Below are 110,509 nucleotides of genomic sequence, written 5' to 3'. Positions count from 1 at the left end.
GCCGTTGCTCAGCTCGCCCTCGTCGCCGACCTCGCGCTCGTAGGAGAACAGGTCGTTGCGCAGGTGCACCGCGTCGGAGAACGTGTCGCGCAGCACGCGCATCGGCCGGCTCGCGGCCACGGCGTCCGGGACCTCGGCGCCGGCGGCGTGCTCGACCAGGTTGGCCGACCAGGGGGCGCCGCCGACCTTGCGCCGCATCTCGACGTACTCGATCGGGTTGGCGACCCGGCCCTCGTTGATGTTGGCCAGCTCCCACAGCGACTCGTCGAGCAGGTTCCTCGTGCTCTCGGCGAACCGGGCGCGCCAGCCGTCGGACCTCGCCGGGACGGTACGCGCCCACAGGTCGGCCAGGCCGCGCTCCACCGGGTTGCGCGGCTCGCCGGGCGTGCCGGTGGGGTGCACCGGCATGAAGGCGGCCAGCCGGTCGAGGTACTCCCTGGCCCCGGCCAGGTCGCCGCTGCGCTTGAAGGTCTCCAGGAAGTGGTCGTCGAAGAAGAACACCCAGACGTACCAGTCGGTGATGAGGTCGAGGTCGGCGGCGGTGGCATCGGGGTGGGTGTAGGCGCACAGCAGGCCGTAGTCCATGGCCTCCAGCCTGGCCTCGTCCCAGATCCCGAGGTCGTCGTCGAGGATGCCCATGTCGTGGGCCCAGGCGCGGGTGTGGTCGCGCGCGGTCTGCACGTGGGGGTTGAGCCTGGCCGGATACGGCAGGTAGAAGTCGGGGAGCTCGAAGGGGGGCATGCGCTGTCCTTCCCGTTCTGCCCCGGCCCGCTCGCGGACGCCCCGGCGCGGGCACCGGGACGCGCGGCGGAGCGGGAGGTGGTCACGCTCGGCGGATCGACGAGTCGGCCGCCCTCGGGGGCCCTCGACACGCAGAACGTTACGCAATGACCACGTACAGTGAAAGCGTTCTTCACGAATACCCCGCGTCACTCTCGGGCGCGCTCACCCCTATTCCCCCCGCCCCCCGGCCGGGGCGGCGGGCCCGGCGAGACCGTGGAGCAGCAGGGAGGTCAGGGTCTCGACGATCTCGTCGTCGGTGAGGTCCGGGCCGTGCTCGCCGGAGGTGAGCATCGCGTACCCGAACATGGAGATCATCGCGCCCATGGCCGCGGCGACGACCGCGGGGTCGCCGGGCAGGTCGCGGCCCTGCTCCCTGGCGTACTCCAGGTGGTCGCGCAGGACGGCGGTCTCGGTCGTCAGGTTCCGCCAGGCGCGGCCGCCCCCGGGCGGCTCGGCCATCGCCGACTGCATGAGCGCGAGCACGACCGGCAGGTGGTCGCGCATCACCGTCCAGGCGACGCCGAGGTGGGCGCGGAGCTGGTCGCGGTCGGTCAGGTCGTGGTCGCGCGGGTGGGCGCGCGCCTCGATCTCGGTGTCGGCCTGGTCGTCCATGTCCCGTACCAGCGCCTGGAGCAGGTCCTCCTTGCCGGAGAAGTGGTCGTAGAAGGAGCCGGTGGCGCGTCCCGCCTCCCGGGTGATGTCAGTGATCTTGGTGTTCAGGTAGCCGTCGGCGGCGAACAGGCGACGGGCGGCCTGTTTGAGCGCCTGCTCGGTCTCGGCCGCCTTGATCTTCCGAACGCCCGCCTTCTGGGTGACCACGACCGGTTCGCTCCTCACTCGCCTGTTCGCCGTTCTTCCTTGACGCCTCGCTGGACGGCCAGCATACTGAACCTCAGTTCGCCGAATATAGATTCGGTGAATTAGGATTCACTAAGGAGGGTTCATGCGTGTCATCGTGGTGGGCGGCGGGGTGGCCGGGGCCGTGAGCGCGATCGCGCTCCGGCGGATCGGCGCCGAGGTCACCGTGTACGAGGCCCACGCCGACCCCGGCGGGCAGGTCGGCTCGTTCGTGAGCCTGGCGGTCAACGGCCTGCGCGCGCTGGAGTCGCTCGGCTGCCTGGAGCCGGTGCGGCGGGCCGGGTTCGACGTCGCGCGGCAGCGCCTGTGGTCCGCCTCCGGCAGGCTCCTCGGCGACGTGCCCCGGGGCCGCCTGTCCGGCGACCCGATGCGGTCGGTCACGCTGATGCGCGCCGACCTGGTCGCGACGCTGCGCGAGCACGCGCTGCGGGCGGGCGCGACCGTCGTCACCGGCGAGCGGCTCGTCGACGCCGCGCGCACCGGGGACGGGGTGCGCGCCGTGTTCGGCACCGGCCGTACGGACACCGCCGACCTGCTCGTGGGCGCCGACGGCCTGTGGTCGGCGACCAGGACCGTGCTGGACGCCGGAGCCCCCTCCCCCGTCTACGCCGGGCTCTACGGCGTCTCGGGGATCGCCGACGACGTCCCCGCGGACGCCCGCGTGGCGGAGGGCACGTTCAACATGGTCTTCGCCCGCAACGGGGCGTTCGTCTACCTACCGGCCCCCGGCGGCTCGGTGTGGTGGTCGGCGCAGGTCGCCCGCCCCGGCGAGCCCGACCTCTCCGGCGTGGACGAGGAACGGTGGCTCCGGCGCCTGGGAGGGCTCTACCGCTCCGAGGAGGTGCCCTCGGCGATCCTGCGGGCCACGACCCGGCTGCACCGCCCGACCCTGACGCACACGCTGGCCGAGGTGCCGGTCAGACACGGCGAGCGCGTCGTGCTCCTCGGGGACGCGGCGCATCCGGTCGGCGCGGGCCAGGGCGCGTCCATGGCGATCGAGGACGCCGTGGTGCTCGCCCGGCACCTGGCCGCCGCCCCCGGCGTCCCCGGCATCCCGGACGCGCTGGCCGGCTACGACCGCGACCGCCGCGACCGCGTGGGGAAGATGGTCAGGGCCGCGAGCGCCAACCGCGACGCCAAGACGGCGGGACCGATCGGCCGCCGCGTCAACGACCTGATCATGCCGATCTTCTTCCGCCACTTCTACGAGAGGTCCACCGCCTGGCTCTACGCCTACGAGCCGGGATCGCCGCCCGTTCACGCGAGGACGGGGGTGTGACGACCGGCCCGGGTCGCGTCAGGAGGCGCCGGACACGTCCGGGTTCGCGAACGGCGACAGCTCGTCGACCTCCCACTCGAGCTTGCCGCCGACCACCACGGGCCTCATGTAACCGACGGAGCCGCCCGTCTCCAGGGCGTCCGCGGTGGCCTTCAGCAGGGCGTGGTACGAGCGGATCCGCGTGCCCCCGACGGTGAAGTCCATGATTCCCTCGTGGTCGGTCTGCCCGACGTCGCGTTCCACCGAGTCGATCACGAGATGGTTGCCCAGCCCGTCGGCGCTGATGGGGATCATCCGCCCGTCCCACCACTCCGACCGTGGACCGGGCGAGTCCGTCTCGCTCTCGTCCCGCGCGTCGATCCCGCACAGCATCCGCCACGTGTCCCGGATCCCCCGGACGCTCAGGTTCGCGTCCCCCTGGAAGCCGAACGCCCAGGTGTCCCCCGAGGAGAAGGACCCGTCGTGTCTCAGCAGCGAGGCGCGCAGGGAGTCGGGGAACCGCAGGCCCGTCTGCGCCTCCGCCACCGCGATCGTCCCGGCCCTTCCGGGCTCGCCGAGCGTGCGACGGCTCTCGGGGGCGTTGGCCGCCAGCCACCTCTCGATCCGCCGCCACTGCCGGTTCACCGCCCGCGTCACCCTCGGATCGACCGGCCGTACGCGGGGGGCGGCGGTGACGGGACGGCAGTCCGCGTCGGCGGACGGCCCGGGGGCCGGCTCCGGCGGGGCCGGCTCGGACATCTCCGGGAACACCTCCGGCGTCACCGGATCCGGGACCGGAAGGGGGTCCGTGAAGGCGCCGGCCTCCGACTCGTCCATACAGACGGTGAAGGCGGGAGGGTCCACCCGCACGCCCGCGGAGCACGACCCGTCCTCGTACAGCTGAGAGCTCTCGATCGAGGCCCCCGGGGAGAAGACCGCGGCCTCAAGGGCCTGCACGCCGCCCAGCAGGAGGAGGAACGCGAGCCCGGCGGCGCCCCAGCGGCGCAGCCGCCGCAGGGTGGCCTCGTCCAGCGGCTCTCGCGGGGGTCGGGTTCGGGTGAAGAAGCCCTCGACGGCGGAGCGGAAGGCGGAGGGGCCGGCGTCGTAGCGCCTGAGCTCCTCGGCGGTGGGAACGCCGAGGACCGGGACCGGGGGCCACGGCGGGACGGGCCCGCTCCCGGCCTCCGCCGGGGTCTGGGCGCGGGCCGGGGACGGCGACCCGGCACGGGCGGGAGACGGCGAGCCGGTACTGACCGGGGAGGACGGCTCGGCGGCCGGGTCGTGGTGACGGAGGGGGACCCGGCGTGCCGGGCTCCGGCGGAGACGCGTGACGACCGCGACAACCGCGACGACCACCGTCGCCGCCGCGCCGAACGCGAACGCGAGCCGTACCCCTCGGGAAGTGATCAATCGCCGCACGTCCGGCAGGGTATCTCTAATCGGTCATGCGGGATCGGCGTTCCGCGCTCTCACCCCGTGCGGCGGACGTCGGGCCGGCGCCCTTCCTCCGTCCGGACCGGCGCCCTTCCTCCGTCCGGACCCAGGCCCTTCCTCGCGTCACACGCCCCCGGTCCTCCGGGGCGGGCCGGTGTCCGCCTCACTCGTCCTCGACGCGCTCCCGGATCCATTCCAGGCCGTCCTCCCACGAGGCGAAGGCCTGCAGGTAGCGGCCGTCGCGGGCGTGGAAGGCGTGGTAGCGGAAGTCCCCGTCGCTGCCCGTGCGGATCAGGTCGTAGAGGTCGCCTTTGGATCGGTACCACACGCACTCGGCGTCGGTGGGACGCGAGGGTGTGGCGTAGGCGAACTCACGTGTGATGGACATGGGACGGATGCTACGGATCGCCGAATCACCAGGCAATGCCGTATCCATTTCATTAAGGGATATTCCGCCCTCCCAGGGAGCCCGGGAGGGCGAGAAGCCCTGGCGACAGGTCCCGGCGAGGGTTCTGCGGGGCCCTGACGAGGCCGGGGCCACCGTTCCCCCGCGGGTCACACCGGAACGGGGTTCACCCGGCGGGCGGCGCCGGGGTGGAGCTCACCCGATGGTCGGTCAGGTGCAGGTCGCCCCCGAGTTCCACCCGCAGCTCGTCCAGGACCTTCCGCGCGCCGAGCACGGTCCACAGGTCCCCGACCAGGTGGGGGTTGTACTCCGGCGCCTGGTCCATCCACTGGTCCTTGCCCGACTGGGTGACGAAGGTGCTGATGAAGAACCTGCCCGCGGCGGTCTTGCAGGCCCCCGTCCGGATGTCGACCGCGTCGACCTGGATCGTGGGCTTGCAGCCGACCTTGCCGGCGAGCTGCTCCACGGTGAGCGACGGCCCCGCAGGGGCGGCGTTGCCGGCCGCGACGGGCGCGGGAGCGGCGGCGGGCCGCTCGGCGCTGCAGGCGAGGGAGAAGGAGAGGGCGAGGACCACGGTGGCGACCACGCGCATGTTCCCGGCGACACCGGTCCGGCACGAATGTGTCAACATCCTTCAGATACGCCCACCGGCCCCGCCGGGTTCACCGCCCCGCCCGATCGTTCCCGCGGGCGTCGCGGACCGCCTCAGCCCGCGAGCTCGTCGCGGAGCGCGCGCAGGAAACGCTTGCTGTCGGAGAGGGAGTACGCCTGGACGCACAACCGGTCCATGACCCGCATGTAGTGGTCGGTCTCGTCGCGCTTGTCCAGGTAGAGGGCGCTGGTGAGCTGCTCCATGTAGACCACGTCGGGCAGGTCCCGCTCGGGGAAGCGCAGGATGGAGAAGGGGCCGCCGGCCGCGGCGTGACCGCCGTGCTCGAACGGCATGATCTGCAGTTTGACGTTGGGCAGCTCGACGACCTCGAGCAGGTGGTCGATCTGCGCGCGCAGCACCTCGGGCCCGCCGATGGGCCGCCGCAGCACGGCCTCGTCCATCACGGCCCACAGTGTCGGCGCGTCCGGCCTGGTCAGGCGCTCCTGGCGGGCGAGCCGGAGCGAGACGCGACGGTCGACCTCCTCCGTGGAGGCGCCGCCGTGCACGAGCATGATGACGGCCCGCGCGTACTGCGGGCTCTGCAGCAGGCCGGGGATGAACTGCACCTCGTAGGTGCGCACGATCGAGGCGGCCTCCTCGAGACCCACGTAGACCTCGAACCAGTTCGGGAGCAGGTCGCCGTACTGGTGCCACCAGCCGGGGGCGTTGGCCTGGCGGGCCAGGGCGAGCAGCGGGTCCCTCTCCGCGGGGTCGGTCACCCCGTACATCGTCAGCAGGTCGGCGACGTCGCGCTCCTTGAAGCCGACCCGCCCGAGCTCCAGGCGGCTGATCTTGGCGTGGGAGGCGCGGATGGCGTAACCGGCCTGCTCGCGGGTGATGTCCTTGGCGAGGCGCAGCCTGCGCAACTGGGAACCGAGTAGGATGCGCAGGATGGTGGGACCACCACCGCCAGAGGTGGTGAGGATCCCGCTCCGCGTGCCACTGTCCTCGGCGGTACGCCCGGCCTTCTCGGCTCCCTGCTTCACCGTTCTACAATGCCATACCTTTCCACGTTAATAGTGGAATTGTCCTGCTATATGTACCCGAATATGCCTCTGCACTTGCGGACAGGCGCGTATGTCCCGTCGAATTATCGTTCCAGGACACATTCCCCTTCGGTAGAGCCGCCGCCGGCAAGTCCCTCGGGTCACTGGCCCGACGCGAGGTCGTACGCGTCCCACGCGTCGCACGCGTCGCCGACCTTCCCGGCCCTCCCACGCTCCCCCGCCCTCCCACGCTCACCGGTCTCGTGGACGGGAACGCCCCGGCCCGCGGCGGTGCGCCGGGAGAGCATGCCCCGCACGATGTCGCAGAGTTCGCTCGTCTCCCGCGGCGAGAGCACCTGGCTGAGACGGCGCTCGACCACTCCCCCGTTCAGCGGTTCCGGGGTCCTCGCCATGTTGAGATAGCCGGACAGGAACGCGATCCGGAAGAGCTTCTCCTGCGAGGGTGACGCGGTCCTGTCGCGGCCGGCCCTCCTCGGCGCCGTCCCCTCGTCCCGCCGGGACACCTTCAGGCCGGGGACCAGCAGGTGCGCCGCGGCCCGCTGGAGGGCCCGCCCGTAGGCGCGCACGGGCCCCTCGGGGGAGAAGGCCACGATCGACCTGCCGACGGATTCGGCCGAGTCCGCCGACAGGTCGGCGATGCAGGTCTCCTCCCCGAGGCAGGTGTAGACCCGCACCACCCGTTCTCCCACGTACCCCGGCTGGACATGCTGGGAGAGCGTGACCGTGACCGTCGATCCGTCCGGGTTGCGCACCTCCGCGATGTCGGCCGCGTGGGTGATGTAGGTGGTGCGGTGCTCGCGCTCGCACCACGACGGGCACGAGTCCTCGCCTCGGAGCCGAAGGGTGCCGGCGGAGGCCGTGATGTCGTCCATCCCAATCCTTCCAGCGCGCGGGTCCGGTCGCCGGCGGCGTGAGGGCACGACGACGGCTCGCGCCCTGCCCGGGCCCGGGAGCGCCGCCCCGCCCGGCTCGCGCCGCCGGTTCCAGGGTCGCTTTCACCGGCAGGTACGCAGCGGCGGCGTCCCGGGTTCACCCCGCGCCCGCATTGCCCCGACCCGGCCCGCACACGCGCCGGGACCGTCTTAACCTGCCTTTAGGGTTGCCGCAGCGTGGCGCTAACGGGAACACCGGCACAGTGATGGACATGCGAAACACGACGAAAATCACCATTGCCAGCGCCGGACTTCTCGCCGTCGTCGCCGGAGGCGGCGCGGTGGCCTTCGCCGGAACCGCGACGCCCACCCCGGCTCCGAGCGGTACGGCGACCTCCCCCGCCCCGGTGAACACGACCCCCGGCACCGAGACCGCCCCCACCACTCCGCAGCCCGGCGAGGCCGAGGCCAAGATCAAGCGGGACGCGGCCGTCAAGATCGCCCAGGACAAGGTGCCCGGCGCCAAGCTCGTCAAGGCCCAGTTCGACGGCGGGGAGACCCCGACCACCTGGGAGGTCGAGCTTCTCCAGGGGGACGTCGAGCACGAGTTCGACATCGACGCCACCAGCGGCGCGATCCTGGAGCAGGACCAGGAGACCAGCACCGCCGCCGAGCGGGCCGCCGACGAGGCCGAGGACAAGGCCGAGCAGGCGAGCGGCCAGGACGACGACGTGAACGAGCAGGACGACCAGGACGACCTCAACGACCAGGACGACGACTGACGTCGCGGCGGCGCCCCGCACGACGGGGGCGCGGGCGGGCCGGAGGCACGATGACCGGCCACGCCCTCTCCCCCGCGTGAACGGCCCCGGGGTCACGTGACCCCGGGGCCGTTCCGCGTTCCCGGGTTCCCGCGTTCCCGCGTTCATAGGTTCCCGGGTTCCCGGCGATGTCGGACCCCGGAGGCGCCGGCGTGGAGTCGAGGCCGGAAGCAGGGGTATGGGGAGCGGATGAGCCTTCAGGAAGAGTTGCGACAGGTCGAGGCGGATCTGGAGAGAATGCGTACCGAGGTCGCCGACATGCGCCGCCAGGTCGGGGACGTCGGCCCCACCGACCCCACCGAGCGATCCATGATGATCAACCAGGCGGACGAGCAGGAGAATCTCATCGCCTCCCTCGACGCCAGGCGTGAGGACCTGCTCAAACGCCTGAACGAGGAGTGATCCGGGCCGCGGCGCCCTTCTTCCGTGAAGCGCCCACCTGCGGTTCGTGACATTCGGTTATCCATCACTTCAGGGGGTAACCATAAGAACGAACCATCATCGGGGGGACAAAATGATCAAAATGCTTCACAAGATGGGCGTGAAGTCCGGCGCGATGTACATCGCCGGTATCGCCTCGGTCGGCGTGTCGATCGCGATCTGGGCGACGTCGCATGCGTCGGAGAAGGCGGGTGTCGACCGCGCGGACCGATGGGGGATCTTCATCGGCGAGTGGGCGCCCACCTTCTTCGCGATGGGCGTCGCACTGCGCATGGAGGAGGTCCGCGACGAGGCGCACCCGTCCGAGCAGGAGCCGCTCCGCAGTTCCTACTCGGAGGGCAGGATGCCCTCGCGGGCAGGTGTCTAGCGGCACCACCGGATGATCGGGCGGCGGGGCGCGTCGAAGGACGCGCCCCGTCCTCATGTCCGTGCCGCCGCGGTGTCCGCCCCGCCCTCACGTTCCGCCCCGCCCTCACGTTCGCACCGCCGTCGTGTCCCTGCGGCCGTCGCGCTCCCTGCCGGTCGGGAGCGGGTCAGGCCGGAGTGACCAGGGCGGGATGACGCGGATCGTCGACCCGGACGACCACGTCTGCCACCTCCGCCGGCAGGGCCTCCTCCTCGTAGCGGGCGTAGGCGGGCAGCGTCCAGCGCTGGTCGTCGGGGGTCCGCCGGGCGAGCGCGGCCGGTGAGAGCCGCAGGTGCACGGTCAGCTCGAACGGCAGCCCCCGGCCCAGCAGCAGGGGGCCGTCCAGCAGCAGCACCCCTCCCCTCGGCAGCGTGACGTAGGGCGCGCGGGTGGCGCGGTCGGTGACACGGTCCCAGAGCGTGGGCAGCACCTTCCCCGACCGGCCGGGCTCCAGCGGACCCAGGACCTCGCGGACCAGCCCTCCGTGGTCGAACCAGTCGGTGTAGAAGGAGTCGGGGTCGGTGCGGCCGTACTCGAAACGGAGCGAGGCCGGGCGCAGGAAGTCGGAGACGGAGACGCGGAGCACCTCCCGCCCGCGCGTCCTGAGCGGGCCGGTGAGCGCGTCGGCGAGGTCCTCCGGCCGCGCCGCCGGGGCGCCGTCGAGCGCGACGCGCACCCAGGAGTCGCGGGGTTCCGCGGCCACCCGGTCGGCGAGTTCCTCCACCAGCGAGGACGGGGAGATCGGCCGTATCTGCTGCACCCTGCAATCCTGGCCGACGCGCGGCCGTCACGGACCCCCGGGTGCGGGCCCGGCCCGCGGGTACGGCCCCGGCGGGCGACCGTGGACCGGCCGGCCGTCATGGCCCGGTCAAGGTCGGACGTGATGCCGCTCAAAAATCGGTGTGCCCGGGTTGTCCGGCCGCTATGGGCGGTAACGAACCATATGGATCGACGGCTCGGCCGTGACCGGGCGTCGGCCTCCTGATCGCGTCACGTCTCTGTCGACGCGATCCGGTAGTTGGCGTGATCTTCACGCTTTCCGCAACCGAGATCACGGCGCATGACGTACAGAGACAGTGATGTCAGGAGGATTTCAGTGATCAAGCGCGGTAAGCCGACCAAGAACGGCCAGGTCAAGCTGACTTTCACGATAACGGAGAATCCGGGCCATGGCGGTGTCTCGCTGGTCGGCGACTTCAACGACTGGGACCCCTACGCCCACCCCATGGAGCGCAGGGAGAACGGTGCCTACCAGGTGAGCGTCGTCGTTCCCGCCCGGAAGCCCATCCGCTTCCGCTACCTCGCCGACGGCGGCGTGTGGTTCGACGACGCCGACGCCGACCACCACGACGAGCACGGTGGCCGGATCAACCCGGTGGACGTACCGGAGATGCCTGACATGACCACGGCGCGCACCGTCGGCAGGCCGATGCGGCAGACACTCTCGGCCGGGCAGTCCGCTCCGGCCCAGGCCTCCGCCTCCTAGACGCCTCCTGGGACGGGACCTCGTTCGCGGGGGCGGCCGGATCAGCGGTCCCCGCGAATCCCGCGCTCATCCGCGGGGATCGCCGCTCCCCGGTCCGGCAGGGCCGGTGGAGCGGCCGATGCCGTTCACGGCCAGGGCGAGCGCCGCGCCGTACACGACGTGGGCGGCGGCCATCACCGCCGGGCGTCCCGGCCGGTCGTCGGAGATGGGCGGCAGGATCCCCGTCATCGGCACCCAGCCCTGGTAGCTGACCACCCAGATCGCCAGCCCGTACCCCACCCCGAGCGTCACCGAGGCGCGGCGTCTCCCGCACAGCGCCCCGAACGCGGCCCCGCACGCGGTCCCGAACGCGACGTGGGTGAGCGCGCCCAGCGCCTTCTCCCCCGGCTTGGGCCGGTGCCGGTGTCCGGGCAGGACGGCGCGGACGATCCGCTTGGGCGGCTGGTCGGGCATCAGGCCCGCGCGATCCCCGGCGAGCATCACCGCGCTCATCGCCGTGGTGGCGAGAACACCGCTCACGGCTCCCCTGACGAGATCACGAAACATGGTCGCTCCTTCCGACGTGTCCGGTCCGCGGGTTCCCGGCCCGCCGGATCGGTGGGTGGCCCGCCCCCACGCCGTGCCCGTGGCCAGGCCGGGCAAACGACCGCTTCGGGGCAGGCCGGCCGGTCCCATCGGCGGCACGGCGGCGAGAGCGGCACGCGCATCGGCGCATGACCGACATGCCCGCCATGAACGCACGGGTGAGGACACCGGCCGCGAGGGTCGCGGGCTGTTCGATCACCGGTGGTATGACGTCACCCGTTGAACTGTCACGAGCGACGGGCGTACGGTGGTGTCAACGGCATCCGTCCTGGTACGGCTCCCGGCCGGGCGCCGTCCCCAACCTGCCGCAGACAGCGGGGCGATATGACTCGACTTTCCATCACCGTGGACACCTGCCCGCGCTTCTCCGTGGTGACCCTGACCGGAGACCTGGACAAGTCCTCGGCACCGCGGCTGGAGGAACGGCTCGCGGAGTTCATCAGACGTGGTCACGTCTATCTGATCATCGACACCACGAACCTGGAGTTCTGCGACTCCACGGGCATCTGGGTGCTGCTGACGACCCTGCGGCGAGCCTACGAGCGGAAGGGATGGCTCCGCCTGGCCGGCGTGCACGGTTTCCTCGGCCGCCTGCTCGAACTGACCCGCCTGCGCGACGCGTTCCCGATCGACTCCACCGTCGAGGAGTCCCGGCGCAGGGTGTCCGGCGGAGGCGTCCCGGTCGGGCGCTGACCCCGGCCCGCGAGGAGCGCGCCCCGGCTCCCTCTCGAAAAGCGCGCTCCGGCCCCCCGGAGAACCGGCCCGCGACGGGCTCACGCCCCGGTCACGGCCTCGCGGTCCTCAGGGAAGCAGCATCGTGAGGGGCACGGCCTCGCGGTCCTCAGGGAAGCAGCATCGTGAGCCGTACGGTCGAGCCGCCGGGACCGTGCAGGATCTCCACCGAGTCGCACAACCGGCGCATCAGCCAGAGCCCGTACCCCCGGCGGGAACCCACCGGGGGCCGCTTCGTGCCCGCCTCGGGATCGACCAGCAGACCGGCCCCGTCGTGGATCTCCGCGACGACCCGTCCCTCCAGGTAGCGCATCGTCAGGGTGCCGGTGACGCCGGAGTGGTCGAGCACGTTGTTGGCCGCCTCGCTCAGGGCGAGGATGAAGTTCTTCTCGGTGATGTCGTCGAACCGCGCCCAGGTCAGGAAGGCGCGGGCCTTCCTCCTGAGGGAGGCCAGATCCCCGGCGATCGGGAAGGACACGTCGGCGATCTCGTTCTCCCTCCCGTCATCCATGGGACTCCTCGACGACCCGGATCACCTGGTCGAGGGCGGAGATCCGGAACAGGTCCCGCAGATGCCCGCTCACCCCGGTGAGGACGAACGTCACCCCTTCGCGCTCGGCCTCGTCGTGGGCGTCGAACAGGGCGACGATCCCCGAGGAGTCGCAGAACGGCACCTGCGTCAGCTCGACGACCAGCCGGGCCGGAGACCTCCCCAGATCCGCCTGCACCGCGGCGGCCAGCGGTTCGACACAGTCCCGATCGAGGTCACCGATCGGGACGATCACGAGTGAACCGTCGGGGTCGGTCCTTCGCTCCAGACGAATGCCCATGTCCTCACCGCGAAAGCCGTTGATCCAACAGGTATGGTCACATTACCTGATGGGCAGGGAGTGACATGCGGCAGGCGAATCCCCGCGGCGGGGAGATGGGGCGGCGGATCCACGGCCACGACTGGGCCGCCACACCGCTGGGCCCGATGGAGGACTGGCCCGCGGCGCTGAGGGCCGCCGTGGACATCGCGCTCTCCTCCCGCATGCAGATCGTCATCTTCTGGGGGCCGGAGCACCTCGCGCTCTACAACGATCCGTACATCCCCACCATCGGCGCGAAGCATCCGGCCGCGCTCGGCCGGCCCGCCGGGGAGAACTGGTCCGAGACCTGGGACGTCCTGGAGCCCCTGCTCGACGAGGTACGCAGGACCGGCGAGCCCTTCTGGGCCCAGGACCACCTGTTCCTGCTGGAACGTCACGGCTTCCTGGAGCAGACCTACTTCGACGTCTCCTACGGCCCGATCCGGCGTGACGACCAGACGGTCGGCGGGGTGATGTGCCTGGTCAGCGAGACGACCGGGCGGGTGCTCGGCGAGCGCAGGATGCGCACGCTGAGCCGGGTCGGGGAGGCGACCAGCGGCAGGACCACCCGGGAGGAGGTGGCGCGGGCGGCGCTGTCGGCCCTCGCCGAGGCGCGCGACGACGTGCCGTTCGCCCTCGCCTATCTCGCCGCGGGCACCGACGAACCCACCGGGAGCACCGACGAGCTGCGGATCGTCGCGCCCGGCGGGACGGCTCCCGAGCGGATCCGCGCCGGTGAGGAACCGGCGTGGTTCGCGCGGGACGTCACGGCCGTGCCCGGCGAGCGGTTCGGCGCCCGGGGACCCGCCGTCGCCCTGCCGCTCACCTCGGGCACCGAGGTCCGGGGACTGCTGGTGTGCGGGGTGAACCCCCGGCTGCAGCCCTACGACGAGTTCTTCGGGATGCTCGCGACGAGCGTGTCGCGCGCGTTGTCGGGGGCCGAGGCGCACGAGCGGGAGCGCGGGCACGCGCGCAGGCTCGCCAGGCTGGACGCCGACAAGACCGCGTTCTTCGCCAACGTCAGCCACGAGCTGCGCACCCCGCTGACGTTGATCCTCGGCCCGCTGGAGGAGCTGCTCGAAGACCCCTCGATCGGCCCGGAGCAGGACGCGGTGCTGCGGACCGCGCGCCGCAACGCGGTACGGCTGCTCACGCTCCTGGACGACGTGCTCGACGTGACCAGCTTCGACGCGGGCCGCACCCGCGCCTACCACCGGCCGACCGACCTGGTGGCGCAGACCGCCGAGCTGGTGAGCGTGTTCCGCTCCGCGGCCGAGGGCGTCGGGCTCACCCTCGGCGTCGAGTCCGAGCCGCTGCCCGAGCCGGTCTTCCTCGACCGGCGGATGTGGGAGCGGATCGTCTTCAACCTGCTCTCCAACGCGGTGAAGCACACCTTCGCCGGGGGCGTCACCGTCGGGGTCCGCTCCGGCGGCGACCACGCGGTGGTCACGGTCTCCGACACCGGTATCGGTATCCCCGGCGGCGAGCTCCCGCACCTGTTCGAACGCTTCCACCGGGTGCCCGGCTCCCGCGCGCGCAGTCACGAGGGGGCCGGCATCGGGCTGGCGCTCGTCCACGAGCTGGTCGCCCAGCACGGCGGGCACATCGAGGCCGACAGCGCCGTCGGCGAGGGGACGACCTTCACGATCAGGCTTCCGTACGGCTCCGCGCACCTGCCCCCAGCGCAGGTCGGCGAGGCGACGCGGTCGTACGAGCCGGGGACCGACCACCTGTCGCACTGGCTGCCGCTTCCCGGCGAGTCCTCGGGAAGGCTTCCCGTGGACGGGATCGCGTCCTCGGCGGGTCCGCGCGGGCCCGAGCGCATCCTGGTCGCCGACGACAACGAGGACCTGCGCCACTACCTGGTCCGGCTGCTCAGCCCGTACTGGACGGTGACGGCCGTCGCCGACGGGGCCGCCGCGCTGCGGGCCGCCCGGGAGGAGGCGCCGGACATGATCGTCGCGGATGTGATGATGCCCGGCATGGACGGTCTCGACCTGGTCCGCCGGCTCCGCGCCGACGAGGCCACCCGGAGCGTTCCCATCATGATCCTGTCGGCCAGGGCCGGTCAGGAGGAGTCGCTGAGCGGGCTGATCGCGGGCGCCGACGAGTACCTGACGAAACCCTTCTCCGCGCGCGAGCTGCTCACCCGCGTACGGGGCGTGCTGAGCCTCTCGGCCGTCCGGTCCCGGCACAACCGCCAGCTACGGGAGCTGACCGAGGCGGCCCTCGCGCTCAACAGGGCGTCCGGCGCGGCGGAGGTGCTGGCGCTGGCCCAGAGGTACGGCGAGAAGCTGTCCGGCACCTCCGGGGCGAGGGCGGCGTCCACCGGCGACGCGATCGGCGACGCCACCGGCGACACGATCGGCGCGACCGGCGCGACCGGCGACAACGACGACGACAGCGTGCTGCGGCGGCTCGCCCAGCTCACCTCGGCCCGGCTGCGGAACCTGGAACGGTTCGAGCAGGAGCACCGGATCGCGACCACGCTGCAACTGGCCCTGCTGCCGGAGGTCCCCGAGATCGGCGGCACCGCGATCGTCGGCCGCTACGTGCCCGGCAGCGACGAGGCCGGGGTCGGCGGCGACTGGTACGACGTCATCCGGATCTCCGACGCGGAGGTGGTGCTGGTCATCGGCGACATCGTCGGCAAGGGCCTGCGGGCCGCCGCCTCGATGGGCCGGATGCGCAACGCGCTCAGGGCGTACGCGCTGGAGGACCCCGACCCCGGGCGCACCCTCGGCCGTCTCAACCGGATGACCGCCGGGCGGCACGACCGCATGCACGCCACCGTCCTGTGCGTGCGGCTCTCCCTCACCGACGGGCGGCTGCGGTACGCCAGCGCGGGCCACCCGCCCGCGCTGGTCTGCACCGCGGACGGGCGGGCGGAGTTCCTCGGCGGAGCGCTCTCCCCGCTGATCGGCGCCATGCCCTTCACCGACTTCCCGACCGGTACGAGCCGGCTGGGACGCGGCGACCGGCTGCTCCTCTACACCGACGGCATCGTGGAGAACCGATCGCGGAACATCCTGGACGGCATGAACAGGTTGCGCGAGGAGATGGCGAGGGCCTCGCGGCTCGATCTCGGCGCCATGCTGGAGTCGCTGCTCACCCTGGTCGAGGACGGGGAGAACCGCGACGACGTGGCCCTCCTGGGCTTCGCCCGCGCCTGAGACCACCTCCCGCGCCCCGGGGTCCCCGGGGTCCCCGGGGGCCGTGGGGGCCGTGGGGGCCGTGGGGGCCGCAGATCAGTCGCGGCCGACCAGGCGGACGAACTCCTCGAACGAGAAGCGGCCGTCGCCGTCGGAGTCGCCGTCCCGGTTCAGCGAGCCCAGGGCCTCGGCGGGCAGGGCCGGGAAGTGCTCACCGAACTCCCGTTCGGTGATGAAGCCGTCACCGTCGGTGTCGATGGCGGCGAACGCCTGCCTCAGCTCCGCCAGCCGCTCCCCGTTGGGCTCTGTCGACATGGTGACCCGCCTTTCTCAACGACCCGTGCTTCGATCAGCAGACAACTTACGGGAGGAGCCATCACCACGACCACACGACCCTATTTATACCGAAAAATCCCTTTCTGAGGCGGCGGATGGTCCCCGCCTAGACTTCGGACATGATTCGCCCCGCAACGCCGGACGACGTACCGGCGATCATCGACATGATCCGCGGACTCGCGGAGTACGAGAAGGCGCTGGACAAGGTCGAGACCACCGCCGACCGGCTCGGGGAGGCGCTCTTCGGCCCCTCCCCCAGCGTGTTCTGTCACATCGCCGCCGACGGCGAGCACGTCGCGGGGTTCGCGCTCTGGTTCGTGTCCTACTCGACCTGGCTCGGCAGGCACGGGATCCACCTGGAGGACCTCTACGTCCACCCGGACCGGCGCGGGGGCGGGCACGGGAAGCGACTGCTGGCGGAGCTGGCGCGCATCTGCGTGGAACGCGGTTACGGCCGCTTCGAGTGGTCGGTGCTGGACTGGAACACCCCCACGATCGACTTCTACCGGTCGATCGGCGCGGAACCGCTGGACGAGTGGATCGGATACCGCCTCACCGGCCCCCCGCTCCGGCGGCTCGCCGCGACCGCGGAGGAGCGGCGGGCGTAGGAGAGCCGCGTACGCGGAAAAAAGTGTTCGCGGCCTTCCCGTGATCACGCGAGAGCCGTGATCACGGGAAGGCCGCGAACATCGTCGGGACCCGCCCGCGCGGACGGGCGGACGAACACGCCCCCGGAAGCGGGGCGGCGAACCCGCGGGACGCGGAAAACCGGAGGAAAGCGCGTTCCATACGTGAACGTTTCATCCCGCCACGACCCCCCGCGCCCCCTCTGATCTCGTACGACGACCCGCCGCCGGGGGGAGGGGGACGTGCCTCGTTTACACCCGCGAAACAGGGACCTAGAGTCCGTCTCGCGTGAGCGCTCACCGCCATTGATCAGCGACCCCTTCATCCCCCGAAAGGGAGGGTAAATCCTGTGAGTAAATGGCGAAGCATGGCTGTCGCCGGTGTGGTCACATTGATGACCGCGCTTCTTGCCGTCGTTCTCGTCCCCCAGTCGGCATCGGCGCACGGCGCCATGATGGTGCCGGGCAGCCGGACCTTCTTCTGCTGGCAGGACGGCCTCTCCTCGACGGGCGCCATCGTGCCCATCAACCCGGCGTGCTCGGCCGCCGTGGCCCAGAGCGGGCCCAACTCGCTCTACAACTGGTTCAGCCTGCTGCGCTCGGACGGCGCCGGGCGGACCCGGGGCTTCATCCCCGACGGCAAGGTGTGCAGCGGCGGTAACCCCGGCTACACCGGATACGACCTTCCCAGCGCCGACTGGCCGGTCACGCACCTGACCGCGGGCTCGAACCTGCAGTTCAAGTACAACAAGTGGGCCGCCCACCCCGGCTGGTTCTACCTCTACATCACCAAGGACGGCTGGAACCCCAACCGGGCCCTCACCTGGGACGACCTGGAGAGCGAGCCCTTCCACACGGCCGACCACCCCCAGAGCGTCGGCTCGCCGGGCACCAACGACGCCAACTACTACTGGAACGCCACGCTCCCCTCGGGCAAGTCGGGACGCCACATCATCTACTCGGTGTGGAAGCGCTCCGACAGTGCGGAGACGTTCTACAACTGCTCCGACGTGGTCTTCGACGGCGGCAACGGCGAGGTGACCGGAGTCGGCAGGCCCGGCCCCACGCCCACCCCGACCCCGACCGTCACGCCGACCCCCGGCCCGACCCCGACCCCGACCCCCACGCCGACCGTCACCCCGACGCCCGGCCCCGGTGGACCCTGCACCGCCACCTACAAGACCATCAGCTCCTGGTCGGGCGGTTTCCAGGGTGAGGTGACCGTCAAGAACCCCGGTTCGGCGGCCCTCAACGGCTGGACGGCCAACTGGACGCTCAACAGCGGCAGCACGGTCAACAGCGTGTGGAACGGCACGCACACGGTATCGGGATCGTCCGTCACGGTGAGGAACGCCGACTGGAACCGATCACTGGCCGGAGGTGCCTCGACGACCTTCGGATTCACCGCCTCGGGTACCAGCGGTACACCGACGGTGACCTGCGCCAGTCCGTAGCGGAGAGAGGTCCCGGCCGGTGCCCGACGGCACCGGCCGGGACCTCTTCCGTCCCGCTCCGCCTCGCTCGTATCGCCTCGCTCCGTCCTGCCATCGTGCCCTCCCCAAGGGAGTTCCGTGCCGCCCACCATGAAGATGACCTCGCTGCTGGGCCTCGTGTCGCTCACGGCGGCGGCGGCCCTGCTCGGAGCGGCGTGCGCCGGTCGTACGGCGGAGAGCGGTCACGCCGGTGCGCACGCGCCCTCCCCCTTCGCGCAGAGCACCGCCACACCGGACGCGGCGCCGCCGAGCGGCACCGCGCGGAACGCGGCCCAGGCGACCACGTCCGACGCCGCCCCGTCCGACGCCGCCCCGTCGTCCTCGGCGGCCGGCGACCCGACGCACACGATCAACCCGGTGGCGGCGAAGTGCCGGGCGACGGTCACCCTGGTCGAGACGTGGCCGGGCGGCTACCGGGGCACGGCGACGATCAGCAACAAGGGCGACCGGCCACTGGGAGGCTGGTACATCCAGTGGATGATGCCCCTGGAGGCGACGATCACCCAGGCCTGGCAGGGCACCCACATGAAGAGCGGGCCGGTCGCGATGATCCACGCCCTGCCCGAGGCGGCGCCCCTGGCGCCGGGGAAGACGCTCTCGGAGATCGGCTTCATCGGGGTCGCGTCCACTCCCCCGGCCTTCACCGAGATCACCTGCGGCTAGGACCGCCGCGCGGTCCCTCCCGCCCCGTGCGGTCCGGTCTCAGCGCCTGCCGTAGCGCTGGTTGAAGCGCTCGACGCGACCGGCCGTGTCGAGGACCCGGCCGCGGCCGGTGTAGAAGGGGTGGCTCGCCGAGGAGACGTCGACGTCGACCAGCGGGTAGACGTTCCCGTCCTCCCACTCGACGGTCCTGCCGGTCCGGGCGGTGGAACGGGTCAGGAAGGCGTAACCGGCGCTCGGGTCGCGGAAGACGACCTGGCGGTACTCGGGGTGGATGCCCTTCTTCATGATCTATCGGTCCTCTCGGAACGGGACGTGCTGGCGGACGATGGGGTCGTACTTGACGAGGGTGAGCCGGTCGGGGTCGTTACGCCGGTTCTTGCGGGTCACGTAGGTGTATCCCGTGCCCGCGGTGGACCTCAGCCTGATCACTGAGCGCACCTCGTTCCTGGCCACTGCCTGCTCCTCCCGGGATGCTTCACCTGATACTCGGATCTCTCGCGCGACACGTGGACCGGTCTCGCGATGCCGGTGATAACGGTTTTCATTAGTGGAACATTCCCGCCGACGCCCGGCGTCCGCCGTGACGCCCGGAAAGGGGACGTCGCGCCGAGCCCCCCGGCCGTGCCGTACGCCCGGTTCCTCTGCGGTCCCCTGGATTCGCTCCCTCGGCCCTCCGGTCCGGCCGCGGATGAGGCGGTAGCTTGGTCACTGCCACCACGGAGGAAGAGAGATCGTGACCACGTCTATTCATCAGCGGATCGCCGAAGAGCTGGGTGTGCGTGAGCGACAGGTGCGGGCGGCGGTGGACCTGCTCGACGGCGGCGCCACCGTGCCGTTCATCGCCCGTTACCGCAAGGAGGCCACCGAGACGCTCGACGACACGCAGCTGCGCACGCTGGAGGAGCGGCTGCGTTACCTGCGGGAGCTGGAGGAGCGGCGCACCGCGATCCTGGAGTCCATCGACGGCCAGGGGAAGCTCGACGACACCCTGCGGGCGCAGATCATGGCGGCCGACTCCAAGGCGCGCCTGGAGGACATCTACCTCCCGTACAAGCCCAAGCGGCGCACCAAGGCGCAGGCCGCCAGGGAGGCGGGGCTCGAACCGCTCGCCGACGGCCTGCTGGTGGACCCGTCCGTCGACCCGAGGGCGGCGGCGGAGGCGTTCGTCGGCGAGGGCGTGGCCGACACCGCGGCCGCGCTGGACGGCGCCCGCGCGATCCTGGTCGAGCGGTTCGGCGAGGACGCCGACCTGGTCGGGGAGCTGCGCGAGCGGATGTGGACGAAGGGGCGCCTGGTCGCGGCGGTCCGCGAGGGCAAGGAGGAGGAGGGCGCCAAGTTCTCCGACTACTTCGACTTCGCCGAGCCGTTCACCAGGCTGCCCTCGCACCGGATCCTGGCGATGTTCCGGGGGGAGAAGGAGGAGGTCCTCACCCTCACCCTGGAGCCCGAGCCGGAGCCCACCGGCACCTACGAGGGCCGCATCGCGCACCGCTTCGGCATCGCCGACCGGGGACGGCCCGCCGACGCGTGGCTGGCCGACACGGTCCGCTGGGCCTGGCGCACCCGCGTCCTGGTCCACCTCGGCATCGACCTGCGGATGCGCATGTGGCAGGCCGCCGAGGAGGAGGCGGTGCGGGTGTTCGCGGCGAACCTGCGCGACCTGCTGCTCGCCGCGCCCGCCGGGAGCCGCGCCACCATGGGGCTGGACCCCGGGCTGCGCACCGGCGTGAAGGTGGCGGTGGTCGACGCGACCGGCAAGGTGCTGGAGACCGCCACGATCTACCCCCACGAGCCGCGCCGCCAGTGGGACCAGTCGCTGGCGACCCTGGCCGCGCTGGCGAGGAAGCACGACGTGGAGCTCGTCTCGATCGGCAACGGCACCGCCTCGCGCGAGACCGACAAGCTCGCCGCCGACCTGGTGAAACTGGTTCCCGGCCTGACCAAGGTGATGGTGTCGGAGGCGGGCGCGTCGGTCTACTCCGCCTCGGCGTTCGCCTCGCAGGAGCTGCCCGGCATGGACGTGTCGCTGCGCGGCGCCGTGTCGATCGCCCGGCGCCTGCAGGACCCGCTGGCCGAGCTGGTCAAGATCGACCCCAAGTCGATCGGCGTGGGGCAGTACCAGCACGACCTGGCCGAGACCAAGCTCTCCCGCTCGCTCGACGCGGTGGTGGAGGACTGCGTGAACGCCGTCGGCGTCGACGTCAACACCGCCTCCGCGCCGCTGCTGACCCGGGTGTCGGGCATCGGCTCGGGCCTGGCGGAGAACATCGTCGCCCACCGCGACGCCAACGGCCCGTTCCGCTCCCGCAGGGCGCTGAAGGACGTGGCCAGGCTCGGCCCGAAGGCCTTCGAGCAGTGCGCGGGCTTCCTGCGCATCCGGGAGGGCGACGATCCGCTCGACTCCTCCAGCGTGCACCCGGAGGCGTACCCGGTGGTCCGGCGCATCCTGAAGCGGACCGGCGGCGACGTCTCGACGCTGATCGGCAACGGCACGGTGCTGCGGACGCTGAGCCCGCAGGAGTTCGTGGACGACACCTTCGGCCTTCCGACCGTCACCGACATCCTCTCCGAGCTGGAGAAGCCGGGCCGCGACCCCCGGCCGGCCTTCAAGACCGCGACGTTCAAGGAGGGCGTGGAGAAGCTCTCCGACCTGACGCCCGGCATGCTGCTGGAGGGCGTGGTCACCAACGTGGCCGCCTTCGGCGCGTTCGTCGACGTCGGCGTGCACCAGGACGGCCTGGTCCACGTGTCGGCGCTCTCGTACGAGTTCGTCAAGGACCCGCGCGAGGTGGTCAAGCCCGGTGACATCGTCCGGGTGAAGGTGCTGGACGTCGACATCCCGCGCAAGCGCATCTCGCTCACCCTCCGGCTGGAGGACGAGGTCAAGCCCGCGGGCCCGCGCGGGCAGCGCGACCGGCAGGGCGGCGCGGGACGCGGCGACGGTCGCGGTGACGGTCGCGACGGCGGGCAGCGCCAGGGCGCCGGGCAGGGGCGCGGCCAGGGTGGTGGACAGGCCGGCGGGCAGGCCGGTGGACAGGGACGCGGGCAGGGGCAGGGACGCGGGCAGGGCGGTGACCGGCAGCGGCAGGACCGCGGAGGGCAGTCGCGCAACGCGCCGGGCGGCGCCATGGCCGACGCCCTGCGCCGGGCCGGGCTCGACGGCACGGGCAAGCGCCCCTGATCCGCACGGGGCGCCCCGGAACCCGCGCCGGGCGCTCCCGGACGCGTGGCGGCGTGCTCGAAGATGCGCACGGGGTGCCCTGCACGCGCAGGGGTCCCCGCACGTGCACGGGGCGCCCCGGAATCCGGACGCCGCCGCCCGGGGCCCGCGGGAGCGGGCTCAGCGGCGGCGCCGGAGGAGGGCCGAGACGGTGAGAACGACACCGGCGGCGAAGACCGCCAGGCCGATCCACGTCCATTCGCGGGCCCCGCTCATGAAACTCCCGCCGACATGGCCGAGCCCCTGGAGCGCCCAGAGGCCGCCCACCAGGATGAGCAGGACACCGAGACCGGCAGGGAGCCAGGTCTTCATCGATTACCTCCGGTAGGAAAGGCCCGGGACCTCCGGCCCCGGGCGGGACGACGGCGCTTTCACCGATCCCTGCCCGCACACCGGCCGGGGAAAGGTCCCGGCCCTGGAGCGGACGCCGGCGCCCTCACCGGCCCCCTCCGGCGTTCGGGCCGGTGAACTCGTCGGCGAGGAGGCCGAACACCGCCTCGTCGACGAAGGAGCCCGCCACCCAGGCGTGGTCGCGGAGCGTGCCCTCGCGCCGGAAGCCGGTCCTCTCGGCGGCGGCGATCATCGCGGCGTTGGTGACGAGTGTCTCCAGGCCGAGCCGGTGCAGGCCGCGGATGCGGAAGGCGTAGTCGCACAGCAGCCTCAGCGCGGCGGGGGCGTAGCCCTGGCCGCGCGCCTCGGTGAGCAGCGAGAGGCCCAGGTGCCCGTTGCGGTTGAGGGTGTCGACGCCCCAGACGATGCCGAAGCCGAGCAGCTCCCCGGAGAGGGACTGGACGGCGAACTCGACGTTGGCGGGGTCGGGTTCGCGCCGTTCGTACCGGGCGATCGCCTGCTCGGCCGTCTCGGGGACCCAGGGCACCACGGTGGCGCCGACCGCCGTCTCCACCTCGTCGTGCAGCCGCTGGAGGGGGACCAGGTCCTCCTTGGTGATGGCCCTGAGCAGGACCGTGTCTCCACGAAGCATGAGCGTGACCTCGATGTCGGATGTCGTGCGACCCTGTCGCCGGGTGACGCGCGGGAACGATCACCTGACGGACATCACACCACACGGCACGCCGGGAACGCAGGGAATAACGCCGTGGCACGAGGGGCCGGCGGCCCCCCTGACAGTCCCCCCTGACACCCGGGCCCCCCGAACGACCCCGGCGCCGCCCTCCACCAGGCCGGCCCCTGCCGCCACCCTCCAGGTCAGGGGATTTCCCCGTCCGCGACCCGCCACGGGCGGGCGGCTTTTTTTACTGCTTGTATTGACCCGAGAACGAAGGCTGACCTATGGTTCCGGGCAAGCGAGACCTTGCCTCTCGATGCCTCCCGACCCGCCTTCCAGACCCGCCTCCCGAGCCGTTCTCCCCGCCGTATCCGTCGCGGCGGGGCCCAGGACGCGCCGCGCGCCGCCCCGCGACAGGCCCACCCGGCCGCCCGCGGTACGCGACACGCCCACCGCGTCCGGCGGCATCCGCACGTCACCCCCCACCCGGGTCGTGGTGCCGGTCACGCGTTCCCGTCCGACGGGCCGCGTCGTCACCGGAGACCACCTCCCTTGACGGAAGGAGTCCGCGCATGGACGCCACACGACCCTCTCCCCGGCCGCCCCGGCGCCGTCGCGTCTCGCTGCCGGCCGCTCTCGGCGGTGCGTTCACCGCCCTCCTGCTCGCCGTCGCCGGCATGGCGGCCGTGCCGGCCGCCACCGCCGACACACAGGCGGGCGCGCAGACAGGTGCGCGGGCGGGCACGGCCCACGCCACGGCACTGACGTCGGCCGCGGCCCCCGGCCCCCTCGTCTGGTCGGACGAGTTCAACGCCGCCGCAGGCACCGGCGCGGACGCCTCGAAGTGGCGCCACGACGTGGGCGGCGGCGGCTGGGGCAACAACGAGCGGCAGTACTACACCACGGGCACCCAGAACACCGCCCACGACGGCGCCGGCAACCTGGTCATCACCGCGCGCAAGGGCAACCCGTCCGGTCACGGCTGCTGGTACGGCTCCTGCGAGTACACCTCCGGCAAGCTGACCACGGCCGCCACCTTCACCCGCGCCTACGGCCGCTTCGAGGCGCGGATGAAGCTCCCGCGCGGCAGGGGCATGTGGCCGGCGTTCTGGATGCTGGGCACCGGCGGGGCTCCCTGGCCGTCCAACGGCGAGATCGACATCATGGAGAACGTCGGTACCGTCCCCGGGCAGGTGCTCGGCAGCCTGCACGGCCCCGGCTACTCGGGCGGCAGCCCGCTGAGCGGCAGCTACGACCTGCCCGCCGGGCAGGCGTTCGCCGACGCCTTCCACACCTTCACCGTCGACTGGGAGCCCGGCTCGGTGACCTGGTACGTCGACGGCGTGCAGTACTCCAGGAAGACCCCCGCCGACACCCGGGGCAACCCCTGGGTCTACGACCACCCGTTCTTCATGATCCTCAACCTGGCCGTGGGCGGGAACTGGCCCGGTTCCCCGGACGCCTCCACGACCTTCCCGCAGCAGCTCACCGTCGACTACGTCCGCGTCTACGCCCAGGGCGGCGGCACCGGCGGCCGTACCGGGCAGATCACCGGCATCGCCGGCAAGTGCGTGGACGTCGCCGCCGCGAGCAGCGCCAACGGCACCCCCGTCCAGCTCTACGACTGCAACGGCACCGGCGCCCAGCAGTGGACGATCGGCACCGACGGCACGATCCGCGCGCTCGGCAAGTGCCTGGACGTCACCGCCGCCTCCACCGCCGACGGGGCGCAGATCCAGCTCTACGACTGCAACGGCACCGCGGCCCAGCGGTGGGTGTACAGCGGCGCGCGCGACCTGGTGAACCCCGCGGCGAACAAGTGCCTGGACGCCACCGGGCAGTCCAGCGCCAACGGCACCCGCCTGCAGATCTGGACCTGTGGCGGCACCGCCAACCAGAAGTGGAACATCCCGGCCTGACCCCGCCCGCGGGCCGGGACACCTCCGTCCCCGCCCGCGACGGGCCACTCCCGCTCCCGCTCTCGACGGGCTGCTTCCTGCTCCGGCCCTTGGCGGGCCGGTCCTCGCTCCCGTGCGCGGCCGCCCCGCCCTCGGCTCTCGTCCGCGACGGCTCCGCCATCGCTCAGAGCAGGCGCCTGATGTCGCCGTACGCGCGGTAGAAGCCGCCCCGCTCGGAGAAGCGGACGCCCTCGACGAGGTAGCGGGCCCCGGCCTCGCGCACGTCCTTGGGGAACTGCACGTTGCGCCGCACGTCGTAGCCCTCGCTGACCACCCGCACCCGCAGCCGGTCGCCCTCGCGGAAGCACTCGACCACCACGCCGTCGCCGCCGGGGACGGCGTCGAAGGTCACGGTCTCCAGCGTCGTGGCGGGTTCCACCACGGCCAGTCCCGCGGCGGCCTTGACGTCGACCGGCGTGGGGACGGTGCCGGCCTGGGCCGCCCTGATCGCCTCCTCGGTCGCGTCGATGCAGGCCAGGGTGCCGTCGGTGGTCACGATGTAGAGGCGCTCGTCGAGGTACTGCATGGAGAAGGCCGACCCGCAGCCGGTGGCCAGCTTCCACAGCCGCTCGCCGCCCTCGTCGAAGCAGTACACCGAGGAGTGGCTGTCGCCGGCGAAGACGTACCGGCCGCCGGGGGCGGTGGCGCAGGAGAAGACGGTGGCGTCGCAGCGGTAGACGGCCTGGGGGACGCCGTCGGACTTGCGCAGGCGGTGCACGGCACCGCGCGCGGTGCCCGCGTACACCGCGTCGGCCTCCTGCCAGCCGAAGAGCACCGCGCCGTCGACGGGCGTCTCCCAGACGGGCACGCCGTCGGCGGCGTCGTAGCGGGCCACCCCGGTGGAGTGGCCGTGGTAGACGGCCTCGTCGTCGCAGCGCACCATCCAGGCCGAGTCGCCCCTGCCCTTGCGGGCCCACTGGAACTCGTCCTCGTGGTCGATGGTGGTGATCCGGCCCGCGCGGTCGGAGACACCCAGCACGCCCTCGTGGATGTCGAGCCAGTAGATGTCGACGTCCTCGGCGATCTCGTACGCGACCCTGGGGACCTTGCCGCTGAGGTCGTAGACCTTGCCGTCGTCGGCGCCCGCGTAGATCCAGAAGTCGTCGGCGACGATGCACTTGACCCCGTCGGGGAGGCGGAAGCGGCCGGTGACGGTGCCGTCGTGGGTGACGGTGTAGACGTCGCCGCGCTGGTTGCCGACCCAGCAGCGCCCGGCGTCGACGAAGATGCCGAACGCCGCCGCGCCGCTGGCGAAGCGCCACAGCACCGGCGCCTGGGTGGCGGTGGAGCGGCTGCTCTGCACGCTGCGCCGGGTGACGTTGCGGCGCTGGCGCACCCCCCGCACGGCCGGGGCGTACCCGCGGCGGACCTTCTCGCCGATCTTCTTCGCGGCGGCCGCGGCGGCCTTCTCCGCGCTGGCGAAGGCCGACGCCTTGGACTGGCCGGGCTCGCCGATGCGGCCGTACCTGATCGTCACCTCGGTCCCGTCGAGCACCACCTCGTAGAACTTGTGCGAGCTCCCGTCCTCCTCCGAAAGCTCCAGGTACGTGCTGCGTGCGGTCATGCTCCACCCCTCCGTCGTTCGGTTGCACGGAGCGTACGGGAGACATATGACAAACGACGAAATGTCAGGAAAAGTACCTTCGTGGGTTGTCGACCAGCATCCGGTCGATCTGCCCGTCGGTCACCCCTGCCTCGCGCAGGGCCGGGAGCACGTCGTCGTGGATGTGGTCGAACCGCCAGTTGGGCGCGGCCAGCGGGATGCCCTCGTCCCAGGCCGCGCCGAAGTAGTCCATGAAGCACGCGGTGTCGTGGCTGAGCACCATCCGGTCGGCGTACCCCCGCTCGCACAGCGCGGCGATCGTGGCGACCCGGGACGAGGTGGGGTTGTAGGCGTCCAGCCCGAAGCGGTCCATGCCGAGCGTCGCGCCGGTGTCGGCCAGCCGCATCAGGTGGTCCAGGTCGTTGGTGTCGCCCGAGTGCCCGAGCACGACCTTCGCCGGGTCGACCCCCTCCTCGCCGAACACCTCCAGGGCGAGCAGCCCGGTCCCGGCCGAGGGGTTGGTGTGCACGGTGATCGGCACGCCGGTCTCCACGTGGGTCCTGGCCACCGCCCGGCAGATCCGCTCCACACCGGGGGTGAGGCCCTTGCCCTCCACCACGCACTTGAGGAACGCGGCCCGCACACCGGTGCCGGCGATGCCCTCGACGATGTCGCGGGTGAAGTCCTCGACCATCGGCTCGGGCACGTCCATCATCAGGCCAGGCCCGCGGTGCGCGTAGTGGAAGGGGATCTCGTCGTAGGAGTAGACGCCGGTGGCGACGACGACGTTCAGCTCCGGGACCTGCTCGGCCACCCGCAGGACGCGCGGGACGTAGCGGCCCAGCCCCCACACGGTCGGGTCCACGATGGTCCGCACGCCCTTGGCCGCCACCGCCCTGAGCTTGGCGACCGCGTCGGCCACCCGGAACTCCTCGTCCCACCAGGCGCCCCTGCCGTGGTTGTCGACGTGCTCGGGGGAGATCACGAAGACGTGCTCGTGCATGAGGGTCTGCCCCAGGCCGGCGACGTCGACGGGACCCAGAACGGTGTTCACGACCGGCATGCGCGTCCTTTCGGGGTGGCCCGACCGGACGGCGCTGACCTACCGAGCGGTCGCTTCCTGCGAAGGTAGGCCCGGCGGCCGGAGCCGTCAACCGGACGCGCGACACCAGGACCGGCCGGGATTCGGGATGCCACGGGGATCAACGCCCAAAGCCCCGATCCGCCGCCGGGCCCCCTTCCTCTGGCACGGCCCGCACGGCGTGGCCGATCACCGTCGTGGCGGCCTCGAACCCGGCCCGCCGATTCCCAGGACGGCCCTCCCCGGGACGACCCCGACACTTAGCCCTTGCGCTAAGTGTTTCGATCCACAACACTTAGCCGCATGGCACAGTATTCGGCGGAGGTCGACGGCGTGTTCGTCGCCCTCGCCGACCCGACGCGACGCGACGTCATCCGGCGCCTCGGCCGCGGCCCGGCGAGCGTGGGCGATCTCGCCCGCGGGTTCCCGATGACCCTTCCCTCCTTCATGAAGCACGTGCGGACGCTCGAGGCGACCGGCCTCATCCACACGGTCAAGTCAGGCCGGGTACGCACCTGCGTGCTCAACCGCGACCGTCTCGCCCTCGTCGACGGCTGGCTCGACGAGCAGCGCCGGATCTGGGAGGAGCGCACCGACCGCCTGGAACGCCTCGTCACCGACCCGAAGGAGAGACACCCTTGAACCCCGACCTCGACCTGACCCTGCGGCGCGTCATCCGCGCCCCCCGCGCCGCCGTGTGGAGCGCGTGGACCGATCCCTCCCGCTTCGAGAGGTGGTGGGTCCCGGCGCCGGCCGTGTGCCGCGTCGACCGCCTCGACGTCCGGCCCGGCGGCGCGTTCGTGACGCGACTGAGCGACGACGGGGTGGACTTCGTCCCGCACATCGACGCGAGCTTCCTCGTCGTCGACGAGCTCGAACGGATCGTCTTCACGAACGCGATCGACAGCGCCTGGCGCCCCGCGCGACCCGCGCCGGTGCCCATGACGGCCGAGATCACGCTGAGCGACCATCCGGACGGCACGGACTACCGGACCGTCGTCCGCCACGGTGACCCGGCCGCCCGCGCACGCCACGAGGAACTCGGCTTCCTCGAGGGCTGGGGCTCGGTCGTCGAGCAACTCGCCGTGGTCACGGAGAGCAGGGTCACGGAGAGCAGGGTCACGGAGAGCAGGGTCACGCGATGAGGATCGCTCTCATGCAGTTCGTAACCCTCGACGGGGTCAGCCAGGGGCCCGGCTCGCCGGCCGAGGACACCGGCGACGGCTTCACCCGGGGCGGCTGGCTCGTTCCGCACCTGGACGAGCTCTTCGTCCGGCGTACCTCCGAGTGGCTGGACCTCGCCGACGGCCTGCTGCTCGGGCGGCGGACCTACGAGGCGTTCGCCCGGGACTGGCCGAGGATCACCGACCCTGACGACCCGTTCGCCGAACGGATGAACTCGCTGCCGAAGTACGTGGTGACCGGCACCCTCACCGAGGGGAGCTGGCATCCGACGACCGTGCTCCGCGGCGACCCGCTCAGGGCCGTCGGGGAACTCAAGACGCGACCGGGACGGGAGCTCCAGATCCACGGAAGCGCGCGGCTCGGCAACGCCCTGCTGGCGGCGGGTCTCGTCGACACGCTCCGGCTCGTCGTCGCCCCGGTCGTGGCCGGTTCCGGGCGACGGCTGTTCGAGCATCCGAGCCGGCCCGCCGGCCTCCGGCTCGACCACCACGAGGTGACGGCGAACGGTCTGCTGCTGCTCCGGTACGAGACCACCGGCGCCGCCCCGGTGGCGGAGTACGAGGGGGTCACGGCCTTCGCGCCAGCGCGATGACCGGGCCGGGGTCACCGCGTCCGCGCCGGGGGGCCCCGCCCACCCGGCGAGAGGTCGCGCCGACCCTCTAGGAGACCCCGGCCACCCGGCGGGAGGTCGCGCCGCCCCTCCGGGAGACCCCGGCCACCCGCCGGGAGGTTCCGGCGGCCAGGCCCAGCAGGGTCAGCACGGCCACCTCGAAACCCACCACCAGCCGCTGGGTCACCCCCGCCGGGATGTCGTCGTTGGTGACCTCCATGCCGAACGTCCGCAGCACGTACGGGAGGATCACCAGGACCAGCACCCCCAGCGAGGCCAGGCTGAGCAGGCGGACCACGCGGGCGTACCGGCCGGACGCGCGCCGCCGCGCCAGGATCAGCCCGGCGACCGGCATCGCGAGGAAGGCCACGAACGCGGCGTAGCGGTGGATGCCCCCGGACATCGAGAGCGGCAGGCCGGGCTCGTCGGTGGGGAAGGCGCCGATCAGCAGCATGCACAGGCCCCAGGTGCCGATCAGCAGGGCGGCCCCGCGGTTCTCGGCGTGCCTGGCCAGCATGGCCGCGATGATCGTCGCGGCGGCGGCGAAGAGCGTGAGGGAGAGCGGCAGCAACCAGCCGTCCGCCTCGAACGCGTACTCGCTGATCACGGTGTGCACCGGGTCCAGGCCCGTGACCACGTGCAGCCCGAGCATCGTGGTGGCTCCCGCGCCGATCGCCGTGTGGCCGCCGAGGATGACCATGGATCCCGTGAACGCCTGACTTCCCATGGCCTCAACGATGGCGACGGCCGGGTCCGCCGAACATCGGAGACAGCCCCCGGCCGTCCCTGAGCGATCCCGGAGGCGCCCCGGGAGCCCAGGGCTCCCACTCCCCCGGGACGTCCGCCTCGCCACCCCCCTGAACTGCGCGAAGTCCGGCCGGGGTAGTGCCCTCCCCCTCAGGGTCGCCCTCGGGCCGGGCCCCCGGCCCCCGGTGCCCGATCTCCGGGGTCCACGGCCCACGAGGTTCCCGCCCGCCGGGGGACCCCGGTTGACTTCGAGCGCGCTCGAAGGAGCAAGGTGGTCCCATGGGGATCACCATCCAGGAGGCCTCGCGCAACTCGGGGCTGAGCGCGCACACGCTGCGTTACTACGAGCGCATCGGGCTCATCCACCCGGTGGAGCGGAGCGTCAGCGGGCACCGGGTCTACACCGAACCCGATCTCGACTGGCTCGTCTTCCTCACCAGACTGCGCTCGACCGGCATGCCGATCGCCGACATGTGCCACTACGCCGAGCTCCGCAGGCGCGGACCGGAGACCTTCGCCGAGCGGCGGAGGATCCTGGCGGACCACCGCGAGCGGGTGAGGGGACGGATCACGCGCCTCACCGAGGATCTGGGGGTCCTCGACACGAAGATCGAGATGTACGACACCAGCGAGACGCACGACACCAGGGAGCAGTCATGAACAAGCGTCATATCGGCCGGGGCGGCCCGGAGGTCTCGGCCGTCGGGCTCGGCTGCATGGGCATGTCCGAGTTCTACGGCACCGCCGACGAGGGCGAGTCGGTCGCGGTCGTGCACCGCGCCCTCGACCTGGGGGTGAACTTCCTCGACACCGCCGACATGTACGGCAACGGCCACAACGAGGAGCTGGTGGGACGGGCGATCTCCGGCCGCAGGGACGAGGTCTTCCTGGCCACCAAGTTCGGCATCGTCCGGAGCGAGACCCCGCCCGGCAGGCGCATCGACGGCAGTCCCGAGTACGTGCGCAGGGCCGCCGACGCCTCGCTCAGGCGGCTGGGCACCGACCACATCGACCTGTACTACCTGCACCGCCGCGACACCCGGGTGCCCATCGAGGAGACCGTCGGCGCGATGGCCGAGCTCGTCGCGGCGGGCAAGGTCGGCCGTCTCGGATTGTCGGAGGTCAACGCCGAGACGCTGCGCAAGGCGCACGCCACCCACCCGATCGCCGCCCTGCAGAACGAGTACTCGCTGTTCACCCGCGACCCGGAGGAGATCCTGCCGGTCACCCGGGAGCTGGGCGTCACGCTGGTGGCCTACTCACCGATCAGCCGGGGACTGCTCGGCGGCACGCTGGAGCCGGCCGAGAAGCTGTCGGACGACGACTTCCGCAAGAACCACCCCCGCTTCACCGGGGAGGCCGGGGCGGCCAACGAGGCACTCGTCGCGAGGATCAGCGACGTCGCCGCCGAGGTGGGCTGCACCCCGGCCCAGCTCTCCCTGGCCTGGCTGCTGTCCCGGGGCGAGGACGTCGTCCCGATCCCCGGCACCAAGCGGATGCGCTACCTGGAGGAGAACACCGCCGCGGCCGGCATCACACTGACCCCGGCCCAGCTCGACGCGCTGGAGGCGGCCGTACCGGCCGGCGCGGTCAGGGGCGAGCGGTACGCGGACATGTCGTCGATCGGGAAGTGATCGGGAGGTGATCGGCCGGTGCCGCGCCGGCCCGGGGACCCGGGCCGGCGCGTCCCGGACCACCTCCGGACGGTTCGGCGAGGGGCCGCGGCCTCGTCCTCGCCGGACCGTCCGCGGCCCCCTCGCCGGACCGTTCGGAGGACCCCCCGCGCGGGAGCGTTCAGAAGGCGAAGAACACGGTCTCGTCCTCGCCCTGGAGGCGCACGTCGAACCGGTAGGACCGCTCCCCCTCGCCGCGGGCGACGAGCGTGCCGCGGCGGGCCGGGTCCACCTCGGCGAGGAACGGCGCGTCCTCCGCGAGGTAGACGCGGGTCCAGACCGGCTTGAGCAGGCCCCGGCCGAAGACCAGCAGGGGGATGTAGTCGTCCGGCCTGGCCGTGCGGAAGCGGTAGGTGCCGTCGGGCCCGGTCTCGCACCGGCCGAACAGCCCCGGCTGGCAGATCTCCAGCAGCGCGTCGGGCACCGGCTCCCCCGCGCCGTCGGTGACCCGGCCGTACACCTCGATCGCGTCCGGATGGTCCTCGGGCACCGTGAACGGGCCCTCGGCGTAGGGCAGGGCGTGCGCGAAGAACGGGCCCACGGTCTGCGACGGGGTCGGCACCATCACTCCTCCTCGAAGGGGGTCGCGCCCAGCACGACGTCCCAGCGGTAGCCGAGCGCCCACTCCGGCTCGGTGACGTCCAGGTCGAAGGCGCTGACCAGCCGCTCGCGGTCCCTGGCCTCGGGGACGGACCCCAGGATCGGGTCGTGGGCGAACAGGGGGTCGCCGGGGAAGTACATCTGGGTGATCAGCCGCTGGGTGAAGGCCGTGCCGAACACCGAGAAGTGGATGTGCGCCGGTCTCCAGGCGTTGGGGTGGTTGCGCCAGGGATAGGCGCCCGGCTTGATCGTGACGAACCGGTAGCGGCCCTCGGCGTCGGTCAGGCAGCGGCCGAACCCGGTGAAGTTGGGGTCGAGCGGGGCCGGGTGCCGGTCGAGCGGGTGGGCGTACCTGCCGGTGGCGGCCGCCTGCCACACCTCCACCAGCGTGTTCGGTACGGGCCGGCCCCCGCTGTCGAGGATCCGGCCGGTGACGACGATGCGCTCGCCGATCGGCTCGCCCGCGTGCTGCCGGGTCAGGTCGTGGTCGAGCTCCCCGACCGGCCGGTGGCCGTAGACCGGGTCGAGCAGCTCGGCGGCCTCGGGGTCGAGGGCGGGCCGCAGCGGCGGGTGCGAGGGGGCCCGCAGCACGGTGCTGCCGTACCCGGGGCTGAGGTGGGGCGGGTGCGGGTCGGCCGGGACCCGGGATGACGAGGGCGAGACGGTGGAGGACGGCGAGGGCGGGGCCGGGTCGGCGGGGGGCGGCGGGGACGGACTGTCGGCGGTGGTCACGGGCGGGCTCCGAAGTCGAAGGGCAGGCCGACGTAGTTCTCCGCGAGCGTGGTCGCGGCGGCCTCGGACGAGGTGACGTAGTCGAGGTGGGAGAGCTGCAGGCGCCGCTCGTAGGGGTCGTCGGCGCCGAAGGTGTGCAGCAGCGTGGTCATCCACCACGAGAAGTGCTGCGCCCGCCAGACCCGCTTCAGGCAGTCGCCGGAGTAGGCGTCCAGCAGGGCGGTCGAGCCGGTCGCGTAGAGACCGGCCAGCGCCGCGGTCAGCAGCCGGACGTCGGCGACGGCCAGGTTGAGGCCCTTGGCCCCGGTGGGCGGCACGATGTGGGCGGCGTCCCCGGCCAGGTAGAGGGCGCCGTACCGCATGGGCTCGGCGACGAAGGAGCGCATCGCCGACACGTCCCTGGAGATGATCGGCCCCTCGGTCAGCGTGAATCCCGGGACCGTCTCCAGGCGGGCCCGCAGCTCGGCCCAGATCCGCTCGTCCGGCCAGTCGTCGATCGAGGTCTCCGGGGGGACCTGGAGGTAGAAGCGGCTGATCGCCGGCGAGCGCATGCTGTGCAGCGCGAATCCCCGGTCGCTGTGGGCGTAGATCAGCTCGTCGGCCGAGGGCGCGACCTCGGCGAGGATGCCGAGCCAGGCGAACGGGTACTCCCGCTGGAAGACCGTCAGGACCCCCTCGGGGATCGACGGCCGCGAGACCCCGTGGAAGCCGTCGCATCCGGCGATGACGTCGCAGTCCAGGCGCTCGCCGCCGAAGGTGATGAAGGGGTCCTTCTCCAGCGAGTGCAGGGCGACGTCCGGCACGTCGAAGAGGATCTTCCCGCCGTCGGCCAGCCGCCGGGCGATGAGGTCCTTGACGACCTCCTGCTGGCCGTAGACGGTGATGGCCCGCCCGGGGACGAGCCGTTCGAACGGGATGCGGTGGCCGCCGCCGCCGTAGCGCAGCTCGATGCCGTGGTGCGGCAGCCCCTCGGCGCGCAGCCGATCCCCGACGCCCGCCTCGTGGAGCAGGTCCACCGTGCCCTGCTCCAGCACCCCGGCCCGTACCCGCTGCTCGACGTACCGCCTGCTCCGCGCCTCCAGGACCACCGAGTCGATGCCCCGCAGATGGAGCAGGTGGGACAGCAGCAGCCCGGCCGGTCCGGCGCCGACGATCCCCACCTGAGTTCGCATCCCCCGAGCATTACGCACCTCCCCCGCGCGCACGCCGGGTGCTTCCGCTCAGCGGAAGCGTCAGGGGGCGCCCCGTCGTTCCACGGCGGCGAGGTCGCGCGACAGGGCGCGGGCCGCGGACAGCACCGCCGGCACCAGCCTGCGCAGGTCGGCGTTGTGCCGCCAGGCCACCAGCGACAGCGCCGCCACGACCCGGTCGCCCGCCCCCCGCACCGGCACCGCGACCGAGCAGGTGCCCAGCGACATCTCCTCCTGCGTGCAGGCGACCCCGGTGCGGCGGACCTCCTCCAGCTCGGCCCGGAGCCGCACCGGGTCGACCACCGTGTTCGGCGCGTGCGCGGTGAGCTCCCCGGCCAGCACCCGCTCCACGGTCTCGGGACCGGCGAAGGCCAGCAGGACCTTGCCGACGCCGGTCGCGTGCAGCGGCAGCTCCCCGGCCACCCGCGACACGATCGGCACCGAGGTGGGCCCCCGCAGCCGTTCCAGGTACAGCGCCCGGTCGTCGTGGAGCACCGCGAGCTGCACGTTCTCGCGGGTGGTGGCGTAGAGGTCCTCCATGTACGGCAGGGCGAGCTCGCGCAGCTCCCTCGGCTCGGCGGCCTGGGCGCCGAGCCTCCACAGCAGCATCCCGACCCGGTAGGAGCCGTCCGGGAGCCGCTCCAGGAACCCGCCCTCCACCAGCTCCCCGATCAGCCGGTGCCCGGTGGCGAGGGGAAGCTCGGCCCGGCGGCAGATCTCGGTGAGCGTCAGCCGCACGTCCCCCGGCAGGAACGCGCCGAGGATCGCCATGACCTTCCCGGTGACCGTCGGAGCCCTCACACGTTCACCCTAGGCGCCGTGTCCCGGGGGCCCGCCGGCCGCCCGTCCGCCCGGCCCTCACACGGCGGAGTCCAGCCGGGAGGCCAGCAGGCCGGCGCGGGCGAGCTGCACCTCGCGGGCCTTCCTCGCGGCGAAGTTCAGCAGCGGCCTGGTCCAGGCGTGCACCACCAGGACGTCCTCGACCTCGGTGCCCCGGCCGTCCCCGGTGAGGGTGAACCGGTAGTCCATGCGCACCCCTCCGGGGCTGACGACCTCGCCCTCGACCGTGCGCGGCGTGCTCCGCAGCGTCACCTTGATCATGTTGTCGTACCGGAGCCCGAGGAACCTGAACCGCTCCACCGAGGTGTAGCAGGTCTCGTCCGGCGACGGCCGGACGTCCTTGACCGCGACGATCAGCGGCGAGAGCCCCACGTAGCTCTGCGGCTGGCTCAGGTGCGCCCGTAGCGCCTCGGGCGAGTTGCGGATGTGGAAGGTGTTGCGCAGCGTGACCTCTGGCATGTTCTGCCCCCGTTTGAAGATTTTTACTGGGAGACAGTAACGGGTTCGGCCATGTACCAGCGGGCGTTGTCCTCGCCCCGGGTGAGGGAGTCGAGCCGGCGGGGCAGCTCGCGCCGGGAGAAGGGGTCGGCGGCGGCGTTGCGGATGTGGATGCCCACCGCGTAGACGTCCCGGACCTCCATCAGGGTGGAGTACCCCGGCCAGGACCGCAGGTCGCTGCCGTAGGCGTCGGCGAAGGCGTCCACGTCGGCGGCGGTCAGGCCGAAGCGGCGCTGGCCGTGGTAGGTGTGCACGAGGTCCCACTCGCGGGGGCCGACCGCGACGCCGTCCCAGTCGCAGAGCACCACGTGACCGTCCGCGCAGCGCAGCAGGTTGTCGATCCAGGCGTCGCCGTGCAGCAGCACCGGCGCGTCGTCGATGTCCAGCTCCGACCAGCGCTCGGTCAGCTCGGCGATGCGGTGGCTCAGCCAGGCGCGCTGGCCGCCGGTGAGCTCCCGGGAGCGGTCCACGGCGCGGCGTACCTCGCAGAGCGGGTCGGCGAGGCGCCGCAGCGCCACCGGCGGCATCGGCAGCAGGTGCAGGCTGCGCAGGATCCCGCCCAGCTCGGTGGTGGTGGGGCGCCCGCTGGCCGGCACGTAGTGCCAGAACGTGACGACCCTGCCGTCGTGCACCATGGGCTGTTCGGAGATCTCGTCGGCCGGCCGTACCGCGGGAAAGCCCTGTTCGGCGAGCCAGCGGGCCACCGCGAGCACCAGCGGCAGCCGGGTCAGCGCGTTGGGCGCGGTGGCGATCCTGACCACGATCTCGCCGCGCAGCTTGAAGACGGCGTTGCTGCGCACCCGCAGCAGCTCCGCGTCCCGGTGGTCGATGCCGAGCTCCTCGCACACCTCGCGCAGGACGGTGAACGCCTCCTCGGCGAGCGTCGCCATCAGCCGGCCGGCGCCGGGGCGGAGACACCGGGACCACCGGAGACGCCGGAACCGGACCCGGCGGACACACCGGCGCCGGTAGCACCGGCGGCGACACCGGAGACGCCGGAGACGCCGGAGACGCCGGAGACGCCGGAGACGAGGTCGGCCAGGCGGCGTACCGCCGCCGCCCTGTGCCGCGTGGGCGGCACCTCCGACAGCAGCGCCCGCGCGCGGTCGACCACGATCGAGGTGCGGTGCTCGGGCGGGACCTGGAGCAGGGCCCTCTCGGCCAGCTCGCAGGCGTCCTCGACCTTGCCGTGGCGCAGGGTGTGCGCGGCCTGGTCGAGCAGGATGAGCACCGGGTCGATGGCGTAGGGCACGGAGGACCCCGAGGGCCCGGCGGGTCCCGGCTTCCACTCCACGGCCTCGCCCAGCTCGATCAGGGTGCCGATCCGGTAGAACTGCAGCCGCCGTTCCGAGAAGCGGAAGGCCAGGTGGTCGTGCCCCTCGGGGGGCATCCTGGCGAAGATCCGCTCGGCCTCGGCGAGGGCGACCCTCGCGGCCTTGTGCTCGCCCATCCTGGCCAGCGCCCGCGCCTCGGCCGCCGCGCCGAGCGCCGCCGGGGAGCTGGGCGCGCTGCCCGCGAGCCTGCGGGCCTCGCGCGCCAGCCGCACGGTCTCGGCCAGGTCGCCGTAGTAGTACGGGAGCATCGCCTGCTGCGCCCTGACCAGGGCGCGCAGCCGCACGTCCCCCATGTCGTCGGCGGCGCTGCGCGCGGTGCCGTACCAGGCGTGGGCCTGGCGGGTGTCACCGAGTTTCATCAGCGCGTCGGCCGCGAGCAGCGCCAGCATGACGGTCGCGTTGAGCAGGCGGCGCTGGGCCATCGCGGGCTGGCGTGCCAGCGAGAGCGTCCGCACGTCCGACAGCTCCAGCATCAGCCGGTAGAGCATCGGCACCGGGGCGCTGCTGATGTACTCGCGGCGGTAGCTCAGCACCTGCTCGTCCAGCCGGTCGAGCTGATCCTCGGAGACCGTGGCGAGTGCGAGCGTGCGGTCCAGGTCCTGGCGGGTGCGCTCGACCTCGGCCAGCAGGCGGCCGGTCATCACCGTCCCCGTCGTTCCCGCCGTCCCCGCCGTCCCCGAGCCGAGCAGCGCGTGGTGGAAGAGCGCGCGCCGCTCCATGTCGTCCCCGGACCGTTCCCGTTCCTCGGTCCGGTACGGCGAGCGGGCCTCGCCGGCCGAGACGACCACCACCTTGGCGCCGCCCTCGTCGCCGTCGTCGCAGTAGTCACCTGCCAGGCCGAGCCTGACGGTGTTGGCGCGGTACAGCCGCGCCAGCAGGTCGATCGTCTGCGGGCGCGGCCTGGCGCGGTTGTTCTCCCAGGCGTTGAGCAGGTCGATGCTGGCCCGCGCCTCGCCCAGGTCCTGGAGCCGGCAGAGCTCCTCCAGCTCCTGGACGGCCTGCCTGGCCGACCATCCCCTGGCCAGGCGGTGGGCCTTCAGAAGGCTGACCCCGCAGCAGCCGTGGACGGCCTGGGCGGTCTGCCAGGGGGTCCACTGCCGTGACGTGGCCGTCTCCCGCCAGCGGCGCGCGCACGCGGGCGAATGCTCTCCTCGTGCCACGGCGTTCCTCCCGGGACTGTTCACGCGACATTAACAAGAACGCACCATGCTCTCGGCGTGCCTGTGCATTGCATTCCCTTTATTCGCGGTTTCCCCACGGAACGGCGGCGGGTTCCTGCCCTATTCCACTGATCCGGAGGGATGCCGCGGAAGGAGTGATTGCCTCAGATGCCGCGAAACCGCACTCTGCAGGGAAGCGACCATCGGTATCCGCCAGGAGTGATCCGGATGAGGGCAGAGCGCGGCGAGGCCGTCGACCACCTGCGGCGGCTGGCCGCACAACTCGAGGCGCACGCCTTCCAGGTACGCCTGAGGTCGCCCGCGGGCCCCTGCCCCAGGCTGCACGTGATCAACCCGATGGTCCCGGCCATGACCGAGGACGTGCTCGCCGCCCACGAGGAGGACGGGGAGTGGTGGTTCTGGCTGTCCTGGGCGGGGCGCATCGGGCAGGTCGAGGACGTGGCCACGGCAGCGGAACGTGTGGCCAGTGTTCTTCATGTGATACGGCGATAGGTGATTCTTTGCCTTCGCATGGGTACCACTTGGTGATCAACACCGGCACGAAGGAGAAGACGTGAAAAAGATCCAGGTCGTCCAACGTCCGCGCCCTCCTCGTGAGGCCACCCCCCTTGACCTGCGGACTCCTTCGGGACGTACACTCCCTTTCTGACGGTCCGCAAAGTGGCCTTCCCAATGTCCCAAAGGAGAGGCCATGCTTCAGGACCGTTCGTCCGCGCGAGGTTTGCAAGAGGTTGGCAAGTGGCCTGCAGGTGCCCCGGTGCATCGTTCGGCCATGAACAGCGCGCCTTTCGCCTTCAGTGTCAGTGTGGTCGTCCCCGCCATGAACGAGGCGGAGAACCTGCCTCACGTCTTCGCGACCCTGCCGTCCTGGATCGATGAGGTGATCCTCGTCGACGGGAACTCCGCCGACGACACGGTGGCCGTCGCCAGGTCCCTCCGTCCCGGCCTTCGCGTCGTCCGGCAGACCCGCAAGGGCAAGGGCAACGCCCTCACCGAGGGGTTCGCCGCCGCGACCGGCGACATCATCGTCATGATCGACGCCGACGGGTCCACCGACGGCCGCGAGATCCACTCCTTCGTGACCGCGCTGGTCGAGGGAGCCGACTTCGCCAAGGGGTCGCGCTGCGCCCCCGGCGGCGGGTCCGACGACATCAGCCCGATCCGCTCGCTGGGCAACACGGCCCTCACCAAGATCACAAACTGGCTGTACGGCACCTCGTACACCGACCTGTGCTACGGCTACAACGCCTTCTGGGCCCGCCACCTCGACGCGCTCGACCTCGACTGCGACGGCTTCGAGATCGAGACGCTGATGAACATCCGCGCCGCCCAGGCCGGGCTCGTCATCCACGAGGTGCCCAGCCACGAGCGCAGCCGCATCCACGGCGCCAGCAACCTGCACGCCGTCCGCGACGGCCTCCGGGTCCTGCGCACCATCCTGCGCGAGCGTGACGGGCACGTCGCCGCCCCGGTCCGCCTCCACACCGAGCACGCCACCGCCGCCTGACCCTCACCCGCGCGTGTCGTGAGACCTGTCCCGTACGGGCGGTCCCGGCGCTCCCTCGTCGTCTCCGGCCGTCCCGAGCGCGGACGGCCTCGCCGCCGGACGTCCCCGAGCCCGAGCGGCCTCGTCTCAGGCGTCCGAACGGCTTCGTGTCGGGCGGCCGAGCGACCTCGTCTCAGGCGACCTCGAGCGCGTCCGCCACCGAGGGGAAGATCTCGAACACCGGGAGCAGGCCGGCCAGCGTGAGCCGCCGGGCCAGATTGCCCTGGACACCGGTGAGGATGACCCGGACGCCCTCGGTCAGGCCGTGGTGGCGCACCTGGAGAAGCTCACCGATCCCGGAGGAGTCGCAGAAGGTCAGCGCGGAGAGGTCGAGGATGAGGATCGGCGCGCGCAGCGTCTCCCAGGCCCTGGCCATCTCCTCCCGCAGCACGGGCGTCCGGTAGTGGTCGAGCTCCCCGCTCGCACGGATCACCAGCGTCGTGCCGTGCAACCCGGAGGTGGCGGTGAAGACCGGCTCCGGCTGATTTCCCGCGAACATGACCAATCCTCTGAACGATCCTGCGCAAGCACCCAACTGTCTCATACGGCGCGGATCAGACCGATACGACGGAGCGTCGGCTCCCGCCGCCGGTGCGGGATCACGTCGTCTCCGGGAACGTCTCCATGGCCTCCTCGACGGTGCGGCGCGTCTCGAACAGTTCGGCCACCCCGAGCCGGATCAGCCGGTTCCGCATCACGGCGGAGGTGCCGACCAGGACGAGCGAGCCGGCCAGCCGCCGGACCCGGGTGAGGGCGTACATCAGCACGCCGTAACCGGTGGAGTCGCAGAAGGTGACCTCGCTGAGGTCGATCACCAGCCGGGGGTGGTCCATCGCGCCCAGCGCGGCGTCGGCCTCCCTCTTGAGCATCGGCGAGGAGGCGTAGTCCAGCGGCCCCACCGCGTGCAGGGCGGTGACACGGCCGCGCCTGTCGGCCCGGACGCGGAACCCCACAGCCTCTTCTTCGGCCCTTGACATCGGTATCCTCTCCGCCTATGTCCCAGGTGCCCCTGCCAGCGGGTTCTAATCCTGACGGGCACGGCCCGGGGTGGATGTGTGAGCGACAATGAGGGCATGCCGAATCCGCGCCCGGTGGCGGCCCTGGTCGCCGGAACGCTCCTCCTCGCCGCCTGCGGCGCGGGCCGCACGACGCCCGCTCCCGGCGCCACCCCGGCACCGGCCACCGCCACGGCGAACGGCTCCCCGGGGCGGGCGACCCCGGCCGCTCCCGCGCCGGACGGGACCGGGGCCTCCACGTCCGCGGAGCACCCCTCCGCGAGCGCCGCGACCGGGGCGGCCACCGCCTCCGCCGCGTGGAGGCCCGTCGGGGGCGCGCCCCTCGGCGGGAGCACCGCACTGCTCGACGTGGCCGCGACCGGCCCCCGCGACGCCTGGGCCGTCGGTTTCCAGGACGGCGCCGAGGACAGGGAGGGCGTGCCCGCCGTGCTGCGCTGGAACGGCAGCCGCTGGCGGGAGGTGACCGTCGCCGACGGGGCCGGAGCCCATCACCTGGTGGGGGTCAGCGCGGGCGGGCCGCGTGACGTGTGGGTGGTGGGCAACGGCCCGAGCGCGTTCGCCGCGCACTGGGACGGGCGGGCCTGGACGCCGTACCGGCCGTTCGGGGTGGCCGAGGACTACCGGCTGGCCGACGTCGCCGCGAGCGACGGCGGCGCCTGGTTCGCCGCGAACGGCCCCTCGGGCGCGGTCGTGCTGGAGGCGGAGGACGGCGGGTTCCGCAACGCGCTGAGCACCGAGGGCACCTTCGAGGCGATCACCTCCCGGCAGGGCGACGTCTGGGCGGTGGGGACCAGCGCGACCCGTACGCCCATGGTCTGGCACGGCAGGGACGGGTCCTGGGAGAACCTCGCGGTGCCCCCGATCCCCGGCGGCGTCCTCACCCGGGTCTGGCAGGTCTCACCGTCGGAGGTCTGGGCGGTCGGGCGGATCTCCACCTCTCCCGACGCCGGCCGGGCGCGGGACCTCTCCCCGGCCGGGGACGCGCGCCCCCTGGTCGTGCGCTGGGACGGGAGCCGCTGGTCCCAGGTCGAGGTGCCGGTCTCCCGGGGGGTGCTGCACGGTGTCACCGCCACCGGCCCCGGCGACCTGTGGATCAGCGGCGTCGACGCCGACCACGCCGGGCAGGTGCTCGTCCTGCGCCACGACGGGACCACCTGGTCACGCGAGTACGGCCCGCTGCTGCGCGCCCACTCCTCCGACCAGCAGTACGAGGCGACCGACGACGTCACCTCCACCGGCCTCGCCCGGGTGCCGGGCACCGGCACGCTGTGGGCGGTGGGCTCGGTCGGGGTGGGCGACGACGAGAAGGCGTTCGTGCTCCGGCGCTGACACCGCCCCGCACCCCCCTCCGGCCGGATCACCGTGCGGGCCGGACCCGTCACGTACCCGGTAGGACGGCGGATCGCCGCGCGCAGGGCCTGGCGCGTACCCCGCGGGACGGCGGATCCCCGTGTGGACCGGGCTTGGCGCGTACCCGGTAAAAAATCACAGAAAAAGTCGGTCAGTTGACGTATTCTCTCTCAAACTCCAACAAAGAGGGAGTCCACATGAAAAAGGTCGTGATTCTCCAGAAGCCCCGCCCGCCCCGGACGCCCGCGCCCCTCGATCTGCGCACCCCCTCAGGACGCGCCCTTCCGTTCTGACACGAACAGCCGGTTGACGAACCACAGCAGCGCCCCGACGGCCAGCAGGACCCCCGCGCGGACGTAGACGTCCGCCTCCCTGCCGGTGACGGGCAGGACCAGCACGAGACAGACCACCGCCCCCAGGACGGGCATCCAGCTCGGCGCCCGGAAGTGATCGTGATCCACCCGGTCCTTGCGGAGGACCAGCACGGCCACGTTGACCATCGCGAAGACGCAGAGCAGCAGGAGCACGGTGGTGTCCGCCAGGTTGCCCACGTCCCCGGTGGCGACCAGCACCGCCGCGACGCCCACCGTGAAGAGGATGGAGACCCACGGGGTCGACCTCGACGCGTGGACCGTCGCGAAGACCCGCGGCACGATCCCCTCGCGCGCCATGCCGTAGACCAGGCGCGAGGCCATCAGCATGTTGATCAGCGCGGTGTTCCCCACCGCGAGCAGCGCGATGAGGGCGAACAGCTTGGGCGGGAACGCCAGCCCCGCCACCTTGACGACCTCCAGCAGCGGGCCGGAGGAGTCCACCAGCGTCTTGGTGTCGACCAGCATGGTGGCGGTGAACGCGACCGCCAGGTAGATGACGCCCGCGACGGCCAGGCCGCCGAAGAGCGCGCGCGGGAAGTCGCGCGACGGCTCCTTGGCCTCCTCCGCGAGGTTGACCGAGTCCTCGAAGCCGAGCAGCGCGTAGAAGGCGAGGGCGGTGCCGCCCAGGACGCCGAGGAAGGCGCCGTTGGCCGGGTGGAACTCCAGGGCCCGGGACGGCTCGCCGTCACCGGCGAACAGGGCGTAGATCCCGATCGCGACGATCACCAGCAGCCCGAAGACCTCGATGATCGTCAGCACCACGTTGACCTTGACGGACTCGGAGATGCCCGCGAGGTTCACCAGCGTGATCAGGCCGAGGAAGAGGAACGCGCCCACGATCACCGGGATCGAGACGAACTCCGCGAGGTAGTCCCCGCCGAACGCCCTGGCGGCTGCGCTCGCCGAGGTGATCCCGCTCATCATCACCGCGAACGCCACGATGAAGGTGACGAACGGGATGTTGAACGCCTTGTTGGCGTAGAGCGCCGCACCGGCGGCCTGGGGGTACTTCCCGACGAGCTCGGCGTAGGCGGTCGCCGTCAGCGCCGCCAGCACGAAGGCCACCAGGAACGGCACCCAGAGCGCCCCGCCGACATGGCCGGCGACCTTGCCGACCAGGGCGTAGATGCCCGCGCCGAGAATGTCCCCCACCACGAAGAGCAGCAACACCCTGCGGCCGATGACCCGCTTGAGCGAGTGCTGACCGGAGCCCGGATCCACGATCGACTCAGCCATGGGCGTCTCTTACCCAGCGACCGGCCGGAATCACGTCACGTCACGGGAGTCACTTCTGTAAGCAAGGTGAAAGTCTCGCGCAAGGACGCCACCATAGGGTTCCTATCATCACGAACTGCAATGAAGGGTACAAATTGTTCCGCGCACTTTCCTCCCGCCGTATCGCCGTCGCCGCCGCGGGAGTCGCCCTCGTCTCGATGACCGCCGCCTGTGGCGGTAGCGCCAACGACGAGGTCTGCACCGGCGCCGCCTGGACGCAGTCCTTCACCGACTTCACCACCGCGATGACCGGTGCCGCCGGCGACGCGGGGAAGATCAACGCCGCGGCCGCCAAGCTCGGCGCCGACCTCAAGGCAGTGGGGGCCAAGGCCGACGGCGACGTGGCCGCCGCCCTGAACGACCTGGGGGCCTCGTTCGAGGCGGTCAAGATCGACGCCAACGACCCGGCCGCCGCGGCCGCCGCCATGGGGCCGGTGACGGCGAAGATCCAGGAGGCCGGCACCAAGCTCAGCGCCGCCTGCTCCTGACGGCCCTCCCGCCCGCGCCCGCGCCTCTCGCGAGAGAGGCCCCGGCCCCGGCGGGACGGCAGGGTACGGCCGCCGCTCCGCCTGCGGGGGGCAGTGCGGGGCGGCGGCCGTACCGAACACCCGAAGGACCCCCGCCACCGCACGGCGGGGGTCCTTCGCGTCTCCCGCCCCGCGCCTCCCCGCCTCGCGTGGATCCCCCGTCCCGGGGCGCCCCTCTCGCGGTCTTCCCGCCCGCGCCTCTCGCCCTCCCCGCCCGCGCGGAAGGGGACCCCGGCCCGCGCGGGAGCGGGCCTCCGCCCGCGCGGAAGGGGACCCCGGCCCGCGCGGAGGCGGATCTCGGCCCGGTCAGTCCCGCCTGGAGCGGGCCTGGTCGTAACAGCGCTCGAAGCCCTCCAGCACGGCCGGCCACGAGCTGCGGACCGGCTCGGTCTCCCGGTTGTGCGCCGCGATCGACTCGCGCAGCTCCCGATCCCTGACCAGTCTGGCCACCGACGTGACCAGCTCGTCGAAACTCCGCCCGAGCAGCCCCTCCTTGCCGGGCCGGACGAAGTCGGCCACCCCGCTCTGCGCGCGGGCCACCACCGGCACCCCCGCGGCCCTGGCCTCCAGCGCGGCCAGCCCGAAGGACTCGCGCGGCGCGGGCGCGACGAACACGTCCGCCGAGACGAGCAGCTCGCGGATCCGCTCCCTGCTGTAGCGGCCCGGGAGCGAGACCCAGCCGGTCATCCCGTTGGCGTTCAGGTAGCGTTCCATCCGCGACCTGGCCGGGCCGTCGCCGACGACGGTGGCGCGCATCGGCGTCTCCGCAGGAACCCGCGCGCGGGCCTCCTTCAGCAGCCGCAGCAACCGGAGCGGCTGCTTGCGGGGCGCCAGCCGCCCCACCGCCACCACGTGCACCGGCCCGGACGCCTCTCCCCCGGACACCCCCGGCCCGGACGGCTCCCGCCCGGGAACGCCCCCAGACCCGGGTCCGGCGGAGCGCCAGCCCGAGACGTCCAAACCGTTGGAGACCACGTGCACCGGCACGCCGGGACCGGCCACCGCGCGGATCGGCAGGGCCGCCGCCTCGCTCACCGCGGTGCCCACCAGCCCCCACCGGTGCCAGCCCGACAGCAGCCGCAGCCCCCGGTACATCGCCCGGGTCACCGGGTCCCACATGCTGTGCACGGTCACGACCACGGGCAGCCCGGCCCGCGTCGCCGCCCGTACCCCCATCCAGGCGAACGGCGAGACCGCGCCGGCGTGCACGTGGACCACGTCGGGGCGGCGCACCCTCATCAGGCGCAGCAGGTACCCCGTCCCCAAGGGGTGGACCGGCAGGTCGAAGGGGAGGCGCGCGACGATCCTGTGCACTCCGGCCAGGGGTTCACCCGGGGTGGCCGTGGCCACCTCGACCTGGTGACCCGCCTGCCGCTGCATCCGGATCAGATCGGCGACCTGCACCTCGATCCCGCCCAGGCGCGGCAGGTAACAGTCACTGACATGGAGGATCCTCACCGTGCCAGCGTAGACCCGCGTGAGATCATGCCTGCGTGCCCGCCGGGCACCTGTGAGCCGTGAACGGAGTGGACCCGATCAGCGAAGCCAGGACAGCGGTGTTCTTCCACGCCCACCCCGACGACGAGGCCCTGCTGACCGCGGGCACCATGGCGATGCTCGCCGCCGAGGGGCACCGGGTGGTGCTCGTCGTGGCGACCTCGGGAGAGCGGGGCCAGGCCGACGTCGAACCCGGCGAGGCGCTCGGCGCCACCCGGATGTCCGAGCTGTACGCCTCGGCGGCGGCCCTCGGCTGCGCCCGGGTGGTGAACCTGGGCTACGCCGACTCCGGGCTGGCCCCCGGCGGCGGGGTCGCCGACGACCGCCCGGAGGGGGCCTTCATCGACGCCGACGTCGAGGAGGCCGCCGGGCGGCTGGCCGCCGTCCTCACCGAGGAGGAGGCCGGCCTGCTCACCACCTACGACCCGGCCGGAGGCTACGGCCACCCCGACCACGTCCAGGTGCACCGGGTCGGCGGCCGGGCGGCCGAGATCGCCGCCACCCCGATCGTGCTGGAGGCCACGGTCAACCGCGACCCCCTGCTGCGGGGGCTGAGGCTGGTCCGCAGGTTCTACCCCCAGCTCGACATCCGCGCCTTCGAGCGGGCCTACTCCCCCGCCGAGGTGATCACCCACCGGGTGGGCGTGCGGCGCTTCGCCCGCCAGAAGCGGGCGAGCATGGCCGCCCACGCCTCCCAGGCCACCGGGGCCGACACCCGCACGCTCGGGGTCATGCTCAAGATCCCGCAGCCCCTGTACCGCCTGATCTTCGGCACCGAGTGGTACGTCCGCCGCGACGCCCCCCTGGGCTCCCGGCTGAGACACCCCTTCGAACCTCCTCCCAAAGCATGAGGACGGCACCGGCAGACTTGGCCAGGGTTGTCCCATGACGAGTGGATGTGTCACATGAGGAACAGGTGGGTGCAGGTCGGGCTGTCGGTCGCGTCGCTGGCGCTGGCCGTCACGCTCGTGGTCTTCATGCCCCAGGTGGTGGGCGCCCTGACCGGCAAGCAGGTGTCCTGGACGCAGATCGGCGCCCAGTTCGCCGCGCTGGGTCCCGGGGAGGTCGCGCTGATGGCGGCCGTCTGGCTGCTCAGCCTGCTGTCGTACACGTTCGTGCTGACCGCCTCCCTGCCCGGCCTGAACCACCTGCAGGCCCTGACGCTGAACGCCGGCGGCAGCGCGGTGAGCAACCTGCTGCCCTTCGGCGGCGCGGCCGGGGTCGCGGTGACGTTCGCGATGACCAAGGGGTGGGGCTTCCCCTCCAGGGCGGTGGTGGTCTCCACCCTGACCACCGGCATCTGGAACACCCTGTTCCGCTTCCTGCTGCCCGCGGCGGGCATCGTGGCCCTGCTCCTCAGCGGGCAGGCGCTCAGCCCCGCGGTGACCCGTGCGGGCTGGGCGGGCGCGCTCTCCATCCTCGTCCTGGTCGCGGTGGTGGCCGCCGCGCTCTACTGGGACCGCGCCGCGGCCCTGCTCGGCCGCGGCCTGGACGCCGGGGCCCGGCTGCTCCCGCGCCGGATCCGGCCCGGCGGGCACGCCGCCTCCGAGGCGCTGGTCAAGCTGCGGGCCGACACCTCCGAGGTCGTACGGCGCCGCTGGGCAGGGCTGACCCTGGGCATGGTGTTCTTCCTGGGGTTCCAGTGGCTGATCCTGGTCGTCTGCCTGCACGCCACCGGCGCCTACCCGGGACTGGCCCAGTCCATCGCCGCGTTCGCCCTCTCCCGGGTCCTCACCACGGCCTTGGTGACCCCGAGCGGTACGGGGATAATGGAGGCCGGAACCATCGGCGCCCTGGTCTTCTTCGGTGCTCCACTGGACTCGGCCACCGCCGCAGCACTGCTCTTCGGCTTCTGGACCTACACTGTCGAAATCCCCTTCGGCGGGCTGGCGCTCGGCGCGTGGACGTTCCTGCGCCGGCGTGAGAACGCCGCACCGGCCCCTGAAAAGGAGTCGATCAGCCGCTAGATTGGGAAATACCTTGTGCGCGATTCGAAGGCCCGCATAGCGTGGCGGCTGACATGGTGGCGTTCCGAGTTCTCGGCCCGGTCGAGGCGCATTCCGGCGACGACGAGCTCGACCTGGGCGGGCTGCGTCAGCGTGCGGTCCTGGCCCGCCTGCTCGTGGCACGCGGGCAGGTCGTGCCCGTCGACTCCCTGCTGTACGACCTCTGGGACGACGACGCGGCCAAGGGCGCGCAGTCGGGCCTGCAGGTGTACATCTCCCGGTTGCGGCGGGTGCTGGAGCCCGGCCGGCCGCGCGGGGGCCCCAACCGGCTGCTGGTGACGGTCGCCTCGGGGTACGCGCTGCGCGCCGCCGCCGACCAGGTCGACGCGCTGCGCTTCGAGACGCTGGTCCGCGGCGCCGGTGAGCAGCTGGACGCCGACGAGCCCGCCGTGGCGCGGGCCCGCCTGGAGAAGGCCCTCGGCCTGTGGCGCGGCACCCCCTACTCCGACTTCGCCGACCAGCCGTGGGCCGAGGCCGAGGTCAACCGGCTCACCGAGCTGCGCCTGGTGGCGCGCGAGCGGCACGCCGACAGCGGCCTGCGGATGGGCATGCCCGCCGAGTCGGTGCCCGACGTGGAGGCGCTGACCACCGAGCACCCGCTCCGCGAGGAGGGCTGGCGGCTGCTCGCCCTCGGCCTGTACCGGTGCGGGCGCCAGGGCGACGCGCTGGCCGCGCTGCGCAGGGCGCGCACGATCCTCTCCGACGAGCTGGGCATCGACCCCGGCCCGGCGCTGCGCAAGCTGGAGTCCGACATCCTGTCCCAGGACCCGGGACTGCAGCTCGCCGTGTCGCCGCAGGCCAGGCAGCGCCCGCAGGCGGTGTCCGCCGACACCTGGCCGCCCAGGCCCACGGTCGCCCCGGTGGAGCTCCCGCCGCTGGAGCCCGAGCCGTTCGTCGGCCGCGACGCCGAGCTGAACAGGCTCACCACGGCCGCGGCCAGGACCGGGCGCTTCACCGTCGCCGTCATCAGCGGCGACGCCGGGGCGGGCAAGACCACCCTGGTACGCCAGCTCATCAGGCTGCTGTCGCAGGACGGCTGGGGCATCTCCTCGGGCGCCTGCCCCGACAGCAGCGCCACACCTCCCGGCTGGGCCTGGGTGGAGATCCTGCGCACGCTGGTGAACGCGGCCGGTCCCGGCGAGTACGCCTCGCTGCTGGCCCCGCTCCTGGACGACGCGGCCCCCGAGCCCGACGACGACCAGGCCTCCGGCGGTTTCCGGCTGCACCGGGCGGTGGGCGGCTACCTGGCCGCGGTCGCCAAGGAGACGCCGATCCTGCTGACCCTGGAGGACCTGCACTGGGCCGACGACCAGACGCTGGCGCTGCTGCGCGCGCTGCCCAGCCTGCTGGCGACCAGCCGGGTGCTGCTGGTGGTGACCTGCCGCGACAGCGAGCTGAGCGACCAGCAGGCCGACGTACTGGCCGCGCTGGCCAGGCTCGGCCCGGTCCGGGTCGGCCTCACCGGCCTGGACACCAAGGCGGTGGCCGAGCTGGTGCGCGCCACCTGCGTGCGCGAGGTCGACGAGGACGCGGTCAACAGCATCGTCGAGCGCACCGGCGGCAACCCGTTCTTCGTCCGCGAGACGGTCCGGCTGCTCGACGCCGAGGCGGTCAGCGACCGCGCCACGGCCGCCGAGGTGATCTCCGGGGTGCCCTCGGGCGTCCGCGACGTGCTGCGCAGGCGGATCTCCCGCCTGCCGCAGGCCGCCCAGCAGATCCTGCTGCAGGCCGCGGTGATCGGCCGCGACGTGGACGTGGACGTGCTGGTGGACGTGGCCGGCGACGAGGAGGCCGTGGTCGACGCGGTGGAGGCGGCGCTCCTGGCCGGCCTGGTCACCGAGCCGGGCCCGGGCAGGCTCCGCTTCGACCACGACCTGGTCCGCGACACCCTGTACTCCGACGCCTCCCGGCTGCGCCGCTCCCGGCTGCACGCGGCGGTGGCCGGGGTGGTCGAGCGCAGGAACCCCGGCGACGTGGCCGCGCTGGCCCACCACTACGCCTCGGCCGGCACCAGCGAGACCGCCATCAAGACCGTGCACTACGCCGGACTGGCCGCCGAACAGGCCGAGCGCCGTTTCGCCCACCGCGAGGCCGCCACCCTGTGGGAGCAGGCCATCGCCGCCTTCGACCGCTCGGGCATCGCCCAGACGCCCGACAGCACCCGGGACCGTCTGCTGCTGACCCTGCGGCTGATCAAGGCACTGGCCCTCTGCGGCGACATGGCCGCGGCCCGCAGGCGGCGGCGTGAGGCGATGGACGCGGCGCTGCCGCTGGGCAACCTCGAACTCACCGCCCGGGTGGCCGCCTCGCTGGCCGTGCCGCACAAGGGCATGGCCCGCGACTTCACCCGTACGGCCTGGGAGATCGTCGACGTCGCCGAGCAGGCGCTGGTCGAGCTGCCCGCGGGCGAGCAGTCGCTGCGGGCGAGCCTGCTGGCCACGCTCGCCCTGGAGCTGGAGGGCTCGGCCACCCCGCGGGGCGAGCAGGCCTCGCTGGAGGCCGAGGAGCTGGCCCGCCGCTCGGGTGACCCCGCGCTGCTGGCGACCGCGCTGAGCGGGCGGCTGCGCCAGTCGTACGCGATCACGCCGGTGGGCGAGCGTGAGGTCATCGGCAGAGAGCTGCTGGAGGTCGGCAGGGCCAGCGGGCAGGTCTCGGTGCAGGCCCTGGCGCACCTGGTGCTGATGGAGTGCGCCGCCGCCTCTGGCGCGTTCGCCGAGGCCGACGCGCACGTCGCCACCGCCGAGCAGCTCGCCAGGCAGTACGGCCTGTCCGCGCCCGCCGCCGTGGTCGCCTGGTACGCCGGGCAGCGGCTGATGATCGCCGGCGACTTCGCCGGGGCGACGCGCGCCTACCGCGACGCCGCCCGGCTGACCGCCAAGGCCGGGATGCTGGAGGGCCGCCAGGACCTTCCGCTGATCACCACGTTCTGCCTGCACCTGGTCAACGGGCGGGCCGCCGAGATGGTCGAGCCGCTGGCCGAGGCGCACCAGCGCGGCGCCAAGTGGACGCTCGACGCCTACGCGGTGGCGCTCGCCTCGGCGGGACACCACCGTGACGCCAGGGCCGTCATCGCGGTGAAGACGCCCGTCCGGCCGGACTTCCTCTACGAGCTGGCGATGGTCTGGCGGGCCCTGGCCGGGATGCTGCTGGACGACCGGGAGCGGATGGTCGAGGCGTACGACACGCTGAAGCCGTTCGCCGACCGGATCGCGGGAGCGGGCACCGGCGTGGTGGCGCTCTGGCCGGTGGCGCTGACGCTGGGCGACCTGGCGCTGCGGCTGGGCTTCACCGACGCGGTGCGGCCGCACTACGAGAACGCGCTGGCGGTGGCGCAGCGGGTCGGCGTGAGCCGCTGGGTGGAGGCGGCGCAGCGCTCCCTGGGCGTCTGAGCCTCCCGGCGCGTTCCGGACGGCCGAGCCTCTCGGCGCGTCCTGGGCGGCCGAGCCTCCTGACGCGTTCGCGGCGGCCGAGCCTTCCGGCGCGTTCGCGGACGGTCAGCAGCGGACGAGGAACCTCTCGCTGCGCAGCGGGGACTCGCCCTGGACCGAGAGCACCACGCGGTACCAGCCGGGGTTGCCGACGATCCGGGGCCGCCACTCGACGACCTGCCCCTCGCCGGTGAAGCCGGCCCCGGCGTTCAGGTAGGTGCGCCAGCGGTGGGCGGCCGAACTCCACCGCTCCAGGCGCCAGGCGTAGGAGACGGTGGCCCGCGGGTCGTCGTTGGCGACGACCGTACGGGCCAGGTGGGGGCTGTCGCAGGGGCCGAGCGCGCCGCCCTCGCCGACGGCGATCCTGCCCGCCGCCGGCGCCTGCCCCGTGGCGACCGGGTCGGTGGCCGTCCGGCCTTCGGCGACCCGGGTCCTCGTTGCCGAGGTCTTCCTCGCCGGGGTCTTCGTCGTGTCGCCCGCGTTCACCCCGGTTGTCGCGGTTGTCGCGGTTGTCGCGGTCGCGGCCAGGTCGGCCGGTGCCGATCGCGAGGAGAGCACCACCAGGCGTACCGGCCCGCGGACCGTCTCCCCGGCCGAGGTCCGCACCGGGTCCTGGGCGCCGGGCGTACCCCACACGCCCAGGTAGACCCCGGCGAAGGCGAGGGTGGCGACGAGCAGCTTGGCGACGCCCCCGACCCCACCGGCCAGTACCGGAACCACTCTGCCGCGCCGAACCATGACGAACACCTTTCCTCGTTACCACCAGGTGTACGCCCCGGCTCTTGCCCGGGAGTTGACGTCCGCTTGCAGCGGGTTGATGCCCGGAGCTCCCTTCAGCGGGAGGCGCGCTGGTCCATCACCTCCCGGTCCGTCACTCCTGCCCCCGAGGTGGCGCCGGCCCGTCGGCCCGCCGGTGGATCCCGGGGTCGCCGGGCCCGCGACCGGCGTGCCGCGAATGTGACTTTCCAAATGCGCAAGTCATGCATAGACTTGCCAACATGGAAAACGACTTCCGCTCCGACGACCGCGAGGGACCGCTCACCTCGTCCCAGGCGCGCGACACCCTGGACCGTCTCGGCCTCGACGGCGTCAGACTCGCCGAGCGAGTGGTCACGCCGTGGTGGTACCACCTCACCCTCGGCCTGATCGTGGGGGTGCTCACCGCCGCCCAGGTACTGCCGGGGGCGGCGTCCTTCGTCGTCGTGGCCCTCGGCATCGTCGCGATCCTCCTGCTCACCACCACCTACAGCCGGCGCTACGGGATCTTCATCACCCAGCCGGCGGGTTCCCGCGGCAAGCGGCTTTTGAGGGTGATATCCGGGGTGCTCGCCCTCGCCATGCTCGCCGCCCTGGTCGTCAAGTTCACCGGTACCGACCCCCGATGGGGGCTGCTGCCGGCCGCCCTCGCCTTCGGCGCGACCCTCGTGCTCGGCCGCCGCTACGACGACGTCCTGCGCGACGAGCTCGCCCACGACGCCGGTGGGCGCGCGTGAGCGCCCCACCCACCCCCGCGTTCAACGAGGTCATCCACTCACCGGTGCGCCTGCGCGTCTGCGGGCTGCTGCGGCGCGTGTCGGAACTCGAGTTCGCGGTCGTCAGGGACACCCTCGGACTGAACGACGCGAACCTGTCCAAGAACCTCAGGGTGCTCGCCGAGGCCGGCTTCGTCACGGTGCGCAAGGAGAGCTCGCCCGTACGTGCGGATTCCCGCAGGCTCACCTGGGTGGCGCTCACCGCCGAGGGAAGAGGCGCCCTGGAGGACCATCTGGCCGCACTCGCCCGGATCGCCGAAGGCAGCCCCGGCGTCGCGGACTGAACCGCTACCGCGGGCCGAACCGCGTCATGGACCGAACCGGCGTCGTTGACCGAACCGGCGTCATGGACCGAACCGGCGCAGGCCCTCTTCGCGGGACCCTTGCCCGCACCGGCGAGGCGCCGAGGACGACGCGGCGCGGGGGAATGCGCGTCCGGGGGCTCCGCCCGGCCGTTCCAGGTAAGCCTGGCCTAATATCGGTACAGGCAGGTGGAACGACCATGGTGGTGATGTTCGGAGTGCGACCCGTGGCGGCGCTCATCCCCGACCCGACGTCCGCGTCGTTCCTGGGCATGCCCCTGTGGCTCTGGGTGATCGTCGGCGGCGTGGCGCTGTTCGGCGCGTTCCAGGCCTACTACTGGATCGGCCACGTCCTGGGCTCGCGGCTCTACACCTCGCGGCTGGGCCTCAAGATCGGCCAGGAGAACATCACCCGAGTCGAGAACGTGGTCAGGAAGTGGGGCGCGCTCGCCGTCTACGCCTGCTTCTGGGTCCCCGGCCTGCGCCACACCCTGCCCTGGGTCGCCGGGGTGCTGCGGATCTCCTATCCCTGGTACGTCGTGGCCAGCGCGCTCGGCTGCCTGACCTGGGTGCCGGTGACGTCCTTCGGCCTGTACTCGGTGATCTGGGGCTGGCTGGGACTGGCCGCGCGCTCGCCGCTGCTGGCCGCCCTGGCGGCCCTCGCCGTGATCGCGGTGATCGTCGTTCTCGTGATGCGGCGCCGACGCCGACGCGCCGCCCGCCGCGAGGCCGAGGCGGAGCAGGTCCCCGTCCCCTGACCCGGCGGTACTCCCGGAGCGAACCCGGTTCCGGCGAGCCCGCACGGCCGATCGGCCCGTCCACGACCCTGATCCGGCGGTACGCCCCGCAGCGAGCCCGGTTCCCCTTTTCCCCGGTTCGTCTTCCGTGGCGCCGATGTCAACTTTTAAGCCGAACCGATTGACCTTCCGCCCATGACGGGTCGCCTCTGCCACCATGTCCTCATGCATTACGGGGGAATTCGGTTCATCATCCGCGCCGCGCTGGTCACCACGGTCACCCTGGCCACGGCCTCTCCGGCCGTCGCCCTGACCTCGGCGTCCTCACCGGCCTCGGCGACCGGGGCGCCCGCCACGGCCCGCGTCGCCCCGTCGCTCGTCCCGCTCACGGGGGAGCGGCGCACCGACGCGCCGGTCGTGCCGGGACGGGCCGCGTACCTGTACGACCCGGTCACGGGAACGATCCACCTGAGCAAGGGGGCCGCCAGGCGGATGCCGGTGGCCAGCCTGACGAAGATCATGACGACGTACGTCGTGCTGAGGACGGCGAGGCTGGACGACGTCGTCACGATCCAGGCGGCCGACGTGCGGTACGCGAAGACGAACGGCGCGACGCACGCCTCCCTGCGCGCCGGGGAGCGCCTGACCGTCAGGGACCTGCTGTACGCGGTGATGCTGCCCTCCGGGGCGGACGCCTCCCACGCCCTGGCCCGCGTCTACGGTCCGGGCGACGCGAGGTTCGTCGCGAGGATGAACGTCACGGCCCGTTCCATGGGCCTGGCCGACACCCTCTACACCAATCCCGACGGCCTGCCGAAGCCCGCTCCGGGCCACTCCACCGCGCTGGACCAGGCCAAGCTGGCCGACATCGCGCTGCGCGACCCGGTGCTGCGGACGATCGCCTCCACCGGGCGGCACGTCGTGACCAAGTCCAGGCTCCACCGGGCGCACACCTGGACCAACTCCAACAAGCTGCTCGGCAAGGTGCCCGGGACCATCGGTCTCAAGACCGGCTACACCCGGGCCGCCGGGTACTGCCTGTCGTTCGCCGCAGACACCGGCGGCCGGCGGCTCGTGGGCGTGATCCTCGGCGAGACCAACGCCGACCGGCGCTTCTCGAGCGCGAAGCGGCTGCTGGAGTGGGCGGGCGAGCCGGCCCCGCCGGAGCCGTGGGAGCCCGCCGCGAGGTGACCGGGGGCCCGGCGGGTCAGCCCGGCTCTCCCGAGGGGTCCGCCGCCCCGGCCCGCATCAGGCCGTGGCAGGCGATGGCGGCGGCGGCCACCACGTTGAGGGAGTCGACACCGAGTCCCATCGCGGCCGGGCTCATCGGGATGCAGACGGCCTCGTCGGCCTCGCGCAGCCAGCGTGAGGACAGCCCGTCCCCCTCGGAGCCGAGCAGCAGCGCCACCCGGTCGGCCATGACGGCCCGGTCCAGGGGCGTGGCGGCCTGGTCGGGGGTGAGCGCCAGCGTCCGGAAACCCGCCCCGCGCAATTCGGCCAGGCCCGCGTGCCAGTCGGTCATCCGGGCGTACGGGATCGCGAAGACCGCGCCCATGGAGACCTTCACCGAGCGCCGGTAGAGAGGGTCGGCGCAGCGCGGCGAGAGGACGACGGCCTGGACGCCCAGCGCGGCGGCGCACCGGAAGATGGCGCCGACGTTGCCGTGGTCGACGAGGTCCTCCAGGACCAGGATGCGGCCGGGCGGCGCCGGGACGTCCCCCGCTCCTCTCTGACGGAACGAGCCGGACAGGCCGGATGAGCCGGGCAGGCCAGATGAGCCGGGCAGGCCAGATGAGCCGGGCAGGCCAGATGAGCCGGGCAAGCTGGAGGAGCCGGGCAAGCTGGAGGAGCCGGGCAGGCCAGGTGAGCCGGACAGGCCGGAGAGCACGTCGCGCACCTCCGGCAGCGGGAGGCGTTCCATCGCGGCCAGTGCCCCCCGATGGACCTGGAAGCCGGCGACGCCCTCCATCGTGGTGTCGTCGACGACGTGCACCCGGTCGCCGAGGAGGGCCAGCAGGTCGGCGAGGGGCTCGGCCCAGCGCGGGGTCAGCAGCACCGACCGGACGGGGTAGCCCGCCGCGACCGCGCGGCGGATGACCTTCTCCCCCTCGGCGACGAAGAGGCCGTGCTCGGCCTCCAGGCTCTTGCGCAGCTCGACGTCGCGCAGACCGGCGTAGTCGGCCAGGGGGTCGGCCGGACGGCCGGCCAGGTGGGGGCGGGTGGTGGGCTCAGGCACCCTCGAATACTGCCATGACGCGCCTGAGCTGCCATATCAACGCGTACACGAGCAGCATGGCCGAGCAGCCGACGACCACTCCCGCGCCGATCCGTGTCACGAGCTCGGCCCTGGTCCCCGAGGGGAAGGCGATCGTCCAGGCGAGCGCGCCCAGCAGGATCGACGCGGCGGTGGCCACCAGGACGGCCGCCCTCTCGCCCGCGGGCAGGATGAGCCGTTCGGGCACCGGCCGGGGCTCCATCGCGGCCAGCCCGCGCCAGGCCCACCAGACGACCAGCGCCAGGCCGACCACCGTGGAGGTGTACTGCAGCAGGCGGAAGACGGAGATCACGTCCCCCACCCGGCCGTCCAGCCAGGTCCAGCCCCACAGCGCCGCGCTGTAGGAGTGGGTGAAGGAGTCCCAGACCTTGTGGCTGAGCGCGCCCACGATGCCACCGGCGACCACGGCGGGCAGCCGGCGGATCCCGTACATGCCGGGGGTCAGCGCGGCGGCGCGCCCGGCGAGGCCCGGGGGCAGGAGCGCGGTCAGCGGGTCGCGGAGCAGCAGGTGGAAGACGGCGAGCAGCACGACCACGGCGAACGGGTCGATGGTGAGGACGCCCCTGATGGAGTGCCAGATCATGTAGTCGGGCAGGAACGGGAAGAAGATCGGCAGATCGGGCACCATGGCGCCCAGCGCGAGCGCCCAGGGGTCGAGCAGGCGGCGGACCCGTTCCGAGGAGATGAGCGGCAGCACCGCGGCGACGTGGCTGGGCGTGAACGGCACGGTTTCCCTCCGACGAGCTGCTGGCGGCCTCCGATCCCGTGACGCGGCGGCCCGACGAGGATATGACGCCGTCGCGACGAGGTCCGCGCTTCCCGGCGTCACGGCACCGCGCGACGTATACATTACCCACCGTAATCGTTCGTCACCCGCCGTCATCCGGTGCCGCCCCGCCGGCCGGCACCACCCGGCGCCCCCACCGTCGCCCGCGACAAGAACCGGGAAACCACCATGCCCGACCGCTCCACGTCTTCCGTCCGTCCCGAGGGACGGGCCCTTCACCCCGTGGGTGCCCGGTGACCGGGCGGACCCTGCCGGCGCCGCACGACGCCGGGTGGCTGCGCGATGCCCGCAGGGCACGCACCCTGTCCCTGGCCACCCTGGTCTGGCTCGGTGCCGAGAGCGTGCTCGGCATCGCCGCCGGGCTGGGCGCGCACTCGGTCGCCCTGATCGGCTGGGGTGTCACGGCCCTGGTCGAGGCGGCGGCCAGCCTGATCGTCGTCTGGCGCTTCACCGGGGCGAGGACCGCCTCGGCGCACGCCGAGGAGCGGGCCCGCAGGGCCGTGGCGATCAGCTTCTGGCTCCTGGCGCCGTACCTGGTGCTGCACGTGGCGCACGACCTGGACGCGGGCCACCGCGCCGTGCCGAGCACGCTGGGGATCGTGGTGACGGCGGCCAGCGTGGTCGGCATGCCGTTGCTGGGAACGGCCAAGCGGCGGCTGGGCGCCCGGCTGGGGTCGGCGGCGACCGTCGGCGAGGGCACCCAGAACCTGCTCTGCGCCGCGCTCGCGGCGGGGGTGCTCGCCGGGCTCGCGCTCAACCGCGCCGGATGGTGGTGGATCGATCCCGCCATGGCGGTCCTGCTCGCGGCGGTGGCGGCCCGGGAGGGACGGCGGGCGTGGCGCGGGGGCCATTGTTGCCACTGAGCTGGGGCGGCACGGACGGGACGTACGGTGCCGGAATCGGCACGTGAGGTGATCACAGCAGCAAAATGCGTGTTTTGCCACACTAACCGTTCCAAGTACAGTTCCGTGAATATTGCGGAGAACATCCCAGTAGGGTGGCCCCGCTCTGGCTCCATGACATCGACAGCTAAGAGGGCATCGTGGGCGGACGTCACCGGACGGATGAACTCGAGGACGGCTACACCCCCTACAAGGAGCCCGTGCCACGGCGCCGCCGCGGAGGGCGGGGCGCGGTCCTGGTCCCGCTGGCCGGCTCCGTCGCCCTGGCGGTGCTGCTCGGTGTGGCCGCGTTCGTGGTGATCAATCGTGACCGGGGGTGCTCGGACGACGCCCTGCCGCTGCGGGTGACCGCCGCCCCCGACATCCAGCCCGCCGTCTCCAGGATCGCCGAGCGGTTCACCAAGGCGGCCCACGAGATCGAGGGCCGGTGCGTCACGGTCGCGGTGACCAAGGGGCTCCCTTCCACGGTGGCCTCGGCGCTGGGCGGGGCGGGCGGCAAGGCCACCGCGATGGACCTGTGGATCCCCGACTCGGGACTGTGGGTGACGAACCTGCGCGCGAGGACCCCCGAGGTGCCCGAGGCGGGCCCGTCCGTCGCCCGCTCCCCCATCGTCATGGTGGCCTCCGGCTCGGTGGTGCCCGCCCTGCGCAAGAGTTTCGGCGAGGCGAGCTGGGGCGGCATGATCGCCGCCGCCAACGTGGCCAACGTGGACGGCCCCGGCCGCAAGGTCCGGGTGCTCGTGCCCGACCCCGCGCTCAACGCGTCCGGGCTCGGCGCGCTCCTGGCCGCCGCCGGCGTCGCCACGGCCTCGGGGGTGGGCGAGGAGCAGCTCGTCGGCGCGCTCAAGACCCTGTCGGGGTCCTCGACGGTCCGCGACCAGGGCGCGCTGCTGTCCAGCCTGGGCGTCAAGGGCAGCAAGGCCCCGCTGGGCATCGCCTCGGAACAGGGGGTCTGGGCGTTCAACAGGAACAGGAAGCCCGAGGTCCCGGCGGTGCCGCTCTACCCGTCGGAGGGGACCGTCGACCTCGACTACCCGGTGGTGATCACGACCGGGGACGCCGAGGTCCGCAAGGCGGCCGAGGCGTTCCAGAAGGAGCTGGCCGGCGAGCAGGCCCGCAGGACGTTCCAGGAGCTGGGCTTCCGCACCCCCGACGGCAAGGGGGCCAAGGCCGTCACCGGCTCCGGGGGCTTCCAGGCCGAGGCCCCGAAGGCGATCGAGGTGCCCGACGCCAAGACCGTCGCGAGGATGTCCCAGACCTGGTCCCGGATCAAGCTCGGCACCAGGCTCCTGACCCTGGTGGACGTCTCGGGGACCATGGCCCTGCCGGTGCCGGGCACCGGCCTCACCCGGATGCAGGCGATCACCAGGATCGCCGTCGAGGGCATGAGGCTCTTCCCGGTCAAGAGCGAGCTGGGCATGTGGGAGTTCTCCACCCATCTCAACGGCAGGGGCGTCGACTACGTCAAGACGGTCCCGGTCGGCCCGCTCACCGAGGAGCTGGACGGGGGCCTGCGCAGGGACGTGATCAACCAGAGGCTGGCGTCCACCCGGGCCAGGGCGACCGGCGACACCGGGCTCAACGACACCCTGGCCGCCGCCTACACGCAGATGACCAAGGAGTACCAGAGCGACAAGATCAACACTGTGGTGATCCTCACCGACGGCGCCGGCAACGACGACCCCGACGGCGGGATCGGCAACCAGCAGATCCTGAAGCGGCTGAAGGAGCAGTACGACCCCGAGAAGCCGGTCAGCGTGCTGATCATCGCCTTCGGCCCGGACGCCCCCAAGGGCAAGCGCCAGATGGACGCCCTCGCCAAGGCGACGGCGGGTGACGCGTACATCGCCAAGGACATCCTGGAGATCCGGAAGTTCTTCCTGGAGGGCATGAAGCGCCGGCTCTGCTCGCCCAACTGCTGACCCCCGCGCCTCACGGCCACCCGGTACGACAACTGTCACATCTGACCCAGTTGTTAGCAGTTTTCCCAGGTCATACCAGGTGGGCATGATATTGACGCATCCGGTCAACCGGTCGCGGGGAGGTCGCGTCCTACGCGTGTGGGGCCTGAACCGGGCAGGGGTGCCGCCCGGGAACGAGCCCGTCCCGCGGGGAGGAATATCCGTGCCCGGATGGCCGACCGTCGGCCGAACCGACGATCAACATCTCGTTGAGGCGCTGCGGCGTGCCGACACAACGGCGCCCGCGAGCCTCTACGACTCCTATGCCGAACGTCTCGCCGACTACGCCTTCTCACTGCTGGGTGACCGCGAGGCCGCCGCCGAGGCCGTGCACGACGCGCTGGTGGCCGCCCAGGGCAGGGTGGAGCGCCTGCGCGAGCCCGGCCGCCTGCGCGCCTGGCTGTACGCGCTCCTGAGGGTCCGCTGCGCGCCCGGCGCGCGGGCCCGCGGCGGACGGCAGGCGACGGCGGGCCCGCCCCCCGACGCGCACGACGACCCGGGCGAGCGGGAACTGGCCGCGCTGGTGCACGAGGCCATGGCCGAGCTGAGCCTGCAGGAGCGCGAGGTGCTGGAGCTCTCCCTGCGCCACGACCTCGGCACCGGCGAGGCCGGCGCGGTGCTCGGGCTGAGCTCGCGGCAGGTCGCGGCGCGGCTCGGCCGGGCCAGGGACCACCTGGAGAACGCCGCGGCCGCCGTGGTGCTCGCCAAGGTCGGCCGGGCGCACTGCCCCGACCTGTCGGCGATGGTGGACTGCTGGGAGGGGCCGCTCACCACCGTGCTGCGGCGGCGCCTCTCGGCCCACATCGGCCGCTGCGAGGTCTGCGTCGAGCGCAGGGACCGGCACGTCTCGGCGGGGCGGCTGCTGGACCTGGTACCGCTCGCCTACCCACCGCTCTCGCTGCGCCGCAGGGTGATCGAGACGTGTGTGAACCCGGAGCTGCGCGAGGCGCGCGCCGCCGTCCTCGCCGGGAGCGAGCACTTCGACCGGGCCGGCTTCCCGGTGGCGACCCCGCGGCGGGCCGGGGGCCGTCTCTGGGGCGGGCGCGGGGAATCGGGGACCTCCCGGGACCCCGCGGGTTCCGGGGACACCGCCAGGCCCGGGTCCCCCGGGGTCTCGGGCACCCGGCGGGGCCGCGAGGAGGGGCGCGGGGGTCACCGGCTCGGCGCGGGCACCCCGGCGACGGGCGTCCCGGCGACGGCCACCCCGGCCTCGGGCGTCCCCGCCTCGGGCGTCCCGGTCACTCAAGCGCGACGGCAAGGTCGCGCAGACCATGATCATCCGGCCTCGGGCGTCTCCGCCTCGGGCATCCCGGTCACGGGCGACCTCTTCGCGGGCACCCCCGTCGCCCCCGCCGCGCGGCCGTGGCCCGTCCCCCCGGACACGGAGATCTGGCACGCCGCTCCCGCCACGGAGACCTGGCACGCCGGGAACGATTCCGGGACCGACACCGGGACCGACGCCGACCTCGACGACCGGGCCGGCGCCTGGGCCGCCGGCGCCTGGCCCGACACCACCGCCGGGAGCGGCACCGCCCGCCGTTCGACGGGGTCCCCTCAGGCCGGAGGCAGGCGCGCGGCGCCTGCGCCGGTCCAGCGGCGCAGGCGCGGGCCGCGCAGGGGTCCGCTGCTGCTCGCCGCGGCCTGCGTGCTGGCGGCGGCCGGGGCGGTGGTCGTCCTGGGCGGGCAGAACCTGACCGGCGGACCGCCGCGGGACGTCCAGGCCGCGCCGGGGACGGCCGGGGCGCCGGGGTCGCGGCCCGCCCCGGTCGTGACGGGGCCCACCCCTGAGCCGGGGCCCGATCCGTCGGAGGCCGGGCGCCAGGACCCCGAGGAGCACGCAGACGACCGGGACGACCGGGAGCAGGACGACGCGCCGCTCCCCACCACGGGCCCGGGCACCCCGACCGCGGCCCCCCGTCCCTCGCGGGCGGCACCGGTCCGCAGGAGCACGGCGGCGCGGCCCCGTCCCAGCCGCACCGCCACCCGCCGCCCCGCGACCGGACGGCTGGCCGTCTCGTGCCCGGCCGACATCGGCCAGGGCGCCGGGCGGATCCGTCTGGCGGCGAGCGGCGCCACGGTCTCCTGGTCGGCGACCACCTCCGGCGGCCTGAACGCGCAGCCGTCCCGGGGGCGGCTTTCCGCCGGTACCGCTACAGTGATTTGGGTCACTGCCCGTGACCCCTCGCAGAGCGGTGCCGGACGGGTGGCGTTCAGGTCGGCCGGAGGCAACGCGGCCTGTGCCGTCACGTGGGAAAGCCCTGACCCCGAGGCCTCGGACCCTCCCGAGGACCCCGAGCCCGAGCCGATGCCGACCCCTTCGGCGGAGGCGGAGTCCGAGGTGGGCACGGACTGATTCCCGCACCTTCTTTTACCCAACGTCGAGACTTCTTCCAGGGATCCGGTAAACCATGGGCGGGTGCCGAGCGTCGGCATTGACGTCCATGCTGAGTGATTGGTCACATGAAGACGCGATCAGTCACGTCATCACCAACCTGGAGTCCGGAAGATGTCGATCAACCGCAGGGTGCTCACATGGGCGCTCACCTTGGCGTGCGTCACGGGAGCCGTGATCGCCTTAGCGGGCATCGACACCCCTTTACGTCTGGTTCTCACCCCTCTGTTCCTGTTGGTGGTTCCAGGCGCCGCGGTGGTAGGACTGTTGCGTGATCGTGACCCTCTTGAGGCACTATCAGTGGGAGCAGCCGCCAGCCTGGTGGTCAACGTTCTCCTGGCCGCTGCCATGCTTACCTTTGACGCATGGTCGCCCCGCGCCGGAGTTGCGACGATCGCGGTGCTCGGTGGCTTCATCTACGTACTACGCGTGTTGTATCGGGGGAGCGGGAGCTTGCAGACCGAACAGGGGGTCAGGTCACGGTGAACATCGTCGTCGTTCGCCCGGGGGACCTCGGAACGTCAGAGATCTCCCGCTGGCGGGAGTTGCAGGTGGCGGACCCCTCACTGGACAACCCCTTCCTCTCGGTGGAGTTCGCCCTGGCCATGGGGCGTCTGCGCGACTACGTCCGCGTCGCGGTCGTCCAGGACGGCGGCAAGATCGTGGGGTTCTTTCCCTATGAGCGCCACAACTTCGGGATCGGCAAGCCGCTCGGCGGTTTCCTGACCACCTGCCACGGCCTGATCTCCGTGCCGGGCCTCCAGCTCGACGTACGGGACCTGCTGCGCGCCTGCAAGCTCTCCGTCTTCGACTTCGACCACCTGGTCCCCGGCCAGCCGACGTTCGCCCCGTACGAGTCCGACGTGCGCCCCGCGCCCGTGATGGACCTCAGCGTGGGGTTCGAGACCTACATCGCCCAGGTCAAGGCCAACTCGCCGAAGAACCTCAAGACCGTCCGCTACAAGGAGCGCAAGCTCGGCCGCGAGCAGGGCGAGATCCGCTTCGAGTGGTACTCGGCCGACCCGGGCACGCTCCGCACGCTCACCAACTGGAAGTCCGACCAGTACCGGCGGACCGGACGGGTCGACCGCTTCGCCCAGCCGTGGATCGTCCAGCTTCTCGACGAGATGCACGCCGAGAGGTCGGAGAGCTTCGCGGGCGTCCTGACCATGGTCTACTCCGGCGACAGGCCCGTCGCCGGGCACTTCGGGCTGCGGACGGCCACCACCCTGGTGGGCTGGTTCCCGGCCTACGACACCGAGTTCGCCAGGTACTCGCCCGGTATCGTCCACCACCTGCACATGGCCGAGCACGCCGCCGCCTCGGGGCTGCGGCAGGTCGACATGGGCAAGGGCGGGCGGGAGTACAAGAGCTGGCTGAAGAGCGGCGACCTGTTCGTCGCCGAGGGCCGTGTCTCGCGTCCCTCCCCCGCCGCCGCGGTCCACTGGCTCGGCCGCGTCCCGGTCAACAAGGCTCGAACGATCGTCACCGATCGCCCGCAGTTGTACAGGATCGCCGACCGTGTGCTGAAGGGTTTCGGCCGAATGCGCTCCCCCGCGCAGAACCAATCCGGTACGCCGGTCGTCAAGGAACCATGGGGAGTGGGTTAGGCCGCTCCCGTCACCGCCTCACACCCGCCAGGACCCTCGCATGCATCCCTCATCGCATTCGCCGTTCCCGCCGATCGTCCCGATCGGCCGTGGCCACGGGTCCGTCCGCCAGTCATCTCTGACGACCGACCGCGAAGGACACTCGTCATCATGAGTCCCGAGATCACCAAGCACTACAACGGCAAGCCACCGCTCAGGGCCGTGCCTCCCATCGAACGCTTCACGCCCATCACCCCGCACATGGCGATCTCCCCGACCGTCAGCGTCGTCGTTCCGGCCATGAACGAGGCGGAGAACCTTCCGCACGTCTTCGCGACGCTGCCGCAGTGGATCGACGAGATCGTCCTGGTGGACGGCAACTCCAAGGACGACACCGTCGCGGTGGCCAGGAAGCTGCGTCCCAACGTCCGCGTGGTCCACCAGACCGGCAAGGGCAAGGGGGACGCGCTCTCGGCAGGTTTCGCCGCCTGCACCGGCGACATCATCGTGATGATCGACGCCGACGGCTCCACCGACGGCCGCGAGATCATCCAGTTCGTGGGCGCGCTGGTCACCGGCGCCGACTTCGTCAAGGGCTCGCGGTACGCGGCCGGAGGCGGCAGCGACGACCTGACCTTCACCCGCACGTTCGGCAACAAGGCGCTGACCACGCTGGTCAACAAGATGTACGGCACCAGCTACAGCGACCTGTGCTACGGCTACAACGCGTTCTGGGCCCGCCACCTGGACGTCCTCAACCTCGACTGCGACGGCTTCGAGATCGAGACCCTCATGAACATCCGGGCCTTCAAGGCCGGGCTCAAGGTGCACGAGGTCCCCAGCCACGAGCGCTGCCGCATCCACGGTGAGAGCAACCTGCACGCGGTGCGTGACGGCATCCGGGTGCTCAAGACCATCATCCGGGAGTGGCGCAGCAGCCCCGCCCCCGTCGTGCACGAACCGGCCGCCGCCACCAGGGCCGCCGACCAGGGTGCCGCGTAATCATGAGAACCAGTGTCGTCATCTGCGTCTACACCGAGGATCGCTGGGAGGACATCCGCCAGGCCGTCGAGTCCGTCGAGAACCAGACCCGAAGGCCGCACGAGATCATCCTCGTTGTCGACTACAACCCGGAGCTCCACCTTCGGCTGAAGAAGGAGTACCCCGGCGCGATCGTGGTGGTGAACGCTCAGGAGAAGGGTCTGTCCGGTGGCAAGAACACCGGTGCGCAGATCGCCTCCGGCGACATCGTGGCGTACCTGGACGACGACGCCATAGCGGAACCCGGCTGGCTGGAAGCGCTGGAGGAGGGCTTCCAGGACCCGACCATCGTGGGGGTGGGCGGGCTGACCAGGCCGCTGTGGGGCACCGGGCACCGGCCCGGCTGGTACCCGCACGAGTTCGACTGGACCGTGGGCTGCAGCTATCGCGGCATGCCCACGGAGCGGGCGCGGATCCGCAACGTGATGGGCGGGAACGCGGCCTTCCGCAGGGAGCCGATCGGCGCGGTCGGCGGGTTCCACACCGGTATCGGGCGCAGCGTGCAGGGGCGCAAGCCTCGCCCGCTGGGTTGTGAGGAGACCGAGTTCTGCATCCGGCTCTCGCAGCGGATGCCGGGCTCGGGGATGCTGTTCGAGCCCGCCGCGGTGATCGGCCACAAGGTGCCCGCCGCGCGGGCCACGTTCGGCTACTTCCGCTCGCGCTGCTACGCCGAGGGCCTGTCCAAGGCGCTGGTCACGCAGAGCGTGGGGGCCGGGGACGGGCTGGCGAGCGAGCGGGCGCACGCGCTGAAGGCGCTGCCGCTGGGCGCGCTGCGCGGCGTCGGCGAGGCCCTGCGGGGAGACGTGTCCGGCCTGGGCAGGGCCGGCGCGATCGTCGTCGGTCTCACCTGGACCACCTGGGGTTACGTTGTCGGTTCCCTTCGGCTGAAGAAGAAACGGGTACGTGCATGATCCGTGTACCGATCCTGATGTACCACTCGATCTCGGACCGGCCCAACGCCGAGACGAAGCCGCTGTCGGTACGGCCCTCGGTCTTCGCCGACCAGCTGGCCTACCTCAAGGAGAAGCGCTTCACGCCGCTGACCGTGGCCGACCTGGTCGCCTCGCTGCACAAGAACAACGGCCGCGCCCTGCCGGAGCGGCCGGTCGTCGTGACCTTCGACGACGGGTACGCCGACTTCCACAGCGAGGCGCTGCCCCTGCTCGAACGGTACGACTTCCCCGCCACGGTCTTCCTGACCAGCGGATGGGTCCGCGACGCGGGCAAGGAGGCGGCGGGCAGGCCCCTGGACACCATGCTGTCGTGGAGCCAGGCCCGTGAGGCCGCCTCCTGCGGGGTGGAGATCGGCGGCCACAGCCACAGCCACCCCCAGCTCGACCAGCTGCCCGAGGACGAGCTCCGCCAGGAGCTGCGCCGCAACAAGGCGCTGCTGGAGGACAAGATCGGTTCCCTGGTCTCGACGATGGCCTACCCGTACGGCTACTCCAGCGTGCGCGTGCGGCGCGAGGTCAGGCGCGCCGGGTACTGGGCCGCCTGCGCGGTGAGCAACGCCATCGCCGCCGACCGGCACGACGTGCTCGCGCTGCCGCGCCTGACGGTGGCCGAGGGCACGACGATGGGGATGTTCAGCCGCGCGGTCGAGGGCAACCAGGTTCCCCTGATCTACATGCGCGAGCGGATCCTGACGAAGGGGTACGCCGTCGTCAGGCGTACCCGGTACGGCCTGCGCCGGGTACGCGGCCAGGTGTGAGACCGGACGTCCCGGGAGCGCGTGATCTCCGGGACGGCCGGTGGAACCGGTGTCCGCCCGGGGTACGCCGGGGCGGTCCTCTCCGGCGGCCGTGCCCTTTCCACGGGGTGTGAACGGTGGGACGGGTGCCGTCGGGTGGGAATCCTGGTCGTGGTTTTGCCGTTCAAGGATCTACGCAAAACACCCAAACATGACGAAACTTCTCTCTCGTTCGTCGCACCACGGTCCGCGTAGCCGCCATGATGTTAGACGTGAGGCAACGGGCAGGTAATGACGTGACGACGCCGAAGGCGGCGGAAGCCGCCGAGATCGGGAAGACCGGTCCCACCCCTCCCGTGCCTTCGGACGGAGCGCGCGCCGTGGCCGGCGACGAGCCCGGCGCGGCGTCCCCCGACACGCCCGAGGGCGCCCCCGGGCCCGGGGATCCCGACGAGCGGGGGTCCGGCGAGCGGGGGTCCAGCGAGTCCGACGAGCGGGGGTCCGGCGAGCAGGAGCCCGGCGAGCCGGGATCCGCCGATCGGGAGCCCGAGGAGCGGGAACCCGATGCCCGGGGGGCCGATGAACGTCGCCCCGGCGATCGGGAGCCTGGCGAGCCGGAATCCGATGATCCCGGAACCGGCGGTGACACCTCCGGCGACCGGGATGGCCTGGAGGACCGGGACGACGACACGCGGGACGACCAGGACAACCGGGACGACCAGAACGAGGACGCGCGGGACGACCAGGACGACGGCGCGCGGGACGACCCCGAGTACGACCCCGACGTCACCGCCGTCATCCGCCTCCCCCTGCGTCCGCTCCCCCCGCCCGGGACCACCGACGACGAGGACGCGCCCGGAGACGAGGACCTCCCCGACGGCGAGAACGTGCCTGACGACGAGGAAACGCCCGAAGACGAGGGCGTCCCCGAGGATGACGACGCGGAGGCCGAGGACAGGAGCGACATCACCGCGGAGTTCCGCCTCCCCGTCGCCCCGCTGCGTCCCGGCCGGGCTCCCGCCGGACGTCCCACGCCCGGAGCCCAGGAGGAACACTCCCCGGCATCCCTCGACCCCGACGACCTCGGCGACCCCCGCGAGTCCCTCGACTCCGATTCCAGCGAATCCCCCGACTCCGACTCCCACGAGTCCCCCGACTCCGACTCCGACTCCCGCGAGTCTCCTGACGTCGATTTCCACGAGTCCCTGGACTTCGACGAGCCCTCCGGCTCCGACGAGCGCTCCGACGACCGCTCCGGCTCCCGTGAGTTCCCCGGCTCCGACGAGTCCTCCGGATCCCACGAGTCCTCCGGACTTCACGGGTCCCCGGCGTTCCCGGTCTCCCCCGAGCACCCCGAGCACCCCGAGCACCCCGGCCCGGAGACGGTCCCGGCCGTCGTACGCGCCCCGGTGGCCGAGCACGCGGTCACACCTCACGCCCCCTACCCGGGCCCGGCGGCGCCTCCCGGAGGCGGGAGCCGGGACGCCACGCCCGCGGCCGAGCCGTCCCGCGCGGCGAACCTGGTGCGGACGGCCATGGTGTGGCTGCCGCCCCTGCTCACCGTCGAGGGCCTCGTCATGTACGTGCTGGCCCTGCGCGTGGCGCCGGGTCCGCTCTGGGGCGTCGACCTGAACAAGATCGACGGTGTGGGCCTGATCTCGGCCATGCCGCCGACCGCGTTCGCGGCGATCCTGCTGATGGTCGTGGCGTTCTTCGTCACGATCGGGCAGAACACCGACCGGAAGTTCCTGCTGCTCTTCCAGATCGCGGCGATCACCTTCGCCCTGCACGGGGGCGCGGCCCTCATCGAGGACGAGGCCAGGTTCCACACGGCCTACGTGCACGCCGGTTTCGTGGAGTACATCAACCGCACCGGCGAGTCCTCGGCGATCCTCGACGCCCGCCTGGCGTGGCCGGGGTTCTTCGCGCTGGTGGCGTTCGTCACCAAGGCCGCGGGGGTCACTGACCTGACGACGATCATGCGATGGACACCGCTGCTGTCGAACCTGCTCTACCTGCTGCCGTTCGTGCTGATCCTGCGCCAGGTGGTCGCCACCACCAGGGCCCGCTGGTTCGCCGCCCTGCTGTTCGTCATCGTCCAGTGGATCGGCCAGGACTACTTCTCCTCGCAGGGCTTCACGTACGCGATCTACCTGGCCTTCGTGGCGATCGTGCTGCGCTGGTTCGGCAAGGTCGAGCCGCGTACCAAGCCGATGCCCGTCAAGGGGCCCGTCCGGCGGTTGCTGGCCCGGCTGGACGGACTGACACCCGGGGAACTGCCCCACTCGACCGGCGTCTACGACCGGACCATCATGCTGATCGTGCTGATCGGCCTGTTCGCGACGGCCACCGCCTCGCACCAGATCACGCCGTTCATGATGCTCGGCGCGCTGACCGGCCTGATCCTGCTCCGGCGCTCCTCGCTGAGCTGGGGGCTGCCGTTCTTCCTGGGCCTGATGGTCCTGGCCTGGATCAGCTACCAGACGGTCACCTTCTGGAGCGGTCACATCGACCAGCTCTTCGGCGGTCTGGGCAGGATCCTGGAGAACCTGCAGAGCAACACCGGTGACCGGATCGACGGCAGCGACCCCAAGCACGCCATCGTCCTGATGGCCCGTCTCGGCATCTGCGGCGTGATCCTGACCCTGGCCGCCGCCGGGCTGTTCCGGCGGCTGCGGCGCGGTGTCGGCGACCGCGCGGCCCTGCTCCTGCTGTGCGTCCCGGTGCTGGCGCTCGGCCTGCAGAACTACGGCGGCGAGATCGGCCTGCGGATCTACCTGTTCGCGCTCCCCGGCGCCTGCATCCTGGCCGCGTACGCGTTCTTCCCGAACCTTCCCGCGGGCACCGAGGACGCGCCCGAGGAGACGGTGCCGATCCGCAGGCGCAACATCCGGTTCAACCCGGAGCTGACGCGCCGGATCTCGCTGCTGCTGGCCGCCGGGTGCGCGATGGCGCTGGCCATGGTCTTCCTGGTCGCGCGCTACGGCAACGAGCAGTTCGAGAGGGTCTCGGCCAGCGAGGTCGCGGCGATGCACTACGTCTACGACCACGACGAGCCCAGTGCCCGCGTCCTCTACCTGGTCCCGGTGGTCGGCCAGGAGATCACTCCGAGCATCCCGTGGGGCGAGCGCGACTTCGACAAGATCGCCTACCGGGAGGTGCTGGTGGACAAGAACCCCGCCCAGCTCACCTCGGTGATCAACGAACTTCGCACCTCACCGCCGAACACCTACCTGGTGGCCACCCGCGGCCAGGCCGGTTACCTCCAGCTCAACCACGGGTTCCCGACGGACTGGGCCCCGCGCTTCCGTGCCGCGCTGGACGCCGACAAGAACCTCAAACGGGTCTTCAACGGCGAGGACGCGGCCGTCTACACGCTGCGGTCCTTCCCCGAGGGCACCGAGATCCCCGACCGCGCGGTACCGCCCGGCGGCAACGACCCGACCTCTCCGTGGACGCCGGTCGGCCTGGCGGCGCTGGGGGTGACGTGGATCGCGCTCTTCGCCTACGAGGTGTTCCTGCTGCGCGGCCGTGGCCGGACGAGCAGGACCAGGAGGCGCATCCTGTTCGTCGCGATACCCGCCTTCGTGCTGGCGGTGGCCGTGATCGCCGAACGCTTCGTGGTCATCGGCTACCACCTCCAATAAAGAACAAAGTCCTCCGGCGCCCGGCCGCACCGGGCCATACTTGGCACCGTTTCACAGGGGGACTCGCGTCCCGGAACCGCTCGAAGGACGAACCAGATGCTCGCAGGGGAACCCCGTGGCGGCGGGGCGGGGGCCACGGCGCGGGTCTCGGGACGGCGGATCGACGCGGTCGACGCGCTCCGCGGCTTCGCGTTGTTCGGCATCGTGGTGGTCAACATCACCTACCTGGCCTCGGGGTACCGGATGGCGGGGCTGGCCGCGCCGACGTTCTCCGCGCCGCTGGACTGGGGGACGCGCTGGGTCGTCTCGGTGTTCTTCGAGAACAAGTTCTATCTGCTGTTCGCGTTCCTGTTCGGCTACAGCTTCACCCTCCAGATCGACTCGGCCCACCGGGCGGCGACGGCGTTCGTCCCCCGGTTCCTGCGCCGCCTGGGAGGGCTTCTCCTGCTCGGCGTCGTCCACGGCGTCCTGCTGTTCCCCGGTGACATCCTGGCCACGTACGCGGTGATGGGGCTGGTCCTGCTGGTGGTGCGGCGGATCACCCCGCGCGCCGCGATGATCGCCGCGGTGGCGCTGACGGTCGCGCTCGCCGCGGGCGTGCTGCTGCTGGCCGGGCTGGCGGTGCTGGGCGCGGACGCCTCGAAGGCGGTCACGGAGAACGCCGCCGAGGCGGCCCTGTCCGACCGGGCCCTGCACGGCTCCGCATCCATGATCATCGGTGAGCACGTGCACCGGCTCGCCAAGATCCTGCTGCTGCGGGTCTTCTTCCAGGGGCCCACGGTGCTCGCCGCCTGCCTGGTCGGGATGGCCCTGGGCAAGCTGAGGCTGCTCTCCGACCTGTCCGGGTACACGGCCACGCTGCGGCGGCTGCAGTGGGTGGGCTTCACCGCCGGGTTCGCCGGGGCGCTGGTCTACGCGCACTCCACCTGGTCGGGGGGTGGGCACGCGTACCACCTGCTGGGGCAGTCGGTGAACCTGGTCACCGCGCCGCTGCTGGCCGCGGCCTACGCCGCCACCCTCCTGCGGCTGCTCCCGGCGAGGCCGGGACTGACCGGTCTGCTCGCGCCTCCCGGCAGGCTCGCGCTGACCAACTACCTGGGGCAGTCGCTGATCGGTTCACTGATCTTCACCGGTTACGGGCTGAGCCTGGTGGACATGCTCGGCCCGTTCCCGGCGGTGTCGATCGGCGTCGGCGTCTTCGTCGTCCAGGCGGCCTGGAGCCGGCGGTGGTCGCGGCGGCACCGGTACGGGCCGGTGGAGTGGCTGCTGCGCTGGTTCACCAACTGGCAGCGGCCCTCCCGCTCCCCGGCCGCCACGGCCGCCACGGTCGCCCCCGGGCCGCCCCGCGCCCCGGACGACGGCCGGGAGAGCGGATGAGGCTCAGGCGGGACCCAGCAGGTCCCAGCGGTTGCCGGCGATGTCCGTGAAGACCGCGATCCGCCCGTAGGGCTCGGTACGCGGCACGGTCACGAACGCGACCCCGGCCGCCGTCATCCGCGCGTGGGCCGCGTCGAAGTCGTCCACCCGCAGGAAGAAGCCCACCCGGCCGGCGATCTGGTTCCCGACCACGGCTGCCTGGTGGGCGCCGTCCGCGCGGGCGAGCAGGATTCCGGTCTCCCCGCCGGGCGGGCGGACGACGACCCAGCGCTTCGGGCGGCCGTCGTTCGTCAGCGAGGGTGAGTCCTCGTCGAGATCGAATCCCAGGGCGTCGACGAAGAACGCGATGGCCGGGTCGTAGTCCTCCACGACGATCGTGACCAGGTCGATTCTCATCTTCATGATCGTAGTATCCGGCGGACGCCGACACCCGGCCCCGGCCAAGCCGCCGTCAGGCCGTCCCCGACCCCTGCCACGCCGTCGCCGGGCCCTCCTCGGGCCGCGCCCGGCCACCGCCGGGCCGTCGCCGGGCCACCGTCAAGCCACGGCGCGCTCGCTCCACCTGACCTCGTACGGCTTGAGCTGGAACTGCTTGCCGTCCACGACGGTGGTCACGGCCGCGTCGGTGGTGTTGACCATCAGGAGCTGGCGTTCCTGGGCCAGGACGCGCACCTTCGGGTCGGAGGAGACGACCGTCTCCAGCGCGACCCCGAGCGGGAACCACTTGACGAAGCCGCTCATGACGCCCGCCATGGGCAGTTCGGCACCGGTGTCGGGATGCCAGAGGCAGCCCTCGCAGGGCCGGTTCCCGCCGGTGGCCTTGCGCTGGGGGTTCCAGTAGAGGGAGGTGGTGACGCCGCTGGTGGCGAACTCCATCATCGCGGCCGTCTGGACGGCGATCCGCCGCTCCTCGGTCCAGTCCCTGCTGTTGGGCTCGACGTACCACTCGGCCCACCAGACCGGCAGGTCGCCGCTTCTCTGCCGCAGCCAGGTGGTGAGGGCGCCGAACTTGCCGAGGGCGGTGAACTCGTCGGGGTAGGCCCCGGCGTCCTTGGTGACCGAGGCACCGTCCACCACGATGAAGTCGGCGCCCTTCTTGTTCTTGATCCAGTAGTCGACCGCTTCCAGGTCCCGCTGGTCGATGCTGCCCCAGGGCCCCTGGAGCTCGGCTCCGTCGACGGCGGCGCTGCTGCTGCCGACCGACACGTACGGCCCGCCGACCTTGATGTTCTCGTCGACGCCCTTCAGCGCGGTGTAGACCTTGTTGTAGAAGTCGGTGTAGCCCTCGATGTCCCACCGGTTCTGGGTCACGTTCCAGAAGCCCTTGAGCTCGTTCCACACCATGAAGTGCTTGACCGTGGGGTATCGCCTGGCCACGGTCGCGGCCAGCTCGGCGTAGTCGTCGAAGTGCTCGCGCCGGGGCGCGGTCTCCAGCTGCGACCAGTCGGTCCGGCCCTCGGTGCCGCCCTTCATCCAGTCGGGCGAGCAGCAGAGCGTGATGATCGGGAGAGCCTGGGACCCGGCCATGAACGTGATGCGGCGGTCGAGGTCGCGGAAGTCGTTCCTGCCCGGCGCGGGCTCGGGGTTTCCGGCGCCCCAGCCCATGATGTGCTGGTTCTGCAGCATCGGGACCCGGCTGAGGATGTGCGAGGCCGTCTCGGCGACCTGGCCGTCCTCGTTGTCGGCGCTGAACTCCGTGTGGGTGATCCCCCAGCGCGGCCACTGCTCGACGGAGGGGGGCTGCTCCAGCGTGGGGGCCGCCTGCGGCGGAGGGATGGTCATCCTCTGGCCCCGGGGGACGTCCGGCCTGACGGCCAGGGTGATGATGGTCACCACGAGCGCCACCGTCACGACCAACGCTCCCAGCGCGACCGGCCACGCCGGGCGCCGTCGCTGGTGCCGTCCGTTAGTCGGTATCACCGGTTCCTCGATCCTCGCAGCTCAACGAATGTAGCGTTCCACGACGGCGGCGGGCGCGGCGGCGCCCCGGAACGGTTCACAGGTAAGCGTTACCGGCCGCCTGGCCAGCGTATCCGGACTGCTTGCACGACACTTGAAACTTCTACGGTAGGTGCTCGCGCGTCGTGGAACGGCCGGTCAGCCCTCCAGGACCCGGAGCGCCCGGTCGAGAAGGGTCGGGACGGCGGCGCCGATGTTCTCGAACCCCTCCCCCACGGTCTTGCCCTGCCTGAACCTGGCGTGAATGCCCTCCACGATGACCGCGAGCTTGTAGTTGCCGAAGGCGACGTAGAAGTCCAGGTCGGTCAGGTCGGCCCCGGAGACCCGGGCGTAGTGCTCGGCGAACTCGCGGGCGGTGAGGAACCCGGGCGCCACGGTCACGTCCCCCGCGACCGGGATCGAGCCCCGCTCCTCGTCCCCGGCGTCGTGCCAGTAGGTGAGGGTGAGGCCGAGGTCGGCCAGGGGGTCGCCGAGCGTGGACATCTCCCAGTCCACGACGGCGAGGATCTCCGGTTCCGGGGAGAGCCGCACGAGCGTGTTGTCGAGCCGGTAGTCACCGTGGACCAGCGTGGAGGCGGAGTGCGCGGGCAGCCGCTCGCGCAGGCGGGCCACCAGGCGGTCGTACGCGGGTGACTCGGCGGTCCTCGACCGTTCCCACTGCTGCCCCCAGCGCTCCAGCTGGCGGGCCATGTACCCCTCGGGCCGGCCGAACCCGGCCAGGCCGGCCCGCTCGTAGTCGATCGCGTGGATCTCGGCGAGCACCTCGGCGAGGTGCTCGGAAAGCCGCCGGGCCTGCTCGGGGCCGAGCTCCCCGGCGTCCTCGCGGTCCCGTACGGCCGCGCCGTCCACGTACGCCATCAGGTAGAACGGCGCGCCGATCACGTCGGGGTCGTCGCAGAACGCGACCGGCTCGGGCACCGGGACCGCGGTCGGCGCGAGCGCCGAGATCACCCGCCACTCCCGCCTCATGTCGTGGGCGGTGGGCAGCACGTGCCCCAGCGGCGGGCGGCGGAGCACCAGGCGGCGGTGGGGGGTCTCGACGACGTAGGTCAGGTTCGACCTGCCGCCCGCGATCAGGGAGATCCCGGTGGGCTCTCCCGCGTCGGGGACGTCGGCGGCCATCCACTCGACGAGACGGGACCGGTCGATGCCAGGGGTGCTCATGGCCACCAATTAGAACGCCACTCGGGGAGAGCGCGCCAGCCGGGCACGCACAATAAGATCCCGAACCGTTGCAGCCCCTACGGAACCGCGCTCGCTTCCGTCCTTTATCGTTACATTACGTGTCTACCCGCATGCTTGGGCTTACGGCATCCTTCAGGGTGGCGTAGGGGAACCCGCACACCCCAGTAGGAGCTCATGCGCGTCACCATCGTTCAGCCCCGTGATCTCGGACCGGCCGACCTCGATCGCTGGCGGGCCCTGCAGGGGGCCGACCCGGCCTTCGACAGCCCGTTCCTGTCGCCCGAGTTCACCGTCACCGTCGGCGCCCTGCAGGAGCGCGTCCGGGTGGCGGTACTGCACGACGGGCCGGACACGGTGGGGTTCTTCCCCTTCGAACGCCACCCGATGGGCATCGGCATGCCGGTGGCCGCGGGCCTGACCGACGCGCAGGGCCTGATCCACTCCAAGGACGTGGAGATCGACCCGCAACGGCTGATCAAGGCGTGCGGCCTGGCCGTCTTCGAGTTCGACCACCTGATCGCCGGGCAGCCGCTGCTGCTGGCGGGGCACGAGCGGCACCCGTCGCCGATCATCGACCTGCGCGACGGCTTCGCCTCCTACATCGAGACGATCAAGATGCGCTCCGGCAAGACGTACCGCTCGACGGCCTACAAGAGCCGCAAGCTCCAGCGCGACGTCGGTGAGATCCGGCACGACTACGCCATCGGCGACCTGGCGCCGCTGCGCACCCTGCTCGGCTGGAAGACCGAGCAGTACCGCCGCACCGGCCGCAGTGACCGGTTCGCCAGGCCGTGGATCGTGGAGCTGGTCGAGCGGCTGCTCGCCACCGACACCGAGCACTTCGGCGGCGTCCTGGACATGCTGTACGTGGACGGCAAGCCGGTCGCCGGGCACTTCGGGCTGCGCACCGCCACCACGCTGGCCGGGTGGTTCCCCGCCTACGACACCGCCTTCGCGAAGTACTCCCCCGGCCTGATCCACCATCTGGCCATGGCCGAGAGGGCCGCCGAGGCCGGCATCCGGGTCATCGACATGGGCCGCGGCGAGAAGGAGTACAAGGAGAAGCTCAAGAACGGCGAGTACGAGGTCGCCGAGGGCCGCGTCGCCCGGGTGAGCGCCGGTGCCGGGGTCCACTGGATGCTTCGGGTGCCGGTGCGCAAGGCGCGCGGCACGGTCCTGGCGAACCCGCTGCTGCGCACGACCGCCGACCGCGCCCTGAAGACCTACGGCCGGTTGCGCACGTCGCTGCAGGCCCGGCCGCGCCCGTCGAAGGCCGGGAACGTTCCTTCCCGATCCTGACGGCCCACCGGGACGCGGGACCGCTCATCCCGTGCCCGGCGTGAGCCCGGCGAGGTCCGCGACCAGCGACAGGCCGCGCCTGATGTTCGCCGGCGGTTCCGCTCCGTAGCCGACGACCAGGCCGTACCGCAGCGGCGTCCCGTGGTAGTGGCGGTCCAGCGAGTCCAGCAGCACGCCGTGGCCGGCGGCGGCCTCGACCAGGGGCCCGACCATGCCCTCGGGCAGTTCCACCAGCACGTGCAGGCCCGCCGTCTCGCCGATCAGCCCCGGGCCGAGGACGTCGACGACCGCGGCGCGGCGGCGCGCGTACTCCAGGCGCATCCGGCGCAGGTGCCGGTTCAGGTCCCCCCGCTCCAGGAGCGTCGTCATCGCCTGCTGGGCCGGGCCGCCCGTCCGGTCGGCGAGGGCGTCCCGGGTGACGGCGACGGCCTCGACGAACTCCGGTGAGGCGACGAGCCAGCCGATGCCGACGTCGGGGGTCAGCGCCTTGCTCAGGCTGCCCAGCAGCACCACCCGCCCGGGGTCGAGACCGTAGAGGGCCGGGAGCGGGGCGACGTCGTAGCGGAACTCGGCGTCGTAGTCGTCCTCCACCACGACGGCGCCGCTGCGGCGGGCCCAGGCCAGCAGCCGCTCCCTGCGCGCGACGGGAAGACGGCCGCCGAGCGGGTACTGGTGGGCCGGGGTGGTGTAGAGCACGCGCAGGTCGTCGGGGAGGGCGTCCACGACGACGCCGTCCTCGTCGACCGGGCAGGGCACCACCTCCGCGCCCCGGCCGGCGAAGACGTTGCGGGCGACGCGGTAGCCGGGCTCCTCGACACCGGCCCGGTCCCCGGGCCGCAGCAGGGTGGCGGCGACCAGGTCGAGCCCGTTGCCGGTGCCCCGGGTGACCAGGACGTTCTCCGGCCCGACCGGGATCGCCCTGGTCCTGCGGAGGTGCTCGGCCAGGACCGCGCGGAGCCGGGGCAGGCCGCGGTGGTCGGGATCGCTCGCCGGGGGCAGGTCGGCCGCCCGGCGCCAGGCCCGGCGCCAGGCGGCCCGGTCGTAGTCGTGGACCCACGGCCTGCCGGGACGCAGGTCGATCACGTGCTCCCCGCCCGCTCCGGGCGCGGTCTCCCGCCCGAGGGGACCGCCAGGACGCCCCCTCCCGGGACGCACCGCCGTCCCCGCACCGTCCTGGCGGGTGCCGTCCTGGCGGGTGCCGTCCTGGCGGGAATCGGACGGGAACCCCGTCCCCGAAGACCCCGCGCCCTCCGGGAACCACGACGAGGCCGAGAACCCTGCGGACCCCTCGGCCCCCGAAACACCCGAAACACCCGGGAACCCCGCGGACTCCGGGAATCCCGGGGACCCCGGGGCCACGGTCACGTCGGCCACGTAGGTGCCCGAGCCGTGCCGCCCCTCCAGCCAGCCCTCGGCGTAGAGCTGCTGGTAGGCCTCGGTGACGACGGTGCGGCTGACCGCGAGCTGGCGGGCGAGGGCGCGGCTGGAGGGCAGACGCTCGCCGGAGGCGAGGGCGCCGCCGCGCATGGCGGCCCGGAGGCTGTCACCGAGCTGGACGGTGAGGGACGTACCGGACCCGCGGTCCAGGGTCAGGGGCAGATCGACGGCGGGACGCGGCAAAGTGGTCTCCTGTAAGCACGCGAAAATGGACGTGTTCTCGATATCCACTTTGCCCTAGGGTAGTCCCATGCTCTCTACGACTCCCCGCACCACCCTCGGACGCGCCAAGAACAGAGGCCGCAGCTCTCGTGAGGACCTGTACGCGGTGCTCGACGCCGGGCTCGTCTGCCACCTGGGCGTCGTGGTCGGCGGCGCCCCCATGGTCGTCCCCACCGGTTACGGCCGGGTCGACGACACCCTCTACCTGCACGGCTCGACCGGGGCCACCTCGCTGCGGGCGGGGGGCGAGGTCTGCGTCACCGTGACCCACCTGGACGGCCTCGTGCTGGCCCGCTCGTCCTTCAACCACTCGATGAACTACCGCTGCGCCATGGTCTACGGCACTCCCCGCCTCGTGAAGGACCCCGAGGAGCGGCTGACCGCGCTGCGGGCGATCACCGAGCAGCTCGCCCCCGGCCAGTGGGACGCCGCCCGCCGGCCCACCGCCAAGGAGCTCGCCGCGACCGCCGTGCTCGCCCTCCCGCTCTCCGAGGCGTCGGTCAAGATCCGCCAGGGCCCGCCGGAGGACGAGGAGGAGGACTACGCGCTGCCGATCTGGGCCGGCGTCCTGCCGCTCCACCAGGTCTGGGGGGCGCCCGAGACCGATCCGGCGATGACGGCCGACCTTCCCGTGCCCGATCACGTGGCGTCCCGAACCATACCCGTTCGGTAAGGACCCCAGGACAACCCGTCACGCCCGTCACGCGTCCTCCATGTCCGGGGGCCGCATCCGGCCCCGCGGACCTGGAGGCGTCATGACGGCCATCGGCTGGACACCGCCCGGCTACACCGAGCTGCGTGAGCTCGGTGCCGGCAGTGGCGGGCGGGTGGTCCTCGCCCGCCACGACGCGTCGGGCACGTACGTGGCCGTGAAGTACCTGTCCGGGCGCCTGCGCGAGGAGCCCGGCTTCCTGGAGGGCTTCCGCGAGGAGGCCAGGCTCCTGGTGGAGCTGGCCGACGAGAACGTCGCCCGGCTGTACGAGTACGTGGAGACCTCGCGCGGCGCCGCCATCGTCATGGAGGCCGTCGACGGCGCCTGCCTGCGCGCGGTCCTGCGCGAGCACGGCCCGACCGGCCCCGAGGCCGCGCTGGCCGTGCTCAGGGGCTCCCTCCTGGGGCTGGCCGCCGCGCACGAGGCCGGGCTGGTGCACCGCGACTACAAACCGGAGAACGTGCTCGTCCGGCCCGACGGGATCAGCAGGCTCGTCGACTTCGGCATCGCGGTGCGCGCCGGAGCGGACGCCCCGGCGGCCGGCACCCCGCCGTACATGGCCCCCGAGCAGTGGACGGGCGCGCCGGCCTCCCCCGCCTCGGACGTCTACGCCGCGACGGCGGTCTTCTTCGAGTGCCTGACCGGGCACCGCCCCTACCTGGCCGCCGAGCGGGTGGTGCTGATGCACCGGCACCTGACCGAGCCGGTCCCGGTGCACCAGGTGCCCGAGCAGGTCAGGGAGCTGGTCGCCAGGGGCATGGCCAAGGCCCCCGGGGACCGGCCGTCCGGGGCCCGCGCGTTCGTCGCGGAGCTGGAGCGCGTCGCGGTCGCGGGCTACGGCGAGGAGTGGGAGGAGCGCGGCCGCTCCCGGCTGGTCGCGCTGGTGGCGCTCTTCCCCGCGCTCTTCCCCGCCGTGTCGTCGGCCCTCTCGCCTGCCCTGTCACAGGCGCAGTCACAGGCGCAGTCACAGGCGCAGTCGTCGGCCCTGTCGTCGGCGCGGACCGGGGCGGCGGGTCCCGCGCCGTCGGCCGGGACCACGCTCTTCCGCACCGTGCTGCGCTCGTTCCGGCCCACCTCCGCCGGTCTGGCGCTGGGCGCCGCGGGGGTGGCCCTGGTGGCGGGCGGCGCCGGGGTGTACGCGCTGACCTCCGACCGGCCGTCGCGGCCCGGCGGGACGGACGTGTCCGCCGCGGCGCCCCCGGCGTCCTCCTCCCCGCTCGCGCGCGGCCACCTGCTCCCGTCGCCGTCCGGCGGGCCCGCCGCCGGGCCGGGCACGCCCGCGGCCGCGCCGTCGATCGCGCCGGTCCCGGCGGGCGAGGCGGGTCCGCTCGGCCCCACCGGGGTCACCTCGTCGGGAGGGCCGGTCCCCTCCGCCGGGCCCGCCTCGCCCGGCGCCCCCGCCCCGCCCGGCGGGCCGACCGCCCCGCCGGCCGCCCCGCCGTCCACCTCGTCGCCGTCGTCGCCGTCGTCGCCGCCCGCCCCCTCCGCGTCGTCGTCCACCCCGCCCTCGCCGTCCTCGCCGTCGTCCTCGACCCCCGCGCCGTCGTCCTCGCCGACCTCCTCGCCGACGCTCACGGCGACCCCGGCGGTCCCCGGCTCGTCCAGGGGGCGGGTGCGCCGGGTGCAGGTGCTGCGGGCCACCCTCGACCCTCGCGGCCTGGCCTCGATCGCGGTCTCCGTACGGACCGAGAACACCCGCGCGGTGCGCCTGCGCGTGGTCGTCCGCGCGGGCCGGGCCGTGCACGCGACCGTCGTGTCGCTGTCCGGGGCGACGAGCTACACCCCCACCGTGGTCCTCGCCCTTCCCCGCCCGGCGTGCGGGAGCGCCTGGAGCGCGGTGGTGACCGGCCTGCCCCCGGGCGTCACGAGCGGTGCGAGCGGCACGGTCCCGGCCTGCGCCCGGCCGACGCGCACGCCGCGACCGGCCCCGGCGACCTCTCCGGCCCCGCGCCCCGTCCCGGAGCCGGCGACCACCCGCGCGTCCCGCCCCGTCCCGGAGCCGGCGACCGCTCGCGCGTCCCGTTCCGCGCCCGGAACGGCGGTCACCGGCTCCGCCCGGCCGGCCGTCGAGTCGCGCTCCACCGCGCGGGCCCGGGTCACCGCGGACGCGCGCCCGAGCCCCGTGACCTCGGCCGTCTCCTCTCCCCGGACCGCGACGGGCGGCTCCACCGGTTGACCCCGGCCTTCCCCGAAGGGGATCGATCCGGGACCGATGAGTAAAAAATGTTTAAATATGGTTAAGCTGCGATCCGTCTGTTGTGGGTGGGGGCCCGTACAACTGAGGAGACCGTTATGCACGGCACGCCATCGGCATGGCAGGTCCCGGGCTACACCGAGATCCGTGAGCTGGGAGCCGGCGCGACCGGTCACGTGGTCATGGCGCGTCACGACGGCGACGGCGCCATGGTGGCCATCAAGTACCTGTCCGAGGAGCTCAGGGGCGACGTCGGGTTCGTGGCGCGCTTCCGGCACGAGGCCCGGGTGCTCAACACGCTGAACGGCCCGCACTCGGTCCGGCTCTACGACTACGTCGAGACCGGCGACGGCGCCGCCATCGTCATGGAGCTGGTCGACGGGGTCGCCCTGAGGGCGCTGCTGCGCTCGGAGGGGCCCACCGGCCCCGAGGCGGCGCTGGTGGTGCTCAAGGGCTCGCTCCTGGGGCTGGCCGCCGCGCACTCGGCGCGCGTGGTGCACCGCGACTTCAAGCCCGAGAACGTGATGGTGGAGGCTGACGGGACGAGCAAGCTCGTCGACTTCGGCATCGCGGTCCGTTCCGGCGACGGCGACCTCCCCGCGGGGACGCCGCCGTACATGGCGCCCGAGCAGTGGATGGGCGGGCCCGCGGGGCCGGCCACCGACGTCTACGCGGCCACCGTGGTGTTCTTCGAGTGCCTCACCGGCACCCGGCCCTACCGGGCCACGAACATCGCCGCGCTGGCCCGGCAGCACCAGGCGACGCCGCCCCCGGTCGAGGAGGTCCCCGCGGCCCTGCGGGGCCTGGTGGAGCGCGGGCTGGCCAAGCACCCCGCCGACCGGCCGCCGACCGCCGCGGCCTTCCTGACCGAGCTGGAGGCCGTGGCCGCGGAGTCCTACGGCCCGGACTGGGAACGGCGCGGCCTGCGCCGCCTGGCCGGGATCGCCGGGCTGCTGGCGGCCCTGTTCCCGATGGAGGCCCCGCCGCCGCCCGGTGCCGACACCTCGCTGGCCATGACCGAGCTGGACGGCGACGACGCCGGCGACAGCGCCGACCACCACGAGAAGTCCTCCTCGATCGGCAAGCTGGGCGTGAAGATCCTGGTCGGGATCGGCTGCGTCGCGGTGATCGGCGGGCTGACCACGGTGCTGGTCGGCGCGGGAGGCACCACCGAGGTCGGATCGCAGGGCCCCGTCACCACGCGGCCGTCCCCGGTCTCCGAGACGGTCGTCCCCGCGGAGGAGACCGAGGAGCCCGCCGAGGAGTCACCGGCCGAGGACACGACCGCCCCGACGCCGTCCCCGGCCACCACCTCCCCCTCGGGCCCGCCGCCGGCGCCGCCCACCGGGCCGGCCGCCACCCCGGACGCGTCCGCGACGCCCACGGCCCGGCCCACCACCCGCCCGACCCGGCGGGCGACCGGCCGGCCGAGCGCCCCGCCGCCCGCGGCCCCGGAGGAGGACCCCACCCCGGAGGAGGACTCCACCCTGGGCGACCCCGGCCCGGCAGGCCCGTCCACCAGGCCCCCGTCCACCAGGCCCTCGTCGGCCACACCGACGCCTCCCAGGACGACGCCCCCCCCGGCCGAGCCCACGCCGAGGGAGACGCCGTCGTCCTCGGCCTCCGCGTCGACGTCATCCTCGTCGTCGACCGATACCACCCCCCGGTCCCCGACCTCCCCCGGGGAGGTCGGGCTCACCGCCTCCCCCTCGGCGCTCGTGACCGCCCCCGCGGCGTTCCTCGCGCTGGGCCTGGTGACGAGCGGTGCCGTACCGTTCACACTGGTCGTCAAGCGCGGCATGGCGGGGCGGCACCGGAGACGCCGATAGGCGGGAGAACAGCGGGATCATGGACACTGACCGGTGGGGCCTGGGCGGCTTCCGGCTGACCGGTCGGAGCTGGGCCGACGACCTGGGAGTGTGGTCGTCGGTCGTGTCGGCCGACGGGCGGCCGGGGAGCGCGCTCAGGTTCGACCCCCGGTTGGTCGACGATCCCGCGGCGCGCGAGCGGCTGGTCGCGGCCGTGGTGGCCGATCGCGGGCTCGCGCGGGGCGGCCCGAACGGCCTGGTGCCGGTGGCCGACCTCGTGATGGCCCGGGGCGAGGTGTGGCTGATCACCTCCCGGCCGGTCGTGCCGAGGCTGAGCGACCTGCTGGCGGGCGCGCGGGAGGCACCCGTCCCCGACGCGGGCGGCGCGGCCACCGTGCTGGTGGAGACCGCCCAGACGCTGCTGGCCGTGCACGCCGCCGGTCTCGCCCACGGCGAGTTCCACCCGGGGACCGTGGTGATCGCCCCGGACGGGTCGGCGCTGCTCGCGAAGCGCGGGCTGGCCGACGCGCTGTCCGGCCGGGACCCCGTACCGGAGCGGGACGTGGCGGCCTGGGCGTCGCTCGCCCGGGGACTTGCGGCGGGCTGGGCCGCGGACGACATCGAGGGGGCCCGGCTGCTGGAGAGGGTGGCGGCCAGGGCCTCGGCCCAGGGGCTCGCCTCGGCCCGCGACGCCCTGGTCGCCGGACGCGAGGTGCTGCCCCCCGGGTTCGCCGGCCGCGACGGGCTCGTACGGGCCCTTCGGCGGTGGTCGGCGCGGGAGGCCGCCGGCGCACCCTCCCAGCCGGGTTCTCCGGCGCCCGCCTCCACGGCCCCGGGACATCCCGCCTCCGGACATCCGGCACCCGGACATCCGGTGCCCGGGCACCCGGCACCCGGACATCCGGCTCCCGGCACGGACGAGGGGGAGATCGTCACCCTGCTGCGCGTCCCGGGCGGGAGCGACCGGCACGCCACCTCACCCCCGGGACGGCCGCCCGCGGACCGGACCGAGGAGGTGGTCGTGCGGTTCGGCCCCGGCGTGCCCTCGGAGACGACGGCCGCCCAGCTCTGGCGGGCCGGGCGGGACCGCCAGCAGACCGAGCCCCCCTCCGACCGGCTCAGGGCCGCCGCGGTCTCCGGCGGACGGCGGCGTCGCGGCCGTACGATCCTCGCCTCGGCGATCCTCGCGCTGATGGTCGTGGCGGCGCTGGCGCTGTGGCTGTTCCGCGGCCCGGCGGCACCGCTGGAGGTGACCGGGGTGAGCGTCAGCGCGCCCGGGAAGACGCAGGGCTGTGACAGCAGGATCAGGATCACCGGCGTCCTGACCACCAACGGCTCGGCGGGAGAGGTCCGCTACCAGTGGAAACGGAGCGACCGCAGGAAGCCGACCGTGCAGGTCGACCGGCTCGCGGCCGGGACGACCTCGCACGAGGTGGTCCTGGACTGGACGGTCAAGGGCGAGGGCGCCTTCCGCGGGACCGCCACCCTGCTGGTGCTCTCCCCCTCCCCCGCGAAGGGAAGGCTGCGGGACGCGGCCACCTTCACCTATAAATGTTCGTGAATGACCGCAAGGTCCACAATGCGCCACAAAGCCGTTCTTACTACTCTGGCGGCCATGACCACGCAGATCCCCTCCGGCTGGTATCCCGACCCCTACGGCTCGCCGCTGCTTCGGTGGTGGGACGGTGGGCAGTGGACCGACGCCACCCATCAGGCGGACGCCTCCGCCGGGCAGGACGGCCCCCAGGGGCCGCGGACGGGCCCGTCGCCCCAGCAGCAGCACCAGGCCGGTCCCGGGACCGGGCCGTTCTCAGGACCGTTCTCCGGGCCGGGAGCACCCGCCGGAGCGGGACCCGCGACCCCGGGATCCGCGACCCCGGGCCCCGGCGGACCCACCGGGCCGGGCCCCGTCTGGACGGGACCGGGCGGGCCGGGCGACGGCGACCCGGGACACAACGGACCGGGGCAGAGCGGAGCAGGCCAGGGCGGATCAGGGCAGGGCGGGCCGGGGCACAACGCTCCGGGTCACGGTGGCCCGGTTTCCGGCACGCCCGGTTCCTTCGGACAGGGCCCTGCCGGACAGGGCCCTGCAGGACAACGCTCCACCGGGCCGGGTCCCGTCTGGGCGGGACCCGGCGGGCCGGGGGCGTCCTCCGGGACGGGCCCCGGAGGATCTCCCCAGCCCGGTGGCGCAGGACCGTGGAATCAGCAGGCCGCCCACCAGGGCCACGCCGGCGGCCCGGGACCGCAGTGGGGCGGCCCGGCGGGCGGCACCGCGCAGATGCCGCTGCCGCCCTTCGGGGCCTACCCGGCGGGACCTCCCCCGCGTAAGAGGGGACCGCTCCCGTGGATCCTGGGCGGCGTCGGCGTGCTGGTCGTGCTCGCCCTGATCACGGGCGCCGTGATGTACGCGCTCGACGCGAATCGATCGAAGACCGCGAGCGAGCCCACCGTCGTCTACACCCCGCCCCCCGCGCCGACCCAGGAGTCCGACCCCGGGCCCAGCCTGGAGCCGTCCCCCGCCCCGTCGACCTCGGGCCGGGCGCTGCCCGAGGCGGTGGACGGGCGCGTCACCGACCCGGTGACCGGACTGTCGTACGAGGTGCCGGACGGTCCCTGGCGGGTTCCCCCCAGCGTCGGCGGCGGGCTCGGGTTCACCTGGACCAGCGGGATCGTGGCCGTCGCCCAGGAGAACTACGACGGTCAGGGCGGCGACTGGCTCGGCAACGTCCTGACCGCCGAGCTCCCCGAGCAGTACGGCTACCGGGGCACCGGCGGCCTGCGCTCGACCGCCGCGACGCTGCTGCAGATCATGGAACCGGCCTTCTACACCCCCGAGCACACCCGGAAGATCATCGAGGACAAGGCGATCAAGGTCGACGGCAAGGACGCCTGGCTCCTGGTCTTCGATCTCGACTTCTCCAGGCAGTCCGAGGCCAGCGACTGGAAGTGGAAGCGCGAGCGGGGGGCGTTCGTCATCGTCGACCGGGGTGAGAACCAGCGTCCGGCGCTCGCCTACATCTCCGTACCGGACAATCTCGACACCTCGGTCGTCGACCAGGTGATCAAGTCGTTCAAGATGTCGTGAGAGTGGGGACTACCCTGAGGGCTATGAGTGACCTGCTGGTCTGGATCGACTGTGAGATGACCGGGCTCGACCTCGGCCGAGACGCGCTCGTCGAGGTGGCCTGCGTGGTCACCGACGGCGAGCTCAACCAGCTCGACGAGGGGGTGGACGTGGTCATCAAGCCCCCGCCCGAGTCCATCGAGCAGATGTCGGACGTGGTGCGGGAGATGCACACCGCCTCCGGCCTGCTGGAGGCGCTGGGGAGCGGGGTCACGCTGGCCGAGGCCGAGTCCCTGGTGCTGGAGTACATCAGGGGCCACATCAAGGAGGCGAAGAAGGCCCCGCTCTGCGGGAACTCCATCTCGACGGACCGTTCCTTCCTCTCCCGCGACATGCCGGCGGTGGACGCGTTCCTGCACTACCGGATGATCGACGTCTCCTCGGTGAAGGAGCTGGCCCGGCGCTGGTACCCCCGGGTCTACTTCGCCTCGCCCGAGAAGCAGGGCGGCCACCGGGCGCTGGCGGACATCGTCGAGAGCATCAGGGAGATGCGCTACTACCGCGCGGCGGTCTTCGTGCCCCAGCCGGGTCCGGACTCGGCCACCGCCCGGCGGCTGGCCGAGGACGTGTCCGGCGGCGGTTCCTGAACGGTTCGTGAGAAACCAGGTACGAAACGACTCTCAAAGACCGCTACACTTTTCATGTGCTGCCACGGCGGCGATGGTGGGTGTAGCTCAGTTGGCAGAGCGCTAGGTTGTGGTCCTAGATGCCGGGGGTTCAAGTCCCCTCACTCACCCCATGAGAACGGCCGGTCCCCAGGGACCGGCCGTTCTGTATTTCCCAGTCCTCACATATCCCCTAAAAGTGGATGTTACGGGTTATGCTCGCTCCTATTGCCTCGCCGTAAGACCGGGGGTTTCGGCGACCTGACCGCGTTCGCAGCCACGGAGGCCGGATGAGAGTCGACGATGCTCCGTTCGACGCAGGACCCAGCGTCACCGTCGACGCGGGCCCCGGCGGCGCGGCGTGTTTGAGCAGGCGTGAGGCCGAGGTCATGGAACTGATCGCGACGGGACGCTCCAACGGGCAGATCGCCCAGCACCTTTTCCTCAGCGAGAAGACCGTGAAGAACCATGTGAACCGCATATACGCCAAACTCGGCGCCGATTCGCGGGGCACCGCGATCGACCTGTGGCGGAAGAGGAACGCGGGCGAGGAGCCGCTGCCCTACTGACGGGGACCGGCTCGCGGGAGCCTAGGCCGGGACCCTGCGGTGGGAGACCTCCAGGGCGTGGGCGATGGCGGACGTGCCCTCGCGCAGCTCCCCGGAGGTGATCGAGAGCGCGGGCCGCAGCCGCACCGACCGTTCGCCGCAGGGCAGGACCAGCACCCCCTCCTCGTTCCTGAGCCGGGCCACCAGCAGGTCGCGCCCGTCGGCGTCCGGCAGGTCGAAGGCGCACATCAGACCGCGCCCGCGGGCGTTCTCCACCACGCCGGGGAAGCGCGCCTGGATCTCCCGCAGCATGCCGAGCAGCTCGGCGCCGAGCCTGCCCGCGCGCGGGATCAGGCCGTCGCGCTCGATGATCTCCAGCAGCCTGCGGGAGCGGACCATGTCCACCAGCCCGCCGCCCCAGGTGGAGTTGATCCGGCCGCTGGTCTCGAACACGTTCCCGGGCACCTCGTCGACCCTGCGGCCCGCCATGATCCCGCCCAGCTGGACCTTCTTGCCGAAGGCCACCACGTCGGGCCGCAGCCCCAGTTGCTGGTACGCCCACGGGGTGCCGGTGGTCCCGCCGCCGGTCTGCACCTCGTCCAGGACGAACAGGGCGTCGTGCTCGTGACACAGCCGCTCCATCGCCCGCAGGAACTCCGCCCGCATGTGGTTGTCGCCCCCCTCGCCCTGGACGGGTTCGGCGATGAAGCAGGCGATGTCGTGGGGGTGGCGCTCGAAGGCCGCCCGCGCCGCGGCCAGCGACCTCTCCTCGGCGGCCTCGACGTCACCGAGGTGGACGGCGGGCACCTCGATCCTGGGCCAGTCGAACGCCGGGAACCGGTCGGTCTTGACCGGGTCGGTGTTGGTCAGCGAGAGCGTGTAGCCGCTGCGCCCGTGGAAGGCCCGGGTGAGATGGAGCACCCTGGTGCCGAGTTCGCGCGGATGTCCCCGCGACTCGTTCAGGCGGCTCTTCCAGTCGAAGGCGCACTTCAGCGCGTTCTCCACGGCGAGGGCGCCGCCCTCCACGAAGAACAGGTGCGGCAGCTCGGGGTCGCCGAGGACGCGGGCGAAGGTCTCGGCGAAGTCGGCGAGGTGGACGGTGTAGAGGTCGGAGTTGGCGGGCTTGTTGGCCGCGACCCTGCCGAGCAGCGCCAGGAACTCCGGATCGTCGTCGAACGGGTTCACCCCGAGCGGGGCGGAGGCGAAGAAGCTGTAGAAGTCCAGGTAGGCCCGGCCGGTACGGGCGTCGACGAGCCGCGAACCGCGGCTCCGGTCGAGATCCAGCACCAGGCGGTAGCCGTCGACGAGCAGATGACGGGCCAGGCGGTCGTGCACGTCCATGTCCCCTCCAGGGTCCCAGAAAGACGATCCCCCGCTTCTTTGACATGTACCCGGAGACATTACGGTTCCGAACCGCCTGAGACGAAGATTATCCGGCTACCACCCGAAACCCGCTCGGCTCCCGCCGGAACCCGCCCACTCCCGCTTGGCGTCCTCGTGACACCCGCCCGGCGCCGGCCGGCCCCCCGAGGCCCACGACACCCGGCCCTCGCGGGCTCGTACGCCCGATGGCCCTCGCGGCTCACACCGCCGCGTAGACGACCAGCGAGACGCCCGCGTACTGCACCAGGTAGGCCGCGACGGTGAAGGCGTGGAAGACCTCGTGGAAGCCGAACCAGCGGGGGGAGGGATCCGGGCGGCGCATGCCGTACACGATGCCGCCCGCCGTGTAGAACACCCCGCCGACGAAGATCAGGACCACCGCGACGATCCCGGCGCCCGCCACCAGCTGGGGGAGCACGAAGACGGCCGTCCAGCCGAGGCCGATGTAGAGCGCGGTCGAGAGCCAGCGGGGGGCGCCGGTCCACAGCACGCGGAAGAGCACCCCGGCGACGGCCCCGGCCCAGACCACGGCGAGCACCACCGTCGAGACGGGCCCGTCCAGGGCGAGCAGCGCGAACGGCGTGTAGGTGCCCGCGATGATCAGGTAGATGTTGGCGTGGTCGAGGCGGCGGAGCACCTCCTCCAGGCGCGGCGAGAGCGTCCCCCGGTGGTAGGTGGCCGAGATCCCGAAGAGCAGGCCGGAGGTGATCGCGTAGATCGCGGCGGCCAGCCTGGCCTCCAGGGTGGGCCCCAGCGCGACGAGGACGAAGCCCGCGACGAGCGCCAGGGGCAGCGCCCCGGCGTGCAGCCAGCCGCGGAGAAGGGGCTTGACGGACTCGGCGGGAGCGAGCCCTTCCGTGATGGTGGCCATGAACCTACGGTAGCGTAAGTTACGTGATCGTAGGTTGTGATCTGCCCGACACCGTCTCCGTCCACCCGCACACGGGCATACGGTTTCCTCGGTGACCCCCCGGACATCTCACGATCACCGGGGCACACAGGACGAGAGGAACGAACGATGGCCGGACGGGAAGCGCGGCAGCCGATGCCGGGACGGTACCCGGTGACGTTCGGCGAGGTCGACCTGTTGCAGGATCTCGACCGGCCCGCGGGCTGGGTGATCTCCAAGGACGGCGTGCCCCAGTCCTACGTCGATCTCGACGACGCCACCTACCTCGACTTCGAGTACGTCCGGCTGATGGCCGACGTGATCGACCTGCTGGACGAGGGCCCGCTGGACGTCGTGCACGTGGGCGGCTGCGCCTGCACCCTGCCCCGCTACGTCGCGGCCACCCGGCCCGGGTCCCGGCAGGTGGTCGCGGAGCCGGACGCCGGGCTCGTCCAGCTCGTCCGCGACCAGCTCAGGCTCAAGTCGGTGCCCCGGCTCAAGGTCAGGATCCTCGACGGCCGCACCGCCACCGCCGGCCTGGAGGACGACTTCGCCGACCTGCTCGTGCTGGACGCCTTCAGCGGTGCCACGATGCCGATCGAGCTGGCCACCTCCGAGTACATGGCAGACGTCTCCCGCGTCCTGCGCCCGGCCGGCACCGTGCTGATCAACGTCGCCGACGGCAAGGGGCTGGCCTTCACCCGCCGGGTGCTGGCCACCGTACGCGGCACGTTCCCGCAGGTGGTGCTGCTCGCCGAACCCGGCGTGCTGCGCGGACGCCGTTTCGGCAACCTCATCGTCGCCGCCTCCCGCGTCCCGCTGCCCGTCTCCGATCTGACCCGCAGGGCCGCGGGAGGGCTCACGCAGGCCCGCTGCGTGCACGGCGAGGACGTCGTCCGGTTCATCGCCGGAGCCCGGCCGCTGAACGACGGCGACGCCGTGCTCATCCCTGTCCCCCCGCCCGCGGTCTTCGGCTGACGGGACGGGTGTTCTCCGGCCGGGATCGCCTTCGCCGGAGGGGATCCCTGCCCCGCCCCGGGGCCGCGCGGAGACGCGCCTGGTTTCGGAGCGAGGTCGGCGGGGAGGTGATCGCGACGCAGGAGGACATCCGAAGGAGCACTTTATGCGGTTACCGTCCCGACCGAAGCGCCTGCCGGCCCTCGCCGTCGCCGCCGTCATCCCGGTGACGGTCCTGCCCGCGAGCCCGCCCGCGAGCGCCGCCTCCGTGACGGCCCCGCCCACCGGGACCGCACCCGCCCCGGCCGCGGCCGGCGTGGTCGTGCCCGGCACCGCCCTGCCCGGCACGGTTCTGCCCGGCACGGTCCTGCCCGGCACGGTCCTGCCCGGCACGGTCCTGCCCGGCACGGTTCTGCCCGGCACGGTCCTGTCCGGTGCGGTCGTACCCGGTGCGGTCCTGTCCGGTGCGGTCGTACCCGGTGCGGTCCTGTCCGGTGCGGTCGTGCCGTCGGCGACGGCCGGTGCCGAACCGGAGATCCCCGCCAGTCCGGCCGGCCGGCAGCTGCGCTGGCTGCTCGGCGCGACGAACCGGGCACCCCTGACCGAGAACGAGCTGCGGGAGCACTTCAGCGCCGGTTACCTGTCGTCGCTGACCGTCGACGGCGTCAACGCCCTCCTCAGGGCGGCGAAGGGACTGCGCCTGGAGAAGCTGACCCGGATCACGCCGTCGGCGCTGGCCGGGACCGGGAAGATCGGCAAGCGGGAGTTCGTCGTCCAGATCGGCGTGGACGGTGACGGGAACATCAACCTGACCGGGGTGACCCCTCCGGAGGCCCCCGCGCCCGCCCCGCCCCGTACGTGGAAGCGGCTCGACGCCCGGCTCGGCGAGGTCGCCCCGCGGACCGGGTTCCTGGCGGCCGGGATCGACTCCCGGGGCAGGTGCGACGTCGCGCACGCCGTGGCGCCGGACACGGTCCGGCCACTGGGATCGATCTTCAAGCTGTACGTGCTGGGCGCCGTGGCCGAGAGGATCCGTGACGGCCGGCTGAGCTGGAACACCAGGATCACGATCGCACCCGAGCTCAAGAGCCTGGGCGAGGACGGGCTCACCACCCGCCCGGACGGCACCACCACCACGGTCGGCGAGGCCGCCGAGCTGATGATCTCGATCAGCGACAACACCGCCACCGACCTGCTCGTCCACACCGTGGGCCGCGAGGCCGTGGAGGCCACCGTACGGCGCTGGTCGGGTCACGCCGGGCGGAACACCCCCTTCCTCACCACGCGCGAGGCGTTCCTGCTCAAGGGCGCCCGGCACCCCGAACAGGCCCGCGACTACCTGAAGCTGGACACCGCGGGCCGGCGCGCCTATCTGAGGGACACGGTCGCCGGGCAGTCGCTCTCGGACATCACGCTCTGGGACGGGCCGAGGGAGATCGACAGGCTGGAGTGGTTCGGCTCGCCCCGCGACGTCTGCCGCGCCTACGCCGGCCTGCTCCGGTTCGAGGACGGGCGGGTCGGGAAGATCATGTCGGCCGGCGACGCCGGGCTGAAGCTCTCCCGCCAGAAGTGGCCCGCGGTCTGGGCCAAGGGCGGTTCCGAGACGGGCGTGCTGAACCTGTCGTACGCGGCCCGCTCGGCGCGGGGGAAGACCTACGTCGTCACCGTGTTCGCCTCGAACCCCGATGCCGCGCTGGACGAGCGGGCGATCGCCCCCGAGCTGATCTCGCTGAGCCGGGGCGGCTTCGCCCTGGCCGACGAGTAGCGCTCCGCCGACGGGCACCCCGGGGCCCCGCACCGGCCGACCGGCACACCCCGCCCCTGCCCCCTGCCTCCCCGCCCCCCTGTACCTCCGCACCCCCGCTCATCGCGATCGTCGACAGAAGCCGTGGCGCTCACCGTCGCCACGGCTTCTCTCGCGATGGAATAGTTGAATCATCAACCGAGTTGTCACCGGCGAACATCGGAGGAAGGAATCCAAGATGCCTGCCGTGACCGTAGAGAACCCGCTGACCCTGCCCCGCCTGCCGCAGCCGCTCACCACGGGCCGCGAGCGCCAGGTGCTGGCCGTGACCACCGCCCCGAGCGGATTCGAGGGAGAGGGCTTCCCGGTCCGCAAGGCACTGGCGACGATCAAGCCCCAGTATCTCGACCCGTTCATCATGATGGACCAGATGGGTGAGGTCGACTACGCGCCGGGTGAGCCCAAGGGCACCCCCTGGCACCCGCACCGGGGCTTCGAGACCGTCACCTACATGATCGACGGCGTGATGGACCACGCCGACTCGCACGGAGGCGGAGGCACGATCTCCGACGGCGACACCCAGTGGATGACGGCCGGTGGCGGCATTTTGCACCGGGAGGCTCCCCCGGAGTGGCTGGTCGACAAGGGCGGCCTGTTCCACGGGATCCAGCTCTGGGTCAACCTGCCGGGCCGCGAGAAGATGGTCGCGCCCGCCTACCAGGACATCGGCCGGAGCAACGTGGTCCTGCTCAGCAGTCACGACGGCGGGGCGCTGGTCCGTCTGATCGCCGGCGAGGTCGCCGGATTCACCGGCCCCGGCTCCACCAGGACGCCGATCACCCTGCTGCACGCCTCGCTCAGCCCCGGTTCCCGGCTGACGCTCCCCTGGAGCAAGGACTTCAACGCACTCGCGTACGTCCTGTCCGGCCGCGGCACCGTAGGCGCCGACCGGCAGCCGATCGAGTCGGGACAGCTCGCCGTCTTCGAGGGCTTCGGCACCCTTCCGGGACTGGGCACCGACGGGGAGAGCGTCACGATCGCCGCGGCGGGCACGCAGGAGAGCCGCAGCCCCAACCTGGAGGTCATCATGCTCGGCGGCCGGCCGATCGGCGAGCCGGTCGCGCACTACGGGCCGTTCGTGATGAACACCCAGGAGGAGCTCGTCAAGGCGTTCGAGGACTACCAGGCGGGCCGCCTCGGCACCATCCCCGCCGGGCACGCCTGAACCCCGGGCACCGGAGACCCGGCACCGCTCCGGTGCCGGGTCTCAGCGTTGAACGAGACTGACGCAGGCGACCCGGGGGCCCGCGCTTCCGGCCTCGGTGCCCGCCGTGCGGGTCGGCTCGGAGTGGATCACCAGTGATCCGGGCGGCTTTCCTGGGCTGAACGCCCAGTCCTGGGTGCTGGTGGCGGTGGCTTCACCGCGGGCGTCGGTGGTGAAGTCGAGCCAGACCTCGTTCTCGGCGCTCGCGTGGGCGGCGGTGTGGGTGTGGGCGCTGCGGTAGTGCGGCCCGGCGTCGTCCGGCTTGAGGCCGCACGGATTGACGTGCAGGTGCACCCCGTACGTACGCGCCGGAAGCATGCCCTTGACGGTGACCGTCGAGGTGGAGAGCACCGACCCGGACTCCGCCGTGACCATGGCCTCGGCGCCCGGCGGCACCAGTGCGGTGTCGTAGACGATCGCGGAGGCCCGTGGCGCGGGGGCGACGAGCGTGCCGCCCCCGGCGAGGCGGAGCCCGGCACCGGTCACACCGCCGGCCCCTCCGCTGGGACCGGCGCTCGGACTGTGTCCGGCCGAGTGCTGCGCGACGACCTGATCACCGCAGCCCGCGCAGAGCAGGACGGCGGCGACGACGAGAACTCCCAGGGTGCGCATGCACGATCTCCCTGACCGGGTCGATGAAGAACAGCGCCCACCATAACCGTGATCGTTCGATCACGCAGGGTGTTGGCCGTTCCCGGCCACCCGCCTCGACGGGCGGCCGGTCAGGTCAGGTCGGGTCAGGTCGGGTCAGTGGCCGTAGCCCTCGGCGACGATGACCTTGGCCATCTCCGCGTACCCTGCGGGATCGTCGGGGGCGACCGTGGCCAGACCGTCGACGTAGCGGTTGAACATGCAGAACGCCGCCGCGATGAGCACGGTGTCGTGGATCTCGACGTCGGTGGCGCCCTCCGCCCTGGCGGCCTCGACGTGCTTGTCGGAGACCTCCTGCCCGCTCTGCTGCACGGCCGCCGCGATGCCCAGCAGGGCCTTCATCTTCGCCGGGATCGGCGCGCCGTCCGGATCCGCGCGCACCTGCTCGACCAGCGTCATCCCCTCGGGCAACTGTGCGGCGGCGAACGCCGCGTGGGAGGAGAAGCAGAACCGGCAGCTGTTCAGCGACGACACGTACGCCGCGATCAGCTCGCGTTCCCCGCGCGACAGGGTGCTGTCGCCGCGCAGCAGGACCTCCGCGAGCTGGTTGAGCGGCTGCGCCGTCTCCGGGCGGAACCGGAAGAGACCGATGATCCCGGGCTCGTCGGAGGGGAGGGCGATGTGGGGCATGGGTGCTCCCTGTGCTGAGGGCCGGAGAAGGAGAGGGTTCTCGTTCGTCCTTCACGAGGGGGGATCTCGTGAACGCCTTCATCGTTCGCGTGTCCCAGCCCGTCCGTCAATGGCATCTCTTGTCACCTTTGCCCCACCCGTCCCGTGAAGGTCTCCGTCCGGCCTTCCTTCTCTGCGGGAGACTCCCGGCCCCTCCTGTGCGGGAGACTCCCGGCCCTCCTGTGCAGGAGACTCCCGACCCTTCTACGCGGGAGACTCCCGGCTCAGGCGTGGGAGGCGGCTATCTCGTCGATGCGGGCGGCCAGCGTGAAGTCCAGCTCGGTCAGCCCCCCGGCGTCGTGCGTGCTCAGCACCAGGTTCAGGGTGCGCCAGCGGATGTCGATGTCGGGGTGGTGGTTGAGCTTCTCGGCCTCGACCGCGATCTCGTCCACGATGCGGATCGCGGTCGGGAAGTCGGCCGCGGTCACCGTACGGCGGATCTCGTCACCCTCGCGCCGCCACTCGGGCAGACCGGTGAGCCTGTCGCGCACCGCGGAGTCGTCAAGCAGATTCATCGTGACAGGAGATCATGCCCCCGGCCGGAACGCCAAGCCGGGGCGGGCTCCCGGCGCGCCGGGCCATGGCCAGGACGCCCCGGGCCATCGAGGTGGCGTGGCTGGCCCGGCCGAGAAGGGGCTCCAGCTCGGGCAGCAGGTCGGGCAGCCGGGCGAGGCTCCAGGCGTGCCAGTCCGACAGGCGGGTGCCGCCGCCGTCCGGGTCCTCGGCGCGGTAGGCGGCCAGGACCGGGCACTCCCGGTCGATGCGGAGCAGCCATCCCTCGATGTCGGCGTTGAGCGCGGCGATCCGGGAGGGGGCCGCGTGCAGCCAGCCGTCGTCGTCGATCCGGTCGGAGTCACCGGCGGCCGGGTAGGAACGGACCAGCGCGCCGTGCAGGGACAGGCCGCTGGAGACCATCAGCTGGCGTCCCTCGCACCAGTCGAGCGCCCCGCGCAGCGGGGCCGGGACGGCCTCGGCGATGGCCGCCCGCTGGGACGAGGTGGGTTCCCGGGCGAAGCGCACGTGGACCTCCGCCCACATGTAGTAGCCCGCCTCGCCCGCGCCGAAGAACGGGAAGGGGAAGTCCTGGTCGTGATGGGCCATGGTTCGGATGCTCCGCGGGAAGGGGACGGGAGTCGTTCGTGCCTATGAACGACTCCCGGCGCCCGTCCGGGGATTACCGGGCGGGACGAATGATTTGACCGGATCCGGTCATCCGAAGGTTCGCCGGACGTCCGTCCGGCACCCCGTCCGGCACCCCGTCCGGCACCCCGTCCGGCACCCCGTCCGACGACCGACGCGAGAGCCGACGTGACGGCTCACTTGACGGCGCCGGAGGTGAGGCCCGACTGGATCTGGCGCTGGAAGATGATGTAGACGATCATCACGGGCACGATGGCCATGCTCAGCGCCGCGAACAGGCCCGGCCAGTCGGCCTCGTACCCGGCGTTGGTGGAGATGTTGGCGACGCCCTGGGTGATGAGCCACTTGTCCTCGACGTTGCCGGTGAGCAGCACGATCGGCAGCAGGTACTGGTTCCACTGACCCAGGATGTTGAAGATCGTGATGCTGATCAGGCCGGGCTTGGCCATCGGCACCATGATCTGGAAGAACGTCCGGGTGTGCGAGCAGCCGTCCATCATCGCCGCCTCGGCCACCGAGGTCGGCAGGGTCTTGAAGAACGCCGACAGGAAGAAGACCGTGAACGGCAGCGAGTAGGCGATGTAGACCAGGATCACGCCGAGGTGGGTGTCGAGCAGGCCGAGGTTCTTCACCACGAAGAACAGCGGGACCAGCGCGAGGAAGACCGGGAACGTCATCCCCGACACGAACAGGAAGTAGATCAGCCTGTTGCCGGGGAAGGTGTAGCGCGCCAGCACGTACGCCGCCATCGAGCCCAGCAGCATGGTGCCGGCCGTGGCGCACGCGACCACGAAGACGGTGTTCAGCATGTACTGCCCGACGTGGGCCTTCTCCCACGCCCGCCCGAAGGCGTCCCAGCCGAACGAGGCCGGCAGCGTGATCGCGTCCCCGAAGATCTCGGTGTTGGTCTTGAAGGAGGACAGGAACGTCCACAGGATCGGGCCGACGATCAGGATCGCCCAGACGAGCAGTGCCAGGTGGGAGAGCACCCCGAAGGCGCCGATCGGGTTCTTCCCGCGGCGCTTCACGTGCGCGGGCGTGGCGGGCTTGTGAGCGGTGTCCGTGGCCATCAGAACTCGATCCTCTCGCGCCGGGTCACGCGCAGGGTGAGGGCGGCGAACGTGATGGTCAGGAAGAACAGCGCCACGCCCATCGCCGAGGCGTAGCCGAACTTGGAGAAGTTGAACGCGGTGCGCCAGATCTCCATCGGCAGCACCGTGGTGGAGTTGTCCGGCCCGCCGCGGTCCACCGAGAGGACCTGGACCAGGGCGAACGCGTCGAAGGCGGCGATGCCGAGGTAGACCCAGGCGACCTGCATGGTGTCCCACAGCAGCGGGAGCGTGATCCTGAAGAACAGGGTGAACCGGCCGGCGCCGTCCAGCGCGGCGGCCTCGAACACGTCGGTGGGGATCGAGGCCATGCCGGCCGAGAACAGCACCACGTAGAAGCCGACCGCCTGCCAGACCATCACCCCGATGATCGACAGCAGGGCGATGTCCGGGTCGATGAGCCAGCCGACCGGGTCGACGCCGACCTTGCCGAGCAGGCTGTTGAGCACGCCGGTCCCGTCCGGGCGGTAGATCGCCTGGAAGAGCACGCCGACGATGGCCACGGCCAGGACCTGGGGCAGGAAGAAGATCACACGGTAGACCTTCGAGCCCCAGATCCCGGTCATCCGGCCGCCGCGCTGCCCGCCGCCCAGGTTCAGCAGGAAGGAGAAGAACAGCGCGATCACAAGCGTGGCCAGCGGCATGACAAGCAGCAGAACACCGTGGTGACGCACCGCGGCCCAGAAGACCTCGTCATCGAGGAGCCTGGTGAAGTTCTCCAGGCCGATGAACCGGGGGTTCGCCGAGACGCCCTTCCAGTCGGTCAGCGAGATGTAGAAAGCCTGGACGTACGGGCTGACCACGAAGACCACGTAGAGGAGGACGGGCGCGGCGAGAAAGCCGACGATGAACGGGTACCTGCCCTGCCGCATCGCGGGCTACCCCGCCCGCTTCTGCTTGGTGATGGAGGAGTCGGCCTTGGTCTTGTCGGCGGCCTTCTGCACCTTCTCGCAGAACTCGTCGGCGGAGATGCGGCCGAACATCAGGGCGTTGGTCTGCTTGCGCAGCTCGGTCTCGAACTCCTTGTACCAGTTCTCGAAGCTGCTGAAGGTGACGATGTTCTGCCCGGCGGCGGTCTGCGCGGCGTTGACGCTCGCGTTGCCGGGGGTCAGCTCCATACCGTCGGCGGCACCGGTCACGACGGTGATGTTGCCCGACTTCTGGGTGAAGCCCTTGGCGCCCTCCTTGGAGAGCATGATGCGCAGGTACTCCAGGCCGCCCCGGGGGTTCTTGGCCTTGGACGGGACGATGTAGGCCTCGCCGGCGGCGGCGCGGATGGCCTCGAACGGCATCTTGTCGGCCGCGGTGACACTGGGGGTGGGCGTCAGCGCGTACGTGAACTCCGCGGGCGTCTGCCCCTTCTGCTCGTTCTCCAGCCAGGAGCCCGACGGGTACAGCGCGACCTTGCCCTGGTTCTGGCGGAGCTGAACCTCGGTGTGGATCAGGCCCTCGAAGGACTTGTCCATGTGCTTGCCGATCTCGGCCCAGGCGGCGGCGGACTGCTTCATGGCGTCGCGCTGCCAGACGCCGTCGACGAGGTTGTCGACGTCGACGAGGATCTGGTTGCCCTCGATCTTCGCGGCGGAGATGAGGATCATCCAGTACGCGTAGTAGGCGGCGTTCTTGCCGGCGTACGCGAACGGGGTGATGCCGGCGGCCTTGACCGTCTCGGCGAAGGTCTTGAACTCGTCGAAGGTCTTCGGCGGCGTCCAGCCCTTCTCCTCGAAGAGCGTGGCGTCGTACCAGAGGCCGTAGGTGGAGAGCACGTAGTTCATCAGGTACGGCTTGCCGTCGATGAGGCCGGACTCGACGGTGCCCGGCGAGACCGTGTCGCGCACCTTCTTGCTCGGGTCGTCGATCGAGGGGGCGTCCCAGAGCTCGGTGAGCTCCAGGAGCTGGCCCTCCTTCTGCAAGGAGCCGTTGTCGATCAGGTCGGTGCCGGAGTTGGCGATCATGTCGGGGACGTCGCCGCCGGCGAACCGGGGCTGCAGGGTCTGCGAGATCTGCTGGGTGGCGACGTGCTTGATCTGCGCCTCGGGGAACGCCTTCTTGTACAGCGGTTCGTGGACCTCGACGGCGTAGCTGTCACCGAGCCCGCCCTTGAAGATCACGACTTCCAGGGGCCCGTTCGCCGGGACGCCGAACGGGTTCTTCGCCGAGACCGCACCGCCCGCGGAGGCGGCCGGCGCGGCGCTGGAGGCGGGAGCCGCGCCACCGCCGGTGGCGCAGGCGGTGAGCAGCCCGGCGCCGGGGCCGGCGATCAGGGCGCTCATGCCGATCCGGCGGAGCATCTGCCGCCGGGTGATGTCTCCGGGCGTACCGGCCGAATGAGCCATGCGACCCTCCTGAACGGGGGATGAATTAGGAAAGTTTCCTAAACGTTTGCCCGAAGGTACGTACCCCTGAGTCCACCGTCAAGGGTCCCCGGCCGGTCTAGACCGAGCCGTGATGTCCCCGCGACCTATCCGGTAACCGTCGGGCGCCCAGAGGGCACGATCTCCTGACATAACAGCCCACGACGACCGATATTCTCCCGGTGACCGTTGACGTACGCAGGTCAGAGAGGTATAGGAGTCGTGTGCTCCGGCCGCCGAGGGGCGGCGGCCGGTCTAGACCAGATAATGCGGGTTTGCCGCCTGGTACCGCAAGCCCCTACTTTTGGGGCATGTTGCTGGCCGAGCAGCGCCGCCTGCTGTGTGAGTACGGCCACCGCGCCGCCGCGGCCGGTCTCGTGGTCGGGACCGCGGGAAATCTCAGCGTCCGCGCGGGCGATCTGGTGGCGGTGACGCCGAGCGGCGTCCCCCTGGACCGGCTGGAGCCGGACGCCTGCCCCGTCGTCGACGTCGGGGGGCACCTCGTCGACGGCGACCTGTCCCCCTCCTCCGAGACCCCCATGCACCTGGCGGTCTACGCGGCCACCGGCGCCGGTGCCGTGGTGCACACCCACTCGGTCTTCGGCACCGTGGTCGCCACCACCATGAGCGAGCTGCCGCCGGTCCACTACAACGCCCTGCTGCTCGGCGGGACCGTCCGCGTCGCCGGCTACGCCACCTACGGCACCCCCGAGCTGGCCGCCTCCGTACGGGAGGCGCTGGCCGGGAAGCGCGCCGCGCTGATGGCCAACCACGGCGGGGTCACGATCGGCGACGACCTGGACGGGGCCTACGAGGCGACCCGGCTGCTGGAGTGGCTGTGCGAGGTCTACGTGCGGGCGAAGGCCGTCGGCGAGCCCCGCGTGCTCACCGAGGAGCAGCTCGCCGACGTGGTCCGGCGCGCCTTCGACCCTCCCACCTTCCCCCGTCGCGAGGACTGACCCGATGCCCCTGCAGCTCACCGGCGCCCCGAGCGATCCGGACCTCCTCCGCCTGCCCTGGGACGTCCCGCTGGAGAGGTGGCCCGAGCACCGCCTGGTCTCCCTGCCGCGCGGCATCTCCCGCCACGTGGTGCGTTTCACCCGGCTCTCGGGCAGGGTGTACGCGATCAAGGAGATCAGCGAGTACTACGCCAAGCGCGAGTACCGCCTGCTGTGGGACCTGTCCAGGATGGACACCCCCTCCGTCGAGCCGGTGGCCGTGGTCACCGGGCGGGCCGACGCCTCGGGCGAGCCGCTCGACTCGGCGCTCATCACCGAGCACCTGCAGTTCTCCCTGCCCTACCGCGCGGTCATGTCCGGGACCGTGCGGCCCGAGACGCTCAACCGGCTGCTCGACGCCCTGGCCGTGCTGCTGGTGCGGCTGCACATCAGCGGCTTCTACTGGGGCGACTGCTCGCTGTCGAACATCCTGTTCCGCCGGGACGCGGGCTCGTTCGCCGCCTACCTCGTCGACGCCGAGACCGGCGAGCTGCACCCGATGATCAGCGAGGGTCAGCGGCTGTACGACATCGAGGTGGCGCACACCAACATCTTCGGCGAGATGCTCGACCTGGAGGCGGGCGGGCTGCTGCACCCCACCATCGACCCCGAGCGGGTCGCCGACTCCATCTGCGAGCGTTACCACCGCCTGTGGGGCGAGCTGACCTCCGACGACATCATCGAGGAGGTCGACTGGCACATGATCGACCAGCGGATCCGCCGGTTGAACTCGCTGGGCTTCGACGTCGCCGAGATGATGGTCCGCCGCAAGGCCGGGACGGGGCGCCTGATCGTCCGGCCCAAGGTCGTGGACGCCGGCCACCACCAGCGCAGGCTGCTGCGCCTCACCGGCCTGGACGTGGAGGAGAACCAGGCCAGGCGGCTGCTGAACGACCTGGACTCCTTCCGGGTCTCGGTCGGCCTGCGTCACGAGGACGAGGCGATCGTGGCCCACCGCTGGCTGGCCGAGGTCTTCCAGCCCACGGTGCAGGCCGTCCCGCAGGAGATGCGGGGCAAGCTGGAGCCGGCGCAGTTCTTCCACGAGGTGCTCGACCACCGCTGGTACATGTCGGAGGAGGCCGGGGCCGACGTCGGCCTGCCCGCCGCGGTGGATTCTTACGTGAAGAACATTCTTGTCTTCAAGCCGGACGAGAAGGCGCTCATCACCGGCGATTCGGAGGAATGATTCTACCCGGGGTACGTCTTTTCCCACCCGGTTAATGAATCGTATGCCTTTTCCGGCCAAATCCAGCAATGGGCCGGAGTATTCCGCCGCCTTTCCCTACGCTGTCCGGACGACGCATGACATCACCGGCGAGGGAGATCGCGTGCTCGGAATCGAAGACTGCCTGACCGAGGTAATGGCCATCCCCGGCGCCCTGGACGCGATCCTCATCGACCAGACCAGCGGGACGGCCGTGGCGGCCGGCGGCGCGAGCGGCCCCACCGGCGTGGACGACCTGGAGAGGTCGGCCGCCGGCCTGAACGAGACCCTGCGCGCGACCCTGGACGGGCTCGCCGTCGTCTCCCCTGGCGGCACGGTGCGGATCGACGACATGATGGTCACCACCGACGGCGGCCACCACGTGCTGAGGCCGCTGGAGACGCCCTTCGACGGACCGCTCGTCATCTACGTCAGGCTCGACCGGGAACGCTCGAACCTGGCGCTGGCCCGTCACCGGCTCCAGGTGCTCTCCGGCCGCCTGACATCGACGTGACCCCGTGCCGAGCGTCGAGAGCGTCGCCGGCGTCCTCACCGGGCTCGCCGCCGACCGCGCCACCGGCTCGCTCCGCCTCGGCCGGGCGGGCGTCCTCTACCTCACCGGCGGGCGGGTCACCTACGCCCAGAGCACGGCGGCCCCCCGGCTGGAGGACCTGCTCGTCGCCGGCCTCGGAGTCCCCGCCGGGCTCCTGCGGCAGCTCAGGCGCGCCACCGGCGAGGAGCCCGTCGAGAACAGCGACTCCGGGGAGAGCGGGGAGTCCGGGGAGGGCGGGGACGGAGAGCGGCGGGCCCGCGGGCCGCTGCTCTCCGGTGGCGAGCGGCTGGTCGCCACCGGCCTGCTGACCAGGGGCGAGCTGGAGTTCTGCGTGCTGAGCGCGGTGCTCGACGCCGCGTACTTCCTGCTGGGGGCGGCCACGGGCAGGCCCCGGTTCCGGCCCGGGGAACGGCACTGGCTCGGGCCGCAGTGGCACGTCGAGGTGACCGGCCTCCTGCGGGAGTGCGAGCGGAGGAGGGAACGGTTGGAACGGACCTGGCCGTCGGCGGAGCTGGACACGCTCCCGGTCGTGCCGCTGCGTCGCATCCGCGCCCAGCGGGTGATGCTGAGCCCGCTGCAGTGGGAGGTGCTGGTCGGCGCGGACTCCTCCGCGACCCCGGCCGAGCTGGCCCGCAGGCTGGGCCGCCCCGCCTACTCGGTACTGCTGGCCGTACGGCAGCTCGCCTCCTCGGGCCTGCTCCAGACCCCGGCCCCTCCGTCCCCGGGTTCCGCGGCTCCGGGTCCGCCCCCGGCCCCTTCCGGCGCTCCGGTCCCTTCCGGTGTTTCGGCCCCTTCCGGTGTTTCGGCCCCTTGCGGTGCTTCGGCCTCGGCCGGGGCGCCCACCGTGACCGCCGGATCCGTCGTGAGCGCCGCGCCCGGTGCGTCCGGCGCGCCGGACCCGCTGCCCAGGCGGGCCAGGGGCGCCACGGAGATCCCTGCCCCGGCGGGTTCCTTACGGACGCCGGAGTGGCTGCCCGGGGCGAACGCGGACCCGGCCGACGTGAACCTGCTCATCCGGCTCAGGAACGCATTGGAGGCACTCACGTGATCCCGGTTCGACGCCGATGAGGCTGCGGACGCCGAAGCCGATCGGAAGGAGGGTACCGGTGGAACTGCGCGAGGAGGTACGCCGCGAGATGGCGCTGCTGCGCGAGCGCATCCCCGACGTGGACGGGAGCATCGCCAGCAGCGTCGACGGCCTGACCGTGGCCAGCGACCTGAACGGCGAGACCGAGCAGATCGGCGCGCTCTCCTCGGCGTTGCTGGCCCTGAGCCGGCGGATGACGGGCATGACCGGCAAGGGCGCCTTCGAGGAGACGCTCATCTCCGGCACCAACGGCTACGCGGCCCTCTACACCGCCGGCCCCACGATCGTCCTCACCGTGCTGGCGCGTCCGGGGACCAACCTCGGGCTGCTCAGGCTGGAGGGCAGGAGGACGGCGGCCCGGCTGGCCGCCATCACCTCACACACATCGACACCCCAGTGAGCGGAGACACGAATGAGCAGCATGGACATCTCTCTCAAGGAGATGATGGCGATCGACGGTGCCATCGGCGCGGTCATCGTCGACTACGGCAGCGGGATGGCGCTGGGCGCGCTGGGCGGTTCCAAGGATCTCGACCTCCAGGTGGCCGCGGCCGGTAACACCGAGGTCGTCAAGGCCAAGATGCGGACCATGGAGTCGCTCGGTCTCAAGGACGGCATCGAGGACATCCTCATCACGCTCGGCACGCAGTACCACGTGATCCGCCCGCTCACCGGCCGGGGCGGCAAGGGACTCTTCCTCTACCTGGCCCTCGACAGGAACCGGTCCAACCTCGCGCTCGCCCGCCACACCCTCCGGAGCATCGAGGAGAAGATCGAGGTCTGACCTCCCGCGGCCTCCCGGGCCGGGGTACTGGCCGGGCGGGTGCCGACGCCGCCGGCCCGCGGTACGGCGGGCCGGCGAGGTCTCACCGCGCGGGGGCGGCGGCCTGCTCGGCGGAGCCGGTGAGGTCCTCGATCGCGTCGGCGAAGGAGGCCCAGAGCTCGCGGGGCAGGTCGTGGCCCATGCCCGGGAAGGTCAGCAGGCGTGCGCCGGGGATCGCCTCGGCCGTGGCGATCCCGCCGGAGAGCGGGACGAGCTGGTCGTCCTCGCCGTGCAGGACGAGCGCCGGGACCGTCAGCCTCGCCAGCAGCGGGGCACGGTCCTCGGAAGCCATGATCGCGGAAAGCTGCCTGGCCGTGCCCGCAGGGTCGTAGGCCCTGTCGTAGCTCAGGGCGGCGACCGCCGCGATCCGCTCGCGGTCGGCCGGGTAGCCGGGCGACCCGATGACGTCCCAGGTCGCGACGGTCCGCCGGATCGCGGCCTCGCGGTCCGGCGAGGGCGGCGACATGAGCGCCGCCATCGCGGCCTCCGTCGGGGGCGCCGCCCGCGGGCTGGGGGTGGACATGATCGAGGTGAGGCTGCGCACCCGGCGCGGGTGTCGGATCGCCAGCGACTGCGCGATCATCCCGCCCATGGAGACACCGGCCACGTGGGCCGAGTCCAGGCCGAGCGCGTCCAGCAACCCGGCGGCGTCGTCGGCCATGTCGTCCAGCAGGTAGGGGACCCGGCCGTGCGGGCCCGCTCCGGGCGCCCCCGCCTCGTTCAGGTGGGTGCTCTCACCGACGTCGCGGTTGTCGAAGCGCACCACGTGATGCCCGCGTCCGGCCAGCAGACCGCAGAACTCCTCGTCCCACTGGATCATCTGGGAACCGAGTCCCATGATCAGGAGGAGGGGTCGTCCCTCCGGTGAGCCGAAGGTGTCGTAGGCGATCTCGATGGCGTTCGCCCGGGTCCGCAGAGTCGTCATGGCACTCCTTCTGTTGAGCCTGCGAAACAGAATGCCATTCTGGAGAGAATCCGGCGCCGGCGGGTGGTCCCGGACCGGCCGGGGCGACCGGTCCACCGGACCCGGCCGTCGGAGCCGGGCACGGCCCCGGTCACGAACCCGGTAACGGACCCGGCCATGGACCGGCCGGGAAGCGGGTCGCGAGCCGGGTCACCGGACCGGGTCACCAGACGACGGCGCCCGGCTCCCGCACGGTCCATCCGGGGGCCGAGAGGGCGTCGGCCGTGACCTTGGGCTTGGCGGACGACGACGCCGGGGCGGCGCTCAGGCGCTCGGTCTCGACGGGCTTCTGCGGGCGCCCGGACTTGGCCAGCACGGTCTGGGGCGGCGCGGCCGGGTTGGCGTCCTTGCGACCCCAGGCGCCGGTGGAGAAGGCCACGGGGTGGTTCTTCCTGCCCACGCCGTCGCCCCATCGGGTGATGACGTACTCGACGTCGATGTGACCCATGCCGCCGTTGCCGTCCACGCCGAGCGTTCCGGTGTTGAACGTGCCGCCGGTCAGGTCGGCGAAGGTCTTGGCGTCGAGGTCGAGCATGATGCCCCGGTTGGAGGGCACTCCGGGACCGCGGTCGCCGACGAAGAACTTGGCCCGCTTGCCCTTGTAGAGGATGTAGCCCTCGGTGAGCAGCGGCCAGCTCGGACTGGCGATCATGCCCTTCTGCATCGGCCTGCCACTGGCCGGCAGGCCGGTGTCACCGGCGCGGCCCGAGGAGTCGTCCCAGAAGTAGGAGGCCGTGGTGGATCCGTGGAGCAGGACGGCCTCGACGCCGTCCTCGGGGCCGGCCACCGCGGGGGCGGTGGCGGCGAAGCCGGGGCTGAGGGGCGTCGCCGAGGCGACACCGGCGGAGGCCAGCACGCTCACCCCGGCGAGGGTGGCGGCGGCCAGGCGGTTTCTGCACGTGCCGAAAGAAAGACGCATGGGGGAAAGGCTCTTTCGCGAGGGAACGGGGCTACCGCGTGCGACACGCCGAAAAGGGGTGCACGGGTGATGGCGCGCTCATCGGAATGGGGACGTAACCGGATGAATCCAGTCGTTACGTAGAGCGCTACCGGGAGGTGCCGCGATCAGGCGCGGCGCGAAAGCTGTGGGGGACGGGGGGCGGGGGAAGGCTTCAGGGGGTCGGCGCGGACAGGGGGTGCACCGACGCGGTGACGCGGTCATCCATGAGGGGGTCTCCTCTCCATCTCGTCTACCGGGTTAGCTGACGGGTTCGGGCGGTGGAGTTGCCCTACCGCCGCATGTTCTCGGCGGATTCACCCCGGAAATTGGGTCCCCGGTTCCCGTGGCCCTGAGGGCTCTCGGGATTCGACGCCGGCCGATCGCTCCCTCTTGTGAAGGGCGGGTCACCGGCCGATAACAGGGGACACTACCCACCTAAACCAGACAAAGCAAAGCAAAGGCCACGAAAACCCTATAAGATCTACCTAGTTGGCAAAAAGTCCCCTAAAGCACTCAACATCTGGGTTCGCTCCAGCGCACGCCTCGTCGGCCCGCACCCCCGTGCGGCACGGGGATGCCGGGCATGCCGGGAACGGCGGACGCGGCAGGGGCACGGTAAAGGCACGGCGGGAACGGCAGGCGTGCGGCGGGGACGACCGGGACGGCACCCATGACCACGCGTGACGAGGGCGGCGGGGCCTCCGGCCCGTCCGGCGGCTCAGTCCCACCAGAACGACCAGGCGTTCCTGCCCTTGATCTGCTCGGCGTAGTCGATGAGGGTCCCCGCGCCCTGGACGATGCTGTCGGGGCAGAACGTCCAGTGCTCCGCGGCGACCTGCAGGGCGTGCTCGAAGGTCGTCGGCGGGGCCGCCACGCTGACGTCGAGGGTGTTGAACCCCATCCCCACCACCCGCACCCCGAACCTGTCCTCCCAGCTCCGCACGACGGCCGCGAGCGGGACCATCCACTCGTTGTGGTTCAGCGCGCCCTGCCAGCCCATGACGGCGAGGGCGTCGGCCCCGCGCTCGACCGCGACGAGCCCGAGCGGCGTCCTGCGCTCGGCCACCAGCCCCGCGTACCAGTCGGCGACCACCCCGGGGTCGGCGGCGGGCCTGCCGGCCGGCGCCGGGCCGGGGCACTCGGGGCCGAAGGGGTCGAGCAGTTCGAGCTGGTCGACGTGGGCCCTGGAGATCCAGTCGGACCACACCTCGGCCATGAACGCGTCCACGCGGTAGTTGTCGATCTCGGCGGCCGCGTCAGGGGCGATCTGACCTGCCGACCAGGGCTGGACGGAGTCCTCCAGCAGCACCGGCCACAATCCCGACCGCCCGTGCTCGGCCCGCAGCCGCGCCCAGTACTCCCCCGAGACCGTGACCTCGCTGAGCCAGAAGGCCGGACGGTGACGGATGGCGAGCTGAGCGTAACCGGGGTCGGGCCAGACCAGCTCACCCGGCGGCAGGTCCACCGAGAGCCTCCGGCCCTCACTCCCGCCGATCCCGTCGGCTCCGTCAGCGAACAACTGGCTCAGAACGGGCGGAAGCTTCCCCTGCTCGCAATCGTTCATCTCTACCGATCCGATCCTGACCACGGATCAATTTTGGCCTGTCAAGCACCCCGAAGGACAGTTGTGCCCTGGACCGAGCAAAAATTATCGGTACGGGACGAGCCGCGGAGCGCGGGGCCCGGCGCGTGAACCCGCCCTTCCGGCCCCGCCGGCGAAGAAGATCGGCGCCGGTCGGCCGCCGCCGGACACGGGACGTTATGCTGCACAGTGGCCGAAAGAAAGCGCTATCCACTCCCCTGACCTGGTATTCGACGTACCGGATCGTGCCGGGAGACCCGACGGGCCGCCGGGCACGGCCGGCCACCGGCCCCGCTGCGTGAGGAGCCCCCTTCCATGACCGACCTGGTCACGCTCGGCGAGAGCATGGCACTGTTCAGCGCGCGGCGCACCGGCCCGCTCAGGCACGCCCGCGACTTCGGGCTCGGCGTCGGGGGCGCGGAGTCCAACGTGGCCATCGGCGTCTCCCGCCTCGGCGGGCGCGCGGCCTGGATCGGCAGGGTGGGCGACGACGAGTTCGGAGGGCTGCTCCGCTCGACGCTGGCCGGTGAGGGCGTCGACGTGCGGGGGATGCGGGTCGACCCGGACGCGCCCACCGGGCTGATGGTCAAGAGCAGGCGCACGGCCGAGGCGGTGGACGTGCGCTACTACCGCTCGGCGAGCGCCGGTTCCCGGCTCTGCCCGGCCGACCTGGACGTCCCGATGATCCGTTCGGCCCGCGTGCTGCACGTCACCGGCATCACGCCGGCGCTGTCGGCGTCCGCCGCCGACGCGGTGCGGGCCGCGATCGCCGAGGCCCGCGACGCGGGCGTGACCGTCTCGATGGACGTCAACTACCGCCGGGCGCTGTGGGCGCCCGCCGAGGCGTCCGCCGTGCTGAAGGAGATCGTCCCGGGGGTGGACGTCGTGTTCGCGACCGAGGCCGAGGCCCGCCTGGTCGTCGAGGGCGACGACCAGCTCGCCCTGGCCCGTGCCCTGTCCGAGCTCGGCCCGCGCCACGTCCTCGTCAAGCGCGGCTCGCTGGGCGCGATGGAACTCTCCGACGGCGTCGTACGGCACGCCGAGCCGCACCGGGTCACCGAGGTCGACCCGGTGGGCGCCGGGGACGCCTTCGCGGCCGGGTGGATCGCCGAGACCCTCGCCGGGGCCGGTCCCGAGGAGCGCCTGGCCACAGCGTCGGCCGCCGGGGCATTCGCGGTCACCGCCGACGGCGACTGGGAGAGCCTGCCCCGCCGCTCCGACCTCGGCCTGCTCCGCCCGTCCGGCGACGCGGTCAGCCGCTGACGACGCCGTTTCGCTGACGACGCCGTTTCGCCGACGGCGTCGTTCTGCCGACGGCGTCGTTTCGCTGACGGCGCGGTCCGGTCGGCGGACCGTTCGACGGCTCCTGAGGCACCCCTACGGTTCGAAGATCACCAAGGGGTGCCTCCAGGACATCTCCAGCACCGTCCGGCACACCTCACCGGCCCGGGGGAAGACCGCGCTCATCAGCACGAAGTCCTCCCCCACGCTCAGCGGCTCCGACCACGGCGAGGTCGCGTAGTTCTCGGCGGTCAGGTCGGGGAAGACCGACGTCAGCTCCTCGTAGAAGGCCGCCGTCTCGGGGCTCGGCTCGCCGCAGGCGACCTCGCTCCCGCTCCGGACGAGGTAGCGGCGAAGGGCCTCGTCCGCGCTCAGCGGTTCGGCTCCGAGCCAGACTCCGAGATCGAAACTCACGCTCTGCCCCCGCCGTCCTCGTCTCCACCGCGCCTGCCCGGCCGTCGGATCCTACGTGCCCGGCAGGCGCCTGATATGCGCGACCGCGCGATTGCGCGTGCCGGTGGTTCTGTCGGTGGCGGGCCGTACCGTGACGGCATGATCATTGTCTCAGGATGGCTCCGTGTCGATCCCGACGCCCGTGACGACTACCTGAAGGGATGCGTGAGCGTGGTCGAGCAGGCCCGCGCCGCGTCCGGCTGTCTCGACTTCACGCTCGGCGCCGACCTCGTCGAGGCGGGCCGGATCAACGTCTACGAGCGGTGGGAGTCGGAGGAGACCCTGGAGGTCTTCCGGGGTTCCGGGCCGAGCGACGACCAGTCGGTGGCGATCCGCGACGCCGACGTGGCCCGCTACCAGATCTCCGAGGTCGGCCCCGCCTGACCTGCCGGAGAGGGAGCGCGGAGGGAGCGGGGGCCGCGACTCGCGTCACGGCCGCGCCTGTCCGGCGGGTGGATGCCGCGTTGTTGCGGGGCATCCGGCATCTCCGCCCGGATATCGGGAACGTCCGCCTGGACATCCTGGACATCTCAACACAGGAGGTCCGATGCGCCGCCCCCCTGCGAAGAGCGCGACCCCGGCGCGACGCGCCACCCTCCCCTACCTGTGCGGAGCGGTCAGCGGACCGCTGTTCGTCGTCGCCTTCCTGATCGAGGGGGCCACCCACACCGGCTACGACCCGATGCGCCACCCGGTCAGCTCACTGTCCCTCGGCCCGTACGGATGGACGCAGGTCGCCAACTTTCTCGTCTCCGGTCTGCTCCTGCTGGTCTTCGCCCTCGGCCTGCGCCGGGACCTTCGCGCGCCCGGACGGCGCTCGACCTGGGGTCCGCTGCTGCTCGGGGCGTCCGCGATCGGGTTGATCGGCGCCGGTGTCTTCCCGACCGACCCGGTCGGCGGCTATCCGCCCGGCACACCCGCGCACGGCGTCTCCACCTGGCAGGGACGGCTCCACGACGTGCCGTTCTCGTTGCTGTTCTTCGCCGCGCTGGCCGCCGCGTGCTTCGTGTTCGCGCGCCGCTTCGCCGGGTGGGGCGAGCCCGGCTGGGCGATCTGCTCGGCGGCCGCCGGGCTGGTGTTCATCGTCTCGTTCGTGCTCGCCGGGACGGGGTTCTCCAGGGAGGGGAACTTCGCCGCCCTCGGTGGCCTGCTGCAACGGATCTCGATCACGACCGGCTTCTGCTGGGTCGGCCTCCTGGCCCTCCACCTGCCGCGAACCCTTCGGGGTTCCGTACCGGCACGCCCCTCCGCAGGTCTCCCCTGAGGTGTTCACCGCGAGGAGGGAGGGGAGCCGATGCTCCGAAGGCGGGCTGCGGCAGACTGGTCGTGAGAGAAAGGGGTGCCCGCCATGACCGCCAAGCCCGTTCTGCAGCCCAGCGCCAAGCATCCGATCACGATCACGGAGAACCCGGCCCGGATCGTCGTCTCGGTCTCCGGCCACGTGGTCGCCGACTCGCGGCGCGTGCTGACGCTGCAGGAGGCCTCGTACCCACCCGTTCAGTACATCCCGATCGACGACGTCGACCGCTCGCTGCTGGAGCGGACCGACACCGCCACCTACTGCCCGTTCAAGGGCGACGCGAGCTACTACAGCGTGACGGTGGACGGCAAGCAGGTGGTGGACGCGCTGTGGGTGTACGAGTCGCCGCACCCGGCCGTCGCCGAGATCAAGGACCACGTCGCCTTCTACCCCGACCGGGTCGACTCCATCGACGAGCGGCCGTCCGCCTGACCGCCTCCCGGTAAGGGGGCCGGGGCCGCTCCGGTCCACCCGCCGGGGGGGGGGGGGGGGGGGGCCCGCCGGGGGGGGGGGGGGGCCCGCCCCCGCCCCCCCCCCCGCGCGCCGGGGCGGGGGGG

General features: G+C 72.3%; 109 protein-coding genes, 1 tRNA gene, 1 pseudogene and 1 riboswitch (1 of these 112 cut by a window edge). Of the genes and pseudogenes, 61 read left to right on the top strand and 50 right to left on the bottom strand.

The features are described 5' to 3' along the window. A protein-coding gene (locus ACLQ2R_RS32095) for a family 2 encapsulin nanocompartment cargo protein terpene cyclase (RefSeq protein WP_425964966.1) crosses the window boundary here: on the bottom strand, positions 1-741 show its start. The gene continues 1,506 nt to the left of window position 1, outside the view; 741 of the gene's 2,247 nt are visible here — the first part of the coding sequence; the start codon lies at positions 739-741; the stop codon falls past the left edge of the window. A gap of 210 nt (positions 742-951) precedes the next feature. Further along, on the bottom strand, positions 952-1,602 hold the full coding sequence (locus ACLQ2R_RS32090; protein WP_425964964.1) for a TetR/AcrR family transcriptional regulator: 651 nt from the start codon (positions 1,600-1,602) through the stop codon (positions 952-954). A 124-nt stretch (positions 1,603-1,726) separates the two neighbouring features. On the opposite strand from ACLQ2R_RS32090, the gene ACLQ2R_RS32085 reads away from it, so the two are divergent. Further along, on the top strand, positions 1,727-2,920 hold the full coding sequence (locus ACLQ2R_RS32085; RefSeq protein WP_425964962.1) for an FAD-dependent oxidoreductase: 1,194 nt from the start codon (positions 1,727-1,729) through the stop codon (positions 2,918-2,920). A gap of 18 nt (positions 2,921-2,938) precedes the next feature. On the opposite strand, the gene ACLQ2R_RS32080 is transcribed toward ACLQ2R_RS32085, so the two are convergent. From ACLQ2R_RS32080 to ACLQ2R_RS32060, 5 genes are all read right to left on the bottom strand, one after another. Further along, positions 2,939-4,318 (bottom strand): SMI1/KNR4 family protein, encoded by a 1,380-nt coding sequence (locus tag ACLQ2R_RS32080; protein WP_425964960.1) that lies wholly within the window; start codon positions 4,316-4,318, stop codon positions 2,939-2,941. A 178-nt stretch (positions 4,319-4,496) separates the two neighbouring features. Then, positions 4,497-4,721: a hypothetical protein gene (locus ACLQ2R_RS32075; RefSeq protein WP_425964958.1), complete on the bottom strand. Its 225-nt coding sequence runs from the start codon at positions 4,719-4,721 to the stop codon at positions 4,497-4,499. A gap of 184 nt (positions 4,722-4,905) precedes the next feature. After that, positions 4,906-5,370: a hypothetical protein gene (locus tag ACLQ2R_RS32070; protein WP_425964956.1), complete on the bottom strand. Its 465-nt coding sequence runs from the start codon at positions 5,368-5,370 to the stop codon at positions 4,906-4,908. A 74-nt stretch (positions 5,371-5,444) separates the two neighbouring features. After that, complete coding sequence (locus ACLQ2R_RS32065) at positions 5,445-6,317, bottom strand: helix-turn-helix domain-containing protein (protein ID WP_425965021.1); 873 nt, start codon at positions 6,315-6,317, stop codon at positions 5,445-5,447. Positions 6,318-6,538: 221 nt separating this feature from the next. After that, positions 6,539-7,270: a hypothetical protein gene (locus ACLQ2R_RS32060; protein ID WP_425964955.1), complete on the bottom strand. Its 732-nt coding sequence runs from the start codon at positions 7,268-7,270 to the stop codon at positions 6,539-6,541. 272 nt (positions 7,271-7,542) lie between these two features. Here ACLQ2R_RS32060 and ACLQ2R_RS32055 point away from each other — a divergent pair, with 272 nt between their 5' ends. The 3 genes from ACLQ2R_RS32055 to ACLQ2R_RS32045 all read left to right on the top strand — a co-directional run bounded on the left by ACLQ2R_RS32055 (position 7,543) and on the right by ACLQ2R_RS32045 (position 8,899). Then, entirely contained in the window at positions 7,543-8,052 is a 510-nt protein-coding gene (locus tag ACLQ2R_RS32055) for a PepSY domain-containing protein (protein WP_425964953.1), read from the top strand. 228 nt (positions 8,053-8,280) lie between these two features. After that, positions 8,281-8,493 carry a hypothetical protein gene (locus ACLQ2R_RS32050; protein ID WP_425964951.1) on the top strand — a complete coding sequence of 71 codons (213 nt, stop codon included), beginning with the start codon at positions 8,281-8,283 and terminating at the stop codon, positions 8,491-8,493. 121 nt (positions 8,494-8,614) lie between these two features. Continuing rightward, positions 8,615-8,899, top strand: a complete 285-nt coding sequence (locus tag ACLQ2R_RS32045) for a hypothetical protein (RefSeq protein ID WP_425964950.1) — start codon at positions 8,615-8,617, stop codon at positions 8,897-8,899. A gap of 166 nt (positions 8,900-9,065) precedes the next feature. On the opposite strand, the gene ACLQ2R_RS32040 is transcribed toward ACLQ2R_RS32045, so the two are convergent. Next, positions 9,066-9,698, bottom strand: coding sequence for a uridine kinase (locus ACLQ2R_RS32040; protein WP_425964948.1), 633 nt, complete (start codon positions 9,696-9,698; stop codon positions 9,066-9,068). A 336-nt stretch (positions 9,699-10,034) separates the two neighbouring features. Here ACLQ2R_RS32040 and ACLQ2R_RS32035 point away from each other — a divergent pair, with 336 nt between their 5' ends. After that, positions 10,035-10,424 carry an isoamylase early set domain-containing protein gene (locus ACLQ2R_RS32035; RefSeq protein WP_425964946.1) on the top strand — a complete coding sequence of 130 codons (390 nt, stop codon included), beginning with the start codon at positions 10,035-10,037 and terminating at the stop codon, positions 10,422-10,424. A gap of 66 nt (positions 10,425-10,490) precedes the next feature. Here the strand turns inward: ACLQ2R_RS32035 and ACLQ2R_RS32030 are convergent, their stop codons facing one another. Continuing rightward, a complete protein-coding gene (locus ACLQ2R_RS32030; RefSeq protein WP_425964945.1) occupies positions 10,491-10,970 on the bottom strand; it encodes a DUF6789 family protein in 480 nt (159 codons plus the stop codon). Between the two features lie 363 nt (positions 10,971-11,333). Here ACLQ2R_RS32030 and ACLQ2R_RS32025 point away from each other — a divergent pair, with 363 nt between their 5' ends. Beyond that, positions 11,334-11,702, top strand: coding sequence for an STAS domain-containing protein (locus ACLQ2R_RS32025; protein ID WP_425964943.1), 369 nt, complete (start codon positions 11,334-11,336; stop codon positions 11,700-11,702). 148 nt (positions 11,703-11,850) lie between these two features. Here the strand turns inward: ACLQ2R_RS32025 and ACLQ2R_RS32020 are convergent, their stop codons facing one another. Together ACLQ2R_RS32020 and ACLQ2R_RS32015 are read right to left on the bottom strand one after the other, a co-directional pair. After that, complete coding sequence (locus tag ACLQ2R_RS32020; RefSeq protein WP_425964941.1) at positions 11,851-12,252, bottom strand: ATP-binding protein; 402 nt, start codon at positions 12,250-12,252, stop codon at positions 11,851-11,853. Continuing rightward, positions 12,245-12,571, bottom strand: coding sequence for an STAS domain-containing protein (locus tag ACLQ2R_RS32015; protein ID WP_425964940.1), 327 nt, complete (start codon positions 12,569-12,571; stop codon positions 12,245-12,247). Before ACLQ2R_RS32015 ends, ACLQ2R_RS32020 begins: the two co-directional genes overlap by 8 nt. 65 nt (positions 12,572-12,636) lie before the next feature. Between ACLQ2R_RS32015 and ACLQ2R_RS32010 the strand changes: the two genes are divergently transcribed. After that, positions 12,637-15,765: a SpoIIE family protein phosphatase gene (locus ACLQ2R_RS32010; protein ID WP_425964939.1), complete on the top strand. Its 3,129-nt coding sequence runs from the start codon at positions 12,637-12,639 to the stop codon at positions 15,763-15,765. A 75-nt stretch (positions 15,766-15,840) separates the two neighbouring features. On the opposite strand, the gene ACLQ2R_RS32005 is transcribed toward ACLQ2R_RS32010, so the two are convergent. Then, positions 15,841-16,059: an EF-hand domain-containing protein gene (locus ACLQ2R_RS32005; RefSeq protein WP_425964937.1), complete on the bottom strand. Its 219-nt coding sequence runs from the start codon at positions 16,057-16,059 to the stop codon at positions 15,841-15,843. Between the two features lie 140 nt (positions 16,060-16,199). On the opposite strand from ACLQ2R_RS32005, the gene ACLQ2R_RS32000 reads away from it, so the two are divergent. The 3 genes from ACLQ2R_RS32000 (at position 16,200) to ACLQ2R_RS31990 (ending at position 18,862) form a co-directional block, all read left to right on the top strand. Further along, the gene (locus ACLQ2R_RS32000; protein WP_425964935.1) at positions 16,200-16,688 is read left to right on the top strand and encodes a GNAT family N-acetyltransferase; all 489 of its coding nucleotides are present in this window, start codon (positions 16,200-16,202) and stop codon (positions 16,686-16,688) included. Positions 16,689-17,101: 413 nt separating this feature from the next. Continuing rightward, positions 17,102-18,160 (top strand): lytic polysaccharide monooxygenase auxiliary activity family 9 protein, encoded by a 1,059-nt coding sequence (locus tag ACLQ2R_RS31995; RefSeq protein ID WP_425964933.1) that lies wholly within the window; start codon positions 17,102-17,104, stop codon positions 18,158-18,160. Between the two features lie 117 nt (positions 18,161-18,277). Continuing rightward, on the top strand, positions 18,278-18,862 hold the full coding sequence (locus ACLQ2R_RS31990; RefSeq protein ID WP_425964931.1) for a cellulose binding domain-containing protein: 585 nt from the start codon (positions 18,278-18,280) through the stop codon (positions 18,860-18,862). A gap of 39 nt (positions 18,863-18,901) precedes the next feature. Here ACLQ2R_RS31990 and ACLQ2R_RS31985 read toward each other — a convergent pair whose 3' ends face one another. After that, entirely contained in the window at positions 18,902-19,147 is a 246-nt protein-coding gene (locus ACLQ2R_RS31985; protein WP_425964930.1) for a type B 50S ribosomal protein L31, read from the bottom strand. A 3-nt stretch (positions 19,148-19,150) separates the two neighbouring features. After that, the gene (gene rpmG / locus ACLQ2R_RS31980; RefSeq protein WP_425964929.1) at positions 19,151-19,315 is read right to left on the bottom strand and encodes a 50S ribosomal protein L33; all 165 of its coding nucleotides are present in this window, start codon (positions 19,313-19,315) and stop codon (positions 19,151-19,153) included. A 280-nt stretch (positions 19,316-19,595) separates the two neighbouring features. Here rpmG and ACLQ2R_RS31975 point away from each other — a divergent pair, with 280 nt between their 5' ends. Beyond that, positions 19,596-22,043: a Tex family protein gene (locus tag ACLQ2R_RS31975; RefSeq protein ID WP_425964928.1), complete on the top strand. Its 2,448-nt coding sequence runs from the start codon at positions 19,596-19,598 to the stop codon at positions 22,041-22,043. 159 nt (positions 22,044-22,202) lie between these two features. On the opposite strand, the gene ACLQ2R_RS31970 is transcribed toward ACLQ2R_RS31975, so the two are convergent. Further along, entirely contained in the window at positions 22,203-22,394 is a 192-nt protein-coding gene (locus ACLQ2R_RS31970; RefSeq protein ID WP_425964927.1) for a hypothetical protein, read from the bottom strand. 124 nt (positions 22,395-22,518) lie between these two features. Next, on the bottom strand, positions 22,519-23,064 hold the full coding sequence (locus ACLQ2R_RS31965) for a GNAT family N-acetyltransferase (RefSeq protein WP_425964926.1): 546 nt from the start codon (positions 23,062-23,064) through the stop codon (positions 22,519-22,521). Between the two features lie 596 nt (positions 23,065-23,660). Between ACLQ2R_RS31965 and ACLQ2R_RS31960 the strand changes: the two genes are divergently transcribed. Further along, positions 23,661-25,007, top strand: a complete 1,347-nt coding sequence (locus ACLQ2R_RS31960; protein ID WP_425964924.1) for a ricin-type beta-trefoil lectin domain protein — start codon at positions 23,661-23,663, stop codon at positions 25,005-25,007. 163 nt (positions 25,008-25,170) lie between these two features. Here ACLQ2R_RS31960 and ACLQ2R_RS31955 read toward each other — a convergent pair whose 3' ends face one another. Then, positions 25,171-26,610 carry a WGR domain-containing protein gene (locus ACLQ2R_RS31955; RefSeq protein WP_425964922.1) on the bottom strand — a complete coding sequence of 480 codons (1,440 nt, stop codon included), beginning with the start codon at positions 26,608-26,610 and terminating at the stop codon, positions 25,171-25,173. 64 nt (positions 26,611-26,674) lie between these two features. Then, on the bottom strand, positions 26,675-27,652 hold the full coding sequence (locus ACLQ2R_RS31950; RefSeq protein ID WP_425964920.1) for a phosphotriesterase family protein: 978 nt from the start codon (positions 27,650-27,652) through the stop codon (positions 26,675-26,677). Positions 27,653-27,973: 321 nt separating this feature from the next. Here ACLQ2R_RS31950 and ACLQ2R_RS31945 point away from each other — a divergent pair, with 321 nt between their 5' ends. Genes ACLQ2R_RS31945 through ACLQ2R_RS31935 form a run of 3 tightly spaced genes read left to right on the top strand, consistent with a single transcriptional unit; the run spans position 27,974 to position 29,447 of the window. Beyond that, entirely contained in the window at positions 27,974-28,312 is a 339-nt protein-coding gene (locus tag ACLQ2R_RS31945; protein WP_425964918.1) for an ArsR/SmtB family transcription factor, read from the top strand. After that, on the top strand, positions 28,309-28,815 hold the full coding sequence (locus tag ACLQ2R_RS31940; RefSeq protein ID WP_425964916.1) for an SRPBCC domain-containing protein: 507 nt from the start codon (positions 28,309-28,311) through the stop codon (positions 28,813-28,815). Before ACLQ2R_RS31945 ends, ACLQ2R_RS31940 begins: the two co-directional genes overlap by 4 nt. Further along, entirely contained in the window at positions 28,812-29,447 is a 636-nt protein-coding gene (locus ACLQ2R_RS31935; protein ID WP_425964914.1) for a dihydrofolate reductase family protein, read from the top strand. The genes ACLQ2R_RS31940 and ACLQ2R_RS31935 overlap by 4 nt, the downstream gene beginning before the upstream one ends. Positions 29,448-29,514: 67 nt before the next feature. Here ACLQ2R_RS31935 and ACLQ2R_RS31930 read toward each other — a convergent pair whose 3' ends face one another. Next, on the bottom strand, positions 29,515-30,192 hold the full coding sequence (locus ACLQ2R_RS31930; protein ID WP_425964912.1) for a DUF998 domain-containing protein: 678 nt from the start codon (positions 30,190-30,192) through the stop codon (positions 29,515-29,517). 299 nt (positions 30,193-30,491) lie between these two features. Between ACLQ2R_RS31930 and ACLQ2R_RS31925 the strand changes: the two genes are divergently transcribed. Both ACLQ2R_RS31925 and ACLQ2R_RS31920 read left to right on the top strand, forming a co-directional pair. Beyond that, on the top strand, positions 30,492-30,872 hold the full coding sequence (locus ACLQ2R_RS31925; protein WP_425964911.1) for a MerR family transcriptional regulator: 381 nt from the start codon (positions 30,492-30,494) through the stop codon (positions 30,870-30,872). Continuing rightward, a complete protein-coding gene (locus ACLQ2R_RS31920) occupies positions 30,869-31,846 on the top strand; it encodes an aldo/keto reductase (protein WP_425964909.1) in 978 nt (325 codons plus the stop codon). The genes ACLQ2R_RS31925 and ACLQ2R_RS31920 overlap by 4 nt, the downstream gene beginning before the upstream one ends. A 160-nt stretch (positions 31,847-32,006) precedes the next feature. Here the strand turns inward: ACLQ2R_RS31920 and ACLQ2R_RS31915 are convergent, their stop codons facing one another. From ACLQ2R_RS31915 to ACLQ2R_RS31885, 7 genes are read right to left on the bottom strand one after another with little or no spacing between them, the layout of a single operon-like run. After that, positions 32,007-32,450, bottom strand: a complete 444-nt coding sequence (locus tag ACLQ2R_RS31915) for a protocatechuate 3,4-dioxygenase subunit alpha (RefSeq protein WP_425964907.1) — start codon at positions 32,448-32,450, stop codon at positions 32,007-32,009. Continuing rightward, positions 32,450-33,217, bottom strand: coding sequence for a protocatechuate 3,4-dioxygenase subunit beta (pcaH, locus tag ACLQ2R_RS31910; protein WP_425964905.1), 768 nt, complete (start codon positions 33,215-33,217; stop codon positions 32,450-32,452). Before pcaH ends, ACLQ2R_RS31915 begins: the two co-directional genes overlap by 1 nt. Beyond that, complete coding sequence (locus ACLQ2R_RS31905; RefSeq protein WP_425964903.1) at positions 33,214-34,389, bottom strand: 4-hydroxybenzoate 3-monooxygenase; 1,176 nt, start codon at positions 34,387-34,389, stop codon at positions 33,214-33,216. The genes pcaH and ACLQ2R_RS31905 overlap by 4 nt, the downstream gene beginning before the upstream one ends. A 60-nt stretch (positions 34,390-34,449) precedes the next feature. Next, positions 34,450-35,208 (bottom strand): IclR family transcriptional regulator, encoded by a 759-nt coding sequence (locus ACLQ2R_RS31900; protein WP_425964902.1) that lies wholly within the window; start codon positions 35,206-35,208, stop codon positions 34,450-34,452. Positions 35,209-35,265: 57 nt separating this feature from the next. Beyond that, entirely contained in the window at positions 35,266-35,706 is a 441-nt protein-coding gene (locus tag ACLQ2R_RS31895; RefSeq protein WP_425964900.1) for an SRPBCC family protein, read from the bottom strand. Positions 35,707-35,729: 23 nt separating this feature from the next. Further along, positions 35,730-36,635: a phosphotransferase enzyme family protein gene (locus tag ACLQ2R_RS31890; protein WP_425964898.1), complete on the bottom strand. Its 906-nt coding sequence runs from the start codon at positions 36,633-36,635 to the stop codon at positions 35,730-35,732. Then, complete coding sequence (locus tag ACLQ2R_RS31885) at positions 36,635-38,239, bottom strand: helix-turn-helix domain-containing protein (RefSeq protein ID WP_425964896.1); 1,605 nt, start codon at positions 38,237-38,239, stop codon at positions 36,635-36,637. Before ACLQ2R_RS31885 ends, ACLQ2R_RS31890 begins: the two co-directional genes overlap by 1 nt. A gap of 228 nt (positions 38,240-38,467) precedes the next feature. Between ACLQ2R_RS31885 and ACLQ2R_RS31880 the strand changes: the two genes are divergently transcribed. Beyond that, positions 38,468-38,752: a hypothetical protein gene (locus ACLQ2R_RS31880; protein WP_425964895.1), complete on the top strand. Its 285-nt coding sequence runs from the start codon at positions 38,468-38,470 to the stop codon at positions 38,750-38,752. Positions 38,753-39,032: 280 nt separating this feature from the next. Beyond that, entirely contained in the window at positions 39,033-39,767 is a 735-nt protein-coding gene (locus tag ACLQ2R_RS31875) for a glycosyltransferase family 2 protein (RefSeq protein WP_425964893.1), read from the top strand. Positions 39,768-39,939: 172 nt separating this feature from the next. On the opposite strand, the gene ACLQ2R_RS31870 is transcribed toward ACLQ2R_RS31875, so the two are convergent. Continuing rightward, complete coding sequence (locus tag ACLQ2R_RS31870; protein ID WP_425964891.1) at positions 39,940-40,305, bottom strand: STAS domain-containing protein; 366 nt, start codon at positions 40,303-40,305, stop codon at positions 39,940-39,942. A 100-nt stretch (positions 40,306-40,405) separates the two neighbouring features. Next, positions 40,406-40,759 carry an STAS domain-containing protein gene (locus ACLQ2R_RS31865; RefSeq protein ID WP_425964889.1) on the bottom strand — a complete coding sequence of 118 codons (354 nt, stop codon included), beginning with the start codon at positions 40,757-40,759 and terminating at the stop codon, positions 40,406-40,408. 120 nt (positions 40,760-40,879) lie between these two features. On the opposite strand from ACLQ2R_RS31865, the gene ACLQ2R_RS31860 reads away from it, so the two are divergent. Continuing rightward, positions 40,880-42,151, top strand: a complete 1,272-nt coding sequence (locus ACLQ2R_RS31860) for a hypothetical protein (RefSeq protein ID WP_425964887.1) — start codon at positions 40,880-40,882, stop codon at positions 42,149-42,151. A 290-nt stretch (positions 42,152-42,441) separates the two neighbouring features. Here ACLQ2R_RS31860 and ACLQ2R_RS31855 read toward each other — a convergent pair whose 3' ends face one another. Next, positions 42,442-43,782: an APC family permease gene (locus tag ACLQ2R_RS31855; protein ID WP_425964886.1), complete on the bottom strand. Its 1,341-nt coding sequence runs from the start codon at positions 43,780-43,782 to the stop codon at positions 42,442-42,444. 134 nt (positions 43,783-43,916) lie between these two features. Here ACLQ2R_RS31855 and ACLQ2R_RS31850 point away from each other — a divergent pair, with 134 nt between their 5' ends. Next, on the top strand, positions 43,917-44,309 hold the full coding sequence (locus ACLQ2R_RS31850; protein WP_425964884.1) for a hypothetical protein: 393 nt from the start codon (positions 43,917-43,919) through the stop codon (positions 44,307-44,309). A gap of 345 nt (positions 44,310-44,654) precedes the next feature. Here ACLQ2R_RS31850 and ACLQ2R_RS31845 read toward each other — a convergent pair whose 3' ends face one another. Beyond that, the gene (locus tag ACLQ2R_RS31845) at positions 44,655-45,806 is read right to left on the bottom strand and encodes a glycosyltransferase family 4 protein (RefSeq protein ID WP_425964882.1); all 1,152 of its coding nucleotides are present in this window, start codon (positions 45,804-45,806) and stop codon (positions 44,655-44,657) included. A gap of 59 nt (positions 45,807-45,865) precedes the next feature. Here ACLQ2R_RS31845 and ACLQ2R_RS31840 point away from each other — a divergent pair, with 59 nt between their 5' ends. The 3 genes from ACLQ2R_RS31840 to ACLQ2R_RS31830 are packed head-to-tail and all read left to right on the top strand — an operon-like array spanning position 45,866 to position 51,240. Next, entirely contained in the window at positions 45,866-46,696 is an 831-nt protein-coding gene (locus ACLQ2R_RS31840) for a PIG-L family deacetylase (protein WP_425964881.1), read from the top strand. Between the two features lie 54 nt (positions 46,697-46,750). After that, positions 46,751-47,812, top strand: coding sequence for a lysylphosphatidylglycerol synthase transmembrane domain-containing protein (locus tag ACLQ2R_RS31835; RefSeq protein ID WP_425964880.1), 1,062 nt, complete (start codon positions 46,751-46,753; stop codon positions 47,810-47,812). Between the two features lie 41 nt (positions 47,813-47,853). Next, positions 47,854-51,240 carry a BTAD domain-containing putative transcriptional regulator gene (locus ACLQ2R_RS31830; protein ID WP_425964878.1) on the top strand — a complete coding sequence of 1,129 codons (3,387 nt, stop codon included), beginning with the start codon at positions 47,854-47,856 and terminating at the stop codon, positions 51,238-51,240. 105 nt (positions 51,241-51,345) lie between these two features. On the opposite strand, the gene ACLQ2R_RS31825 is transcribed toward ACLQ2R_RS31830, so the two are convergent. After that, positions 51,346-52,017, bottom strand: a complete 672-nt coding sequence (locus tag ACLQ2R_RS31825) for a hypothetical protein (RefSeq protein WP_425964876.1) — start codon at positions 52,015-52,017, stop codon at positions 51,346-51,348. A 260-nt stretch (positions 52,018-52,277) separates the two neighbouring features. On the opposite strand from ACLQ2R_RS31825, the gene ACLQ2R_RS31820 reads away from it, so the two are divergent. From ACLQ2R_RS31820 to ACLQ2R_RS31805, 4 genes are all read left to right on the top strand, one after another. Then, complete coding sequence (locus tag ACLQ2R_RS31820; RefSeq protein WP_425964874.1) at positions 52,278-52,772, top strand: hypothetical protein; 495 nt, start codon at positions 52,278-52,280, stop codon at positions 52,770-52,772. After that, on the top strand, positions 52,769-53,095 hold the full coding sequence (locus ACLQ2R_RS31815; RefSeq protein WP_425964872.1) for a transcriptional regulator: 327 nt from the start codon (positions 52,769-52,771) through the stop codon (positions 53,093-53,095). The genes ACLQ2R_RS31820 and ACLQ2R_RS31815 overlap by 4 nt, the downstream gene beginning before the upstream one ends. Before the next feature lie 227 nt (positions 53,096-53,322). Then, the gene (locus tag ACLQ2R_RS31810) at positions 53,323-53,871 is read left to right on the top strand and encodes a DedA family protein (protein ID WP_425964870.1); all 549 of its coding nucleotides are present in this window, start codon (positions 53,323-53,325) and stop codon (positions 53,869-53,871) included. 204 nt (positions 53,872-54,075) lie between these two features. Then, a complete protein-coding gene (locus ACLQ2R_RS31805) occupies positions 54,076-55,041 on the top strand; it encodes a D-alanyl-D-alanine carboxypeptidase family protein (protein ID WP_425964868.1) in 966 nt (321 codons plus the stop codon). Between the two features lie 16 nt (positions 55,042-55,057). Here ACLQ2R_RS31805 and ACLQ2R_RS31800 read toward each other — a convergent pair whose 3' ends face one another. Further along, on the bottom strand, positions 55,058-56,086 hold the full coding sequence (locus ACLQ2R_RS31800; RefSeq protein ID WP_425964867.1) for a TrmH family RNA methyltransferase: 1,029 nt from the start codon (positions 56,084-56,086) through the stop codon (positions 55,058-55,060). Beyond that, on the bottom strand, positions 56,079-56,852 hold the full coding sequence (locus ACLQ2R_RS31795) for a DUF4184 family protein (protein WP_425964865.1): 774 nt from the start codon (positions 56,850-56,852) through the stop codon (positions 56,079-56,081). Before ACLQ2R_RS31795 ends, ACLQ2R_RS31800 begins: the two co-directional genes overlap by 8 nt. A 293-nt stretch (positions 56,853-57,145) precedes the next feature. Here ACLQ2R_RS31795 and ACLQ2R_RS31790 point away from each other — a divergent pair, with 293 nt between their 5' ends. The 10 genes from ACLQ2R_RS31790 (at position 57,146) to ACLQ2R_RS31745 (ending at position 71,511) form a co-directional block, all read left to right on the top strand. Then, positions 57,146-57,775 (top strand): hypothetical protein, encoded by a 630-nt coding sequence (locus ACLQ2R_RS31790; RefSeq protein ID WP_425964863.1) that lies wholly within the window; start codon positions 57,146-57,148, stop codon positions 57,773-57,775. 179 nt (positions 57,776-57,954) lie between these two features. Continuing rightward, the gene (locus tag ACLQ2R_RS31785; RefSeq protein ID WP_425964861.1) at positions 57,955-59,736 is read left to right on the top strand and encodes a substrate-binding and VWA domain-containing protein; all 1,782 of its coding nucleotides are present in this window, start codon (positions 57,955-57,957) and stop codon (positions 59,734-59,736) included. Between the two features lie 202 nt (positions 59,737-59,938). Further along, entirely contained in the window at positions 59,939-62,128 is a 2,190-nt protein-coding gene (locus ACLQ2R_RS31780) for a sigma-70 family RNA polymerase sigma factor (protein ID WP_425964859.1), read from the top strand. Between the two features lie 153 nt (positions 62,129-62,281). Then, positions 62,282-62,653: a hypothetical protein gene (locus ACLQ2R_RS31775; protein WP_425964858.1), complete on the top strand. Its 372-nt coding sequence runs from the start codon at positions 62,282-62,284 to the stop codon at positions 62,651-62,653. 65 nt (positions 62,654-62,718) lie between these two features. Then, entirely contained in the window at positions 62,719-63,777 is a 1,059-nt protein-coding gene (locus ACLQ2R_RS31770; protein WP_425964856.1) for a GNAT family N-acetyltransferase, read from the top strand. Between the two features lie 150 nt (positions 63,778-63,927). Beyond that, the gene (locus ACLQ2R_RS31765) at positions 63,928-64,758 is read left to right on the top strand and encodes a glycosyltransferase family 2 protein (protein ID WP_362797547.1); all 831 of its coding nucleotides are present in this window, start codon (positions 63,928-63,930) and stop codon (positions 64,756-64,758) included. Between the two features lie 2 nt (positions 64,759-64,760). Continuing rightward, on the top strand, positions 64,761-65,708 hold the full coding sequence (locus ACLQ2R_RS31760) for a glycosyltransferase family 2 protein (RefSeq protein ID WP_425964853.1): 948 nt from the start codon (positions 64,761-64,763) through the stop codon (positions 65,706-65,708). Next, positions 65,705-66,508, top strand: a complete 804-nt coding sequence (locus ACLQ2R_RS31755) for a polysaccharide deacetylase family protein (RefSeq protein ID WP_386241546.1) — start codon at positions 65,705-65,707, stop codon at positions 66,506-66,508. Before ACLQ2R_RS31760 ends, ACLQ2R_RS31755 begins: the two co-directional genes overlap by 4 nt. 359 nt (positions 66,509-66,867) lie before the next feature. Next, the gene (locus ACLQ2R_RS31750) at positions 66,868-70,134 is read left to right on the top strand and encodes a hypothetical protein (RefSeq protein ID WP_425964851.1); all 3,267 of its coding nucleotides are present in this window, start codon (positions 66,868-66,870) and stop codon (positions 70,132-70,134) included. A gap of 96 nt (positions 70,135-70,230) precedes the next feature. Continuing rightward, positions 70,231-71,511: a DUF418 domain-containing protein gene (locus tag ACLQ2R_RS31745; protein WP_425964849.1), complete on the top strand. Its 1,281-nt coding sequence runs from the start codon at positions 70,231-70,233 to the stop codon at positions 71,509-71,511. Positions 71,512-71,514: 3 nt separating this feature from the next. Here ACLQ2R_RS31745 and ACLQ2R_RS31740 read toward each other — a convergent pair whose 3' ends face one another. The 3 genes from ACLQ2R_RS31740 to ACLQ2R_RS31730 all read right to left on the bottom strand — a co-directional run bounded on the left by ACLQ2R_RS31740 (position 71,515) and on the right by ACLQ2R_RS31730 (position 74,634). Continuing rightward, the gene (locus tag ACLQ2R_RS31740; RefSeq protein ID WP_425964847.1) at positions 71,515-71,907 is read right to left on the bottom strand and encodes a VOC family protein; all 393 of its coding nucleotides are present in this window, start codon (positions 71,905-71,907) and stop codon (positions 71,515-71,517) included. A 141-nt stretch (positions 71,908-72,048) separates the two neighbouring features. Next, positions 72,049-73,362 carry a GH39 family glycosyl hydrolase gene (locus tag ACLQ2R_RS31735; RefSeq protein WP_425964845.1) on the bottom strand — a complete coding sequence of 438 codons (1,314 nt, stop codon included), beginning with the start codon at positions 73,360-73,362 and terminating at the stop codon, positions 72,049-72,051. Between the two features lie 246 nt (positions 73,363-73,608). Then, on the bottom strand, positions 73,609-74,634 hold the full coding sequence (locus tag ACLQ2R_RS31730; protein WP_425964843.1) for a phosphotransferase family protein: 1,026 nt from the start codon (positions 74,632-74,634) through the stop codon (positions 73,609-73,611). 195 nt (positions 74,635-74,829) lie between these two features. Between ACLQ2R_RS31730 and ACLQ2R_RS31725 the strand changes: the two genes are divergently transcribed. Further along, complete coding sequence (locus ACLQ2R_RS31725; RefSeq protein WP_425964841.1) at positions 74,830-75,954, top strand: GNAT family N-acetyltransferase; 1,125 nt, start codon at positions 74,830-74,832, stop codon at positions 75,952-75,954. Between the two features lie 24 nt (positions 75,955-75,978). On the opposite strand, the gene ACLQ2R_RS31720 is transcribed toward ACLQ2R_RS31725, so the two are convergent. Then, complete coding sequence (locus tag ACLQ2R_RS31720) at positions 75,979-77,574, bottom strand: PLP-dependent aminotransferase family protein (protein WP_425964839.1); 1,596 nt, start codon at positions 77,572-77,574, stop codon at positions 75,979-75,981. Between the two features lie 67 nt (positions 77,575-77,641). On the opposite strand from ACLQ2R_RS31720, the gene ACLQ2R_RS31715 reads away from it, so the two are divergent. The 9 genes and pseudogenes from ACLQ2R_RS31715 (at position 77,642) to ACLQ2R_RS31675 (ending at position 86,628) form a co-directional block, all read left to right on the top strand. After that, entirely contained in the window at positions 77,642-78,286 is a 645-nt protein-coding gene (locus tag ACLQ2R_RS31715) for a pyridoxamine 5'-phosphate oxidase family protein (protein WP_425964837.1), read from the top strand. Between the two features lie 82 nt (positions 78,287-78,368). Further along, positions 78,369-80,501, top strand: a complete 2,133-nt coding sequence (locus ACLQ2R_RS31710) for a protein kinase domain-containing protein (protein WP_425964835.1) — start codon at positions 78,369-78,371, stop codon at positions 80,499-80,501. Positions 80,502-80,617: 116 nt separating this feature from the next. Beyond that, positions 80,618-82,348, top strand: coding sequence for a serine/threonine-protein kinase (locus ACLQ2R_RS31705; RefSeq protein WP_425964833.1), 1,731 nt, complete (start codon positions 80,618-80,620; stop codon positions 82,346-82,348). Between the two features lie 19 nt (positions 82,349-82,367). After that, complete coding sequence (locus ACLQ2R_RS31700) at positions 82,368-83,888, top strand: hypothetical protein (protein WP_425964832.1); 1,521 nt, start codon at positions 82,368-82,370, stop codon at positions 83,886-83,888. Continuing rightward, positions 83,889-84,044 (top strand): annotated as a pseudogene (locus ACLQ2R_RS31695) (DUF2510 domain-containing protein); the annotation flags it as partial. A 564-nt stretch (positions 84,045-84,608) separates the two neighbouring features. Then, positions 84,609-85,415 (top strand): hypothetical protein, encoded by an 807-nt coding sequence (locus tag ACLQ2R_RS31690; RefSeq protein ID WP_425965024.1) that lies wholly within the window; start codon positions 84,609-84,611, stop codon positions 85,413-85,415. Positions 85,416-85,438: 23 nt separating this feature from the next. Then, a complete protein-coding gene (gene orn, locus ACLQ2R_RS31685; RefSeq protein ID WP_425964830.1) occupies positions 85,439-86,041 on the top strand; it encodes an oligoribonuclease in 603 nt (200 codons plus the stop codon). A gap of 76 nt (positions 86,042-86,117) precedes the next feature. Further along, positions 86,118-86,193, top strand: a tRNA-His gene (locus ACLQ2R_RS31680). A 156-nt stretch (positions 86,194-86,349) separates the two neighbouring features. Then, complete coding sequence (locus tag ACLQ2R_RS31675; protein ID WP_425964829.1) at positions 86,350-86,628, top strand: helix-turn-helix domain-containing protein; 279 nt, start codon at positions 86,350-86,352, stop codon at positions 86,626-86,628. Positions 86,629-86,649: 21 nt separating this feature from the next. Here the strand turns inward: ACLQ2R_RS31675 and lat are convergent, their stop codons facing one another. Together lat and trhA are read right to left on the bottom strand one after the other, a co-directional pair. Beyond that, the gene (gene lat / locus ACLQ2R_RS31670) at positions 86,650-87,948 is read right to left on the bottom strand and encodes an L-lysine 6-transaminase (protein ID WP_425964827.1); all 1,299 of its coding nucleotides are present in this window, start codon (positions 87,946-87,948) and stop codon (positions 86,650-86,652) included. 241 nt (positions 87,949-88,189) lie between these two features. Further along, positions 88,190-88,861, bottom strand: coding sequence for a PAQR family membrane homeostasis protein TrhA (gene trhA / locus ACLQ2R_RS31665; RefSeq protein ID WP_425964825.1), 672 nt, complete (start codon positions 88,859-88,861; stop codon positions 88,190-88,192). Positions 88,862-89,008: 147 nt separating this feature from the next. Between trhA and ACLQ2R_RS31660 the strand changes: the two genes are divergently transcribed. The 3 genes from ACLQ2R_RS31660 (at position 89,009) to ACLQ2R_RS31650 (ending at position 92,805) form a co-directional block, all read left to right on the top strand. Beyond that, a complete protein-coding gene (locus tag ACLQ2R_RS31660) occupies positions 89,009-89,857 on the top strand; it encodes a spermidine synthase (protein ID WP_425964824.1) in 849 nt (282 codons plus the stop codon). Between the two features lie 145 nt (positions 89,858-90,002). Next, a complete protein-coding gene (locus ACLQ2R_RS31655) occupies positions 90,003-91,601 on the top strand; it encodes a serine hydrolase (RefSeq protein WP_425964823.1) in 1,599 nt (532 codons plus the stop codon). Between the two features lie 217 nt (positions 91,602-91,818). After that, a complete protein-coding gene (locus ACLQ2R_RS31650) occupies positions 91,819-92,805 on the top strand; it encodes a pirin family protein (protein WP_425964822.1) in 987 nt (328 codons plus the stop codon). 42 nt (positions 92,806-92,847) lie between these two features. On the opposite strand, the gene ACLQ2R_RS31645 is transcribed toward ACLQ2R_RS31650, so the two are convergent. The 7 genes from ACLQ2R_RS31645 to ngcE all read right to left on the bottom strand — a co-directional run bounded on the left by ACLQ2R_RS31645 (position 92,848) and on the right by ngcE (position 98,749). Beyond that, on the bottom strand, positions 92,848-93,456 hold the full coding sequence (locus ACLQ2R_RS31645; protein WP_425964821.1) for a superoxide dismutase family protein: 609 nt from the start codon (positions 93,454-93,456) through the stop codon (positions 92,848-92,850). 135 nt (positions 93,457-93,591) lie between these two features. Further along, the gene (locus ACLQ2R_RS31640; RefSeq protein ID WP_425964820.1) at positions 93,592-94,125 is read right to left on the bottom strand and encodes a carboxymuconolactone decarboxylase family protein; all 534 of its coding nucleotides are present in this window, start codon (positions 94,123-94,125) and stop codon (positions 93,592-93,594) included. A gap of 263 nt (positions 94,126-94,388) precedes the next feature. Further along, entirely contained in the window at positions 94,389-94,679 is a 291-nt protein-coding gene (locus tag ACLQ2R_RS31635; RefSeq protein WP_425964818.1) for a 4a-hydroxytetrahydrobiopterin dehydratase, read from the bottom strand. Further along, on the bottom strand, positions 94,666-95,265 hold the full coding sequence (locus tag ACLQ2R_RS31630; protein WP_425964817.1) for a hypothetical protein: 600 nt from the start codon (positions 95,263-95,265) through the stop codon (positions 94,666-94,668). The genes ACLQ2R_RS31635 and ACLQ2R_RS31630 overlap by 14 nt, the downstream gene beginning before the upstream one ends. 215 nt (positions 95,266-95,480) lie before the next feature. Next, a complete protein-coding gene (locus tag ACLQ2R_RS31625; protein WP_425964816.1) occupies positions 95,481-96,374 on the bottom strand; it encodes a carbohydrate ABC transporter permease in 894 nt (297 codons plus the stop codon). After that, the gene (locus ACLQ2R_RS31620) at positions 96,374-97,285 is read right to left on the bottom strand and encodes a carbohydrate ABC transporter permease (protein WP_425964814.1); all 912 of its coding nucleotides are present in this window, start codon (positions 97,283-97,285) and stop codon (positions 96,374-96,376) included. The genes ACLQ2R_RS31625 and ACLQ2R_RS31620 overlap by 1 nt, the downstream gene beginning before the upstream one ends. 6 nt (positions 97,286-97,291) lie before the next feature. After that, positions 97,292-98,749: an N-acetylglucosamine/diacetylchitobiose ABC transporter substrate-binding protein gene (ngcE, locus tag ACLQ2R_RS31615; RefSeq protein ID WP_425964812.1), complete on the bottom strand. Its 1,458-nt coding sequence runs from the start codon at positions 98,747-98,749 to the stop codon at positions 97,292-97,294. Between the two features lie 329 nt (positions 98,750-99,078). On the opposite strand from ngcE, the gene ACLQ2R_RS31610 reads away from it, so the two are divergent. The 6 genes from ACLQ2R_RS31610 (at position 99,079) to ACLQ2R_RS31585 (ending at position 103,393) form a co-directional block, all read left to right on the top strand. Then, positions 99,079-99,726, top strand: a complete 648-nt coding sequence (locus ACLQ2R_RS31610; protein ID WP_425964811.1) for a class II aldolase/adducin family protein — start codon at positions 99,079-99,081, stop codon at positions 99,724-99,726. 4 nt (positions 99,727-99,730) lie between these two features. Beyond that, positions 99,731-100,951 (top strand): DUF4032 domain-containing protein, encoded by a 1,221-nt coding sequence (locus ACLQ2R_RS31605; RefSeq protein WP_425964809.1) that lies wholly within the window; start codon positions 99,731-99,733, stop codon positions 100,949-100,951. A 142-nt stretch (positions 100,952-101,093) separates the two neighbouring features. Then, positions 101,094-101,483 carry a roadblock/LC7 domain-containing protein gene (locus ACLQ2R_RS31600; protein ID WP_425964808.1) on the top strand — a complete coding sequence of 130 codons (390 nt, stop codon included), beginning with the start codon at positions 101,094-101,096 and terminating at the stop codon, positions 101,481-101,483. A gap of 4 nt (positions 101,484-101,487) precedes the next feature. Continuing rightward, a complete protein-coding gene (locus ACLQ2R_RS31595) occupies positions 101,488-102,570 on the top strand; it encodes a DUF4388 domain-containing protein (protein ID WP_425964807.1) in 1,083 nt (360 codons plus the stop codon). 58 nt (positions 102,571-102,628) lie between these two features. After that, the gene (locus ACLQ2R_RS31590; protein WP_425964806.1) at positions 102,629-103,009 is read left to right on the top strand and encodes a roadblock/LC7 domain-containing protein; all 381 of its coding nucleotides are present in this window, start codon (positions 102,629-102,631) and stop codon (positions 103,007-103,009) included. A 12-nt stretch (positions 103,010-103,021) separates the two neighbouring features. Beyond that, entirely contained in the window at positions 103,022-103,393 is a 372-nt protein-coding gene (locus tag ACLQ2R_RS31585; RefSeq protein ID WP_425964805.1) for a hypothetical protein, read from the top strand. Between the two features lie 82 nt (positions 103,394-103,475). On the opposite strand, the gene ACLQ2R_RS31580 is transcribed toward ACLQ2R_RS31585, so the two are convergent. From ACLQ2R_RS31580 to ACLQ2R_RS31570, 3 genes are all read right to left on the bottom strand, one after another. Continuing rightward, positions 103,476-104,357, bottom strand: coding sequence for an alpha/beta fold hydrolase (locus ACLQ2R_RS31580; RefSeq protein ID WP_425964804.1), 882 nt, complete (start codon positions 104,355-104,357; stop codon positions 103,476-103,478). Between the two features lie 202 nt (positions 104,358-104,559). Next, entirely contained in the window at positions 104,560-105,315 is a 756-nt protein-coding gene (locus ACLQ2R_RS31575; protein ID WP_425964803.1) for a hypothetical protein, read from the bottom strand. A 253-nt stretch (positions 105,316-105,568) separates the two neighbouring features. Next, positions 105,569-105,718, bottom strand: a riboswitch (cyclic di-AMP (ydaO/yuaA leader). Positions 105,719-106,054: 336 nt separating this feature from the next. Continuing rightward, on the bottom strand, positions 106,055-106,855 hold the full coding sequence (locus tag ACLQ2R_RS31570; protein ID WP_425964802.1) for a DUF4253 domain-containing protein: 801 nt from the start codon (positions 106,853-106,855) through the stop codon (positions 106,055-106,057). Positions 106,856-107,233: 378 nt separating this feature from the next. On the opposite strand from ACLQ2R_RS31570, the gene ACLQ2R_RS31565 reads away from it, so the two are divergent. Continuing rightward, on the top strand, positions 107,234-108,181 hold the full coding sequence (locus ACLQ2R_RS31565; RefSeq protein WP_425964800.1) for a sugar kinase: 948 nt from the start codon (positions 107,234-107,236) through the stop codon (positions 108,179-108,181). Positions 108,182-108,295: 114 nt separating this feature from the next. Here ACLQ2R_RS31565 and ACLQ2R_RS31560 read toward each other — a convergent pair whose 3' ends face one another. Then, positions 108,296-108,613 (bottom strand): hypothetical protein, encoded by a 318-nt coding sequence (locus tag ACLQ2R_RS31560; protein WP_425964799.1) that lies wholly within the window; start codon positions 108,611-108,613, stop codon positions 108,296-108,298. A 138-nt stretch (positions 108,614-108,751) separates the two neighbouring features. Here ACLQ2R_RS31560 and ACLQ2R_RS31555 point away from each other — a divergent pair, with 138 nt between their 5' ends. The 3 genes from ACLQ2R_RS31555 to ACLQ2R_RS31545 all read left to right on the top strand — a co-directional run bounded on the left by ACLQ2R_RS31555 (position 108,752) and on the right by ACLQ2R_RS31545 (position 110,384). Next, positions 108,752-109,036: a putative quinol monooxygenase gene (locus ACLQ2R_RS31555; RefSeq protein WP_425964798.1), complete on the top strand. Its 285-nt coding sequence runs from the start codon at positions 108,752-108,754 to the stop codon at positions 109,034-109,036. 163 nt (positions 109,037-109,199) lie between these two features. Continuing rightward, positions 109,200-109,916, top strand: coding sequence for a DUF998 domain-containing protein (locus ACLQ2R_RS31550; protein ID WP_425964797.1), 717 nt, complete (start codon positions 109,200-109,202; stop codon positions 109,914-109,916). Between the two features lie 84 nt (positions 109,917-110,000). Next, positions 110,001-110,384 (top strand): DUF427 domain-containing protein, encoded by a 384-nt coding sequence (locus ACLQ2R_RS31545; protein ID WP_425964795.1) that lies wholly within the window; start codon positions 110,001-110,003, stop codon positions 110,382-110,384. The last annotated feature ends 125 nt before the right edge of the window (positions 110,385-110,509 follow it).

Source organism: Streptosporangium sp. DT93 (assembly GCF_049844535.1).
Taxonomy (GTDB): Bacteria; Actinomycetota; Actinomycetes; order Streptosporangiales; family Streptosporangiaceae; genus Streptosporangium.
Note: the sequence above shows the minus strand (reverse complement) of the source record. Positions and strands in the feature narration are given on the sequence as shown.

What these genes read in the sequence shown, in the direction of transcription:
- ACLQ2R_RS31775 (WP_425964858.1), top strand. Translation starts at nt 62,282, where the DNA reads ATGTCGATCAACCGCAGGGTGCTCACATGGGCGCTCACCTTGGCGTGC.
- ACLQ2R_RS31810 (WP_425964870.1), top strand. Translation starts at nt 53,323, where the DNA reads ATGTTCGGAGTGCGACCCGTGGCGGCGCTCATCCCCGACCCGACGTCC.
- ACLQ2R_RS32010 (WP_425964939.1), top strand. Translation starts at nt 12,637, where the DNA reads ATGCGGCAGGCGAATCCCCGCGGCGGGGAGATGGGGCGGCGGATCCAC.
- ACLQ2R_RS31930 (WP_425964912.1), bottom strand. Translation starts at nt 30,192, where the DNA reads ATGGGAAGTCAGGCGTTCACGGGATCCATGGTCATCCTCGGCGGCCAC.
- ACLQ2R_RS31580 (WP_425964804.1), bottom strand. Translation starts at nt 104,357, where the DNA reads ATGACGACTCTGCGGACCCGGGCGAACGCCATCGAGATCGCCTACGAC.
- ACLQ2R_RS31730 (WP_425964843.1), bottom strand. Translation starts at nt 74,634, where the DNA reads ATGAGCACCCCTGGCATCGACCGGTCCCGTCTCGTCGAGTGGATGGCC.
- ACLQ2R_RS31705 (WP_425964833.1), top strand. Translation starts at nt 80,618, where the DNA reads ATGCACGGCACGCCATCGGCATGGCAGGTCCCGGGCTACACCGAGATC.
- ACLQ2R_RS32045 (WP_425964950.1), top strand. Translation starts at nt 8,615, where the DNA reads ATGCTTCACAAGATGGGCGTGAAGTCCGGCGCGATGTACATCGCCGGT.
- ACLQ2R_RS31895 (WP_425964900.1), bottom strand. Translation starts at nt 35,706, where the DNA reads ATGCCAGAGGTCACGCTGCGCAACACCTTCCACATCCGCAACTCGCCC.
- ACLQ2R_RS31960 (WP_425964924.1), top strand. Translation starts at nt 23,661, where the DNA reads ATGGACGCCACACGACCCTCTCCCCGGCCGCCCCGGCGCCGTCGCGTC.
- ACLQ2R_RS31970 (WP_425964927.1), bottom strand. Translation starts at nt 22,394, where the DNA reads ATGAAGACCTGGCTCCCTGCCGGTCTCGGTGTCCTGCTCATCCTGGTG.
- ACLQ2R_RS31925 (WP_425964911.1), top strand. Translation starts at nt 30,492, where the DNA reads ATGGGGATCACCATCCAGGAGGCCTCGCGCAACTCGGGGCTGAGCGCG.
- ACLQ2R_RS32070 (WP_425964956.1), bottom strand. Translation starts at nt 5,370, where the DNA reads ATGTTGACACATTCGTGCCGGACCGGTGTCGCCGGGAACATGCGCGTG.
- ACLQ2R_RS31855 (WP_425964886.1), bottom strand. Translation starts at nt 43,782, where the DNA reads ATGGCTGAGTCGATCGTGGATCCGGGCTCCGGTCAGCACTCGCTCAAG.
- ACLQ2R_RS31920 (WP_425964909.1), top strand. Translation starts at nt 30,869, where the DNA reads ATGAACAAGCGTCATATCGGCCGGGGCGGCCCGGAGGTCTCGGCCGTC.
- ACLQ2R_RS31645 (WP_425964821.1), bottom strand. Translation starts at nt 93,456, where the DNA reads ATGCGCACCCTGGGAGTTCTCGTCGTCGCCGCCGTCCTGCTCTGCGCG.
- ACLQ2R_RS32020 (WP_425964941.1), bottom strand. Translation starts at nt 12,252, where the DNA reads ATGGATGACGGGAGGGAGAACGAGATCGCCGACGTGTCCTTCCCGATC.
- ACLQ2R_RS31870 (WP_425964891.1), bottom strand. Translation starts at nt 40,305, where the DNA reads ATGTTCGCGGGAAATCAGCCGGAGCCGGTCTTCACCGCCACCTCCGGG.
- ACLQ2R_RS31965 (WP_425964926.1), bottom strand. Translation starts at nt 23,064, where the DNA reads ATGCTTCGTGGAGACACGGTCCTGCTCAGGGCCATCACCAAGGAGGAC.
- ACLQ2R_RS31985 (WP_425964930.1), bottom strand. Translation starts at nt 19,147, where the DNA reads ATGAAGAAGGGCATCCACCCCGAGTACCGCCAGGTCGTCTTCCGCGAC.
- ACLQ2R_RS31950 (WP_425964920.1), bottom strand. Translation starts at nt 27,652, where the DNA reads ATGCCGGTCGTGAACACCGTTCTGGGTCCCGTCGACGTCGCCGGCCTG.
- ACLQ2R_RS31565 (WP_425964800.1), top strand. Translation starts at nt 107,234, where the DNA reads ATGACCGACCTGGTCACGCTCGGCGAGAGCATGGCACTGTTCAGCGCG.
- ACLQ2R_RS31650 (WP_425964822.1), top strand. Translation starts at nt 91,819, where the DNA reads ATGCCTGCCGTGACCGTAGAGAACCCGCTGACCCTGCCCCGCCTGCCG.
- ACLQ2R_RS31610 (WP_425964811.1), top strand. Translation starts at nt 99,079, where the DNA reads ATGTTGCTGGCCGAGCAGCGCCGCCTGCTGTGTGAGTACGGCCACCGC.
- ACLQ2R_RS31905 (WP_425964903.1), bottom strand. Translation starts at nt 34,389, where the DNA reads ATGCGAACTCAGGTGGGGATCGTCGGCGCCGGACCGGCCGGGCTGCTG.
- ACLQ2R_RS31555 (WP_425964798.1), top strand. Translation starts at nt 108,752, where the DNA reads ATGATCATTGTCTCAGGATGGCTCCGTGTCGATCCCGACGCCCGTGAC.
- ACLQ2R_RS31805 (WP_425964868.1), top strand. Translation starts at nt 54,076, where the DNA reads ATGCATTACGGGGGAATTCGGTTCATCATCCGCGCCGCGCTGGTCACC.
- ACLQ2R_RS31550 (WP_425964797.1), top strand. Translation starts at nt 109,200, where the DNA reads ATGCGCCGCCCCCCTGCGAAGAGCGCGACCCCGGCGCGACGCGCCACC.
- ACLQ2R_RS32000 (WP_425964935.1), top strand. Translation starts at nt 16,200, where the DNA reads ATGATTCGCCCCGCAACGCCGGACGACGTACCGGCGATCATCGACATG.
- ACLQ2R_RS31740 (WP_425964847.1), bottom strand. Translation starts at nt 71,907, where the DNA reads ATGAGAATCGACCTGGTCACGATCGTCGTGGAGGACTACGACCCGGCC.
- ACLQ2R_RS32075 (WP_425964958.1), bottom strand. Translation starts at nt 4,721, where the DNA reads ATGTCCATCACACGTGAGTTCGCCTACGCCACACCCTCGCGTCCCACC.
- ACLQ2R_RS31575 (WP_425964803.1), bottom strand. Translation starts at nt 105,315, where the DNA reads ATGCGTCTTTCTTTCGGCACGTGCAGAAACCGCCTGGCCGCCGCCACC.
- ACLQ2R_RS31620 (WP_425964814.1), bottom strand. Translation starts at nt 97,285, where the DNA reads ATGCGGCAGGGCAGGTACCCGTTCATCGTCGGCTTTCTCGCCGCGCCC.
- ACLQ2R_RS32085 (WP_425964962.1), top strand. Translation starts at nt 1,727, where the DNA reads ATGCGTGTCATCGTGGTGGGCGGCGGGGTGGCCGGGGCCGTGAGCGCG.
- ACLQ2R_RS31625 (WP_425964816.1), bottom strand. Translation starts at nt 96,374, where the DNA reads ATGGCCACGGACACCGCTCACAAGCCCGCCACGCCCGCGCACGTGAAG.
- ACLQ2R_RS31955 (WP_425964922.1), bottom strand. Translation starts at nt 26,610, where the DNA reads ATGACCGCACGCAGCACGTACCTGGAGCTTTCGGAGGAGGACGGGAGC.
- orn (WP_425964830.1), top strand. Translation starts at nt 85,439, where the DNA reads ATGAGTGACCTGCTGGTCTGGATCGACTGTGAGATGACCGGGCTCGAC.
- ACLQ2R_RS32055 (WP_425964953.1), top strand. Translation starts at nt 7,543, where the DNA reads ATGCGAAACACGACGAAAATCACCATTGCCAGCGCCGGACTTCTCGCC.
- ACLQ2R_RS32060 (WP_425964955.1), bottom strand. Translation starts at nt 7,270, where the DNA reads ATGGACGACATCACGGCCTCCGCCGGCACCCTTCGGCTCCGAGGCGAG.
- ACLQ2R_RS31660 (WP_425964824.1), top strand. Translation starts at nt 89,009, where the DNA reads ATGGCCGGACGGGAAGCGCGGCAGCCGATGCCGGGACGGTACCCGGTG.
- ACLQ2R_RS31860 (WP_425964887.1), top strand. Translation starts at nt 40,880, where the DNA reads ATGCCGAATCCGCGCCCGGTGGCGGCCCTGGTCGCCGGAACGCTCCTC.
- ACLQ2R_RS31945 (WP_425964918.1), top strand. Translation starts at nt 27,974, where the DNA reads ATGGCACAGTATTCGGCGGAGGTCGACGGCGTGTTCGTCGCCCTCGCC.
- lat (WP_425964827.1), bottom strand. Translation starts at nt 87,948, where the DNA reads ATGGACGTGCACGACCGCCTGGCCCGTCATCTGCTCGTCGACGGCTAC.
- ACLQ2R_RS31630 (WP_425964817.1), bottom strand. Translation starts at nt 95,265, where the DNA reads ATGGCCCATCACGACCAGGACTTCCCCTTCCCGTTCTTCGGCGCGGGC.
- ACLQ2R_RS31825 (WP_425964876.1), bottom strand. Translation starts at nt 52,017, where the DNA reads ATGGTTCGGCGCGGCAGAGTGGTTCCGGTACTGGCCGGTGGGGTCGGG.
- ACLQ2R_RS31935 (WP_425964914.1), top strand. Translation starts at nt 28,812, where the DNA reads ATGAGGATCGCTCTCATGCAGTTCGTAACCCTCGACGGGGTCAGCCAG.
- ACLQ2R_RS31915 (WP_425964907.1), bottom strand. Translation starts at nt 32,450, where the DNA reads ATGGTGCCGACCCCGTCGCAGACCGTGGGCCCGTTCTTCGCGCACGCC.
- ACLQ2R_RS31820 (WP_425964874.1), top strand. Translation starts at nt 52,278, where the DNA reads ATGGAAAACGACTTCCGCTCCGACGACCGCGAGGGACCGCTCACCTCG.
- ACLQ2R_RS31745 (WP_425964849.1), top strand. Translation starts at nt 70,231, where the DNA reads ATGCTCGCAGGGGAACCCCGTGGCGGCGGGGCGGGGGCCACGGCGCGG.
- ACLQ2R_RS31640 (WP_425964820.1), bottom strand. Translation starts at nt 94,125, where the DNA reads ATGCCCCACATCGCCCTCCCCTCCGACGAGCCCGGGATCATCGGTCTC.
- ACLQ2R_RS31875 (WP_425964893.1), top strand. Translation starts at nt 39,033, where the DNA reads ATGAACAGCGCGCCTTTCGCCTTCAGTGTCAGTGTGGTCGTCCCCGCC.
- ACLQ2R_RS31635 (WP_425964818.1), bottom strand. Translation starts at nt 94,679, where the DNA reads ATGAATCTGCTTGACGACTCCGCGGTGCGCGACAGGCTCACCGGTCTG.
- ACLQ2R_RS31725 (WP_425964841.1), top strand. Translation starts at nt 74,830, where the DNA reads ATGCGCGTCACCATCGTTCAGCCCCGTGATCTCGGACCGGCCGACCTC.
- ACLQ2R_RS31760 (WP_425964853.1), top strand. Translation starts at nt 64,761, where the DNA reads ATGAGAACCAGTGTCGTCATCTGCGTCTACACCGAGGATCGCTGGGAG.
- ACLQ2R_RS31605 (WP_425964809.1), top strand. Translation starts at nt 99,731, where the DNA reads ATGCCCCTGCAGCTCACCGGCGCCCCGAGCGATCCGGACCTCCTCCGC.
- ngcE (WP_425964812.1), bottom strand. Translation starts at nt 98,749, where the DNA reads ATGGCTCATTCGGCCGGTACGCCCGGAGACATCACCCGGCGGCAGATG.
- ACLQ2R_RS32050 (WP_425964951.1), top strand. Translation starts at nt 8,281, where the DNA reads ATGAGCCTTCAGGAAGAGTTGCGACAGGTCGAGGCGGATCTGGAGAGA.
- ACLQ2R_RS31835 (WP_425964880.1), top strand. Translation starts at nt 46,751, where the DNA reads ATGAGGAACAGGTGGGTGCAGGTCGGGCTGTCGGTCGCGTCGCTGGCG.
- ACLQ2R_RS31880 (WP_425964895.1), top strand. Translation starts at nt 38,468, where the DNA reads ATGAGGGCAGAGCGCGGCGAGGCCGTCGACCACCTGCGGCGGCTGGCC.
- ACLQ2R_RS32030 (WP_425964945.1), bottom strand. Translation starts at nt 10,970, where the DNA reads ATGTTTCGTGATCTCGTCAGGGGAGCCGTGAGCGGTGTTCTCGCCACC.
- ACLQ2R_RS31765 (WP_362797547.1), top strand. Translation starts at nt 63,928, where the DNA reads ATGAGTCCCGAGATCACCAAGCACTACAACGGCAAGCCACCGCTCAGG.
- ACLQ2R_RS31755 (WP_386241546.1), top strand. Translation starts at nt 65,705, where the DNA reads ATGATCCGTGTACCGATCCTGATGTACCACTCGATCTCGGACCGGCCC.
- ACLQ2R_RS31675 (WP_425964829.1), top strand. Translation starts at nt 86,350, where the DNA reads ATGAGAGTCGACGATGCTCCGTTCGACGCAGGACCCAGCGTCACCGTC.
- ACLQ2R_RS31715 (WP_425964837.1), top strand. Translation starts at nt 77,642, where the DNA reads ATGCTCTCTACGACTCCCCGCACCACCCTCGGACGCGCCAAGAACAGA.
- ACLQ2R_RS32005 (WP_425964937.1), bottom strand. Translation starts at nt 16,059, where the DNA reads ATGTCGACAGAGCCCAACGGGGAGCGGCTGGCGGAGCTGAGGCAGGCG.
- ACLQ2R_RS31545 (WP_425964795.1), top strand. Translation starts at nt 110,001, where the DNA reads ATGACCGCCAAGCCCGTTCTGCAGCCCAGCGCCAAGCATCCGATCACG.
- ACLQ2R_RS31995 (WP_425964933.1), top strand. Translation starts at nt 17,102, where the DNA reads ATGACCGCGCTTCTTGCCGTCGTTCTCGTCCCCCAGTCGGCATCGGCG.
- ACLQ2R_RS31890 (WP_425964898.1), bottom strand. Translation starts at nt 36,635, where the DNA reads ATGGCGACGCTCGCCGAGGAGGCGTTCACCGTCCTGCGCGAGGTGTGC.
- ACLQ2R_RS32025 (WP_425964943.1), top strand. Translation starts at nt 11,334, where the DNA reads ATGACTCGACTTTCCATCACCGTGGACACCTGCCCGCGCTTCTCCGTG.
- ACLQ2R_RS31585 (WP_425964805.1), top strand. Translation starts at nt 103,022, where the DNA reads ATGAGCAGCATGGACATCTCTCTCAAGGAGATGATGGCGATCGACGGT.
- ACLQ2R_RS31655 (WP_425964823.1), top strand. Translation starts at nt 90,003, where the DNA reads ATGCGGTTACCGTCCCGACCGAAGCGCCTGCCGGCCCTCGCCGTCGCC.
- ACLQ2R_RS31690 (WP_425965024.1), top strand. Translation starts at nt 84,609, where the DNA reads ATGCCGCTGCCGCCCTTCGGGGCCTACCCGGCGGGACCTCCCCCGCGT.
- ACLQ2R_RS32015 (WP_425964940.1), bottom strand. Translation starts at nt 12,571, where the DNA reads ATGGGCATTCGTCTGGAGCGAAGGACCGACCCCGACGGTTCACTCGTG.
- ACLQ2R_RS31700 (WP_425964832.1), top strand. Translation starts at nt 82,368, where the DNA reads ATGGACACTGACCGGTGGGGCCTGGGCGGCTTCCGGCTGACCGGTCGG.
- trhA (WP_425964825.1), bottom strand. Translation starts at nt 88,861, where the DNA reads ATGGCCACCATCACGGAAGGGCTCGCTCCCGCCGAGTCCGTCAAGCCC.
- ACLQ2R_RS31710 (WP_425964835.1), top strand. Translation starts at nt 78,369, where the DNA reads ATGACGGCCATCGGCTGGACACCGCCCGGCTACACCGAGCTGCGTGAG.